The following is a 111,339-nucleotide window of genomic DNA, read 5'->3' as shown; positions in this document are numbered from 1 at the left end:
ACATGGCGTTGGCGTCGATGTTGATCTTGGCGTCCAGGCAGTGCAGATCGCCGTCAGCCTTGATCACCAGCGGGTTCACTTCCAGCAGGGCCAGATCGTGATCCTGGAACAGTTTGGCCAGACCTACGAAGATCTTGGCGAACTGGGCAACTTGCTTGCCTTCCAGACCCAACTGGAAAGCCAGCTCGCGACCCTGGAATGGCTGAGCGCCAACCAGTGGATCGATAGTGGCTTTCAGAATTTTTTCTGGGGTTTCGTGAGCGATCTTCTCGATGTCCACGCCACCTTCGGTGGACGCCATGAACACGATGCGACGGCTCGAACGGTCAACGACAGCGCCCAGGTACAGCTCTTTAGCGATATCAGTGCACGATTCAACCAGGATCTTGGTGACTGGCTGGCCATTGGCATCAGTCTGGTAAGTCACCAGACGCTTGCCCAGCCACTGCTGTGCGAAGGCCTTGGCGTCTTCTTTGCTGCGAACCAGCTTAACGCCGCCCGCTTTACCGCGACCACCGGCGTGGACCTGGGCTTTGACAACCCACTCGCTGCCGCCGATTTTGTCGCAAGCTTCTGCTGCTGCTTCCGGGGTGTCTACTGCGTAGCCCTTGGAAACTGGCAGGCCGTATTCAGCGAACAGCTGCTTACCCTGATACTCGTGAAGATTCATGCTTTTTACCGTCTTCGTTAGGTACTGCGCATTCGGCGCTGCGCTCATTATGAGTGCCGCGCCACCTGTGACTGCTGCTTGCGCAACTTGCGGGGCTCAAGGCCCGTAAAGCTGCGCAAGACTGCGTCCAGCGGATATTCCGCGGTGAGTCTTGCGCGCAAGGCTCACGACGGGCAACTCCGCCGTGGTTTCTTATTATCTCGCTTAGCGCTTCTTCTTGTTGGCGATGTGGATGGCGCCGCCATTCACTGCCAACGCGGCTTCATGCAGCGCTTCGGACAGGGTCGGATGAGAGAAGACCATCATGCCCAGATCCTCGGCACTGGTGCCGAATTCCATACCGATCGCGCCTTGCTGAACCAGTTCTGCAGCGCTTGGGCCAATCACGTGGACGCCCAATACGCGGTCCGTCTTGGCATCAGCGATGACTTTGACAAAACCACCGGTGTCGTTGGCTGCCATGGCACGGCCAGAAGCAGCGAACGGGAAGGTGCCGACGTTAACTTCAACGCCTTCAGCTTTCAACTGCTGTTCGTTCTTGCCGACCCATGCAATTTCCGGGTGGGTGTAGATAACCGATGGGATCAGGTCGTAGTTCATCTGGGTTTTGTGGCCCTTGATGCGCTCGACAACCATGATGCCTTCTTCGGAAGCCTTGTGCGCCAGCATCATGCCGCGAACCACGTCACCGATGGCGTAGACGCCCGGCACGGTGGTAGCGCAGTGATCGTCAACGTGGATGAAACCACGCTCGTCGATGTTTACACCGCTGTCGGAAGCCAGCAGGTCGGTGGTCACTGGACGGCGACCCACGGCCACGATCAGCTTGTCGAACGTGATGGTCTGCTCGCCGTCTTTGTCGGTGTAGGTCACGACAACTTCTTCACCGTTGACCTTGGAACCGGTCACACGGGCGCCCAGCTTGATGTCCAGACCTTGTTTGGTCAGGGTTTTCAGCGCTTCTTTCGACACGGCGGTGTCGGCAGCCAGCAGGAACGTATCCAGGGCTTCCAGCACGGTGACTTCAGAACCCAGGCGGGACCATACCGAACCCAGTTCCAGGCCAATCACGCCAGCGCCGATCACGCCCAGGCGCTTAGGCACGGCTTGGAATTCCAGGGCGCCGGTCGAGTCGACGATCACGTTCTGGTCAACCGGAGCCGGTGGAATGTCGATTGGGCGCGAACCTGGAGCCAGGATCACGTTCTCGGCTTCGACGACTTCTACCGAACCGTCTGGCTTGGTGATTTCAACTTTCTTGCCCGCCAGCAGCTTGCCGTGGCCTTGCAGGGAAGTCACGCCGTTGGCCTTGAACAAGGTGGCAACGCCGGAGGTCAGGCCTTTAACGATGTTGGCTTTACGGCCGACCATTGCGGGTACGTCCATGGTCACGCCAGCATGGTTGATGCCGTGGATCGCGAAACCGTCTTGGGCTTCGTGGAATTTCCAGGAGCTGTCCAGCAGCGCCTTGGAAGGAATGCAACCGACGTTCAGGCAAGTACCGCCCAGTGCCAGTTTGCCTTCCTTGTCGGTGTATTTTTCGATGCAAGCAGTCGAGAGGCCCAGTTGTGCGGCCTTGATGGCGGCGACGTAGCCGCCAGGACCGGCACCAATCACTACAACGTCAAATTTCTGCGACATGAAAATAGTTCCTCTATTCAGCGACAAGCTTCAAGCGACAAGCCGCAAGCCAAGCTGCTTTTTCCTACAGCTTGTAGCTCGCAACTTGCCGCTGCGTCTTTAGATGTCCAGCAGCAGACGAGCCGGGTCTTCCAGCAGGTTCTTGATGGTCACCAGGAAAGTCACGGCTTCTTTACCATCGATCAGGCGGTGATCGTAAGACAGTGCCAGGTACATCATCGGGCGGATCACGACTTGGCCGTTGATGGCCATCGGACGCTGGATGATGTTGTGCATGCCCAAGATCGCAGCTTGTGGCGGGTTGACGATCGGGGTCGACATCATCGAACCGAAGGTACCACCGTTGGTGATGGTGAAGGTACCGCCGGTCATCTCGTCGATGGTCAGCTTACCGTCACGGGCTTTCTTGCCGAAGGTAGCGATGCCGCCTTCGATTTCAGCCAGGCTCATCAGTTCGGCGTTACGCAGTACCGGCACCACCAGGCCACGGTCGCTGGACACGGCAACGCCGATGTCTGCGTAGCCATGGTAAACGATGTCGTTGCCGTCGATGGAAGCGTTGACTGCCGGGAAGCGTTTCAGCGCTTCGGTGGCCGCTTTCACGAAGAAGGACATGAAGCCCAGGCGCACGCCGTTGTGGGACTTCTCGAACAGGTCCTTGTACTTCGAGCGCAGGGCCATGACTTCCGTCATGTCGACTTCGTTGAACGTGGTCAGCATCGCCATGTTCGACTGTGCTTCAACCAGGCGCTTGGCCACGGTGGCACGTACACGGGTCATCGGTACACGCTTCTCGGTGCGGTCGCCAGCGGCGAACACAGGCGCAGCGGCAGCCGGGGCAGCAGCCTTGGCTGGCGCGGCGGCTGGCGCGTTTTTCTTGGCTTCAACAGCGGCAACCACGTCTTCCTTGGTGATGCGACCGTCTTTGCCGGTGCCTTTGACGGACGCCAGGTTGATGCCGTTCTCTTCAGCCAGCTGACGGGCAGCCGGTGCAGCGATCGGGTCTTCAGCGCCAGCAGCCGGAGCGGCGGCAGGAGCCGAGGCAGCAGCAGCCGGTGCAGCAGCGGCGGCAGGAGCGGCAGCAGCAGCGCTGCCCTCTTCGATCGAGCCCAGGACTTCGTTCGACAGAACGGTAGCGCCTTCTTCGGCAACGATTGCACCCAGCACGCCGTCAGCTTCGGCCAACACTTCCAGCACAACTTTGTCGGTCTCGATGTCGACGATCAGGTCGTCACGCTTTACGGCGTCGCCTGGTTTCTTGTGCCAGGTGGCAACGGTGCCATCGGCAACCGATTCCGGGAATGACGGGGCTTTGATTTCGATAGCCATTATCTGTGGGTCCTTAAAATTCGGTTTCAGTCAGCGCGAAGGCGTTAAACAGTGAAAGCATCTTGCAGCAGTTTTTCCTGCTGCTCGGCGTGCATCGACGCATAACCACACGCAGGTGCAGCGGAAGCATCACGGCCGGCATATTCCAGGCCCAGGGCCTTGTTGTGGTTGCCGATGCTGCGACGCAGGTGATGCTGGCTGCTGTACCACGCGCCCTGGTTCATCGGTTCTTCCTGGCACCACACCACGTTAGTGAGGTTGGTGTAAGGCGCGATGGCCTCCATCAGGTCGTCTTCCGGGAACGGGTAAAGCTGCTCGATACGCACGATGGCGATGTCTTCGCGGCCTTCGGCACGGCGTTTTTCCAGCAGGTCGTAGTAGACCTTGCCGCTGCACAGGACCAGGCGAGTCACCTTGGCCGCGTCCAGCGTGTCGATTTCTGGAATAACGGTCTGGAACGAACCATCAGCCAGATCTTCCAGGGTCGAGATGGCCAATTTATGACGCAACAGCGACTTCGGCGTCAGCACTACCAGCGGCTTGCGCAGCGGGCGGATCACCTGGCGACGCAGCAAGTGGTAGATCTGGGCCGGGGTAGTCGGCACGCACACCTGGATGTTGTGCTCGGCGCACAGCTGCAGGTAACGCTCCAGACGGGCCGAGGAGTGCTCAGGACCCTGGCCTTCATAACCGTGTGGCAACAGCATGGTCAGACCGCACAGGCGGCCCCACTTGTGCTCGCCGCTGGTGATGAACTGGTCGATAACCACTTGGGCACCGTTGGCGAAGTCGCCGAACTGGGCTTCCCAGATCACCAGCGCGTTTGGCGTGGTGGTCGAGTAACCGTATTCGAACGCCAGCACGGCTTCTTCGGACAGGAACGAGTCGTACAGGTCGAAACGTGGCTGGCCTTCGTACAGGTTCTGCAACGGGATGTAGGTGCCCGCGTCTTTCTGGTTGTGCAGCACGGCATGACGGTGCGAGAACGTACCGCGGCCGATGTCCTGGCCGGTCATGCGGATCGGGTGGCCTTCGAACGCCAGGGTCGCGTACGCCATGGTTTCGGCGTAACCCCAGTTGATCGGCAGGCCGCCGGCTTGCATCTTCTGACGGTCTTCGTAGATCTTCGCAACCTGGCGCTGCACCACGAAGCCTTCTGGAATTTCCAGCAGCTTGGCGGACAGTTCCTGCAGGGTCTTCAGATCGAACGAAGTGTCGTGACGCGCAGTCCAGGCATGGCCCAGGTACGGACGCCAGTCCACGAACAGCTCTTTGTTCGGCTCTTTGACCAGGCTTTTCACTACGTGCAGACCATTGTCCAGCGCGTTGCGGTATTCATCGACCTTGGCCTGAACACGCGCATCGTCAACCACGCCGGCCTTGGTCAGGCTTTCGGCGTACAGCTCACGGGTGGTGCGCTGCTTGGTGATCTGCTGGTACATCAACGGCTGGGTGCCGCTTGGTTCGTCGGCTTCGTTGTGACCGCGACGGCGGTAGCAGACCAGGTCGATCACCACATCACGCTTGAACTGCATGCGGTAGTCGATGGCGAGTTGGGTCACGAACAGCACGGCTTCCGGATCATCACCATTCACATGGAGGATCGGCGCCTGGATCATCTTGGCAACGTCGGTGGCGTACTCGGTGGAACGCGCGTCCAGCGGGTTGCTGATGGTGAACCCGACCTGGTTGTTGATGACGATGTGAACGGTACCGCCCGTCTTGAAGCCGCGAGTCTGCGACATCTGGAAGGTTTCCAGGACCACGCCTTGACCGGCGAATGCCGCGTCGCCGTGGATGGAAATCGGCAGGACCTTCTCACCCGTGGTGTCATTACGACGATCCTGGCGAGCACGCACCGAACCCTCGACCACTGGAGAAACGATTTCCAGGTGGGATGGGTTGAAGGCCATGGCCAGGTGAACTTCACCGCCGGTGGTCATCACGTTGGACGAGAAGCCCTGGTGGTATTTAACGTCACCGGAACCCAGCTCGACCTTCTTCTTGCCTTCGAACTCGTCGAACAGCTCACGCGGGTTCTTGCCGAAGGTGTTGACCAACACGTTCAAGCGACCACGGTGGGCCATGCCGATCACGATTTCCTTGGTGCCGTAGGAACCGGAACGCTGGATCAGCTCGTCGAGCATCGGGATCAGGCTTTCGCCGCCTTCCAGGCCGAAACGCTTGGTGCCCGGGTATTTGGTGCCCAGGTATTTTTCCAGGCCTTCGGCAGCGGTTACGCGCTCGAGCAGGTGGCTGCGTACGTCGGCAGACAGCACCGGACGACCACGCACACCTTCCAGGCGATGCTGGAACCAGTGGCGTTGCTCGGAATCGGTGATGTGCGTGAACTCAGCGCCAATGGTGCGGCAATATGTCTGCTGCAACGCTTCGTGAATTTCGCGTAGGCTCGCTTCCTCTTTGCCGATGAACAGGTCGCCGGCACGGAAGGTCGTATCAAGATCGGCATTGGTCAAGCCGTAATGATTGATCGACAGGTCAGCAGGTGCAGGACGCTTCCAGAGCCCCAGCGGGTCAAGCTGGGCCGCCTGGTGGCCACGCATCCGGTAGGCCTGGATCAGTCGCAGTACTTCAACTTGCTTCTTCTCGTGCTCACTACTCACGCTCCCGGCGGAAACCGGTTGGGCGCGGCGCTGGTTCTTTGCCAGCAGCACAAACTGATCGCGAATTGTTGCATGCGATACATCGGTGGCAGCGTTGCCGTCTGAAGACAACGTCTGAAATTTGGTGCGCCATTCTTCTGGCACAGCGTTAGGGTCGTGCAGGTAGAGCTCATAAAGCTCTTCCACATAGGCAGCGTTACCACCTGAAAGATAGCCGCTGTTCCACATGCGCTGCATCACGCTTTCTTGCATGCTTGGTCACCCTCGATTTGGGGACACCACCGGCGAAAACACCGAGTTTGCTTGCAAAAGGCCAAGTGCAGCGACCAAAACAAGCCACTTAGGATCACGCTGATAGTTCGGGTACCAACCCGAATGCCCCTGCTTGTCTCATTTCTTCAAAATAAGAGCCGCGGCTTTGTAAGTCGCTGCTCAAGTTAAAACTACGGCGCCGGTTGAAGCCTGCGCCGTAGCATTTACGGGCACAACGGTCCTGCCTTTACTACAACGTCGGTTACACGCCGCTCTGCAGCAGCATGTTACGGATGTGACCAATGGCCTTAGTCGGGTTCAGGCCTTTGGGACATACGTTGACGCAGTTCATGATCCCGCGGCAGCGGAATACGCTGAACGGGTCATCCAGCGAAGCCAGACGCTCGGACGTCTTGGTATCACGGCTGTCTGCCAGGAAGCGGTACGCTTGCAGCAGGGCAGCTGGGCCCAGGAACTTGTCCGGGTTCCACCAGAAGGACGGGCACGAAGTCGAGCAGCAAGCGCACAGGATGCACTCGTACAGACCGTCGAGCTTCTCGCGCTCTTCCGGGGACTGCAGACGCTCGATGGCCGGAGCCGGCGTATCGTTCTGCAGGAACGGCTTAACTTTCTCGTATTGCTTGTAGAAGATGCTCATATCGACGACCAGGTCACGGATAACCGGCAAACCTGGCAGAGGACGAACGATCAGCTTGTTGCCTTTAACGACGGCGGACAGCGGCGTGATGCACGCCAGGCCGTTTTTGCCGTTGATGTTCATGCCGTCGGAACCGCACACACCTTCACGGCAAGAGCGACGATAGGAGAAACCTTCGTCCTGCTCTTTGATCAGTGCCAATACATCCAGCACCATCAGGTCTTTACCACCGGTATCGACCTGGAATTCCTGCATGAACGGCGCAGCGTCCTGATCAGGGTTGTAGCGATAAACACTGACTTTCAACATGGCAGCCACCCTTAGTAAGTCCGAATCTTCGGTTCAAACGTCGGAACCGTCTTCGGCGAGAAGTTCACGGCACGCTTGGTCACGCGCTTGTCACCCGGGAAGTACAGGGTGTGGCACAGCCAGTTTTCGTCGTCGCGATCTTCAAAGTCTTCACGGGCGTGGGCACCACGGGATTCCTTACGAACCTCGGCGGCGATTGCGGTCGCTTCAGCCACTTCCAGCAGGTTTTGCAGTTCAAGGGCTTCGATACGAGCGGTGTTGAACGCCTGGCTCTTATCGTTGATCTTGACGTTGGCGATGCGCTTGCGCAGGTCAGCCAGCTGGGCGATACCCTTCTGCATGTATTCGCCGGTACGGAATACACCGAAGTAGTTCTGCATGCAGCTTTGCAGCTCGCGACGCAGGGTAGCCACGTCTTCGCCATCAGTGCGCTCGTTCAGAGCGTTCAGGCGCGCTAGGGCGGCCTCGATGTTGGCGTCGGTAGCGTCGTCGTATTCGATGCCGTCGGTCAGCGCCTTTTCCAGGTGCAGGCCGGCGGCACGGCCGAAGACCACCAGGTCGAGCAGCGAGTTGCCGCCCAAGCGGTTGGCACCGTGAACCGATACGCACGCCACTTCGCCTACAGCGAACAGACCGTGGATGATCTCGTCCTCGCCTTCGGCGTTCTGGGTGATCGCCTGGCCATGAATGTTGGTCGGCACGCCGCCCATCATGTAGTGGCAAGTCGGAACAACCGGAACCGGAGCAACCACCGGGTCAACGTGGGCAAAGGTCTTGGACAGCTCGCAGATACCTGGCAGGCGGCTGTGCAGGACTTCTTCGCCGAGGTGATCGAGCTTCAGCAGTACGTGGTCGCCATTCGGGCCACAGCCGTTGCCGGCGATGATTTCTTTAACCATCGAACGAGCCACAACGTCACGACCAGCAAGGTCTTTCGCGTTCGGAGCGTAACGCTCCATGAAACGCTCGCCGTGCTTGTTGATCAGGTAACCGCCTTCACCACGGCAACCTTCTGTAACCAGTACACCGGCGCCGGCAATGCCGGTTGGGTGGAACTGCCACATTTCGATGTCTTGCACCGGTACGCCAGCACGCAGTGCCATGCCAACGCCGTCGCCAGTGTTGATCAGGGCGTTGGTGGTCGACGCGTAGATACGGCCTGCACCGCCCGTCGCCAGCACGGTAGCCTTGGCGCGGATGTAGGTGGTTTCGCCGGTTTCGATGCAGATGGCGATTACACCAACGAACTCGCCTTGTGCGTTCTTCACCAGGTCGACCGCGTAGTACTCGTTCAGGAACGTGGTACCGGCTTTCAGGTTGCCCTGATAAAGGGTGTGCAGCAGCGCGTGACCGGTACGGTCGGACGCGGCGCAGGTACGGGCAGCCTGCCCGCCTTTACCGTAATCCTTCGACTGGCCGCCGAATGGACGCTGGTAGATACGGCCTTGCTCGGTACGGGAGAACGGCAGACCCATGTGGTCCAGCTCGAACACCGCGGCCGGGCCTTCCTGACACATGTATTCGATAGCGTCCTGGTCACCGATGTAGTCGGAACCCTTGACGGTATCGTACATGTGCCAGCGCCAGTCATCGTTCGGGTCGGCGGAGGCAATGGCGCAGGTGATGCCACCCTGGGCCGATACGGTGTGGGAACGGGTCGGGAACACCTTGGTGATCACGGCAGTCTTGTGACCGCCCTGGGCCAGCTGCAGCGCAGCGCGCATGCCAGCACCGCCGCCACCAATAATGATGGCGTCGAATGAAATAGTTGGAATGTTAGCCATGAATCAGATACCCCAAAGAATCTGCACACCCCAGACGAAGTAAGCGAACATCGCGACGCCGCATACTGCCTGGAAGAGGAAACGTACTGCAGTCGCGGACTTGCCCAGCGCCATCGGCGTCAGGTAGTCGGTCGCGATGGTCCACATGCCTACCCAGGCGTGTGCGCCCAGGGCAACAAGGGCCAGCAGACTGAAGATTCGCATCGCATTGTGGGAAAACAGGCCGTGCCATTGCTCATAGCCGATGCCCGGGTTTGCGACGAGGTATCCGATCAGGAAAATGAAATAAGCCGCGAGAACGACCGCAGACACACGCTGTGCCATCCAGTCATAGAGGCCCGAACGCGAAAGGTTCGTAACGCTGGTTACCATATCCAAACTCCTGCCAGAACGATCAGCACCACGGAAATGGCGATGATGATTTTCGAGCCCAGGCGGCCGCCTTCCAGCGTCTCACCGATGCCCATGTCCATGATCAAGTGGCGCACACCGGCTACCAGGTGATACAGAAGAGAAGACAGGAGGCCCCATGCTACGAACTTGGCCAGCGGGCTGGTCAAGCATGCCTTCACCTCGGCGTATCCTTCCTCGGAACCCAGGGATTTGCTCAATGCATAAAGCATGATGCCCAAGCCCAGGAACAGGATGATGCCGGAAACACGGTGCAGGAACGACGTAACGCCGGTGATGGGGAGTTTGATGGTCCTTAGGTCTAGGTTTACAGGTCGTTGGCTATTCACGGCTTTTTTTCACACTGAAGAGCCCCTAACAATCAGGGCAAAGTTGTTGGGGAGTGCACTGGTCAGGTAAGCACCACCCAGGGAGTGCGACCCCCAATGAAAGCAAGCCCAAAAGCCCTTGGCGGTCGGTGGCCGAGTATAGACAGTTAGGTTACTAATGACAACGCGCACTCCTCACCCTAATAGCGGATTGCGCTGGAGGAATAAAAGGCGTAAATGGCAGGCAATTTCGAGGAAAAAGTACGGTTAAAGCCTTCTGGCGCAAGACTTTAGGCAAATTGACATCTGGATTTATATCAATATAGTGGTGCGGGCCCTGCGTGGGGGGTCTGTCTGATGATTTGAAGCATAAATAGGAGGCCACATGGCTGACAAAAAAGCGCAGTTGATCATCGAGGGCGCAGCCCCCGTCGAGCTGCCCATTTTAACCGGCACCGTTGGTCCCGATGTTATCGACGTACGGGGCCTGACGGCCACGGGCCGTTTCACATTCGACCCAGGCTTCATGTCGACCGCCTCTTGCGAGTCGAAGATCACCTATATCGATGGTGACAATGGCATTCTGCTTCACCGCGGCTACCCGATCGAGCAACTCGCCGAACAGTCGGACTACCTGGAAACCTGCTACCTGCTGCTAAATGGCGAACTGCCAACAGCCGAGCAGAAAGCCCAGTTCGTCAGCACCGTGAAGAACCACACCATGGTTCACGAGCAGTTGAAGACCTTCTTCAACGGCTTCCGTCGCGACGCCCACCCGATGGCCGTCATGTGCGGCGTGGTCGGCGCCCTGTCGGCCTTCTATCACGACTCCCTCGACATCAATAACCCGCAGCATCGCGAAATCTCCGCGATCCGCCTGGTTGCCAAGATGCCGACCCTGGCCGCAATGGTTTACAAGTACTCCATGGGTCAACCCATGATGTACCCGCGCAACGACCTGACGTACGCGGAAAACTTCCTGCACATGATGTTCAACACGCCGTGCGAGATCAAACCGATCAGCCCGACGCTTGCCAAGGCCATGGACCGGATCTTCATCCTCCACGCCGACCACGAGCAGAACGCATCCACCTCTACCGTCCGCCTGGCAGGCTCTTCGGGTGCCAACCCGTTCGCCTGTATCGCCGCCGGTATCGCCGCACTTTGGGGCCCTGCCCACGGCGGTGCGAACGAAGCCGTATTGACCATGCTCGATGAAATCGGCGATGTCTCGAACATCGACAAGTTCATCGCCAAGGCCAAGGACAAGAACGATCCGTTCAAGTTGATGGGCTTCGGTCACCGGGTCTACAAGAACCGCGACCCACGCGCCACCGTCATGAAGCAGACCTGCGACGAAGTGTTGAAGGAACTGGGCATCAAGAACGATCCGCAACTCGAACTGGCCATGCGCCTGGAAGAGATCGCCCTGACCGACCCGTACTTCATCGAACGCTCGCTGTACCCGAACGTCGACTTCTACTCGGGGATCATCCTCAAGGCGATCGGCATTCCAACCAGCATGTTCACCGTGATCTTCGCCCTGGCGCGGACCGTGGGCTGGATCTCCCACTGGAAAGAAATGCTCTCCAGCCCGTACAAGATTGGCCGCCCACGCCAGCTGTACACCGGCTACGAGTCGCGTGACATCACCAAGCTGGAAGATCGCAAGTAAGCATCGCTTAGTTGCACTGAAAACGGCCTCCCTTAACGGAGGCCGTTTTTATTTGTGCAGGATTTGAGAAACAGTTTTGTCAGATCAATCCCTAATTTATAGACAAAAAAATACCCCGGCCTTTCGACCGGGGTTTTTTCCTATCCAGCTACGACCTTAGTGAGAAACCGCCCCACTCGACCCCAGGCCAGTTTGCGAACGCACAAACTGCGGGAAGTACAGCGCACGCTCTTTCTCTGCTGCCGCCGACTTGTCGGTAATGGAGAAGAACCAGATGCCGACGAACGCAATGATCATCGAGAACAGCGCCGGGTACTCATAAGGGAAGATGGCTTTTTCATGGTGCAGGATCGAGACCCAGATGGTCGGGCCCAGCACCATCAGGCCAACGGCACTGATCAAGCCCAGCCAGCCGCCAATCATCGCGCCACGAGTGGTGAGGTTTTTCCAGTACATGGAAAGCAGCAGCACCGGGAAGTTACAGCTGGCGGCAATGGAGAACGCCAGGCCAACCATGAACGCGATGTTCTGGCTTTCGAACAGGATACCCAGGCCAATCGCCAGGACGCCCAAGGCAACGGTGGTGATTTTCGAAACGCGAATCTCATCCTTGTCGTTGGCCTTGCCTTTCTTGATCACGCTGGCGTACAGGTCATGGGACACCGCCGACGCACCGGCCAGGGTCAAGCCGGCAACCACCGCGAGGATGGTGGCGAAGGCCACGGCCGAGATGAAGCCCAGGAAGATACTGCCACCCACCGCATTGGCCAGGTGCACCGCCGCCATGTTGTTGCCGCCCAGCAAGGCGCCTGCCGCATCCTTGAACGCCGGGTTGGTGCTGACCAGCAGGATCGCGCCAAAGCCAATGATGAAGGTCAGGATGTAGAAGTAACCGATGAAACCAGTGGCATAGAACACGCTCTTACGCGCTTCTTTAGCGTCGCTGACGGTAAAGAAGCGCATCAGGATGTGTGGCAGGCCAGCCGTACCGAACATCAGCGCAAGCCCGAGGGAGAACGCGGAAATCGGGTCTTTCACCAAGCCGCCGGGGCTCATGATCGCCTCACCTTTAGGGTGAACCTTGATCGCCTCGGAGAACAGGGTATTGAAGTCGAAGTTGACGTGCTTCATCACCATCAGTGCCATGAACGAGGCACCGGACAGCAGCAATACAGCCTTGATGATCTGTACCCAGGTGGTCGCCAGCATGCCGCCGAACAGTACATACATCACCATCAAGATACCGACCAGGATCACCGCAACGTGGTAGTCCAGGCCGAACAGCAGCTGAATCAGCTTGCCCGCACCGACCATCTGCGCGATCAGGTAGAACGCCACCACCACCAGCGAGCCACAGGCCGAGAGGCTGCGAATCTGGGTCTGCCCCAAGCGATAGGACGCCACGTCGGCAAAGGTGTACTTGCCCAGGTTACGCAGGCGCTCGGCGATCAGGAACAGAATGATCGGCCAGCCCACCAGGAAGCCGATCGAGTAGATCAGGCCGTCATAACCAGAGGTGTAGACCAGCGCGGAAATCCCCAGGAAGGACGCCGCCGACATGTAGTCACCGGCAATCGCCAGGCCGTTCTGGAAACCGGTGATCTTGCCGCCGGCCGCATAGTAGTCGGCCGCCGACTTGTTGCGCTTGGAGGCCCAGTAGGTGATGCACAGGGTGGCGCCGACGAACGCGACGAACATCACGATGGCGGAAACGTTCAGGGGTTGCTTGTGCACTTCACCGGTCAATGCGTCCGCCGCCCAAACGGCCGGGGCAAAGAGCGAAGCGCCGAATACTGCCAGTAGACGCCGGATCATTGCGCAGCCTCCTTGAGAATCGCATTGTTCAGGTCGTCAAACTCGCCATTGGCCCGGCGCACGTAGATGCCGGTCAGGATGAAGGCGGACACAATCAGCCCGACGCCCAGGGGAATGCCCCAGGTAATCGACGAACCGGGGCTGAGCTTGGCCCCCAGTACTTGTGGCCCATAGGCAATCAACAGGATGAAAGCGGAGTAAAGCCCTAGCATGATCGCCGAGAGAATCCAGGCGAACCTTTCCCTTTTTCTCACCAGCTCCTTGAAACGCGGGCTGTTTTGAATCGAGAGGTAAATGCTGTCGTTCATTGTTTTTATCCTCGCAGCACAGCTTTTTTATTATTGGAACGTATCCACTGTATGCGGCTGCCGTAGAGGTTCCAGACGACCTTAGTAGTAGAAGGAGATAGCAACTTCGCAAGTTTTGCGGCGAACAAATAAACAGCAGCCTGAAATACAGGCGAAAAAATGTGGGAGCGGGCTTGCTTGCGAATGCAGTGGTTCAGTCAACTTATGCATCGACTGACACACTGCTTTCGCGAGCAAGCCCGCCCCCACATTAGGTCTGCGGCGTACTTTCTACCGGTTATTGGTTACTTACCGGTCCACTCGGCGACACGCTCAGGGTGCTTGGCGACCCAATCCTTGGCCGCTGCATCAGGCTTGGCGCCTTCTTGAATCGCCAGCATGACTTCGCCGATTTCATCCTTGGAGGCCCATTGGAATTTCTTCAGGAAGGCCGCGACTTCCGGCGCTTTCTTCTCCAGGCCCTTGCTGCCGATGCTGTTGACGGTTTCAGCAGCACCATAAATCCCTTTTGGATCGTCCAGGAAACGCAGTTTCCACTTGGCGAACATCCAGTGTGGCACCCAACCGGTGACCGCAATGGATTCCTGTTTGTCTTCGGCACGGGTCAGCTCGGCGATCATCGCCGCACCCGAGCTGGCTTGCAGCTTGTAGTCCAGGCCATAGGCCTTGATCGCCTCGTCGGTCTTGAGCATCACGCCTGAACCGGCGTCGATGCCGACGATCTTGTTCTTGAAGGTGGTGTCGGTCTTGAGATCTTCGATGGACTTGGCCTTGACGTACTCCGGTACGATCAGGCCGATCTTCGCGTCTTTGAAGTTGGGGCCGTAGTCGACCACCTTGTCCTTGTTCTTGGCCCAGTACTCACCGTGGGTCACCGGCAGCCAGGCAGATAGCATGGCGTCGAGCTTGCCGGTGGCCACACCCTGCCACATGATCCCGGTGGCGACCGCTTGCAGCTTGACGTCATAACCGAGCTTGGCCTTGATCACTTCTGCCGCCACGTGGGTGGTAGCTACGCTGTCGGACCAGCCGTCCACATAGCCGATGCTCAGGGTCTTGCTGTCGGCGCTGGCCAGTGTGGAGCTCATCGCAACTACCAGAGTGGCAGCTGCGCCCAAGAGTCGTCGCATCTTCATAGTACTTCCCCGAAAGTGCTGCGCCCGGCGGATGCCGAGCGACGTCAACCTGTTGTTATGTGGTGCACCGCGCCCCCTTCACGCGCATCGATCACGGTAGTGCGCCGTCAGCGGAGTACTGACACTTCGATCATCAACCTGCTCGGGTGTTGAACCTGCTCTGTCAGCGACATCCTACAAGCAAGGAGCGACATCACATCGCCAGCAGAATGCTTTGTAGGACTTGACGCCAAAATCCCGCCCGAACTTTGCATGTCAAAATTATGCAGCCCCACTGGGTCGGGCCAAATCCGGGTAAGATGCGCGCCTTTGCTCTTCCAGATAAGCCGACCATGCCCGCGACTGCCCGCTTCCCCGCCCTGCCCTATTGCTTCGCCTTGATCCTCGGCCTGCTGGCCCTGTTCGCTTACTGGTATGGCCTCGGCCGGCCCGTGGTGCTGCCTGATGTCGCCAGTGCCACGCACAAGATGCAGTGCGCGTCCTACACCCCATTCGATAAAGACCAATCGCCGTTCGACCAGCCGTTCACCCTGCGCCCCGAACGCATGGACGCTGACCTTGCGCTGCTGGCGACCCGCTTCGAGTGCATCCGCACCTACTCCATGACCGGCCTGGAAGCCTTGCCGGAGATGGCGCGCAAGCACGGGCTGAAAGTAATGGCCGGGGCCTGGGTCAGCAGTGACCCGGTGGCGACCGCAAAGGAAATCAACGAATTGATCGCTTCGGCCAACGCCCACCCGGATGTCGTGACTTCGGTGATCGTCGGCAACGAAGCCTTGCTGCGCAAGGAAGTGACCGCCAAGCAGCTGGTGGCGCTGATCCATACGGTCAAGAGTCAGATCAAGCAGCCGGTGACCTACGCGGATGTGTGGGAGTTCTGGCTGCAGCACCCGGAAATCGCGCCGGCGGTGGACTTCCTGACCATCCACCTGTTGCCGTACTGGGAAGATGACCCGTCGGGCATCGACCAGGCCCTCAAGCACGTGGGCGATGTGCGCCAGACCTTCGGCAACAAGTTTGCGCCCAAGGACATACTCATCGGTGAAACCGGCTGGCCGAGCGAAGGCCGCCAGCGCGAAACGGCCGTGCCGAGCCGGGTGAATGAAGCCAAGTTCATGCGCGGCTTCGTGGCCATGGCCGAGGCCAATGGCTGGCGTTACAACCTGATCGAAGCCTTTGACCAGCCGTGGAAGCGGGCCAGTGAAGGCGCCGTGGGTGGTTACTGGGGCCTGTTCGATGCCGATCGCCAGGACAAGGGCATCCTCGCCGGGCCGGTAACCAATGTGCCGTACTGGCCGCTATGGCTGGGCGTGGGTGGGATCATCCTGTTGGGCACCTTGGTGTTGGGCGGACGTGTACGCACTACCCGCGCGGCAATTGCCCTGCCACTGCTGGGTGCGGTAGCGGCCTGTTCCATTGGCACTTGGGCCGAGCTGACCCGCGTGACTGCGCGCTTTAATGATGAATGGGTGTGGGCGGGCTTGCTGGTGGTGTTGAACCTGCTGGTACTGGCCCATGCAGCACTGGCCCTGAGTTCGCGAGAAGCTTGGCGCGCACGCGCGTTCAATTGGTTGGAGCAGCGCGCGGGCTGGCTGGTGGCAATTGCCGGGTTTGCCGGTGCCGTGATGATGCTGGCGTTGGTGTTCGACCCACGCTACCGCAGCTTCCCGAGTGCCGCGCTGGTGTTGCCGGCCCTGGTGTACCTGGCGCGTCCGGTGACCGGACCACGTCGGGAGATTGCACTGCTGGCCTTTATCATCGGTGCGGGCATTGCGCCGCAGTTGTACCGTGAGGGGTTATTGAACCAGCAGGCTTGGGGCTGGGCGGTAGTGAGCCTGCTCATGACGGCAGCCTTGTGGCGCTGCTTGCGGGTACGCAAGATTTAACATCGCTACCAGGGGCAAGTCGAACCGTCGCACCGCCCCTCCCACATTTGGAATGCATTCCCCTGTGGGAGGGGCGGTGCGACGGTTCGACTTGCCCCCGATGAGGCCCCATCAAGCAACGCGGGGCTTCCTGACCAAGCGCAATCCCGCAATCACCACCGCAAACACCGCGAACGTGGTGTTGTACAACGCCAGTGCCGGCAACCCGAACACCATCCCCAGCACCGCCAACCCCCAGCCCGCACGTCCCGGCACAAAAAATGCCAGCACCGACGTGATCAGCGCTGCCCAGCCCAGCACCTTGAAGTGGATCATCAACCCAAGGTTCGAACGCAGCTGGCATTCCCAGCGACTCGCCTCGTCCGCGCAGAGGCCCACCCACTGGCCATCCTCCATAAAGCCATAGCGCGCACCGTAACTGGCGGCCAGCCACAGTGGCAGTGCAATAAGCAGCAAAATCAGCGGCAAACGACGGGACATGGGGTACTCCGATAGGCAAAAACGGCGCTCAGCTTAATGCCCCGGCAGCCGTTAGCAAGGCGCATACACACAATTAGTGTTCACCAAAGCGTGGCAAAGTGTATCGTCTGGCTACTATTACCCCGATTCCGACGTTTTTTCCGACATTTCGTGCCGCGTGATGGCACTTCGGCGACTGGACGGCGGTCATAGCCTGCGAACTTCACTAAGTACGTTTCCTCCTAGGGATTAAGTCATGCTCCGTTCCTTGCGCTGTGCTGCCTTGCTGGGCAGCCTTTTTCTGAGTGCGTCAGCACTGGCCGTCGACATCGACCAAGCCAGCTATGGCTACCCTTTGACCAACCCGTTTGAAGCGACTATCGCCACCACCCCGCCAGACCTACGGCCTAAGCTACCGAGTGATGACGAGATCAACCAATCCGACTACACCCTGAACATGCGCCCTGAGCGCGAGTTCAGCCTGCCGGACAACTTCTGGGCGGTGAAGAAGCTCACCTACCGCATCGCCAAGCAGGACCGCGCCGCGCCGCTGATCTTCCTGATCGCAGGCACCGGTGCGCGCTTCGACAGCAGCATCAACGAATACCTGAAAAAGCTGTATTACCAGGCCGGCTACCACGTGGTGCAGCTGTCGTCGCCGACCAGCTTCGACTTCATCAGCGCCGCCTCGCGTTTTGCCACCCCGGGGATCACCCAGGAAGACGCCGAAGACATGTACCGCGTGATGCAAGCCGTGCGCGCGCAAAACGCTTCGCTGCCAGTGACTGACTTCTACCTCACCGGCTACAGCCTCGGTGCCCTGGATGCGGCGTTTGTCAGCAAGCTCGACGAGACCCGTCGCAGCTTCAACTTCAAGAAAGTGCTGCTGCTGAACCCGCCGGTCAACCTCTACACCTCGATCACCAACCTCGACAAGCTGGTGCAGACCGAGGTCAAGGGCATCAATAACACCACCACCTTCTATGAGCTGGTGCTGAACAAGCTGACCCGCTACTTCCAGCAGAAGGGCTACATCGACCTGAACGACGCCCTGCTCTACGACTTCCAGCAATCCAAACAGCACCTGACCAACGAACAGATGGCCATGCTGATCGGCACTTCGTTCCGGTTCTCGGCGGCTGACATCGCCTTTACCTCGGACTTGATCAACCGCCGTGGCTTGATCATCCCGCCGAAATACCCGATCACCGAAGGCACCAGCCTCACGCCGTTCCTCAAGCGTGCACTGCAATGTGACTTCGACTGCTACCTCACCGAACAAGTAATCCCGATGTGGCGCGCCCGTTCCGACGGCGGCAGCCTGTTGCAACTGGTCGACCAGGTCAGCCTGTATGCCCTCAAGGACTACCTGCACACCAACCCGAAGATCGCCGTCATGCACAACGCCGACGACGTGATCCTCGGCCCTGGCGACCTCGGTTTCCTGCGTAAAACCTTCGGCGATCGCTTGACCGTCTACCCGCTGGGCGGCCACTGCGGCAACCTCAATTACCGCGTCAACGCCGACGCCATGCTGGAGTTCTTCCGTGGCTAAATATCTTCTGCTGCTTGCCGCCTTGATGTGCGCGGGCGTTGCCAATGCCGACAACAGCAAGGCCCACGAGCCGGTCAATGTCGGCGCCGACGGTTTCAAGGAGCCGCTGACCAAGCTCAAGTTCAACCCAGGGCTGGACCAGCGTGAGTTCGAGCGCTCGTCGCTCACCGCACTCAACGTGTATGACCCGCTGGAATCGTGGAACCGTCGCGTGTACCACTTCAACTACCGCTTCGACCAATGGGTGTTCCTGCCGGTGGTCAACGGCTACACCTATGTGACCCCCAGCTTCTTGCGGACCGGCGTGAGCAACTTCTTCAACAACCTGGGCGATGTGCCCAACCTGTTGAACAGCCTGCTGCAGCTCAAGGGCCATCGCTCGCTGGAAACCACCGGCCGCCTGCTGGTCAACACCACCATCGGCATCGCCGGCCTGTGGGACCCGGCCACCGCCATGGGCCTGCCGCGCCAGAGCGAAGATTTCGGCCAGACGCTGGGCTTCTACGGCGTGCCCGGCGGCGCTTACCTGGTGCTGCCGATCTTCGGGCCGTCGAACCTGCGCGACACCACCGGCCTGATCGTCGACTACTGCGCGGAAACCCAGATCAACTTCCTCAACGTGTCCGAAGTCAGCTCCAACCACCCGGAAATCTGGGCATTGCGTGCAGTGGACAAGCGTTATCAGACCAGCTTCCGGTATGGCCAGATGAACTCGCCGTTCGAGTACGAGAAGGTGCGCTACATCTATACGGAATCGCGAAAGCTGCAGATTGCCGAGTAACCGCCCACAAAAAAGGCCATTCGATTGAATGGCCTTTTTATTGGGTTACGGTAAGCCCGGTCTGTTAAGCATGTTCGACATCACGGCAAGGCAATCCGTAGTTATTCTCCAACTTGTCGCCTTTTCTAAGCAGTCGAATGGTCACAATTATTAAACCCACGAAGGGTAGCGCATACCACAGGATATAAGCGCCCGTCGTGTTCACATCGTGAAGCCGCCTAAATGTTACAGATAGCCTGGGGATGATCATAAGTACAACTTAAACACCTAGCGGGATATAAAACCACCTACTGTAGGCAACCCCGGCCCAGCCCGCTACTACAATTGAGCCGTACATCAGCAGCCAGTCTAAAACTGCAAACGCCCAATACTCCCTTCTACAAGCGCGCCCGCTGAAGTTGGCATAGTTTTTTATTGCCTGAAAACACCAGTGCATCCTTAACTCCCTACTCGATCCGTTTTCTTAGTGTGTGTGCTCACGGGAAGGCACGCGATGCATCCTATAAATGCCTTGAAAACCGAACTGTAGGATTAAGCTTAAATAACTTTTCAGTCTGTATTCGATGCGAACTAATCAGCGCTTAACGGCTCGCCAGACTCTGCCAACTACTCGCACGACGACCAACACCACCGCCCCTGCAACAACCCCCGCCACCCCATTCAGCAGCGTCGGCACCAACCACGCCACCCCACCTGCGCCCTGGCTCACCGTCTCGATCCAGTGATGCACCACCGGCACGCCATGGGTGAGAATCCCGCCGCCCACCAGGAACATCGCCGCCGTACCGATCACCGACAGGCTCTTCATCATGTAGGGCGCCGCGCGCAGGATGGCGCCGCCGATACTGCGCGCCATCTGGCCGGGCTTCTGGGTGAGCCACAGGCCCAGGTCATCCAGCTTGACGATGCCGGCCACCAGCCCGTAGACGCCCACGGTCATGACGATAGCGATACCGGACAGCACGACCACCTGCTGCATCAGTGGCGCATCAGCCACGGTGCCAAGGGTGATGGCGATGATCTCGGCCGAGAGAATGAAGTCGGTGCGGATGGCGCCTTTGATCTTGTCCTTTTCGAAGGCCACCAGGTCGGTGGCCGGATCGGCCACGGCCTCGACCAACTGCGCATGTTCAGCATGATCGTCGGCTTTGCTGTGGAGGAATTTATGCGCCAGCTTCTCGAAACCTTCGAAGCACAGGTAGGCACCGCCGAGCATCAGCAGCGGTGTCACCGCCCACGGTGCGAATGCACTGATCAGCAAGGCGGCCGGCACCAGGATCAACTTGTTGACGAACGAACCTTTCGCCACTGCCCACACCACGGGGATTTCCCGCTCGGCGCGCACCCCGGAGACCTGCTGGGCATTGAGCGCCAGGTCATCGCCGAGCACGCCGGCGGTTTTCTTCGCCGCCATTTTTGTCATCAGGGCTACGTCATCGAGTACCGCGGCGATATCGTCGATCAACACCAACAAGCTGCTTCCTGCCATGAATCGGGCTTCCATTAGAGAGGGATGCGCCGAGCATAGCGCGGCGCAACGCTTTACGGGCACATTGTTGAGGCCCGCAGATGGCCGGTGCTACCATGCGCAACCGCCTGTCATGGCAAGGAATCACTGGGTTTATGAGCACCATTCGCGAGCGCAATAAAGAAAAGATCCTGCGGGCGGCGAGCGAGGAGTTCGCCGACAAAGGCTTCGCCGCGACCAAAACCAGCGACATCGCCGCCAAGGCCGGGCTGCCCAAGCCCAACGTCTACTACTACTTCAAGTCCAAGGACAACCTCTACCGCGAGGTGCTCGAAAGCATCATCGAGCCGATCCTGGCCGCTTCCACGCCGTTCAACCCGGACGGCGCGCCCAAGGAAGTACTGAGCAACTACATCCGCTCGAAAATCCGTATCTCCCGCGACCTGCCATTTGCCTCCAAGGTCTTTGCCAGCGAAATCATGCACGGCGCCCCGCACCTCAGCGCCGACCAGGTCGAACAGCTCAACGCCCAGGCCAAGCACAACATCGCCTGTATCCAGGACTGGGTGGATCGCGGCCTGATTGCGCCGATTGACCCCAATCACTTGATGTTCAGCATCTGGGCGGCGACGCAGACCTATGCGGATTTCGACTGGCAGATCTCGGCGGTGACCGGGAAGGCCAAGCTGGATGAAGCGGATTATGAAGCGGCGGCGCAGACGATTATTCGGTTGGTGTTGAAGGGGTGTGAGCCGGACTGATACACCGCGGTGCCTGTGCCATTCGCGAGCAAGTCGAGTCGTCGCACCGCCGCTCCCACAGGTGTTTTGTGCCAGACACACAATGTATGAACACCGCAAAACCACTGTGGGAGAGGGCTAGCTCGCGAAAGCGCCCTCCCAGACACATCCTGCCAAACGCCTGCCAATCAGCATCAGCCATCGAGATCTAGCCTCTCAGGACACCATCTGAAGAGAGGCCAAGGAATGCCTGATCTAGCCAACTCACACCGCCTGCGTATAGGGCGGTTCAGCGAACCCAATTGCATCTATCTGATCACCACCAATACTCACGAACGTGCGCCGATATTCAGTGACTTTTACCTAGGCCGATTAGTGGTCTGGCAACTCAGACTCGCTCAGTCTCAGGGGCTGGCAAACTCTTTGGCCTGGGTAGTGATGCCAGACCATTTCCACTGGTTGGTCGAACTACAAAAAGGCTCACTAGGCGATTTGATGTGCCAGGTAAAATCCAAAAGCACCCGAAGCGTGAACGGCGCTTCTGGTCGCAGAGGCAGGCTTTGGCAAACCAGCTTTCATGACCGCGCGCTGCGCAAGGAAGATGATCTGGTGAAGATGGCCCGGTATGTGGTGGCCAATCCTCTGCGGGCGGGGCTGGTGAAGCGGATTGGCGACTATCCGCTGCGGGATGCAGTTTGGTTGTAGGGGCGAGACCGAGTTGCCTCCTTCGCGAGCAAGCCCGCTCCCACTCTTGATCGAGTTCCAACATGAGAATGCGGTCCAATGTGGGAGCGGGCTTGCTCGCGAAGGGGCCAGAAAAATCAGCAAAAAACTAGGCAGACACCCCCGCATCCGCCATCAACCCCACCCCTTCGATCGCCGTGATCGCACACTGCTCATCAATGTCCGACGTATCCCCGCTGATCCCGATCGCCCCCAGCACCGCACCTTCCGGATTTCGAATCAATACCCCACCCGGCGCAGGCACCACGCTGCCCTGCCCCAGGCTGTTCAGCGCAGCGATAAACGCCGGGCGTTGCTGTGCGTCCAGTGCCAGCAGGCGCGAGCCCTTGCCAAGGGCAATTGCGCCCCAGGCCTTGCCGATGGCGATTTGCGGGCGCAACAGGCTGGCGCCGTCTTCGCGTTGGAGGGTGATCAAGTGGCCGCCGCTGTCGAGCACGGCGATGGTCAGCGGCGCCGCCGAAATAGTGCGTCCTGCGGTAAGGGCCTGGCTGGCCAGCTGAGTAGCGAGTTTCAAGGTTAAAGCGCTCATGGTGCCGTCCTTCTTTTGTTATTGGGAAAGCGGTGGAGGTCTGAATGATCAGATGCTCGATCAAACAAATAGAACACAATGACTTTTGATTTTGTATACAATATTTTCGCACAAAGGCTCCACACGTCGAAAAAAGTGCTTCCGACGAACGCAAAGGCCAGATTAGAAAATGCATTGACCTGCGCCGCCCGCCGTGAATACACTTTGGCCAGACACCACTTGTATACAATTACAAAACGCAAGAGGCACCAAAATCATGAGCAAAATGAGAGCAATCGAAGCCGCAGTCCTGGTGATGCGCCGTGAAGGCGTAGACACCGCCTTCGGTATCCCAGGCGCCGCGATCAACCCGCTGTACTCGGCCTTGCAGAAAGTGGGTGGCATCGATCACGTCCTTGCTCGCCACGTTGAAGGCGCCTCCCATATGGCCGAGGGCTACACCCGCACCAAGGCCGGCAATATCGGCGTGTGCATCGGCACCTCGGGCCCGGCCGGCACCGACATGGTCACCGGCCTGTACAGTGCCTCGGCCGACTCGATCCCGATCCTGTGCATTACCGGGCAGGCCCCCCGCGCCCGGATGCACAAGGAAGACTTCCAGGCCGTGGACATCACCAGCATCGTCAAGCCGGTGACCAAGTGGGCGACCACCGTCCTGGAGCCGGGCCAGGTGCCCTACGCCTTCCAGAAAGCCTTCTACGAAATGCGCTCCGGCCGCCCAGGCCCGGTGCTGATCGACCTGCCGTTCGACGTGCAGATGGCCGAGATCGAATTCGACATCGACGCCTACCAGCCGCTGCCCCTGGCCAAGCCTTTGGCAACGCGCATCCAGGTCGAGAAGGCCCTGGCCCTGCTGGACCAGGCCGAACGCCCACTGCTGGTCAGCGGTGGTGGCGTGATCAACGCCGACGCCAGCGAGCTGCTGGTTGAATTCGCGGAACTCACCGGCATCCCGGTTATCCCGACCCTGATGGGCTGGGGCACCATCCCGGACGATCACCCGCAAATGGTGGGCATGGTCGGCCTGCAAACCTCCCACCGTTATGGCAACGCCACGCTGCTCAAGTCAGACGTGGTGCTGGGCATCGGCAACCGCTGGGCCAACCGTCATACCGGTTCGGTCGAGGTCTACACCGAGGGCCGCACGTTCATTCACGTCGATATCGAGCCGACGCAGATTGGCCGCGTATTTACCCCTGACCTGGGCATCGTCTCCGACGCCGGTTCCGCGCTGACGATGTTTATTGAAGTGGCCCGCGAGTGGAAAGCCGCCGGCAAGCTCAAGGACCGCAGCGCCTGGCTCAATGACTGCCAGCAGCGCAAAGCCACCCTGCACCGCAAGACCCATTTCGACAACGTGCCGGTCAAGCCACAGCGCGTTTATGAAGAAATGAACCAGGTGTTTGGCAAAGACACCTGCTACGTCAGCACAATCGGTCTGTCGCAGATTGCCGGCGCGCAATTCCTGCATGTGTACAAGCCACGTCACTGGATCAACTGCGGCCAGGCCGGACCGTTGGGCTGGACCATCCCCGCCGCCCTCGGCGTGGTCAAGGCCGACCCGAGCCGCAAGGTGGTGGCGCTGTCGGGTGACTACGACTTCCAGTTCATGATCGAAGAACTGGCCGTGGGTGCGCAATTCAAGCTGCCGTACATCCACGTGGTGGTGAACAACTCCTACTTGGGCTTGATCCGCCAGGCCCAGCGCGGGTTTGAAATGGACTACTGCGTGCAGCTGTCTTTCGACAACCTCAACGCGCCGGAACTCAACGGCTATGGCGTAGACCACGTCGCCGTCGCCGAAGGCCTGGGTTGCAAGGCCCTGCGTGTGTTCGAGCCAAGCCAGATCGCGCCGGCCCTGCGCCGCGCCGAGGAAATGATCGAAGAATTCAAGGTTCCGGTGATCGTTGAGATTATTCTGGAACGCGTGACCAACATTTCCATGGGCACCGAGATCAACGCCGTCAACGAATTCGAAGATCTGGCCCTGGTCGGCAACGATGCGCCGACTGCCATTTCCCTGCTCGATTAAGGAGAACCTTATGCCGCGTTTCGCCGCCAACCTGTCCATGCTGTTTACCGAACAGGACTTCCTTGCCCGTTTCAAAGCGGCCGCCGATGCCGGCTTCCAAGGGGTCGAGTACCTGTTCCCGTATGAATTCAGCTCTGCCGAAATCAAGGCACAACTCGACGCCCACGGCCTGACCCAGGTGCTGTTCAACCTGCCGGCCGGTGACTGGGCCAAGGGCGAACGCGGCCTGGCGTGCCACCCGGACCGGGTCGAAGAATTCCGTGCCGGGGTCAAGCTGGCGATCGCCTACGCCCAGGTGCTGGGCAATACCCAGATCAACTGCCTGGCGGGCATCCGGCCACAAGGCGTTGACGACGAAACCCTGGAAAAAACCTTCGTCGCCAACCTCAAGTACGCCGCTGAAAAACTGCAAGCGGTGGGCATCAAGCTGGTGATGGAAGCGATCAACACCCGCGACATCCCAGGCTTCTACCTGAACAACACGGCGCAGGCCCTGTCGATTCGCGAGCAGGTCGGCAGCGACAACCTGTTCCTGCAATACGACATCTACCATATGCAAATCATGGAAGGCGACCTGGCCCGAACCATGGCCGCGCACTTGGAAGAGATCAACCACATCCAGCTGGCCGACAACCCGGGCCGCAACGAGCCGGGCACCGGGGAGATCAACTACCGCTTCCTGTTCGAACACCTGGACCGCATCGGTTACCAGGGTTGGGTCGGCTGCGAATACAAGCCGCTGACCACTACCGAAGCGGGTCTGGGCTGGCTCAAAACCCATAACGCCATCTAACCAACGCCCCAAAACCCCTATGTGGGAGCGGGCTTGCTCGCGAAAGCGGTGTATCAGTCGACGCACCTGTTGAATGAAAGACCTTCGCGAGCAAGCCCGCTCCCACATTTAGACCTCCTGTGTTTGGCAGACCGGGTCAGGTCTGCCCATCGAATAAAAAGAGGAATTGATCATGGCTAAAATCGGATTCATCGGCACCGGCATCATGGGCCAACCCATGGCCGCCAACCTGCAGAAAGCAGGTCACCAACTGTTCCTCTCCGAACACCACGGCAAGGCCCCGCAAGCCCTGATCGATGCTGGCGCCGTGGCCCTGGCCAGCCCGCAGCAAGTGGCGCAGGAAGCCGAGTTCATCATTGTGATGGTGCCCGACACCCCACAGGTCGATGATGTGCTGTTCCGCAAAGACGGCGTGGCGGCAGGCCTGTCGCCAAACAAAGTCGTGATCGACATGAGCTCGATCTCCCCCACCGCCACCAAGGCGTTCGCGGCGAAGATCAACGAGGTCGGCGCGCAATACCTGGATGCGCCGGTGTCCGGTGGTGAAGTCGGCGCCAAGGCCGGCACCCTGAGCATCATGATCGGCGGCGAGCCGCAGACTTTTGAACGCGCCTTGCCGCTGTTCCAGGCCATGGGCAAGAACATCACCCTGGTGGGCGGCAATGGTGATGGCCAGACCGCCAAGGTCGCCAACCAGATCATCGTGGCGCTGAACATCCAGGCGGTGGCCGAAGCGTTGCTGTTCGCCGCCAAGAACGGCGCCGACCCGGCCAAGGTGCGTGAAGCGCTGATGGGTGGGTTTGCTTCGTCGAAAATCCTCGAAGTGCATGGCGAGCGCATGATCAAGGGCACCTTCGATCCGGGCTTTCGTATCAACCTGCACCAGAAGGACCTCAACCTGGCCCTGGCCGGTGCGAAGGAGTTGGGGATCAACCTGCCGAACACCGCCGGCACCCAGCAGGTGTTCAGTACGTGCACGGCGATTGGCGGCGGTAACTGGGACCATTCGGCGCTGATCAAAGGCCTGGAGCATATGGCGAATTTCTCGATTCGCGATAAGTAATCCACACCGCTCTTACGTTTGAAATGCGGTCGAATGTGCGAGCGGGCTTGCTCGCGAAAGCGGTAGATCAGTCAGCATGGATGTTGGATGCCAGACCGCATTCGCGAGCAAGCCCGCTCCCACATTTGATCGCATTCCGATCCGAAACGTGATGCACCCCTAATAACAAGAATCCCCGGGAGCCCGCTTATGTCGGTCGATCCGCAACACCTGCTTCGCGAGCTGTTTGCCACAGCCATCGACGCCGCCCACCCCCGGCAAGTCCTCGAACCCTACCTGCCCGCCGACCGCAGTGGCCGTGTGATCGTGATCGGTGCCGGCAAGGCCGCCGCCGCCATGGCCCTGGTTGTCGAAAACTGCTGGCAGGGCGAAGTCACCGGCCTGGTGGTCACCCGCTACGGCCATGGCGCGCCGTGCAAGAAAATCGAAGTGGTCGAAGCTGCCCACCCGGTGCCCGACGCCGCTGGCCTGGCCGTGGCCCAGCGCGTGTTGGCGTTGATCAGCAACCTTGGCGAAGACGACCGTGTGATCTTCCTGCTGTCCGGCGGCGGCTCTGCACTGCTGGCACTGCCCGCCGAAGGCATCACCCTGGCCGACAAGCAGGCCATCAACAAAGCCCTGCTCAAATCCGGCGCCACCATTGGCGAGATGAATTGCGTGCGCAAGCACCTCTCGGCGATCAAGGGCGGCCGCCTGGCGAAAGCAGCCTGGCCGGCCACGGTGTACACCTATGCGATTTCCGATGTGCCGGGCGACCAGCCCACGGTGATCGCCTCCGGCCCCACGGTCGGCGACCCGAGCACCTCGCAACAGGCCCTGGCGATCCTCAAGCGGTATGGCATCGACATCCCCGCCGCGGTACGCAGTTGGTTGCAGAACCCGGCCTCGGAAACCGTCAAGCCTGGCGACCCAGTGCTCTCGCGCAGCCACTTTCAACTGATCGCACGCCCCCAGCAATCCCTCGAAGCGGTGGCGGTAAAAGTCCGCCAGGCCGGGTTCAGCCCGTTGATCCTCGGCGACCTCGAAGGCGAAGCGCGGGACGTGGCCAAGGTGCACGCCGGCATCGCCCGGCAGATCGTCCAGCACGGCCAGCCGCTGGCGGCGCCGTGCGTGATCCTCTCCGGTGGCGAAACCACCGTGACCGTGCGCGGCAATGGCCGTGGCGGGCGCAATGCGGAATTCCTGCTGAGCCTCACCGACAGCCTCAAGGGCCTGCCCGGCGTGTATGCCCTGGCCGGTGACACCGACGGCATCGACGGCTCGGAAGACAACGCCGGCGCGATCATGACCCCGTGCAGTTACCGGCGCGCCGAAGCCCTCGGCCTGTCGGCCAGCGACGAGTTGGATAACAACAATGGCTACGGCTATTTCGCCGCCCTCGACGGTTTGATCGTCACCGAGCCGACACGCACCAACGTCAACGACTTTCGCGCCATCCTGATCCTTGAGACTGCCAAACATGACGCCTGACAAAAAGGTCAAAATCCTCGCCACCCTAGGCCCGGCTACCGACGGTATCGATGACATCCGCGAGCTGGTGGAAGCCGGGGTGAATATCTTCCGGCTCAACTTCAGCCACGGCGACCACGCCGACCATGCACAACGCTACCAGTGGATTCGCCAGGTGGAGCGCCAGTTGAATTACCCGCTGGGCATCCTCATGGACCTGCAAGGGCCGAAGCTGCGGGTCGGGCGTTTTGCCGAGGGCAAGGTGCAGTTGGTGCGCGGCCAGGCCCTGCGCCTGGACCTGGACCCGACCCCGGGCGATCAGCGCCGGGTCAACCTGCCCCACCCGGAAATCATCCAGGCCCTTGAGCCCGGCATGGACTTGCTGCTGGACGACGGCAAATTGCGCCTGCGGGTGATCACCAAACATGCCGACGCCATCGACACCACCGTGCTCAATGGCGGCGAATTGTCGGACCGCAAAGGTGTGAACGTTCCACAAGCCCTGCTGGAACTGAGCCCACTGACCGCCAAGGATCGGCGCGACCTGAGCTTCGGCCTGGAACTGGGTGTGGACTGGGTGGCACTGTCGTTCGTGCAGCGCCCGGAAGATATCCGCGAAGCCCGTGAGCTGATCGGCGACAAGGCCTTCCTGATGGCCAAGATCGAGAAACCCTCGGCCGTGCAGCGCCTGCAGGAAATCGCCGAACTGAGCGATGCAATCATGGTGGCCAGAGGCGACCTGGGCGTGGAAGTGCCGGCCGAGAGCGTGCCGCAGATCCAGAAGGACATCATCAGTACCTGCCGCCAGCTGGGCAAACCGGTGGTGGTGGCGACGCAGATGCTGGAGTCCATGCGCTTCTCTCCGGCGCCGACCCGTGCCGAAGTCACCGATGTCGCCAATGCCGTGGCCGAAGGCGCCGACGCGGTGATGCTGTCAGCGGAAACCGCCTCCGGCGAATACCCACTGGAAGCCGTGCAGATGATGAGCAAGATCATCCGCCAGGTGGAAAATGGCCCGGACTACCAGACCCAACTGGATGTCAGCCGGCCCAAGGCGGATGCCACGGTGTCGGACGCCATCAGCTGCGCGATCCGGCGCATCAGCAGCATCCTGCCGGTGGCGGTACTGGTGAACTACAGCGAGTCCGGCAGCTCCAGCCTGCGCGCGGCGCGGGAGCGGCCGGTAGCGCCGATCCTCAACCTCACGCCCAACCTGTCCACGGCGCGGCGCTTGAGCGTGGCGTGGGGCGTGCATTCGGTGGTCAATGACCGGCTGCGCCAGGTGGATGAGGTGTGTTCCACCGCACTGGAGATTGCCCAGGCACAGGGGATGGCGGAGCGTGGGGATACGTTGGTGATTACGGCGGGGGTGCCGTTCGGGCAGCCGGGGTCGACCAACTCTTTGCGTATAGAGACGTTGATCTAGCGCCTGTTCGGGCCCCATCGCGGGCAAGCCCGGCTCCCACATTTTGATCTGCGAACACAGTCAAATGTGGGAGCTGGCTTGCCTGCGATGGGGGCAACTCAGTCTCACTGACTAACCACCATGCACAACCCCACCTGCCCCGACTGGGCCGAAGCGCTGCTCAACGGCTTCAGCCAGATCTTCCTGCAACGCCAGCCGCTGTGCGGCCTGCTGTGCCTGCTGGCGATCCTGATCGGCGCGCCGACCTTGCTCGGCGGCGCCTTGTTGGGTGGCGTCGCGGGCTTGCTCACGGCCCAGCGCCGGGGCTATCCCAAGGCCGAGCGCCAGGCCGGGCTGTATAGCTACAACGGCGTGCTGCTGGGCTTGTTGATCAGCCAGCACTTCGCCTGGTCGGCCTTGCTGCCGCCGCTGATCCTGGCGGGCGGCGGCTTGAGTGCGATCCTCACGCGGCAATGGTTGAAGCACGCCAGCCAGCCGGATGACTTGCCGGCCTATACCGCGCCGTTTGTCCTGCTCGGCTGGTTGCTGATAGGCACAGTGCCTGACAGCACCTTTAGCCTGAGCGAACCCGACACCCTGGCCACGCTCACCGCGCCCTTCATCGGGCTGGCGCAAATCATGCTGCTGGACCAGCCAGTGGCCGGTGCCTTGATTGCACTGGGCCTGTGGCTGGCCAACCGCCGCGCCGCCGTATGGGCCTTGGTCGGCTCCGCCGCCGGCGTGCTGATAGCGCTGTGGCTGCAAGAACCCGCCAGCGCCCTGCTCGGCCTGCACAGCTACAACCCGGCATTGGCGGCGCTGGCTCTGAGCCAGGTGCGTCGCCACCCCTGGTTGCCGCTGCTCGGCATCCTGCTGGCGATCCTTCTCACCCCAGGCTTCGCCGCCCTGCACCTGCCGGCATTGACCGCACCGTTCATCCTCGCCTGCTGGCTGGTGCGCGCAGGCGGTCGCGTGCTTCAGAAACCCCGCATGGACAGGCCCTTCGAATCCCCCTAGGCTTGCTCGAACTTCGTTTCAGGCGGGATTTATGGACAGCAACAACGACTGGCGCCAGCGGCTCTACGTCATGGTTTTTCAAAGTGACACGGTCGCCGGGCGGCGCTTTGACGGCATCTTGCTGCTGATCATCCTCGCCAGCCTGGTGATCGTGATGCTCGACAGCATCGACCAGATACACCAGAACTACGCCGATGTGCTGGCCTATATCGAATGGGGCTTCACGCTGATCTTCCTGATCGAATACGGGTTGCGCCTGTATTGCTCGCCCAAGCCGTTACGCTATGCCTTCAGCTTTTATGGGCTGGTGGATTTGCTTGCCATCGTCCCCGGCATCCTTGCGCTGTATTACAGCGACGCGCAGTACCTGCTGATTATCCGCATCATTCGGATGCTGCGGATCTTCCGCGTGCTCAAGCTCAGTCCGTACCTCAAGCAGGCCAACTACCTGATGGCGGCGCTGCGCGGCAGCAAGCAGAAGATCGTGGTGTTCCTGGTCAGCGTGTGCACGCTGGTCACGGTGTTCGGCACCTTGATGTACGTGATCGAAGGCCCGGAGCATGGCTTTACCAGCATTCCCAAGGGCATCTACTGGGCCATCGTGACCCTGACCACCGTGGGCTTTGGCGACATCGTGCCAAAGACGCCGCTGGGCCAGGTGATCTCGTCGCTGGTGATGATCACCGGTTATTCGATCATTGCCGTGCCCACCGGTATTTTCACCGCTGAACTGGCGAGTGCCATGCGCGGCGAACAGCTGCAAACCGACTGCCCAGTGTGCAAGAAGAACAGCCATGAGCCGAATGCCGCCTTCTGCTCGCGCTGCGGGAGTAACCTTTTCCGTAAAGTGGAATAAGCAAAGTACGTTTTAATCTTTAAACGTCTATGCGGCGCCCGCTATAGTCGCTGGCAAATTGCCCCTACTCAATCGACCACCTTCTCGAACAACAAGGAATGAGCAGTGAAAAAACTCGTTAGCGCCTCCCTCCTGGCCGCCGGCCTTGCCCTGGCGGGCGCCGTCCAGGCCGCCCCCGTCACACTGCTCAACGTCTCCTATGACGTGATGCGCGACTTCTACAAGGACTACAACGCCGCCTTCCAGAAACACTGGGAAGCCGAGCACCCGAACGACAAACTGACCCTGCAGATGTCCTTCGGCGGCTCCAGCAAACAAGCGCGCTCGGTGATCGACGGTCTGCCGGCTGACGTGATCACCATGAACATGGCCACCGACATCAACGCGTTGGTCGACAACGGCAAACTGGTGCCGGACAACTGGGTCACCCGCCTGCCGAACAACAGCGCACCGTTCACCTCCGCCACCGTATTCATCGTGCGCAAAGGCAACCCGAAAGCACTGAAAGACTGGCCGGATCTGTTGAAAGACGGCGTGCAGGTGATCGTGCCCAACCCGAAAACCTCGGGTAATGGGCGCTACACCTACCTGTCGGCCTGGGGCTATGTGCTGAAGAACGGCGGCGACGAAAACAAGGCCAAGGCCTTTGTCGGCAAGTTGTTCAAACAGGCACCGGTGCTGGACACCGGCGGCCGTGCCGCCACCACGACCTTCATGACCAACCAGATTGGCGACGTGCTGGTGACCTTCGAGAACGAAGCCGAGATGATCGCCCGTGAATTCGGCCGTGATCAGTTCGAAGTGATCTACCCAAGCGTCTCCGCCGAAGCCGAGCCGCCGGTGTCGGTGGTCGACAAAGTGGTCGAGAAGAAAGGCACCCGCGTGGCCGCCGAGGACTACCTGAAATACCTGTGGTCGCCGGAAGGCCAGGAAATCGCCGCCAACAACTACCTGCGTCCACGTGACCCGAAAGTGCTGGCCAAGTACACCGACCGCTTCCCGAAAGTCGACTTCCTGTCGGTAGAGAAGACCTTTGGTGACTGGCGTACCGTGCAGAAGACCCACTTCAATGATGGTGGGGTGTTTGACCAGATCTACTCCGGTCAATAACTGAATAAACGCGGTAAAACAGTGGGAGCGGGCTTGATCGCGAATGCGGTGTGTCAGTCAACAGATTCATTGGCTGATCCACCGCATTCGCGAGCAAGCCCGCTCCCACATTTGGTTCTGCGCCAGACTTTACATTGGCGGTGTCACACCATCTTTACCGGCTGAGATGGCCTGCGCGGTAATGGTCCCATCCGCCCCCTGCGCCGCAAACAACACCACCTTTACCCCCGGCTTGAGCAGGCTGCGGTCACCCGGTTCCAGGTTGACGATCGGCACGTCCTCCGGCACCACGATCTTCTGTTCGCCGCCTTTGTATTTCACGGTCAACGTCCGCCCGTTGCTGACCACCAGGTCGCCGACGGTGCCGTTGGTCATGCTGCTGCCTTCCTTCAAATCAAATGCACGATGCCCGTCGCCGGTGCCGGCCATGGCCGGTGGAAACACGTGCACTTCCAGCGCCGTCAGGCTGCCGTCGGCGTTGGGCATGGCGGCGGAGCCGATGTAGCTGCCCGGCTTGATCTCATCGATCTTGGCCAGGGTGACTGCGCGCACCTGGGTGGCCGGGGTGAGGTGCACGATGACCTCCTCACCGCTATTGACCTTGACGTGCATCGCATCGCCCTCCATCGCCGTAATGGCGCCGCGTACACCTACGCGTGGGGCTTCGGCAGCCTGGGCCAGGCCCACAGCCATGGCGGCGGCGAGCGTGGAAGCCAGGAGCATTTTGTTCAACGTGATTTTCATGACCATCAATTTCCTGTTTCGGCAGTTGTGCCTGAATGTATCATCACCCTTCGCGCAGAAAGTTAACGATTCACTCATCATTACCGGGCATGAGTGTTATCACTGCCAGCGGCCTACCCGGGCTACGGTGTTGTCTTTAGGCTCGCACCACTTTCCTTCGCTTTTATGAGAACACCATGAACGCTACGTCCCACGCTACAACCACCATGACCCGGAGCATGGTGATGCTGTTCGCGTTTTGCTGCGGTGCCATCGTTGCCAACATCTACTACGCACAACCGATCATTGAACTGATAGCCCCGGACATCGGCCTCACACCCGCCATGGCCAGCCTGATCGTGTCGCTGACGCAAATCGGCTACGCCCTGGGCCTGTTTTTCCTGGTGCCGTTGGGTGATCTGCTGGAAAACCGCAAGCTGATGATTGCCACCACCGTGCTCGCCATCGTCAGCCTGTTGGGTGCAGCGGTCACCGAGCAGCCGAACCTGTTCCTGCTGGTGTCGCTGCTGATCGGTTTCAGTTCGGTGTCGGTGCAAATCCTGATTCCGCTGGCCGCGCACCTGGCGCCCGCCGAGTCCCGTGGCCGGGTGGTCGGTAGCATCATGGGCGGCCTGTTGCTCGGTATCCTGCTGGCACGGCCGGTGTCCAGCGTGGTGGCGGACCACTTCGGCTGGCGCGCGATGTTCATGGCGGCGGCGGCGTTGATGGCGTTTATCAGCGTGGTGCTGCTGATCACCATCCCCAAGCGCCAACCCGACCACAGCGCCAGCTATGGTCAACTGTTGCGCTCCCTCGGCACCTTGCTGCGTGAGCAGCCGGTATTGCGCCAACGAGCGTTCTACCAAGGCTGCATGTTCGCCACCTTCAGCCTGTTCTGGACCGCCGCCCCACTGGAACTGGCGCGCAACCACGGCCTGAGCCAAAGCGAGATCGCCCTGTTCGCCCTGGTCGGTGCACTGGGCGCTATCGCCGCCCCCATCGCCGGCCGCCTGGCCGATGCCGGTCACACCCACCGCGCTTCGCTGCTGGCCATGCTGTTCGCCGCGCTGAGTTTCCTGCCGGCTTTCGTGCACCCGTTGTACAGCGTGATCGGCCTGGCGGTGACGGGCGTGGTCCTGGACTTCTGTGTGCAGATGAACATGGTGCTCGGCCAACGCGCCATCTACGCCCTGGACGCCAACAGCCGCAGCCGCCTGAACGCGCTGTACATGACCAGTATTTTCATCGGCGGCGCCTTCGGCTCGGCGATTGCCAGCAGCGTGTATGAACATGGCGGCTGGCTGGGAGTGATGCTAGTGGGCAGTGCATTCCCGCTGGTGGCGTTGCTGCGTTTTCTGAGTGCTTCCCGTGAGACGTCAGTAGCAACTGCCTGAGGTATTGGCGCCTTCTGCCAAAGCCGCCCGCCAGTGATGTAGGGCAGCTTTGGCTGGGTCATCGCCCAAGACGACGCAGTGCCCTCAAGTACGTGAGGATAGCGACCGATAATAGGCTGAGTTCAACTTCATCCCCACAATGTCCCCGGCCCTTATCACCTTAGGACTGTTGACAAGAAAATCGGTGTACTGGTCTCCATCCAAATCAACGGCAACCCAGTACCGATCGTCTTCATATGACTTCCTGATGTAGACCTCACCCGCCCTACCCGAGAACCTTTCTACCTGTGTCAACGTGACTCCCGACTTTGCAGCCATGTTGGAGATATCAAGCTTATCCTTGCCACTTATGAAGTCATCCAAGGTATCGAACTTGCGGCAGTTCGATTCAGAAGCAGAATTGTAGGTGTGCGTCTTGCCGTCCCTAGCGTCTTTTGTATCGCCCTCTCTTTTTGTCCTTGGCGTATCGGACGTTGAAGGAGGGGTTGGATCCGTCGCTGTCGGCGTACCTTTGGTTGAGGTCGGCGTGGGTTCGATTGGGATGGCTGGCTCAGGCGTGACCAACAAATCCATGTAATGAATTTTCCCTTTACTTTTCACCTGAAAGTCGGGCTTTCCATTCCCTGTCATGTCGATAGACAAACTTCCCTCAGCGGTGCTCTCGTTGTAGCTCAACACGGCATCGCCAGCACGGCCGGTAAAGGAATCAACCACATAAAGATGTTTCAAGGCAGCGCGGTTCAACAACTCGTACAGGCCTATTTTGTCAGTGCCGCTGACAAAATCCAGAATCTGATCAGGCGACTCTGGCGTGGAATCTGCGACGCCTTCAAAGACAAAAACATCTGCCCCGCCCCCGCCTTCAAGCCTGTCCACTCCATTCCCACCCTTGAGGCGATTGCCGACCTCGTTACCGATCAGGGTGTCATCACCGGAACCACCGACAGCATTTTCCACCGTGACGCCTTTGGCGATGGAAACATTGTTATTCATGCCTCCGACGTCCGAAAAGCATTCGGCATTCAGGTTGATCTTCTGATTTTGGCGAAAACCGGAGAAGTCCAGGGTATCGATCCCACCACTGTCCCAAACGTTGAAAACAGGTTTGTCCTTGGCGCTTTCAAGACTGTAGAAGTCTCGACCGGTATTGGAATTGAAACCGTAGATCGTGTTGGTTTTTCGAGTATCGGTGTTCGCACCGTATAACCTCTGCACCGCAGCGATATCGTGCAGCATGGGGGCAGCGATTTTCTTCCCGTTGTAAGGATGATCGCCAAAAGACGCATTGCGGTAGCTCATGGCGGTGTAGGCGGTTGAGTCCTCCTGATAACTCGGGCCCGCTCCGTGAGGATGCTCAAGGCCAAGGGCATGACCGAGTTCATGGACCGCTACCAGATCAAACTGCGTCCCATGTTCCAGCTTTCCATCAGCACCGCCAGTACCGATATTTACCGATCCCACCGAGTTCCCCGTGGGCAGGGACGCGACGCCCCCACCGAATCCTGGTATGGCTGAGATATTGAGGGAGCCATCACGCCCTTGGGTATTCTCCTTGAACGTCACGTTGGTCACCTCCGCCCAGGACTTGAGACTCTCCCTGATCCGCGCCTTCTGATCGGAGGTGAATCTCGCGTCCAACGTATAAGAAAGGTCGACTTTCCCATCGTTGTCTTTATCCCTCCATTTAAGCCCCCTTCGAGTAAGATGTTTCGCGGCCTGATCCGTCGTGTAGGAAGTTTGACCCATCGCCGATCTCATAGCGTGATAATTTAAAGCCCCAGCCGTGCTCGCAACCGTGGGAACATTTGTTGTTTTCATGAACCGCCCTCTGGATTTTCAGTAGCAACAAGACAACGCTCTACACAAGAGCAACTTATTAACAAGCACACTATTAACTCAGCTGCAAAATCGCACGTAATAAATACGCCAAACAAGCACATTACTTATACAAAGTGAAACGCTGGCCATTCACTGAAAACAAATAACCGATTAAAATTTATATCAACTTCTGTTCTTAGAAACTGTTAACGACTGGTGACAGTCTTGACATTTCCAAGCGTTTACCGGAACCACCCGAATATCCACTTCGCGGCGCTCGAGATACCTGAAAGTATTTGTTTGCCCACCCGCTCTAGCAGCCCGGGACCGTACCCTGGAGCCGGGTGGGGAACCGGTTCTGGCGTGGAGTCTGGCCCGGGATCAGGTTCCGGTTCTGGAGTGGGCTCAGCCGTGGGTTCGAGCGTGGGTAAGGGCGTCACGGCCGCGCTCTCACCGCTCCAGATCACATCCGCCTGCTTGATTTCACCCTGGCTGGTGATCAACAGGTCAGCCTTACCCTTGCCCTTGGTATCCACAGACAGTGTGGAGCGCCCAGTTGCCGCGTCGTGACTGAGCACGGCGTCGCCCGCACGCCCACTGAGGGCATCAGCGAAGGTCAACGACGTGAGACCCGCCTCTCGAAGTACGCCGGCCACATCGATTCTGTCGCTGCCGCTGGTGAAGTCCTGGATAAAATCAGGTGCCTGCGGTGTTGAATCGCTGACGCGGTCGTACACAAACGTGTCGGCACCTGCACCGCCGCGTAACGTGTCGCTGGCGCCTCCACCCTTCAAGCGGTTATTGGCGTGGTTACCCGTCAACGAATCGCTGCCGGAACCGCCAATGGCATTCTCCACGACCACGCCCTTGGCGATCGACACGTTCCCCCGTAGCCCCCCGACATCCGAAAACGCCTCGGCATTGAGGTTGATATTTTGTTTGTGGCCAAAGCCGGAAAAATCCAGGGTGTCCTCGCCGCCGCCATCCCAGACGCTGAACACGGGTTCGTCGCGGGCGCTCTTGAGGCTGTAGTGCTCACGCTCGGTGTTGGAGTTGAACCCATAAACAGTGTTGGTATTACGAGTGCGCATATTCGCCCCGTACAGGCGCTGGAGGGCCGCAATATCGTCAATCATGGGCGCAGCCGGTTGCTGTCGGTTGAAGTCATGCCCCGGTTGCTTACGCTCCGACCAATAGCTCATGACGCTGCGGGCCTTGGTGTCCTGCGCATAGTCAGCATTGAACTCATAACTTCCACCGCCGTTATAACGGCCCGGATGTTCTAGGCCCAGGGTGTGCCCCAATTCATGGACCAACAAGGACAAGAAGTGACCGCCCACTTTAGGGTTGGCGCCCGCGCCTCCTGTGCCTACATTTGCCGTTACGTTCGATTGGTACTGGTTGGGAAAGTCCGCCCAGCCCGACCAGGAACCCGGCATGCCTCTTATGACAATGGCCCCATCCACATGGGCACTGTTTTCGATAAAGGAAATGTTGGCAACGTCGGCATAAGACTTCAATACCTGCCGGGCACGTTCTTTCTGATGCGCGGTAAAACCGCTAGAGAAACTAAAGCTCACCACAACTTTACCGTCTCGATTTCGATCATGAAACTTGAAGTTACCTCGCGTTATCTGCTTAGCCGCCTGATCGGTATTTAACGAACTCTTATTACTTGGCCATCGGAAAGCGCCGTTATCAAACGCTGACAACAGGGCGTGCGACGGGTGCGCAGGCGGTTGCTGGGAAGGCTGCCTGACCGGAATATGCATGACGATTAATACTCTGGGTGGTGAAGAGCAATCCGTCCATGTAGGTGAAATACAAACGCTGACCCATCCGTTGTCAGGTGAATAAAACTCCCAAATTAATCACCCCTTCGCCACCCCTATTGTTTTGCAATACCGCTTAATAAACACACCCGTAAAAAAAACACACCACTGCCATTAGAAAACCTGTTATCTCGACATACTAAAATCGATAGACACTTGATTTTCCGCACGAAAAACCTTGTGAACAAACAACTAAATTCAGTCAGGATCTTAATTTCAAACATTAGGAAACCAACCAAACATACTTGAATAAAATCAGGCGAAAGTACCGCCCTTATCTGACAGCCTCGCCTCCAGCCGTTCGCGTTGCTGCCCAGTCATGGCCTGACTGCCCTAGGACCGCACCAACTTCTCCAATGCCGCGTCCGCCAAGAATGACGAGCGGCTTTTGACCTTGTGCTCTCGCACATAGCGGTCGATGCGCTGGATGACATAACCGGGCAGGGTCACATTGACCTTCTCGGTTTTGCCCAGATAGGGCGTGACGTCCAGCTCCAACATGCCCCAGCCCATCCCGGCGTAGTCCTCGTGGGCATGGTACTGGGCGACCGACGTGGGCATCGGAATCGTCCCGCCCTCTGCGGCGATCTCTTGCAGCATGATGTGCGCGACTTCCACGGCGGCGTTGTACGCCTCTTCAAAACTGTCCCCGGCGGTGACTGCACCTGGGATATCGGGGATCTGGATACCGGTGGCAGTGAAGTCATCGCCCCATTCGATACAGATTGGGTATTGCATGAATGTTCTCCTTAAAACTGAAACAAGCCGGCGCGTTTCCTGATGCTTCTGACGGTGCCCAGCGGCAAGTCCTTCTTTGGATGGGGCACTGGAAGGGTGTACGGGCTATAGCGATGGGTAAAAATATGATGACTTCCCGTGACCCGATCCAGCACCCAACCTGCCTCTTGCAGTTCCTTGATCAATAACCTGCTTTGCACCCGAGCCTCCTTGGCTTGGCCTGAATAAAAGTAACCCTGGAGTTATCTTTACTCAAGCACAAAATTCACACGCCTGACTGACGGCTGTTTTACTGAATATTGAAAGTACGCTACGGGAAACGCATGACACCGGCAGCCCATCGTCTTAGGCTTGAGCGCCGCCCAGCCAACAGGAACACCCGATGGACCGTCTCACTGCCATGGAAACCTTCGTTCACGTCGTTGAGACCGGCTCTTTCTCGGCCGCTGCCAAGCGCCTGGGCATCGGCCAGCCCGCCGTGTCCAAAAGCATCGCGCAATTGGAAGCACGCCTGGCCGTGCGGTTGGTGCTGCGTTCGACCAGGGGCCTGACGCCCACCGAGGCAGGCCTGGCGTTTTTCGAAAAAGCCAAGAGCGCGATTTTCGAAGCCGACGAAGCTGACGAGGCCGCCCGTGGCGCGGGTGCAGGATTAACGGGCAACCTGCGGGTCAGCGCCGGCGTGACATTCTCCCGCATGCGGATCATTCCCAATCTGGGACCCTTCCTTGACCAGCACCCTGGCCTGAACATCGACGTGTTGCTCGACGACCGCATCCTCAACCTGGTTGAAGATGGCATCGACGTCGCCCTGCGTATCGGCAACCTGAGTGACTCCGGTCTTACTGCTCGCCGGCTAGGCCAAAGCCCAAGCCGGGTGTTCGGCACACCGGCCTACTTCGAACGTTTCGGCGAGCCACAAAGCCCGGCGGATATCCTCAACCACCAGGCCGTGATCTACAGCCTCGGGGAGAGCCCGCTCTGGCCCTTCAAACAAGGCCCGCACGAGCACGCCATAGCTGCTCGCGGGCGCTTGCGCGTCACTTCTTCCGAAGGCTTGCGCGCTGGCGTGCTCGCCCACCACGGCCTGGCGATGACGTCCGAATGGATGTTCGGCCCGGAATTGGCCAGGGGCGAGGTGAAAGCTGTGTTGACCGACTGGGAACTCCCGCCGAAGGATCTCTGGGCGGTACTACCGACGGGTCGAATGCCGAGTGCCAAGGCCAAGGCGTTTATCGAATACGTTGAAGGGTTAATGGCGTAGCGCCGTCCTGTATCCGTCGAGTGAATCGAATACCGATCACCTGTAGGCGCCGGCAAGCCGGCTCCTACGCGGTTGGGGGTGTTCAGATGATCCGGCCATCCCAGCCGACCGTGACATGCCGTGGCAACTCGCGGCGATGTTCCAGCAACCAGGCGTCCAGCGTATGCCCTACATGGGTCAATACGCCCAACTGCGCGCCGGTGTCCTCGATGCTCTGCAACGCCAGCGTCAGGTCATTGTGATTTCGCGGCGCTTGCGGCTGCGGCGGCATGGAGCAATCCAGCACCAGCACGTCCAGCGCTTCGCGTTGCAGCCAGGCCAGGGTTGCCGGTGGCAGACCGACGGTGTCGGTGAGGTAGGCGATGCGTCGCCCCTCGCCTTCCAGCAGGTAGCCCAGGGTTAGCTTGGAATGCTGCAACGGCAACGCTGTGACGCTCAACTCGCCAAATTGGCGTGTTTCAAACTCGGCAAGGGGCTGGCTGAAATCCAGGATGCCAGGATGCTTGTACAAGTCCGACAACCCCTCCGGATCCGCTGGGCCGTGCACCGGAATCACCCACCCGTGCCCCCAGCGCAGGTGCAGCAAACCCTGGGCATGATCGGCGTGGTAGTGGGTCTGGAAAATCCCGTTGAAGCTGCGCGGCGGGAAGCGTTCGGTGAGGTCGGGCAAACCGCTGTCGATCAGCCAGCGCTGGTCGCCGCATTCGATCAGTGCACTGCACGGGCGGCGGCGCAGGCTTTCGTCGCTGTGCGCCAGACCGCACGCGGGGCATTCGCAGCCGTACACCGGGACTTGCCGCGCGTCACCGGTGCCGAGCAGGGTCAGGCGCATGCCGAATGACCGTGGTCGAGGCAGCAGAGCAGGCGCTCGACCGTATGAGCAAGCGGACCGGAGTTATCCAGCACAAACAACCCTGCCCCGTTGCCGGCAATCAGCTCGGCGGTAAACCGCGCATTGCGTGCCAGCCGCGCTTCGATGTCCGTCAGCGCCTCACGCCCGCGTGCGATCAAGCGTTGGCGCAACACCGCCTGATCCACCGTCAGCAGCAGCACCAACGCCGTCGGGTAGCGTTCGCGCGCCTGCGCCAGGTGCGCGCGCGAGCCGTTGACCAGCACGTCGTCACCCGCCGCCAGCCAGTCGTCGATTTCCTTGGGAATGCCGTAGGACAACCCATTGGCCTGCCAACTGAGGGCAAACGCGCCCTCGCCCTGCATCGTCGCAAATGCCTCGGGGCTTACGCCCTGCGCTGCTTCGCCCACCGCTTCCGCCGAGCGGGTGATGACGCGGCGCACAATGCGGCAACCGCGCTCGGCCAAACGGGGGCGTGCGGCGTCCAGCAGGCTGTCCTTGCCCGAGCCGGAAGGCCCGATGAGATAGATCAACCTGCCTGCCATCAAAACACCCTCTTCGCTTGTCGCCATACTTGTTGCACCACAGGAAGCCCTTCGCGGCTGCGGGCCTGGACCAGGTCGGCACGCAGGCCAAGGGCTATTTCGCCGCGATCCTTGAGGCCTGCCGCTTGTGCGGGCGCCAGGCTGATCATCTTGACCGCCCGCGACAAGTCGCCGCCGTCCTGCTGGTCGGCCAGCACGAACGCAGCCTGCAACAGGCTGGCCGGGTAGTAGTCGCTGGAAAGTATATCCAGCAATCCCTCGCCCGCCAGGCCCGCGGCGGCCACATTACCCGAGTGCGACCCACCGCGCACCACGTTCGGCGCGCCCATCAAGACTTTCATGTTCAGCGCCTGGCAGCCCTTCGCGGCCTCCAGGGTGGTGGGGAATTCGGCGATGGTCATGCCGTAGCGCGCCGACTCCTCCACATGGGCCAGGGTCGCGTCGTCATGGCTGGCCACCGACAGGCCACGCGCCAGGCAATGCTCGACGATCGCCGCACGATAGCGGTCGCTGTACGCCAGGGAGTTGGCCTTTTGCAGCACGATGAACGCGTCCATGGTTTCGTCGTTCAGGTGGTACTTGCCCATGTAGTACTCACGGTACTTGGATTCGAGCACGAACTGGCGCTGGCCCGGCGAATGGTCCATCACCGAGACCAGTTGCACCAGCGGGTTTTCCACCAGGTCGCGGAACACGCTGAGCGTGTCCGGGTGGCACAGCTCGCAACGCAGGTGCAGGTGGTGCTCGGCGCGGGTCAGGCCGGCGCCTTCCGCCTGGGCGATGGCGTCGAGCATCGCCGGCAGTTTCTTCATGCGGTTGCCCTTGGGGTTCACGTCGCCGATGGACACCGCGTCGAACACCGTGGTGATGCCCGCTGCGATGATCTGCGCATCGTGGCTCAGCACGGCCGACGTCGACGGCCAGTCCACGCCGGGGCGCGGGGTCATGTGTTTTTCCAGGTTGTCGGTGTGCAACTCCACCAGGCCCGGCAAGAGGAAATCACCGCCCAGGTCTTGGGCCTGGGGCAACTGGCTGCGGCCTTCGGCGAGGTCGACGATCTTGCCGTCGCGCAGCACCACCGAACCCAGGAACATGCGATCAGCCATGACAATCTGGGCATTACTGAGGATCTGTTCAGCGGGCATGGGCGTATTCCTCTGCGGCAACGGGCGTGGGGGTCATGTCGAAATGGCGGTCGGCCACCGCTTCACGGGCGGCGCGATCGTGGAAGATGCCGATCAGCGCGGCGCCCCCGGCCTTGGCTTCGTTCATCAGTTCCAGCACCACCTGGCGGTTGTTGTCGTCCAGGGACGCGGTGGGTTCGTCCAGCAGCATCACCGGCCAGGCCACCATGAATCCGCGCGCGATATTCACGCGCTGTTGCTCGCCACCGGAGAACGTACCGGGCGCCAGTTGCCACAGACGCTGAGGGATATTCAGGCGAGTCAGCAGATGTTCGGCGTGCTGTTGTGCATCGGCTTTCGACCAGCCACGGGCCAGGGCGGGCTCCATCACCACATCCAGGCAGGCCACGCGGGGGATCACCCGCAGGAATTGGCTGACGTAGCCCAGGGTCTGCTGGCGCACCTGGAGAATGTCGCGCGGCTCGGCGCCGACCAACTCCAGCCACTCGCCCGAATGGCGCACGCGAATGCTGCCACCCGCTGGCAAATAGTTACCGTACAAGGTGCGCAGCAAGGTGCTCTTGCCCGCGCCGGACTGGCCGTGCAGCACCAGGCATTCACCGCCCTGCACACTGAACTCCACCCCACGCAGCACATTGAGTACCACGCCGTTCTGCTGGTGCAGGGTGAAGGTTTTCGAGAGGTCACGGACCTCGATCAAGGCATTCATCATGGCTGCAATACCGAAGACACCAACAGTTGAGAGTAAGGGTGCTGTGGATCGTCGAGGATCTGGTCGGTGAGCCCGGTTTCCACCACCCGCGAGCGCCGCATCACCATCAAGCGGTCTGCCAGCAGGCGCGCCACGGCCAGGTCGTGGGTGACGATCACCACGGCCAGATCCAACTCGCGAACCAAGCTGCGCAGCAAGTCGAGCAGACGCGCTTGCACCGACACGTCGAGGCCGCCGGTGGGCTCGTCCATGAACACAAGGCGCGGGCTCGACACCAGGTTGCGGGCGATTTGCAGGCGTTGCTGCATGCCGCCGGAGAAGGTGCGCGGCAGGTCATCGATGCGTTGCGGGTCGATTTCCACCTGGCTCAGCCAATCGAGACCGGCACCGCGCAGTTGCGTGTAATTGCGCACGCCCTGGGCCATCAGGCGCTCGCCGATGTTGGCGCCGGCTGACACGCCCATACGCAAACCGTCGCGAGGGTTTTGTTCGACAAAGCCCCATTCGGTACGCAGCAAGGTGCGGCGCGCGGCTTCGCTGGCGCTGTACAAATCCAGCCATTCGCCGTCCTTGCTGCGGTAGCCGATGCTCCCCGCCTGCGGTGGCAACCGGCCGCTCAACAGCGAGAGCAAGGTGGACTTGCCCGAGCCGGACTCGCCGACGATGCCCAGCACTTCGCCGGGGTACAAATCGAAGCTCACGCCCTGGCAGCCCTTCTCCGGGCCGTACAACAGGGACAGGTCACGCACTTGCAGTAGCGGTGCGCCGGCTTTTTGCTTCAAAAGAACCTGGCTCATTGGTTGTTCTCCAGAACCCGTTGGGCGCAATACCAGGTGTCGGAACAGACAAAACTCTGGGTTCCCGCATCGTCCAGAATCAGCTCATCGAGGAACGAATCATGGCTGCCGCAGAGGGCGCAGTTGTGCTCCCATTTCTGTACTTCGAACGGGTGGTCTTCAAAGTCGAGGCTGGTGACCTGGGTATACGGCGGCACCGCGTACAGGCGCTTTTCGCGACCGGCGCCGAACAGCATCAGCGCTGGGCTCATGTCGAGCTTGGGGTTGTCGAATTTAGGGATCGGCGACGGGTCCATCACGTAGCGCTCGTCGACCATCACCGGGTAGGCGTAGCTGGTGGCGATATGGCCAAAGGTGGCGATGTCTTCGTAGAGCTTTACGTGCATCACCCCGTAATCGTTGAGGGCGTGCATGGTGCGGGTCTCGGTTTCCGACGGTTCGATGAAGCGCAGCGGCTCGGGGATCGGCACTTGGTAGACCATGATCTGGCCAGCCTGCAGCAGCGTCTCCGGGATGCGGTGGCGGGTCTGGATCACCGTGGCGTCCGGTGTGGCTTCGGTGGTGGCGACGCCAGCGGTACGGGCGAAGAAACGGCGGATGGAGACGGCGTTGGTGGTGTCGTCGGCGCCCTGGTCGATGACCTTGAGCACGTCATCATCCCCCAGGATCGCGGCGGTCAATTGCATGCCGCCGGTGCCCCAACCGTACGGCAATGGCATCTCGCGGCCACCGAACGGCACCTGGTAACCCGGGATCGCCACGGCCTTGAGCAAGGCGCGGCGGATCATGCGTTTGGTCTGTTCGTCGAGGTAGGCGAAGTTGTAGGCCGTTTCATTCATGGCGGGAGCCCTCGGCGGGTTGGCGCAGTTTGCGGATCAGTTCCAGCTCGGACTGGAAGTCCACGTAGTGCGGTAATTTGAGGTGCGAGACAAAGCCGGCGGCCTCGACGTTGTCGCAGTGGGCCAGCACGAACTCTTCACGCTGGGCCGGCGAGACGATCTCTTCGTTGTATTCCCCGGCGCGCAGCGAGCGGTCGACCAACGCCATGCCCATGGCCTTGCGCTCGGCGTGCCCGAACGCCAGGCCATACCCGCGCGTGAACTGCGCCAACTCGGTGGCCGAGCCGACGAACTGGTTGACCATCTCGCACTCGGTCACCTCGATGCTGCCCAGGCAGATGGGAAAACCCAATTCTTCCGGGTCGATCCACACCTCCACATCGCCGATGCGGATCTCGCCGGCAAACGGGTGGTTGCGACCGTAGCCACGTTGGGTCGAATAGCCCAGTGCCAACAGGAAACCTTCATCGCCTCGGGCCAGGGCTTGCAGGCGTTCGGCGCGACTGGCGGGGTACTCCAGCGGGTCGCGGGTGATGTCGGCGACGGTGGCGTTGTCGTCGGCTTCATTCTTGATCAGGCCTTCTTTGGCGAGCAGGCCGAGCACCCGTGGGCAGGCTTCGATGCGCGCATCGGGCGTGGTTTGCGGGCCTGGATATTCACCTTCGGCCAGCAGTGCAAAATCCAACAGGCGATGGGTGTAGTCGAAGGTCGGGCCGAGCAATTGACCGCCCGGCACGTCCTTGAACGTGGCCGACAAGCGCCGGCTCAGCGACATGTGCGCGGTATCGATCGGCAGGCTCGGGCTGAAGCGCGGCAGCGTGGTGCGGTAGGCACGCAGCAGGAAGATCGCTTCCACCAGGTCCCCCGCCGCTTGCTTGATCGCCAGCGCGGCAAGCTCCTCATCGAACAGCGAGCCCTCGGTCATCACCCGCGCCACGGCCAATGGCAATTGCTCGCGGATTTGCGTCACGCTCAATTCAGGAATCGCGGTGTCGCCCCGGCGCTTTTTCGCCAGCAGGCGGTGGGCATTGTCGATGGCCTGTTCGCCACCTTTGACGGCTACGTACATCAGGCGTGCTCCTCTGCGATGCGGCTGCTGCGTGGCAGGCCGATCAGGTGATGGCCGGCGGCAAACAACACATCCAGGCCACGGGGGAAGGCTTCGCGGCGCTGACGTTCCTGCCAGAAGGCTTGTGGCACCGGCAGGTGCACCTGACGCTGGGCCTTGATGCCCGGGCCGCGCCAGAGCAGGCCGCGACCGGACTCCAGGTCGGTGAGCTGCACGAGCAAGGTGCAGGACTGGTCGGGGTAGCGGTCATTGCCGTGGTCGAAGCCGCTGAGGTCGAGCAGGTCCTGTTCACCGAGCAGCGCGAAGGCCGCGTCTTCGCGATTCGACGTCAACGGGCAGCCGCAGTGGAAGGCCAGGTTGGCGCGGATCAGCGGCGTGTCGAAGCTCGGTGAAAGCCACAGCGGCGTGTCGCCGTCCAGCAGCGCGAGGCACAGTGCATAGGTGGCCGGCGCCAGCCCATCGAGGCGCGGCGCGGACGGCAGGTGTTGGATCAAACCGGGTTCTGCCAAGGCTTTGAGGGCCGCACGAAAACCGCGCTGGGCATCCAGCACCGGGTCGACAAACGCCGGTTGCAACAGTTGCGCATTCATCAGTTTTCTCCTCGCACGAGGGTGAAGAACTCGACCTTGGTGGCCGCGGTGTCGGCTTCTTTTTGCGCGCGGCGCTGAGCCTGGGCACTGGCCAGCGCGGTGATCAAATCGCTGAGCCAAATGCTGGGTTGAGTGCCTTGCAGGTGAGCGTCGGCCAGGGCGGCCAGCTCGGCATGGACCTTGTCGCGCCCGGCCAGGTAGCTGTAGCCGGTGCGGCCATCGGCCAGGCGCACCACGCAGCGGGTCACGCTCATTTCGCCGACGTTGAATGGCGCGCCATTGCCGCCCATGCGGCCACGCACCAGGGTCATGCCGACTTCCGGGGCACGGATCAGTTGGTATTCCGCGTCTTTCAACGCGGCTTCGTGAGGTTGCAGTTCACTGAGTTGGGCGCGGGCGAGCACACCAATCCAATGCTGACGCGGGGACAGATTCATCAAGGTCTCCATCAGGTCACCACTTGGTACTGGAAGCGATCCGAACGGCTGGTGGACTGCGCCAGCTCCACCGGGCGGCCGTCGCGATCGCAGGAAAGGGTAAAGACGGTAAGGGCCGGCAAGTGCCGAGGCATCAGCAGCAGCGCGGCTTCATCACGGTTGGGCAAGCGCGCACCGATCAGGCTTTGGGTGCGGGTCAGCGGCAGGTCACGTTCGCGCAGGTATTGGCGCAAGGAACCGCCGTTGTAGTCGGCCAGCAACGGCGCACGGCTGGCGCAGTAGCGATGGCGGATCAGGCTGACGGGCTGGTGGTCGAGCTTGCGCAGGGTTTGCAGCTCGATCATCGGCGCCATTTCGGCGATGCCCAGGTGCTGTGCTTCATCGCGGCTGGCGTAGCAGTAGCGGCGCTTGAGCAACAGCGCCTGCACGCCCACGCCCTGGGCCGACAGCGACTGGCTGTAGGAGGTCTCGGCGCCCATCGAGTAAATCAGCGGGCGGTCGAGCACCTGGGTGCCCTTGCCCTGGCGGCGCAACAGGCTGCCCTCGAACACCAACTCATCGATGGCGCGGCGCAAGGTGTGGCGGTTGACGCCAAAACGCTCGGCCATGTGCACTTCGCCGGGCAGGAAGTCACCGGCCTGGTAGCTGCTGAGTTCACGGCGCAGGATGTCCGCGAGTTCGCGGTACACCGGCTCCTCTTGTCTAGACAACTGCATGCTTAAAAAAAGCGCCGCGCGGGCACCCCTCCGAGGTCAGATGAACTGCTTGCGCAGGCGTTGGGACAGCACGTCGATCAAGCTCACCACCACGATGATCACCAGCAGCACCGCGCAGGTTTGTACGAACTGGAAGGCGCGGATGTTTTCCCAGAGGATCACGCCGATCCCGCCCGCGCCGACCATGCCCACCACCGTGGCCGAACGCACGTTGGCTTCGAAGCGGTACAGCGCGTAGCTCACCCACAGCGGCATCACCTGGGGGATCACGCCGTAGATCACTTCCTGCAGGGCACTGGCGCCGGTAGCACGCACGCCTTCCACCGGGCCTGGGTCGATGGCTTCGACGGCTTCGGCAAACAGTTTGGCGAGTACGCCGGTAGTGCTGATCCACAGGGCCAATACGCCGGCGAACGGACCCAGGCCGACCGCAACGACGAACAACATGGCGAACACCATTTCGTTGATGGAGCGGAACGCGTCCATCACCCGGCGCAGCGGTTGGTGTACCCACCAGGGGGTGATGTTGTCGGCGCACAAGATGCCCAGCGGCACCGAGCAGACGATGGCCAGCACCGTGCCCCAGAGGGCGATTTGTACGGTGACGATCATCTCCTTGAGGTAGGAGCGCCATTCGTGGAAGTCGGGCGGGAAGAAGTCGGCGGCGAAGGTCGCCATGTTTCCGGAATCGCGGTACAGCGCCAGCGGGTTCATTTCCGCGCCGTGCCAGGCCCAGGCCAGCAGGACCAGGAACAGGCCCCAGCCGAGGTATTGCGGCCAAGTTCTTTTACCCACTGCTTCAGCGTGCAAGGTAGTCATGGGGCACTCTCAATAACGGTGGGAACTGGATCTCTGTGGGAGCGGGCTTGCTCGCGAATGCGGTGTGTCATTCAATGCATCCGGCGACTGATTCACCGCTTTCGCGAGCAAGCCCGCTCCAACATGAACCTGGTTCCCACAGGGGGTTAGCCGTTGGCTGCGGTCTTTTTGTCGAGCTCGGAGATGCGTTGTTGCAGCTTCGCCAGGTCGGCATCGATGTCGGCGAGCTTCTTGGCCTTGTCAGCCGCTTCCAACTTGTCGTCGGCGCTGATGGTGGTGCGCTGCTTGAACAGCTCCAGCTGGCGGATCGGCAACAGTTGGTCGTCGCTGGAAGGCAGGAACTTGCCCAGCTGCATGTTCTTCAGCACGGCCTTCTCTTCATCGGTGTCGCCGTAGTGGGCGAAGAAGTCGCGGATCTTGGTTTTCTCGCTGTCGCTCAGCGCCTTGCTCCACACCATCGGGTCGGCAGGGATCAGCGGTGATTTCCAGATCACCTTGAGCATCGCGGCCTTGTCCGGCTGGGTCACTTCAAGACGGTCCCAGCTTTCAGTGTTGAAGGTGGCCACGTCCAACTGCCCCTTGGCCACGCTCAACGCGTTGACTTCATGGCTGGAGTTCAACGTGCGCTTGAACGCCGTGGCGGCATCCACGTTGTTCTTGGCGAACACGTAGTAGCCCGGCACCAGGTAGCCCGAGGTGGAGTTCGGGTCGCCGTTGCCGAAGGTCAGGTTCTTGGCATTCTTGAGCATGTCCTCGACGTTGTTGATCGGGCTGTCCTTGCGCACGATCAACACGCTCCAGTAACCGGCGGCACCGTTGGCGGCGGCAGTCTGGGCGAAGATCTCGCCGTTGGAGCGGTCCACCGCTTCCATCGCGGCCTTGTTGCCGAGCCAGGCCACATCGACCTTGTTGAAGCGCATACCCTGAATCAGGCCGGCGTAGTCGGAGGCGAAAGTGGCGTTGATGGTCAGGCCGGTCTTCTTGTGCATGTCATCCAGGAACGGCTGCCAGATGCTCTTGAGGTTCTGCGAAGACTCGGTGGACATGATGCCGAAATTGATGGCTTTGTCGGCCGCATAGGCATTGCCCATGGCGACACTGGCCAACAACGCGGCGGACAGAAACACTTGGCCGATACGGTTCAACATGGACGGGATTCCTGTGGGTCGTGAGTAGGGTTTCAAGCGCGTGCCAGGGCCAGCCGAGGAGTCACGGTGGTGTGGCGGGTGTGGTCGGAAAACATCAGGCTGGTGTCGACGTCGGCACCGTACAAGTCATTGAGAAACTGGCTGCTCATCGCACTGCCCTGCCCGTCGAAATGAATCCGACCGCCCTTGAGCGCCACGGCCCGCGGGCAATAACGCATGGCGTAATCGACTTGATGCAGGGTCACCACCACGGTCTTGCCGTCGCGGCGGTTGATGTCGGCGAGGATCTCCATCACCTTGCGCGCCGACTCCGGGTCGAGGGAGGCGATGGGTTCGTCGGCGAGGATTACCTCGGCGCGCTGGGTCAACGCACGGGCAATCGCCACGCGCTGCTGCTGGCCGCCGGACAAGGTGGACGCACGTTGAGCAGCCAGGTCGGCCAGGCCCACACGTGCCAGGGACTCCAGGGCAAACGCCTTTTCCTCGGCATTGAACAACCCCAGGTTGCCACGCCAGCGCGGCATGCGGCCCAGGCAACCGAGCAGCACGTTGTCGAGCACGCTCAGGCGATTGACCAGGTTGAACTGCTGGAAGATGTAGCCGATGTCTGCGCGCAACCGCCGCACCTTGCCATTCAAGCGCCCACTGGCCTGCACTTCCCGGCCCAACACCTTGACGCTGCCGCCATTGCTCTTGTCGCAACAGGCCAGGCCCGCCAGGTGACGCAACAAGGTGGACTTGCCGGAACCGGAAGCGCCAATCAGCGCGACCATCTCACCTGCGGCAATGGTGAGTTCGAGGTCGACCAATGCGGATTTCTTCGCAAAGGTCTTGTTCAAGTGATCGACATGGATAGCGTGAGTCATGGGCTTCTCTGTCTTGTTTGAACAGCCAGGGGATGGCTGCGGTTGAGTTCAAACGACAGTAGGCGCGGGAGGTGTCAGTGCTATTACTTGCACATGACTGGAGGGGGTCGGCTGGATGAAGGTTTTGTGAAAGGTTGGAAGTGGATCTAAAAGCACACCCCAGCTAAGTAGTGAATGGGCTTTTTTGTGGTGAGCGGGCTTGCTGTGGTGAGCGGGCTTGCCCCGCGCTGGGCTGCGCAGCAGCCCCAGTAAGGCCACCGTGTTCATTCAGGCAGCACCGTCGCTAGGTTCTGGATGGCTCGGGTCGCAAGCAGGTGCTGGCAGTGGTGCAGATGATTGAGATTGCGCAGTTGTTGGTGGATGAAGCGCTGAATCGGGCGTGTCCGGTGGCCTGACAGCCGATGAGGTCTCCTGTGGGAACTGGCTTGTCGGATCGCCGCACCTCTGCGATGGCGGTTTAGCTGCAATTGATTCGGTGCCTGACACGCCGCCATCGCGGGCAAGCCCGGCTCCCACAGGTGATCTTCATTGGATTGGAGATCATGTTTCACAGGCAAGAAAAAGGCGACCCGAAGGTCGCCTTTTGTCATTGTGCGTATTGCTTGCTCAGTCCCGGCGGCACGCCTTGCACGTCGGTCTCTTCCCATGGTCCGTTCGGGCTGATCGAGCGGCTCCAGCCGTTGCTCCAGCGGTAGTAGGTGCGCTGGCGGTAGAAGGTGTCGGGCTGTTCTTCCAGCACATACACCTGCATCTTGCCGTCCCAGTGGCTGGCCGCGCCCGGTGGTGGAGCAAAGGTCGGCGATTTGGTCGGCACGGGTTTCGGTGCTGGAGTCACCGGGCCCGAGGGCTTAGTGCTCGGCTGGGTCGACGGGCCTGACGGTGGGATGGTCGGGCCCGTGGGTGCCGGAGGTGGGCGGTGGACCGCACAAGCGCTCAGCCCCAATACCAGGCTGAGCAAGGTGATGCGTGCAAATGCGGTCATAGGCGTTTCCTCGATTACTTGTCCGGACTGTCGATGGTCAGCTGCTGCACGGCAGTGGTGCTGCTGGCCAAGGGTTGGCTGCGGCCGATCCATTCGCCAGCGGTCGGAACACCGGCCCGGGATATGCGCGCAACCAGTTGGACTTCGGGGAAGTTCGACAGTTTCAACTGCGGCATCATCGCGTCGGCATCGCCCAGTTCGACGGTGATCGGCAGCTCGGCGACAGTGACGCGCTTGGCCGCCAATGGCGCCGGTGGGCCGGAGACCGCGCGGGCGAAGATGAATACGCTGTCAGTGGGCAGGGCTTTGGCCTTCACGTCGGCGCTCAGATCCACCCGAACTTTCATCGCGGCTTTTTGAGGGGCGACGGTGCCGCCGTTTTCTTTCAGCTTCTCAGCTGCGCGATCAATGCCACCTTGCAGGGCTGCACGGGAATTGTCTTCCGGTGGCAGTTGCGCCAACAGCCGGTTCCAGTAGTCGATCGCTTCCTGATAACGCTGGCCTTCAAACGCCGCGATACCGAGCAGGCCGAGGCTGGTGACTTCCTTCGGATCAAGCTTCAACGCCTCGTCCGTCAGCGCCTGCACCTTGGGCGACCACTGTTTGTTGTCGGCGAAATACTGCGCCTGGGCCCACTGGCCGAGCAGTTCCGGCTGGCGACCGGCCAGGGCGACGGTGCGCTCGAACACTTTGGCCGCATCGGCGGAGCGATCCTGGGCCATGTAGGCACGGCCAAGGAAGTACAGGCCTTCCGGCGAATCCGGCTGGGCGGCGGCAGCGCGTTCCAGGCGGTGGGTCATGTCTTCCATGGACACCGGCGGCTGGGAGAATTCGCGGGTCAGTTCAACCTTGTCGCTGGCCCCGTAATGCAGGTACAGCGCAACGCCCAGGACCGGCACCAAAAACGCTGCCAGCAATGGCAGTGGCTTGCCCAGGCGCGATTCGCGGGGTTTCTCCAAGCCTTCCGTGTCAGCCAGCAATTCACGCGCCGCTTCGGCGCGGCCGGTGTCGAGTTGTGCGGCGTTGAGCACGCCTTCGTCCTGCTGCACTTGCAGCTCGGCGACACGTTCCTGGTACAGCGCCACGTTCAACGCGGTGCGGTCCTCTTCACGCTGGGCGCGGCGGCCGCGCAGCACAGGGATCAACAGGAAACTCAGGGCAATCAGAAGCAGCAAGCCGGCTGCGAGCCAGAAATCAATCATCAGTCTTGGTGTCCAGCAATTGGTCGAGGCGTTTACGCTCATCCAGGGACAGCGCGTCGGAACCATCGGTCGGCGCGGCGCGGCGACGGCGCACGATCACCGCCATCACCACCACGCCCGCCAGCAACAGCCCGGCAGGGCCGAACCACAGCAGCGCGGTCTTGCCGGTGAGGGCCGGTTTGTAGCGCACGAAATCACCGTAGCGGTCGACCATGAAGTCGATGATCTGCTGGTTGTCCTTGCCCTCCCCCAGCATGCGGAAAATCTCTTTGCGCAGGTCGGCGGCGATGGGGGCGTTGGAGTCGGCGATGTCCTGGTTCTGGCACTTGGGGCAGCGCAGTTCCTTGGTGAGTTCGCGGAAACGCTCGCGGTCACCGTCCTTGGCGAATTCATAGGTGTCGATGGCGGCGTGGGCCACGCCGGCCAACCCCAGCGCCAGCACCGCAGCGGCTAACAGACGCTTCATGGCTTGGCCTCATCGACCAGCGCCTGGTACTTGGCAGCCAGTTGTTCGCGCCAGACCACCTCGTCGATCACACCGACGTACTTGTCGCGGATCACGCCCTTGGCATCGATAAAGAAGGTTTCCGGAGCGCCGTAGACACCGAGGTTCAGGCCGAGGTTGCCGTCTTCATCGCGGATATCCAGCTGATACGGGTTGTGGAACTCGGCCAGCCATTTCAAGGCTGCGGCGTTGTCGTCCTTGTAGTTGATGCCATAGATCACCACGCCCTTCTCGGCCAGCTTGTTCAACACCGGGTGCTCGACACGGCAGGAGATGCACCAGGTGCCCCACACGTTGACCAGGGCGGGTTTGCCCAGCAGGTCGGCCTGGGTCAGGGTCTTGTCGCCCTGCACCGTTGGCAGGCTGAACGCCGGGAACGGCTTGCCGATCATGGCCGAGGGCAGCTCGGCCGGGTCCAGATAAAGACCGCGATACAGGAACACCGCCACCACCAGAAACATCGCCAGCGGTACCACCATCAACCAACGCTTCATGCCGCTGCTCCCTGCAGGCCGAGGGCTTCACGCACCCGGCTCTTGACCTTGACCCGATAACGCCGGTCCATCGCGGCCAGCAAACCGCCGAAACCGGTGAGCAAGCCGCCGAACCAGATCCAGCGCACAAAGGGTTTCACATGCACCCGCACCGCCCAGGCGCCCTCGCCCAGGGGTTCACCCAGCGCCACATAGAGGTCGCGGGTGAAACCGGCGTCGATACCGGCCTCGGTCATCATCGAACTCTGCATGGTGTACAGGCGTTTTTCCGGGTGCAGCACGGCGATCTCTTTACCGTTGCGGACGACGCGTACCGTGCCTTTGTCTGACGTGAAGTTCGGCCCTTCGAAGTGCTTGGCGCCTTCGAAGATGAAGTGGTAACCGGCCAGGTCCATGGACTCGCCCGGTGCCAGGCGCAAGTCGCGCTCGGCGCTGTTCTGGCTGGAGAGCACCACGCCCAGGGCGCACACGGCGATGCCGATATGGGCGATCTGCATGCCCCAGTAGCTGCGGGTCAGGGTTGGCAGGCCTTTGATCAGGCCTTTGTGGCGGGTCTTGTCGAAGAGGTCGCGCACGCCGGCCAGCAATACCCAGGCGGCGAGCAGGAAGGTGGCGAGCACCGCCCAGTTGAAGTCGCCGTAGGCAAACCCGGCGATCACCGCCAACGCCACGCTGCCGAGCAGCACCGGCATCAGCATGCCGGCCAGCCATTTGACCGGCGTGTCTTTCCAGCGCACCAGCACGCCGACCGCCATCACCACCATCAACAGGCCCATCAATGGGATAAACAACGCGTTGAAGTACGGCGGGCCCACCGACAGCTTGGCGCCGCTCAAGGCGTCCAGCACCAATGGGTACAGGGTGCCGAGCAGGATCATCGACGCGGCCACTACCAGCACCAGGTTATTGCCCAGCAACAGGGTTTCCCGCGACCACAGGTTGAAGCCGACCTGGCTCTTGACCACTGGCGCGCGCAACGCAAACAACGTCAGGGAGCCGCCGACCACAAACAACAGGAAGATCAGGATGAACACGCCGCGCTCAGGGTCGGACGCAAACGCGTGCACCGAGGTCAGCACGCCCGAACGCACAAGGAATGTGCCGAGCAGGCTGAGGGAAAACGCCGCGATGGCCAGCAGCACGGTCCAGCTCTTGAACACGCCGCGTTTTTCGGTGACGGCCAGCGAGTGAATCAGCGCCGTGCCGACCAGCCAGGGCATGAAGGAGGCGTTTTCCACCGGGTCCCAGAACCACCAGCCGCCCCAACCCAGTTCGTAATAGGCCCACCAGGAGCCAAGCGTGATACCAATCCCGAGGAACGCCCAGGCGACGATGGTCCACGGCCGCGACCAGCGCGCCCAGGCCGCATCGAGGCGTCCGCCAAGCAAGGCGGCGATGGCGAAGGCGAAGGCCACCGAGAAACCGACGTAACCCATGTAGAGCATCGGCGGGTGCACGATCAGGCCGATGTCTTGCAGCAGCGGGTTGAGGTCATGCCCGTTCGCCGGGATCTGCGGCAGGATGCGGCTGAACGGGTTGGACGTCATGATCAGGAACAGCAGGAAGCCGATGCTGATCATGCCCATCACCGCCAGCACCCGCGCCAGCATCACTTGCGGCAGTTGGCGCGAGAACACCGACACGGCAAAGGTCCAGCCGCCGAGGATCAACGCCCACAGCAGCAGCGACCCTTCGTGGGCGCCCCACACGGCGCTGAACTTGTAGTACCAGGGCAGCGCGCTGTTGGAGTTATTGGCCACGTAGGCGACGGAAAAGTCGTCGGTCATAAAGGCGTAGGTCAGGCAACCGAACGCGAACAGCAGGAACGCAAACTGGCCCCAGGCAGCCGGCTGCGCCAGGCTCATCCATAAGCGGTCACCGCGCCAGGCGCCGAGCAATGGCACTACGGCCTGGACGATGGCAAAGCACAGGGCGAGGATCATCGCCAACTGGCCCAGCTCAGGAATAAACAGTGCGGACGTCATGGCTTAGCCCTCCTTGGCAGGCGTTGGCGCGGATTGGCCGCTGTCTTTCAGGGCCTTGGTGACTTCCGGCGGCATGTATTTCTCATCGTGCTTGGCCAGCACTTCATCGGCCACCACCACGCCGTCAGCGTTGAGTTTGCCCAAGGCGACGATGCCCTGGCCTTCGCGGAACAAGTCCGGGAGGATGCCGCGATAGGTGATGGTCACGGCCTTGTTGAAGTCAGTGACCACGAAGGTCACGTCGAGGGAATCTCCGGAACGCTTGAGCGAGCCCTTTTCCACCATGCCGCCGGCGCGGATGCGCGTGTCGACCGGCGCTTCGCCATTGGCGATCTGGGTCGGGGTGTAGAACAGGTTGATGTTCTGCTGCAGGGCACTCAAGGCCAGGGCCACGGCAATGCCGACGCCGGCCAGGATGGCAAGGATGATCAACAGACGCTTTCTACGCAGCGGATTCACTTATCGGTCTCCCGGCGCAGACGACGCGCCTCTTGTTGCAGGTAACGCTTGCGGGCCAGGATCGGCGCGGCGACGTTGAGGGCCAGCACCGCCAGGCAGATGCCATAGGCCGTCCAGACATACAGGCCGTGATGGCCCATGGCGAGAAACTCGCTGAAAGAAGCAAAACTCATGCGCGCGCTCCCAGGCTGTTTTGCACTTCGGCCTTGACCCAGCTGGCGCGGGCTTCACGCTTGAGCACTTCGAGGCGCATGCGCAGCAGCAGCACGGCGCCGAAGAAGCAGTAGAACCCCAGCACCATCAGCAGCAGCGGTGCCCACATTTCCACGGGCATTGCCGGTTTTTCGGTGAGGGTGAAGGTGGCGCCCTGGTGCAGGGTGTTCCACCACTCCACCGAGTATTTGATGATCGGGATGTTGATCACGCCAACAATCGCCAGCACCGCACAGGCCTTGGCGGCGCTGTCACGATTGCTGATCGCGTTGCCCAGGGCAATCAGACCGAAGTACAGGAACAGCAGGATCAACATGGACGTTAGTCGTGCATCCCACACCCACCACGAGCCCCAGGTGGGCTTGCCCCAGATCGCGCCGGTGACCAGCGCCACGGCGGTCATCCACGCACCGATGGGCGCGGCGCATTGCAGGGCCACGTCCGCGAGTTTCATCTTCCACACCAGGCCGACGATGCCGCACACCGCCAGCATCACGTAGCAGGACTGGGCCAGCATCGCGGCAGGCACGTGGATATAGATGATGCGAAAGCTGTTGCCTTGCTGGTAGTCCGGCGGCGCGAAGGCCAGGCCCCAGACCAGGCCGATGCCGATCAGCAACACGGCGGCGACGCTCAACCACGGCAGCAGCGTGCCGCTGATGCCATAGAACCATTTGGGCGAGCCGAGCTTATGAAACCAGGTCCAGTTCATTGCTGTTTCCATCACGGTGGCCTCTTGTCTTGGCAAGAAGCTCTCAGGGTCTTTACTGGCTAAGGCATAACGCTTAGCCAGACCTCATTATTCGCCGACGCTGATCTTCAGGCCAGCCGCTATAGCAAAGGGTGTCAGGGTTACCGCCAGGGCGGCCAGGCTGCCAAGCCACAGGAGATAACCAGTCGCCGGCATGCCCATGAGCGCGGCTTGCAAGGCGCCGCTGCCCAGGATCAATACCGGGATGTACAAAGGCAGAATCAGCAGGGCCAACAACAGGCCGCCCCGCTTCAAGCCCACGGTCAGCGCTGCGCCCACCGCCCCCAACAGGCTGAGCACCGGCGTACCGAGCAACAAGGACAGGAGCAACACCGGCAGGCATTCGACGGGCAAGCCCAGCATCATCGCCAGCAGCGGCGAGAGCAAGACTAGCGCCAAGCCGGAAAAAGCCCAGTGTGCCAGTACCTTTGCCAGTACCAGAAGTGGCAAAGGGTGCGACGAAAGGACCCACTGTTCGAGGGAACCGTCTTCGAAATCACTGCGAAACAGCCCGTCCAGCGAGAGCAGGACCGACAAAAGCGCCGCCACCCACACCAGTCCGGGGGACAAGGTTTGCAACAGTTTAGTCTCGGGACCGACCGCCAACGGAAACAACGCGATGACAATCGCAAAGAACACCAGCGGGTTGGCCAGTTCGGCCGGGCGACGGCACAGCAGCCGCGCTTCGCGGGCGACCAGCAGGGCGAAGACGCTCATAGCGACCACCGGCCCAGGTCAAGGTCGCGGTAGCCAGCAGGCATGCGCGCCAAGGTGTGGTGAGTGGTGAGGACGACCAGGCCGCCCTGCTCGCAATGGTGGGCCAGGTGTTCTTCCAGCTGGGCCACGCCTTGTTTGTCGAGGGCGGTGAAGGGTTCGTCGAGAATCCACAGCGGCGGGCCCGGCAGGTACAAACGCGCCAGGGCCACGCGGCGCTGTTGGCCGGCAGACAGGGTGTGACAGGGCACGTCTTCGAAGCCCTTGAGGCCGACAGCGGCCAGGGCCTGCCAGATGGCGTCGCGCGACGCGCGATGATGCAGGGCGCTGAGCCAGCTGAGGTTTTCCTCGGCGGTCAGCACGTCCTTGATGCCGGCAGCGTGGCCAATCCACACAAGATTGCGCGCCAGCTCAGTGCGTTGTTCGTTAAGGGGCTTGCCGTTGAGTCGAACTTCACCGGCGGTCGGCTGCATCAACCCCGCCAGCAGGCGCAGCAAACTGGTCTTGCCGCTGCCGTTGGGGCCGCAGACCTGCACCATGTCGCCGCCCGTCAGCCGCAGTTCGAGGTGCTCGAACAACAGGCGCAGGTCGCGTTCACAGGAGAGCGCTACGGCTTCAAGAAGAGGGCTGGTCAAAAGATCGCGGGCCTTTACGGTTCAAGTCGGCGGTGCAGCGGCCGTTAAAGAGAAATGCACAATAACGGCTTTGGCGACCGATTTTAGAGAGCTGGATCAAATAGTTGTGAGGTTTTTACCGCTCTCTTTGCAGACGGGCGGCATTATACATGTGATGCCCTACTCTAAAGAGGGCAATTTCCCCAGAGACGACGCGCGCGATGACCGGTGAGATCAACCTTCCTACGCTTCCACCCGCCCCGCCAGCCGGGCCTGGCCCTGCGCCCGCAGCCGGTGAGTTGCTGAAACTGCTGGAGCCACAGATCGGCCTGATCGACCCCGGGAAAACCGCGAACGCTGAAGTCATCGCCCTGAAACAAGGCGGTGAAGCCTTCCAGTTACTGCTCAAACTGACCCTTGAAGGCGGTCGTCAGACCCTGGTGCAGGCGAGCAGCCCGCAGCCGCTGCCGCTGGGCAGCAATGTCGCCGTAAGCCAGACGACTGCGGGCAACCTCACCCTGAGCTTGCAACAGGCCTTGAGCGCCAATGTCGCCGCCCTCACCCGCATCGACACCCACCAGATGCCGGTGGGCACGCTGTTGCAAGCCAAAGTGCTGACCACCCAGATGCTGCCCCAGGGCACGGCGCAACCGGCGATCTACCGCTCGCTGGTCACCGTGCTCAACAACGCCCTGGCGGGCGCGACCCTGACCGTGGAAAGCCCGCAACCCCTGCGCGTCGGCAGCTTGCTCAGCGCCGTGGTGCAAAACGCGCAGACCCTGAGCTTTGTGCCGCTGAGCGGGCTCAAGGATCAACTGGCCGTCACCCAGCAACTGTCAACCCAGCAAAGCCGCCAAGGCTCACTGGACGCGGTGTTCACCGCGCTGCAGAACCTGCCCCGTGGCGACAGCACCTCCGCCGACCTGCGCGCCGCCGCCGACCGTCTGCTGGCCGCCTTGCCGGACCTGGCCCAGGTCAGCAATCCCAAGGTGCTGGCGCAAGTCATCCAGAACAGTGGTGCCTTTCTGGAAGCCAAGCTGCTGGCCGGGCAAAACCCGCAGATCCCACCGCTGGACATGAAAGGCGCGCTGCTGCGCCTGGTCGCGGACTTGCTGCCCGCCCTGCCCGCCAGCACCAATATGAATGCCATCCTCGCCGCCAATACCCTGGCCCAGGTGCTTCCCAACTTTGTGCGCAGCCCCCTGAACACCCTCGGCCAAGTCAGCGCCCGGCAGTTGCCTGCCGGATTCCCGCTGCCCGAGCGACTGATGGCGAAGCTCGAAGGCGAAGGCGACCTGGAAAACCTGCTGCGCCTGGCCGCCGGGGCCATCTCGCGGTTGCAGAGCCACCAGCTGTCGAGCCTGGAACAGACCGGCACCACCGCCGACGGCCGCCTGCAGACCACGTGGCAGCTGGAAATCCCGATGCGTACGTTGCAGGACATCGTGCCGCTGCAGGTCAAATTCCAACGCGAAGAACCCGCACCAGACAAAGACCAGCCCGAGCGCAAGGACAAGAAGGACGCCAAGCAAATGCTCTGGCGCGTCGAACTCGCCTTCGACATGGAGCCGTTGGGCCCGTTGCAGGTCCAGGCGCAATTGAGCCAGGGCAAACTGTCCAGCCAGTTGTGGGCTTCCCGGCCTTTTACCGCCAGCTTGATCGAAAGCCACTTGGGCAACCTGCGCGAACGCCTGGTGACCTCCGGCATCAACGTCGGCGACCTCGATTGCCACCTCGGCACACCGCCGCGCGGGCCTAAAACCGGATTGGAGCAACGCTGGGTGGATGAAACCGCATGAAGAATCCGCCGCCACCGCGTCAGGCGATTGCCCTCAAGTACGACGGCCAGCAAGCGCCGACCCTGACGGCCAAAGGCGACGATGCCCTGGCCGAAGCCATCCTTAAACTGGCGCGCGAGAATGAAGTGCCGATCTATGAAAACGCCGAGTTGGTGAAGCTGCTGGCGCGCATGGAGCTGGGCGACAGTATTCCGGAGGAGCTATACCGCACGGTGGCCGAGATCATTGCGTTTGCGTGGACGTTGAAAGGCAAGTTCCCGGTGGGGTATGACCCGGACGCGGGGCCGGTGGAACGCGACGTGACCGAACGCGGCGACGACTACTGACCCACCGACAACACAAAACTAACTGTGGGAGCGGGCTTGCTCGCGAAAGCGGTGGATCAGTCAGCACATTTAGTGGCTGAAACACCGCATTCGCGAGCAAGCCCGCTCCCACATTTTTGATCTGTGTTCAGTTCAGGACTTCACTGAGCGGGATGAAATTGACGGTATCGCCGATCTCCAACGTCGTGCCTTCCAACACCTCCACAAACCCTTGCGCCCACGCCGCACTGCGCAGCACGCCGGAGCTTTGGTTGCGGTAGATGATCGCCTTGCCCTGTTCGATCCGCCCGCGCAGGTACTCACGGCGGTTGCCTGGCTTGGGCCAGTCAAACCCCACCGGCACTTCAACGCGCAGCGGCTCGACGTCTTGCACGCCTTGGCGGCGCAGCAGATAAGGGCGTGCCAGCAGCGCGAAGGTCACCAGCGTCGAAGCCGGGTTGCCCGGCAGGCCGATCACCGGCACGCCACGGAAGTGGCCGAAGGTCAGCGGCTTGCCCGGTTTGATCGCCAGTTTCCACAACGCCAGCTCGCCCTCCTCACGCAGGGCGATGCCGAGGAAGTCCGCCTCGCCCACCGATACACCGCCCGTGGACAGTATCAGGTCGACCGCGCCCAGGCCTGCCAGGCAGTTCCGGGTTTTCTCCAGGTCATCCGGCAGGATGCCCGCGTCGATCACTTCACAGCCCATGCGGGTGAGCCATGAGCACAACACCCGACGGTTGCTGTTGTAGATCTGCCCCGGCCCCAGCGGCAAACCGGGCTCGATCAACTCGTCGCCCGTGGACAGCACAGCCACCCGTGGGCGGCGGATCACGGCGAGGCGGTCATGGCCGAGGGAGGCGGCCAGGCCCAGCTCGATCGGGCCCAGGCGCGTGCCGGCGGTGAGCACTAACTCGCCGACGGTGGTTTCCTGGCCTTGGGGGCGGATGTTCTGGTCGATGTGCAGGGCTTCGGTGAAGCTCACGCGCTCATCGGCGTGCACCACGGCATTTTCCTGCATCTCGACACAGTCGGCACCTTCGGGCACGGGGGCGCCAGTGAAGATGCGCGCGCAGGTGCCGGCGGCCAAGGGTTGTGGCGCCTGGCCGGCGAAGATGCGCTGGCTGACCACCAGAGGTTCACCGGTCCAGTCCGCCAGGCGCACGGCATAACCGTCCATGGCGCTGTTCGGCCACGGCGGCAGGTCGAGGGTGGAGACCAGGTCCTGCGCCAGTATGCGAGCGTCGCAGTCCTCTAGGGCCAAGGTTTCCTGCTCGCGGATCGGCGCGGCCGCGGCCATGGCCAGCAGTTGTTGCAAGGCGTCTTCCACCGGCATCAGGGCGCCGGTCTTGCCGGGCTTACCCACGGGATTCACAAGGCTCGGCCTGTTTCAGGTGCGGCACGAAATTGCACGGGCGGTGACGGTTGTCCAACTGCTCGGCGAGGATCCCGTCCCAGCCGGTACGCACCGCATTGGTAGAGCCCGGCAGGCAGCACACCAGGGTGCCATTGGCCAGGCCGGCCAGGGCGCGGGACTGCACGGTGGAGGTGCCGATGTCGGCCACGGAAATCTGGCGGAACAGTTCGCCAAAGCCGTCGACCTGCTTGTCCAGCAGGCAACTGACCGCCTCGGGGGTGCTGTCGCGGCCGGTGAAGCCGGTGCCGCCGGTGATCAGCACGACTTGCACCACGTCTTCGGCGATCCAGTGGGCGACCTGGGCGCGGATCTTATAGAGGTCGTCCTTGAGCAGCACGCGCTCGGCCAGGTGGTGGCCGGCGGCGGTGAGGCGGTCGACGAAGACCTGGCCGGAGGTATCGGTTTCGAGGGTGCGGGTGTCACTGACGGTCAGTACAGCGATGTTCAGGGGTACGAAGGGCGCATCTGCCTTGGCTTTCATGGCACGGTCCGGTTGTCGAAGGAACAGCCCGATGTTATATCACAGGCCCCTATTTACCTGCCGCAGCGGAACCGCCATGTCGACTGATTATTCACCCCTGCCCTGCTCGATCCTGCTGCTGTCGGGTGGGCGCGGCCAGCGCATGGGCGGGCAGGACAAAGGCTTGCTGGAGTGGCGCGGGCAACCTTTGATCGCGCACTTGCAGCGCCTGGTGCGCCCGCTGACAGACGATCTGATCATCTCGTGCAACCGTAATCATGACCGGTACGCACCGTATGCCGACCAACTGGTGAGCGATGACAGCCCGGACTTTCCCGGCCCGCTCGCGGGTATCCGTGCGGGGCTCGCCGCCGCGCGTCATGGGCACTTGCTGATATTGCCGTGCGACGTGCCGCAGATCGACGCCCGACTGCTCGCCGAACTGCGTGAGACCGCAGGACGCAACCCTCGGTGGCCGGTAATGGTGCGCCATGGTGAGTTCTGGGAACCGCTGATCTGCATCGTGCCGACCGCCCTGCGGGACGCGGTGGATAGCGCCTGGCACGCGGGCGAACGCAGCCCGCGCAAGATCTTCTTGCAACACGGCGGCGTGGGCCTGGAGTGCCCGGCGAATGACCCGCGCCTGGCCAACCTTAATACGCCGGAGCTGTTACAGACGCCGTCGGGCGTGTCAGAATGAACCTCGCACAAGGAACTTTGTCGACGCCGTACGCGTCACAAGGTCAGCTATTTAAAAGAATTCTCTCGGAGACGAACTCATGACTCAACGGACCATCGCCGCTCTCATGCTTGCACTGGGCCTCGCCACCCTCGCCGGTTGCGCCTCGCCAACAGTGATCACCCTGAATGACGGTCGCGAAATCCAGGCCGTCGACACCCCGAAATACAACGAAGATTCGGGTTTCTACGAATTCGAACAACTTGACGGCAAGCGCACCCGCATCAACAAAGATCAGGTTCGCACCGTTAAAGACCTGTAAATCTTAGCGCTTGCCAACAAGGCCCGCCTCGCGCGGGCCTTGTTGTTTCTGGCGGTTACCAGTCGAGGGTGATCTGGCTGCGAAAGCTGCGTTCGACACCTGTGACCGGGTCGATAAACCGCACGCCCTGGGCCAACAGCTTCAGCGGGTTGGCATAGTCGTCCACGGCATCCTTGATCACATCGGGGTAGAACGGATCATTACAGATACTCGCGCCGAGTGCGGTCATGTGCACGCGCAACTGGTGCTTCTTGCCGGTGACGGGGAACAGGCCGTAGCGCCATAGATCGCCGTTCTTTTCCCGCACGTCCACAGCCGTTTCGGTGTTCGCGGCACCGGCGCCTTCCTGCATACGAAAGAACGGCTCGCCATCCACCAGGCGGCTTTTATGCACCAGGGGGAACGTCAGGCCTGGCAGGGCCGGCGCGATGGCTTCATAGAACTTATCGATCTGGCGTGTGGGAAACAGTTGCTGATAAGCCGAGCGGCTGGCCGGGTTGGCCGAGAACAGCACCAGCCCCGCCGTATGCCGGTCGATGCGGTGCAAAGGCACCAGTGACGGGTTGTCCAGACGGCGAATCAAGCGGCGCAGCAGGGTTTGCTCGACGTACTCCCCGGCCGGCGTCACGGGCAAAAAATGCGGTTTGTCGGCGACGACGAGATGCTCGTCGGCATACAGGATGGTTTCCTGCACCGGGATGGCTTTCTCGTTGGGCACTTCGCGGAAGTAATAAATACACAGGCCTTCCTTGTAGGCCAGGTCCAGGCTGATCGGGCTGCCGTTGATGTCCAGCACCCGGCCCCGGGCGATGCGGTCCAACCAGTGTTCACGGCCAATCGCCGGGAAGTGCTCGCACAGGCAATCGAGCACCGTCGCCCAAGGGCCGGGCGGCAGGTACAAGGTGCTGGCTTGGTGCTGGGACGCTGAAAAACCGGATGTGGACATGGATGTGCTCGAAGCCTGGAAAAAACAGGCTGGCATTATCCCGCATGCAGCGGGATTGAGCCTAGGGCGGATCTCAGGCCTTGGCCAACTCCGCCCGCAGGAGCTTCGAGGCACTGGCGGCCTCGGTGAACTCCTTGAGCCAGCGCAGCACGTCCACCGCTTCCCAGCGGCCTGGATCGTACAACGCGTACAACAAGCCCTGATACCCCACCACGTCCAGCTGCTTGTGGTAACCGGCACGCTGGAACAATGCCTCGATCTCGGCAAAGCAGGTATTGAAATGCACTTTGTTGAACGGCGTCTTGCCTTCCGTGACCAGGCCATCGAGGCGCAGCTCATTCACCGCGTCGCGCACAACGTCGGCGGACATGCGATTGACGCTGCTTTTTAGTTGTTCGACATTCACCACGGGCGTTCCCTCAATTCAATCGCTGTACAAACATACAGTAACTTAATATTTGGAAACCTGCCATCGCATAACACTCAACGAAGGAAGGTCACGACCTGTTGTGTGTCAAAAGGCCAATCCAGTTCCGCCCCGGTGTCCACCCGGCGAAGCACCGGAATCCGCAGGCCGTAGGCCACGGTCAGGTCGTCGGGATCGGTGATATCCACCAGCTCCACCAACAACCCGTGTTCGACCAACGGCATGATTTCAGCCTCGGCAATCTCACAAAGATGGCAACCCAGGGTGCCGAATAACTGGCATTCAGGAAGCATGGCGATTGGACCTGGTCAGAAAGTAGGCCAACATTCTAAGCCCGCTGGCGGCATGAAGCCCACCACCACAAAAACCCTGACCCAGGTCACCATGGCCTATAACTGATTCAGCGATTCTCGCGGCTTTTTGCCTGCCCCTTTGCAACGGAGATGCGTGTGTTTGCCAACCTGCTGATCATTCTGGCCTCATCCCTGGTGGTGATTGCGCTGTTTCGCCGGCTGCAGTTGCCGCCCGTGCTGGGCTACCTGTGTGTCGGCCTGGCCGTGGGGCCCACTGCGCTGGACTGGGTGAATGACAGCGAAGAGCTGCCCGACCTTGCCGAACTGGGCGTGGTGTTCCTGCTGTTTTCCCTGGGCCTGGAGTTTTCCCTGACGAAGATGCTCGCCCTGCGCCGCGTGGTGTTTGGCCTGGGCAGCTTGCAGGTGCTGGGTTGCGGTCTAGTCCTGGGGCTGTTGTTGATGATGCTGGGTGTCGCGCCGGGCATCGCCTTGATGTTGGGTGCCGGGCTGGCCTTGTCATCCACGGCCATCGTCAGCAAGGAGTTGACCAGCCTGGGGGAGATCTTCAGCAGCCATGGCCAGAATGCTATTGGCGTATTGCTGTTCCAGGATGTGGTGGCGGTGCTGCTGCTGACCCTGGTGCCGGTGTTTGCCGGCACCGGCGAGCAAGCCTGGTATTGGGCGTTGCCACTGACCCTGGGCAAGACCGTGGTGCTGTTTGTCGGCCTGCTGCTCGCCAGCCGTTGGTTGTTGCCGCGTTTGTTCCATGAGGTTGCCGCGTCCCATTCGGCGGAGCTGTTTGTGCTGCTGGCGCTGGTGATTGTGTTGCTCACCGCCTGGCTCACGCACCTGCTGGGACTGTCCCCTGCCCTCGGTGCGTTCCTGGCCGGCATGCTGCTGGGAGAAAGCCACTACCGCCATCAGATCGAGGCGGACATCCGTCCGTTTCGCGACATCTTGCTGGGGCTGTTTTTCGTCAGCATCGGCATGCTCATCGACCTGCAGCTGTTTGTCAGCCATAGCCTGCTGATCCTCGGCCTCACCCTCACGCTGATGCTGGTCAAAGGCTGCGTGGTGGCCGCGCTGGTCAAACTGCGCGGCAGCGACAGCGAGACCGCCTGGCGCAGTGGCCTGGCCCTGGCCCAGGGCGGCGAGTTTTGCTTTGCGTTGATGGCGCAGATGCAGCAGAGCCGGTTGATCCCCGACGAATTCAACGGTTTGCTACTCGCTGCCACCTTCTGTTCGATGCTGCTCACGCCCCTGCTGTTACGCGCCGCCCCAGGCATCGCCCTGCGCCTGCACCGCAAGCCCAACCAGCAAGTGCAGTTGGAAGAAATCACCGCGCTGAACGCCGAGCTACGCGGGCACGCAGTGATCTGCGGCTATGGCCGCGTCGGCCAATCCATCGGACGTTTTCTGCGCAAGGAGCAACAGGCGTTTATCGCCCTGGATGACGACCCGGAACGGGTGCAGGAAGCGGCCACCGAGGACAGCAGCGTGCATTATGGCGATTGTCGGCGTGGCGCCCTGCTCAGTGCGGTCGGCCTGGAACGTGCGCGGCTGGTGGTGATTGCCGTGGACAACAGTGATGTCGCCCTGGCGGTGCTTAAAGAGGCACGCCGGATCAACACCGAGGTGCCGATCCTGGTGCGCACCCGCGACGACAGCCAGCTCGCCGAGCTGAAAGCCGCAGGCGCCAGCGAAGTGGTGCCCGAGCTGCTGGAGTCGAGCCTGATGCTCGCCTCCCACGCGTTGATCCTGCTGGGCCTGCCGGACCAGCAGGTACAGGCGCGGGTCGATGAGGTGCGACAGAACCGCTATCGCCTGCTGCACGGTTTTTACCGGCAGGCAGACGAGCCGATCAATCCTGACTGACCGCACCGATCTTGTGGATCGACAGGTCCGCGCCGTAATACTCCTCTTCCTGGCTCAAGCGCAGCCCGTATACGCGCTTGATCACGCCATACACCACCAGGCCGCCGACCAGCGCCACCAGCACGCCAAGGGCCGTGCCGATCAACTGGCTGATCAGGCTCACGCCGCCCAGGCCACCCAGGGCGGTCTGGCCGAAAATGCCGCAGGCAATGCCGCCCCACACGCCACACAAGCCGTGCAACGGCCACACACCGAGTACATCGTCGATCTTCCAGCGATCCTGGGCGGCGATGAAGAACCACACAAACAGACCGCCCGCGACGGCCCCGGTGACCAGCGCGCCCACCGGGTGCATCAGGTCGGAACCGGCGCAGATCGCCACCAACCCCGCCAACGGGCCGTTGTGCAGGAAGCCAGGGTCGTTGCGGCCGATGATCAGGGCCGCGACGGTGCCGCCGACCATCGCCATCAGCGAGTTGACGGCCACCAGGCCGCTGACGCCGTTCAAGGTCTGCGCGCTCATTACGTTGAAGCCGAACCAGCCGACGATCAAAATCCACGAGCCCAGCGCCAGGAATGGAATGCTCGACGGCGCAAACGCCACCAGGCGCCCTTCGCGGTAGCGCCCGTTGCGCGGGCCGAGCAACAACACTGCCGCCAGGGCCAGCCAACCACCCATGGCATGGACCACCACGGAACCGGCGAAATCATGGAAGCTGGCCCCGAAGGTCGCGAGCAGCCAGGCCTGCAGGCCGAAGTTGCCGTTCCACACCATGCCTTCGAAAAAAGGGTAGATAAACGCCACGATCAATGCGGTGGCGCAGAGCTGTGGTGCAAACCGCGCGCGCTCCGCAATCCCACCGGAAATAATCGCCGGGATCGCTGCCGCGAAGGTCAGCAGGAAGAAGAACTTCACCAGGCCATAACCGTGGTCGGCACTGATGACCGCCGCCGGTTGCATGAAGCTCACCCCGTAGGAGATCCAATAGCCTATAAAGAAATAGGCCAGGGTCGAGATGGCGAAGTCGCTGAGGATCTTGGACAGGGCGTTGACCTGGTTCTTTTGGCGCACCGTGCCGACTTCCAGGAACGCGAAGCCGGCGTGCATGGCCAGGACCATGACCGCACCGATCAGGATAAACAGGGTGTTGGAGCTGTGGACAAGCGTGTCCACCGCACTTTGCAAATTTTCCATGGAGGTTGGCAGGCCTGCAATAAAGGCAAAAAGCACCAAAGCGGTTCAAGCCGGGGTTGCGCGCACTAAATTGGCTCCACCGGTCCCACCCCTTTTCAGAGGGTGTGAACCGCTTTAGCGCAGCGATCAACACGACAGGCCGTTGCCGACAGGGTTTTTCCGCGAGTTTCAGTTATTTAGGGTAAGGTTTTTCAAGGCATTGCCCAGGGCCGCCCGGATTCAGCGCAGGCCCAGGGGCCTGCGCACCAAGGCAAAGCAAAAGCTGTACCACACAATTGAACTGAACCTTCACCGACGCCGGTGACTCGAAAACAGACGTACACGATCAGCCAATCACGGAGATAACCATGGCCAGAAGAACTGCAAAGACTGCTCAAGAAATACTGATGGCGGATTTTCAAACCCTGGTGACTGATACCGAAAGGTTGCTGGACGACACCAAAGTGCTCGCTGGTGACCAGGCCGATGAGCTGCGCGCCAAGATCCACGACACCCTGCTCCAGGCCCGCGAAACCCTCAAGCAGACGGAAGATTCCCTGCGCGAACGCGGCCAGGCGGCCGTCACCGCGACTGAAGATTACGTGCAGGCCAACCCTTGGCAGTCGGTCGGCATTGCCGCCGGCGTGGGCTTTCTGATCGGCCTGCTGGCTACAAGGCGCTAAATCATGTCTATCGGCGAAACTGGCTCGTCCACAGGGACAACCTCTAGGCGTCTGGGCGCGGCCGTGTTGGGCTTGCTGCACAGTCACGTCGAATTGTTTGGCATCGAATTGCAGGAACAGAAGGCTCGCACCGTCAGCCTGCTGCTGTTTGCCGGCCTGGCGCTGGTGTTTGCGCTGCTGTTGCTGGTGGGGCTGTCGACGCTGGTGATGATCCTGGTATGGGACACCGGCTATCGCCTGACCGGGATCATCTGCCTCTGCGTGTTCTACACCCTGGCCGCAGCGTTTTGCGGGGTGCGCTTGAAAGCGGCGGTGTTCGATGAATCCACGCCGTTCCACGCCACCCTCGAAGAGCTGGCCAACGACCGGGAGCGCCTGTTGCCATGAGCATGACTGAAATGCCTCAAAACACGTCGCGGCGCGAAATGCGCAAGGCGCTGATTCGCCTGCGCATGGAAATGCACCGTCAGGAGATCCGCCACGAGTCCCAGCAATTGATGCTGCCTTTGAACAAGGTGCGCACCATGGGGCAGAGCTGGCAGGACGGCCTGGGCATCAAGCACGCGCCGCTGTGGGGCGTGGCCGCCGTGACGCTGATGGGTTTCTTCACCGGCAAAGGTGCCAAGGGTGGCGGTATCGGTAGCCTGACACGCCTGGTGCGCCTGGGTGCCGGCTTGATCCCGCTGATCAAACTGGCCATGCAGGGCACTTCGCGTAAAAGTTGAGGCTGGCTGGCTGCATTCTTGCTAACAGAATCGGCCCGGCCCTCGTTTTCGAGGGCCGGGCCTTTTTTCGCCACCTCTCTTAAGGAGGCCCCGTGATCGACGGGCAACCGCTCGCCTGCTTCCAGCCGTTTATCGACACCGCCACCGGCCGCATCGCCGGCGTCGAGGCCCTGGGCCGTCTGCGCCAGGCTGACGGCCGCCTGCAGTCCGTGGGCCCATTGTTCGCAGACCCGCGCACGCCAGGCGTGGCCTTGCGCCGTCTCGACCGGCAGTTGCGCGACAATGCGCTGAGCCGCCTGCATGAAGCCCCCGAAGACTGGTTCCTGAGCCTGAACATCTCGCCGCGCTGGATCAACCGCCTGCGCCCGGGCCAAGCCCTGCCGAGCCTGAAGCAGATTCACAGCCATGGCGTCGACCCGCGACGCATTGTGTTCGAGATCACCGAACTGGGTGGCGACATCCAGCGCCTGTCGGACGTGGTGGTGCGTTATCGCGAAGCTGGTGCGCGCATCGCCATTGACGACTTTGGCGCCGGCTATTCCCAACTCGATCGGGTACTGGCGTTGCAGCCGGACATTCTCAAGCTGGACATGCGCTTGTTTCAGGACGCGGCTCGGGGCGGGCCAAGCAGCGAAGTGGTGCGTGCGCTGGCGCAGATGGCGGAGAAGACCGGGTGCTGGATCATTGCCGAGGGCGTGGAGACCGAAGCGCAGTTGAGCTTCGCCCTGGAGTGTGGCTCGCGTTATGTGCAGGGCTATCTGTTCGCCCAGGCGCAGCTCGAATGGTTCGCCACCGACGCCTTCGTGCCGCGCTTCGCCCAATTGCGCACCGCGTACGTCCAGCAAAAACTGGCTGAGCGCGGGCGCATTATGCAACTGCGCCAGCAGTTGGCCGAACTGATGAAGATCCTGCAAACCTGGGCCCAGGCACAGGCGCCTCTGAACCAGCTGCCGCCGTTGCAGGCCTTTCCCTGGCTGCTGCGCTTCTACCAGTGCGACCGACACGGCACGCAACTGACGCCCAACTTCGAATGGCGCCAGGACGCCTGGCAAGCCGACAGCCGTTACCTGGGCCACAACTGGTCGTGGCGTCCGTATTTCTATCACCTGCTGGCCGAAGGGTGGGAGGAGCGACGCTTGACCCTGTCCTCGACCTACCGCGACGCGACCACCAACCAGTACTGCCTCACCGCCGGACAATTCTTCAATAACGGTCAGCGTTTGCTGTTAATCGATATAGACGCCGTCGGGCTGTAGATTTTTGCTTGCCCAGGCGGCACTGAACCGGGAAGCTGGGAGGGTCATTCACCGCACGGAGAGTACCCGCCTTGGATTGGCCCACCCTGCTGACTCGCGAACGTCTTGGCAAGCCGCTGCACAGCCCGGAAGAACTGGGACGTAGCCCGTTTCACAAAGACCATGACCGTATTATCTTCTCCGGTGCATTCCGCCGCCTGGGGCGCAAGACCCAAGTGCACCCGGTCTCCAGCAACGACCACATCCACACGCGCCTGACCCACTCCCTGGAAGTCAGCTGTGTGGGACGCTCCCTCGGCATGCGCGTCGGCGAAACCCTGCGCAGCGCCCTGCCCGACTGGTGCGACCCGAGCGACCTGGGCATGGTGGTGCAATCGGCCTGCCTGGCCCATGACATCGGCAACCCGCCGTTCGGACATTCCGGCGAAGATGCCATCCGTCATTGGTTCCAGCAGGCCGCAGGGCGCGGCTGGCTGGATGACATGAGCAGTGCCGAGCGTAATGATTTCCTCAACTTCGAAGGCAACGCCCAGGGCTTTCGCGTGCTCACCCAGCTGGAATACCACCAGTTCGACGGCGGTACCCGGCTGACCTACGCGACCTTGGGCACTTACCTGAAATACCCTTGGACCGCTCGCCACGCGGACTCCCTGGGCTATAAGAAACACAAGTTCGGCTGTTACCAGAGCGAGTTGCCGATCCTTGAGCAGATCGCCCACAAGCTTGGCCTGCCGCAACTCGAAGAACAGCGCTGGGCGCGGCATCCGCTGGTGTACCTGATGGAAGCGGCGGACGACATCTGCTATGCCCTGATCGACCTGGAAGATGGCCTGGAAATGGAGTTGCTGGAGTACGCCGAAGTCGAGTCGCTGCTGCTTAACCTGGTGGGCGATGACCTGCCCCAGACCTATCGCCAACTCGGTGCCCAGGACTCGCGTCGACGCAAACTGGCGATCCTGCGCGGCAAGGCGATCGAGCATTTGACCAACGCGGCGGCAAGCGCCTTCGTCGAGCAACAGGACGCCCTGCTGGCCGGCACCCTGCCCGGCGATCTGGTGGAGCACATGCATGGCCCGGCCAAACGCTGCGTCCTGGATGCCAAGGACATGGCGCGCAAAAAGATCTTCCAGGACAAGCGCAAGACCCTGCATGAGATCGGCGCCTACACCACCCTGGAAATCCTGTTGAATGCCTTTTGCGGTGCGGCCCTTGAGCAGCACGGCGGGCGTACGCCGTCGTTCAAGAACCGGCGCATTCTCGACCTGCTGGGCAACAACGCACCGAACCCTCAGTGGCCGCTGCACGCCTCGTTCCTGCGCATGATCGACTTTATCGCGGGCATGACCGACAGCTATGCCACCGAAATGGCGCGGGAAATGACCGGGCGTTCCAGCCCTCAATAACGAACACGATCAAGCTGCCTGTTGCCTGAAAGGAATAGACCTACGAAGGGAACAGAGTGGCCTGATCGAATTCGCACAAACACCCGATGAATAATCACGCACGCTCAGGGCGACCCAGGCGAACTGTTCCTACGCGCCCCCCCCATTGACGCTTGACTCATCGTGTGCAGCCAATGCCCAGTTACCCGCTCCGTATCCTGTTGGTAGAGGATCATCCCTTTCAACTCCTCGCCACTCAGTGCCTGCTCAGGAGCTTCGGCTTCGCACGGCTGACCACCGCCGAAAACGCCGAGCAGGCCATCTGCCTGATGTCCAAGGCCGAGGCGCCCTTCGACATCATCCTGTGCGACCAATGCCTGCCCGACCTGCCGGGCCTCGAGCTGATTGACATCGCCAATCGCCGACGCTTCACCACCACCGCCATCCTACTGAGCGGATTGCCTGCGGCAGAACTCGCCAGCCTGATCGCCCAAGCCGCGGAGCGCGGTCTGCCGCTGCTTGGCTATTTATCCAAGCCGTTGAACAAGGACGAACTTGCGCGTTTGATCTGCCCATTACTCAGGCTGAAGATGTAGGACTTTAAACATTACCACCTGGAAAAGATGCCTATGCAGTGCCAGTTAGTTCCAGGCCACCTGCTTTTAACTTATTCAATTTAAATCCACTGCTGTATCGCTTCACAATGCCTTAGCAACTGGTAGGCCTTTGCCTTTTTTAATGTAGGAATTTTCCTGTTTTATATCTACTCCTGCCCAAGCTCATGCTCCTGCCTTCTCTTCTGAGCTAATGTGCCCGCTTTATTTGCACTTGCACGGAATGTGATCATGAACTCAGTTTTTATTATCGATGACCACCCGGTTATACGGCTTGCCATTCGAATGCTGTTGGAGCACGAAGGCTACAAAGTGGTGGGTGAAACGGACAACGGTTGCGACGCCATACAAATGGTCCGCGAGTGCTTGCCGGACCTGATTATCCTCGATATCAGCATCCCCAAGCTGGACGGGCTGGAAGTGCTCTGCCGATTCAACGCAATGAACACACAGATGAAAACCCTGATCCTCACAGCTCAGTCTCCTACGCTATTCGCCACACGCTGCATGCGCTCGGGCGCCGATGGCTACGTGTGCAAGGAAGGTGATCTCAGCGAATTGCTGAGTGCTATCCGCGCAGTTTTATCCGGTTATAACTACTTCCCCAGCCAGGCATTGACCGCCAATGGTGCCGATGGCGCGGAATCCCAGGAACTTGAATTATTCAAGACCGTCAACGACCGGGAACTCATGGTATTGCAACTTTTTGCACAAGGCCGCACCAACAAGGAAATTGCCAAAGGTATGTTCTTGAGCAACAAAACAGTAAGCACTTACAAAAAAAGGCTAATGCAGAAACTTCAAGCCAAATCCTTGGTAGAACTTATCGAGATGGCAAAACGAAACGCGCTAGTGTGAGAAAGCGGATGCCCAGGCGTATAAAGGACTATCTGATTACATTGAGTGCCGGTTTGTGCTTCAGCACCGCCGTGCTCGCGAACCAGCAAACGGGCCCGGAACACCTCACCTTGTTGAGCCGCGCAGGCTCGGTTCAACTGGAAACCCACCTGAACAAGGCGCAACGCCAATGGCTGCAGAACAAACGCGAACTGGTGCTGGGTGCCGCGTCCCCTGACTACCCCCCGTTCGACCTGACTTCCAGTGGTCGCGACTATGAGGGGCTCACAGCCGACTACGCCGGCCTGTTGGCCAAGGCAGTGGGCTTGCCGGTAAAGGTCTTGCGCTACCCAACCCGAGAGGCCGCCATCCGCGCCCTCGAAACGGGCGATATTGATTTATTGGGCACCTCGAACGGCTTCGAGGCGGCAAACCCCAACCTCACGTTGTCCGAACCCTATGCCGTCGACCAGCCGGTACTGGTCACCCGCGAAGGAGAAACCCGCAGCCTGACGGATGGCATGGCCGGGATGCGGCTGGCCCTGGTCTACCACTACCTGCCGCTGGCCGAGGTGGAAAAGCTGTACCCCGAAGCGATCATTCGTGCCTATCCCTCTTATCAGAATGCCTTGAACGCGGTGGCATTCGACCAGGCCGATGTGTTCCTCGGCGATACCATTTCCACCCATTACATGATCAACAAGGGCTACCTGAAAAACATCCACATGGCCAACTTCGGTAAACACGAGGCCTATGGGTTCAGCTTTGCCATGCCCCAGCATCAAGGGATGCTCTTGAGTATCGTCGATGCGGTACTGTCGGCCGTGCCCACCAATGAGCGGGAAACGATCACCAAACGCTGGAGCGCCGGCAGCGATATTTTGCTGACCGACCAGAAGCTGCAACTGACGCAACGCGAGGAGCGCTGGCTGAACGAGCACCCGGTAGTCAAGGTGATCGTGAATGAAACCTTCGCCCCCCTGACGTTCTTCGACGCTGACGGCAACTTCCGTGGCATCACCGCCGACCTGCTGGAACTGGTCCGCCTGCGTACCGGGTTGCGTTTCGAGATCCAGCGCGGGCGTGACGTGAATGCAATGATCCAACAGGTAGACGACGGCAAGGCTGACATCATCGGCGCAATCGTGCCGAGCGCTGAACGCGAAACACAACTGAACTTCAGTCGACCCTACCTGGAAAACTCCTATGTGATGCTGACACGCAAGGAGCCCGACGCGCCCTCGAGCCTGGAGCAGTTGGCCGGCAAGCGCCTGGCAATCACCCAGGGCAATCCTTTGGAATCGATCTTGCGCCGCGATTTTCCCGAGATCCAACTGGTAAAGGCCAGCGACACCTTCAAGGCCTCGGAGCTACTGGCCCAAGGGCATGTGGAAGGCGCGGTCAACTCGCTGGTGGTCGCCAACTACTTCCTGTCGTCCCAGGTATTTCAGGACAAACTTCAGATCAGCACCAGTATCGGCACCTTACCCGCGACGTTTGCACTGGCTACATCACGCAGTGCCAACGAACTCAGCTCGATTCTCGATAAGGCATTACTGAGCATCGCCCCGGATGAGCTGGGCGTGATCAACAGTCGCTGGCGTGGCTACACGGCCGCCTCCGACAGCTACTGGCGCAATTATCACCAATTGATCGCTCGCATCATCATCGGCACCGGGCTTTTACTGTTGGTCTCCCTGAGCTGGAACGCCTACATGCGTCGCCAGATCAAACATCGCCAGATGGCCGAGCGGGCCCTTAATGACCAGTTCGAGTTCATGCGGGCATTGGTCAATGAAACCCCGCACCCCATCTACGTACGTGATCGTAAAGGCATGCTGCAGACCTGCAATGACAGCTACTTGCAGGTATTCGACGTCAAGCGCGAAGACGTGATCGGCAAAAACGCCATCCAGATGAGCACCGCCCTCGAAACCGACGCGACGCAGTACCACGCCGATTACCAGCGGGTGATGGCCGAAGGCAATCCGCTGATCCTGGACCGTACCCTGCATATTCATGGCAAGAAGCTGACGATCTACCACTGGATCCTGCCGTACCGCGACTCTACCGGGGAAGTACAGGGGATCATCGGTGGCTGGATCGACATCAGCGAGCGACGCCAACTGTTCGATGAAATCCGTGCGGCCAAAGAGCGCGCCGATGAAGCCAATCGGGCCAAGAGCACGTTCCTCGCGACCATGAGCCATGAAATACGCACGCCGATGAATGCGGTGATCGGCATGCTGGAGCTGACCCTCAAACGCGCTGACCAGGGTCACCTCGATCGTCCTGCCATCGAAGTCGCGTACAACTCGGCCAAGGACCTGCTGGAGCTGATCGGCGATATCCTCGACATTGCCCGCATCGAATCCGGCCGCCTGAGCCTGGCGCCGGAGCGGGTCAACCTGCGTGAGGTGATCGAGTCGGTGGTACGTGTCTTCGACGGCCTGGCGCGCCAGAAAACCCTGAGCCTGTCCCTTGAGTTCAAGCCAGACCACGACGACACCGAAGTGCTGATCGACCCGCTGCGCTTCAAGCAGGTGCTGTCCAACCTGGTCAGCAATGCCATCAAGTTCACTGAGATGGGCCAGGTAAAAATCAAGGTTGAGGTGGTGCCCACCGAACTGGCGCAGCAGGTCGAGATGAAACTGGTGGTCGAGGACACCGGGATTGGCATCAGCCGGGATGATCAGTTGCGCCTGTTCGAACCGTTTGCCCAAGCGGACAATTCCGGCCAGCTTGCCAGGAGCGGCGCCGGCCTGGGGCTGGTGATCTGCCGTAGCCTGTGCGCGATGATGGGTGGGCAACTGAGCCTGAGCAGCGTGCCCATGGTGGGTACCCAGGTGCATGTCAGCCTGAAAATGACGCGTCTGCAGCCGGAACAGGCAACGCATGAACTCAAACCCGAGGCGCCTACCACCGCTCCGGTACTCAATGTGCTGGTGGTGGATGACCATCCGGCCAACCGCCTGCTGATGTGCCAGCAGTTGGGTTACCTGGGTCATCAGTTCACCGCCGCGCAGAACGGCGTCACTGGTTTCCAGGCCTGGCGCCAAGAGCGTTTCGACCTGGTCATCGCTGACTGCAACATGCCGATCATGAATGGCTACGAGTTGAGCCGCTCGATCCGCGAGTACGAACAGCGCGAGCAACTGGTGCCGTGCGTAGTGTTGGGGTTCACCGCCAACGCCCAACCCGAGGAGAAGCAACGCTGCGCCCAGGCAGGCATGAACGATTGCCTGTTCAAACCCATCAGCCTCACGGCACTGGAGCGGCAACTGGCGCAGATCGCCCCTCCACCTACCCACCTGCACCTGGACCTTGGCAACTTCGAGGCCCTGACCGGCGGAGATCCACAGTTGAGCTGGCGTTTGCTGGAGGAGCTGTTGAGCAGCAGTCGGCAAGATCGCCAGGAGCTGAAGGCGCTGGCCGCTGCGCACGCCCCACTCCAGGACATCATCGAGCAGGCGCACAAGATCAAGGGCGCGGCGCGTATCGTTCAGGCCACCTCACTGGCTGCGCACTGCGAGACCCTGGAGCAGGCATGTGCCCGCGGCGCTGAATGGGCACAGATAGAAACAGATGTGAAAGCCCTGGAAAAGCTCATGCTGGAACTCGAGCGGTTGCTTAAAGTGCAGCTTCACAGCCTGGATAGCGTGTAAGGGGCGGTTGCCGCCCCTCACCTGATCAGCAGTCGGTCAAGCGCAGGAAAATCGCCGCCAACTGTTCGATACCTGCCTGGTCCTGGACGGTAAAACGCGCGAGTGATGGGCTGTCGAGGTCAAGGACGCCAATCAGTTTGCCGTCCTTGACCAGGGGTACCACCAGCTCGCTGTTCGATGCACTGTCACAGGCAATGTGCCCAGCAAACGCGTGAACATCCTCCACTCGCTGGGTTTGCCGCGACGCCGCCGCCGCACCACATACTCCACGGCCAAACGGAATACGCACACAGGCAATCTGGCCCTGGAATGGTCCGAGCACCAGTTCTTCGTTGCGGTTGAGGTAGAAGCCGGCCCAGTTCAAGTCATCCAATTGGTTGAACAGGAACGCCGAGAACTGCGCACTGTTGGCAATGAAGTCACGTTCATCGGCCAGCAGCGACTCCAGTTGCGCGCAGAGCATGGCGTAGCCATCAAGGCCAGTACCGGCGCTGGTTAGATCGATCATGGTTGACGCTCCAACAATTTGAGGCCCACCCAGTAGCGGGCGAATTGATAGGCACAACGGCCGTTACGGTTGCCGCGACCGGTGGCCCAGCGCACGGCAAGGATGTCGAGGGCTTCATCGCGCTGCCACTGCAAACCGGCCTTGTTCGCCAGCTCGCCGATCCAGTGCTCAACCACATCCAGGAAATGCTCCTGGGTGAACGGGTAGAACGACAGCCACAAGCCGAAACGGTCGGACAAGGCGATCTTGTCCTCCACGGCTTCGCTTGGGTGCAGTTCGCCATCCACGCGTTTCCAGTTGTCGTTGTCGCTCTGGTTTTCCGGCACCAGGTGGCGGCGGTTGGAGGTGGCGTACAACAGCACGTTTTCCGGGGCTTGTTCGAGGGAGCCGTCGAGCACACTTTTGAGCACGCGGTAATCACCCTCGCCGGCCTCGAACGACAGGTCGTCGCAGAACAGGATAAACCGCTGCGGCAGCTTGACCAGTTGCTCGACCACTCGTGGCAGGTCCGCCAGGTGGTCGCGCTCGATTTCGATCAGGCGCAAGCCGGCCTTGGCGTGCTGCGCCAGCAAGGCACGCACCATGGACGATTTACCAGTGCCACGCGACCCCCACAGCAGTGCATGGTTGGCGGGCAGGCCGTCGATGAATTGCTGGGTGTTGCGCGCCAGTGTTTCACGTTGCTTGTCCACGCCGATCAGGTCAGACAGGCGCATCTCCAGGCTCACGTCCAAGGGCAACAGGAAACCACTGCGGCCTTCACGCTGCCAGCGGGCAGCCAGGCACTGGTTCCAATCGATGGTTTGGCGCGGCGCGGGCAACAAGGGTTCCAGGCGGGCGAGCACTGCGTCGGCCCGCTCAAGAAAGGCGTTCAATCGAGAATCCACGATTATTCCTCTGGCAAGTTCTTGCAAAAGATGGCGTATTGGCAACCCTGCGGCAGACCGCACGAGGCTGCGTAAAAAAACGATTCATGCCGGGTAAGCCAGAGCCTGTGGATGTTCAGCTATGCTTGCCGGGCGAAGGGAAACGTGAAGTGGTTCAACACTCAATGGATATCAAGTTCGCCCACCGCTTGTCTTATAAACAAGCCAGATTGACTGTGCTGGTCGGTTTCGTCTTGGGAACCTTGCTCAGCCTGATCCAAATCGGCATTGATTATGCCAGCGAAGACGCATCCATCAACCGTGAAATTCGCTCACTGATAGAAATCAGCCATAACCCCGCGTCACGCATCGCCTACAACATCGACGCCGAACTGGCCCAGGAACTGACCCTGGGCCTGCTGCACTCCCCCGCCATCATTCACGCCCAGTTGATCGACAACAACGGCGTGGTGCTGGCCGATGTCGACCGGCCACGCAAGGAGGGCACCTACCGCCCCCTGAGCGACTTCATGTTCGGCGCCAACCGCCATTTTGAAGACCGCTTATTCCTCAGCCATATGCCCAACGAATCCCTCGGCGTGCTGCGCCTGGACGTCGATACCTATGCCTTTGGCAGCCGCTTTCTGCACCGTGCCGAAATCACCCTGCTCAATGGATTTGTCCGCAGCCTGTTGCTCACCGGCATCCTGCTGGGCTTGTTCTACGTGATGTTGACCCAGCCGCTGGTGCGCATTATCCGTGAGCTGAGCAACCGCAGACAGGCCCGCCTGGACTGCCCGCCCGGCCACGAACATGACGAAATCGGCGTACTGGTGAACGTCGCCAACCAACAGTTCGAAAACATGGAGACGGAGATCCAGCAACGCCGTCACGCCGAAGATCGGCTGACTGAATACCTGGGGCAACTGGAAGACATCGTCTCCGCCCGCACCCTGGAGCTCAAGGCCAGCAACCAGCGCCTGAGCCAGTCCAACGATGAACTGGAAGCGGCGAAGATGCATGCATTGGGCATGGCCCAGGCGCGGGCCGCGTTCCTGGCCAACATGAGCCACGAAATCCGCACCCCGCTCAACGGCCTGCTGGGCATGATCGCGCTGTCGCTGGACAGCCCGCTCAACGCTGAGCAGCGCCAGCAACTGTCCATCGCCCATGATTCGGGCAAAGTGCTGGTGGAGCTGCTCAACGATATTCTCGACCTGTCCAAGTTCGACGCCGGTCAGCTGGAGCTGGAGCGCATACCGTTCGACCTGGGCTCACTGGTGGAAGACACCGCCAACCTGTTGTCGCAGAACGCGGCGCCGAGCGTTGAACTGACCTGCCTGATCGACCCGCAATTTCCCGCCCAAGTCCTGGGCGACCCGACCCGGGTGCGGCAAATCGTCAGTAACCTGCTGTCCAATGCCTTGAAATTCACGCGCTTCGGCCGGGTGGACGTGCGCCTCAGTGCGTTGGAGGGCCGGGTACGCATTGAGGTGTGCGACACCGGTATCGGCATTGCCCAGGAAGCCCAGGTGAAGATCTTCCAGCCGTTCACCCAGGCTGGCGCCGGTATCACCCGCCAGTTTGGTGGCACAGGCCTGGGGCTGGCCCTGACGCATAACCTGTGTGAAGCCATGAAGGGCCGTTTGAGCATCAGCTCGGAGGTGGGCTTTGGTAGCCAATTCTGCGCCGACCTGCCGCTGCCGATCCATTTGCCTGCGGTGCAACCGACACCGCTCACGGGTGAAGTGATCGCCATCACCAGCGCCGGCAGCGGCCTGACCGAACTGCTCACCACCCTGCTGCCCCATTGGGGGCTGACACCGCATTGCTACCCGCGTGATGAAGACTTGAGCGGGCACAGCCCGGACCTGTTGATCACCGACTGCCCGGAATGCCTGTTCCGCCTGCGTCCTTCCATCAGCGCGCCGATCCTGCTGGTGACCGCCTATGGCAATTTCATGCCCAGTGAAGAAGTCGCGGCACTCGCGCCCTTGCAGCAACAAGCACGCCCGCTGAGCCGCAATGCGCTGTATCAGATCCTGCAACGAAACCTGCGCAGCGATGCGCAACTGATCCTCGACCCGATCCAGATGGAAGCCGCGCCCCTGGCCCATCGCGCGCGCATCCTGCTGGTGGAGGACAACCCGGTCAACCAACTGGTGGCCAAGGGCATGCTCAGCAAGCTGGGGTGCGAGGTGGTCGTCGCGGCTCACGGCGGCGAGGCGCTGAAGTTTCTGGAGGAGCAGCCCTTCGACATGGTGTTGATGGACTGCAATATGCCGGTGATGGATGGCTATGAGGCCAGCCGGCAGATTCGCCGCAGCGGGCGCTGGCCGGACCTGCCCATTGTCGCGTTAACGGCCAATGCCTTGTCAGAAGAACGCGAGCGGTGCAGGGCCGCAGGCATGAATGACTACCTGGCCAAACCGTTTCGTCGCGAAGAACTCAGCGGTTTGCTGGAGCTGTGGGTGCCGAAGACGACACGTCTCTGATCTGCCCGAGCAGCTTGTCCAGGCCATCGCGCAACGTGTCGGCCTGGTTCAGGTCGATGCCGCTGTTGCACAGCAGTCGGGTCTTGAGGCCCTGGGTCTGATCGCGCAAGTGCACACCGGCTTCGCTCAGGCTCAAGTGCACTTCCCGCTCATCCTTGCTACTGCGCTGGCGCCGGACCCATTTGAGCTGCTCAAGACGCTTGAGCAACGGCGTCAGCGTGCCCGAGTCGAGCATCAAGCGCTCACCCAAGGCCTTGACCGTGGGCTGCGCCGGCGCTGCTTCGTGCCATTCCCACAGCACCAGCATCACCAGGTATTGCGGGTAGGTCAGGCCCAACTCATCGAGCATTGGCTTGTAGGCGCGGGTCACCGCCCGGGAGGCGGCGTAGAGCTTGAAACACAGTTGATGGTCGAGGGCCAGGGAGACGGTCATTTGAGCAGGGCTTCGATCTCTTGGGTCAGGTCCTGCGGCTTGGTGGTCGGGGCAAAGCGCTTGACCACCTGGCCGTCATGGCCAATAAGGAACTTGGTGAAGTTCCACTTGATGCCTTTGGAACCCAGCAGGCCTGGCGCCTGCTTTTTCAGCTGCACGAATAAGGGATGGGCCTCGCTGCCATTCACGTCGATCTTCTTGAACAGCGGGAAGCTGACGCCGAAATTCAGCTCGCAGAATTCGGAAATCGCACCTTCGTTACCGGGCTCTTGCTTGCCGAACTGGTTGCAAGGGAAACCCAGTACCACCAACCCCTGGTCCTTGTACTGTTGCCAGAGCTGCTCCAGGCCCTTGTACTGCGGAGTGAAGCCACACTTGCTGGCGGTATTGACCACGAGGATGGCCTTGCCGGCGAAATCGGCCAAGGTCTTTTGCTCACCCTTGATGGTGGTGCAAGGGATGCTCAGCAGGTTGTCACTCATGGCAGTGCCTCGTTGGGGAAAAGAGGGGTAAACATAGTAGGCAATTAAATTGCATGCAATTTAATTGACCAAATTGATACCTCACTATCACCCCTCCCCCGTAGGCGCCCGGCTTGCCGGCGATGGCGTCCGTGAGATCGCCATCGCCGGCAAGCCGGGCGCCTACAGGATGCCGCGTCGGTCAATTCAACGCGGGACGAGGTCCAGGCACACCGAATTGATGCAATAACGCAGGCCGGTCGGCGGCGGGCCGTCCGGAAACACGTGCCCCAGGTGTGCATCGCATTTGGCGCAGGTGACTTCCGTGCGGATCATGCCGTGGCTGACGTCACGGATCTCGACCATCGCGCTGTCGGCGATCGGTGCGTAGAAGCTCGGCCAGCCGCAGCCGGAATCAAACTTGGTAGCCGAATCGAACAGTGGCTCATTGCAGCAGATGCAGTGATACACGCCGTCGGTCTTGGTGTCATTGTACTTGCCGCTGAAAGGACGCTCGGTGCCCTTGAGACGGCATACGTTGTACTGCTCTGGATCGAGCATCGCCTTCCACTCATCAACGGTTTTCTGCAACTTTTCCATCGGTACACCTCGGCAACTGAAAAAGCCTGATCTGTGTCTTTTCCATGGATCAGGCGGCACGTATGATTGCGCCTCTTCAAAACGCCAGTCTGGCACCCGCGCTACCGGCATTCAAACGTATTTATGGGTGCGGGCCCCGCAGGATTCGCAGTACGGTAGTGTCCACACCGTCTGGATCGTTCATTTTCAGGATCACATCGCCATGCAGGTCAGCAAATCGAACAAGCTCGCCAACGTCTGCTACGACATTCGCGGCCCAGTGCTCAAGCACGCCAAACGCCTGGAAGAGGAAGGCCATCGCATCCTCAAGCTGAACATTGGCAACCCGGCGCCGTTTGGTTTCGAAGCGCCGGACGAGATCCTCCAGGACGTGATCCGCAACCTGCCCACCGCCCAGGGCTACAGTGACTCCAAAGGCCTGTTCAGCGCGCGCAAGGCGGTGATGCAGTACTACCAGCAGAAGCAGGTCGAAGGTGTCGGTATCGAAGACATCTACCTGGGCAATGGCGTGTCCGAGCTGATCGTGATGTCCATGCAGGCCCTGCTCAACAACGGCGACGAAGTGCTGGTGCCGGCGCCGGATTACCCGTTGTGGACCGCCGCCGTGACCCTGGCAGGTGGCCACCCGGTGCACTACCTGTGTGACGAAGGCGCGGACTGGTTCCCCGACCTGGCCGACATCAAGGCCAAGATCACCCCGAACACCAAAGCCCTGGTGATCATCAACCCAAACAACCCGACGGGCGCGGTGTACTCCAAGGAAGTGTTGCTGGGCATGCTCGAACTGGCGCGCCAGCACAACCTGGTAGTGTTCTCCGACGAGATCTACGACAAGATCCTCTACGACGACGCCGTGCACGTGTGCACCGCTTCCCTGGCGCCGGACCTGCTGTGCCTGACCTTCAACGGCCTGTCCAAGTCCTACCGCGTGGCGGGGTTCCGTTCCGGCTGGATCGCCATTTCCGGTCCCAAGCACAACGCCCAGAGCTACATCGAAGGCATCGACATGCTGGCCAATATGCGCCTGTGCGCCAACGTGCCGAGCCAGCACGCGATCCAGACCGCCCTGGGCGGCTACCAGAGCATCAACGACCTGGTGTTGCCCCAAGGCCGCCTGCTGGAGCAACGCAACCGCACCTGGGAGCTGCTCAACGCGATCCCGGGCGTGAGCTGCGTAAAACCCATGGGTGCATTGTACGCCTTCCCGCGAATCGACCCGAAAGTGTGCCCGATTCTCAACGACGAGAAGTTTGTGCTCGACCTGTTGCTGTCGGAAAAGCTGCTGGTGGTGCAAGGCACCGCATTCAACTGGCCGTGGCCGGATCACTTCCGCGTGGTGACGCTGCCGCGCGTGGATGACCTGGACATGGCCATTGGTCGCATCGGCAACTTCCTCAAGTCCTATCGCCAGTAATGCAAACTGCGCTGTACGACCGACAATCGGTCGTACAGCGAGTATCTGGCAACACTTCTCTGCCCCTTCTCCATTCCAGCACTTCGCTGGCGGCGAAACTGCCACCTACCCCCTATGATTACAGGGCGCAAAGGTAACGGCGAACCGGTCAAGACGCCTTTTGAACCTCGGAAAATCCCTTCACGGCCCTACATTCATGCTGTAGGACACAGTTTGAAATAGTCGCTCGGTTGAATCACCCCATGCCGCACCTTATATACCCCGCAGTACGCGACATATTAAGCATGAGGAGAATTCTACAACCATGATGCGCATCCTGCTGTTCTTGGCCACTAACCTTGCGGTCGTGCTGATTGCCAGCATCACCTTGAGCCTTTTCGGCTTCAACGGGTTCATGGCGGCCAACGGGGTTGACCTGAACCTCAATCAGCTGCTGATTTTCTGTGCGGTCTTTGGTTTTGCCGGCTCGCTGTTCTCGCTCTTCATCTCCAAGTGGATGGCAAAGATGAGCACCAGCACCCAGGTGATCACCCAGCCACGTACCCGGCATGAGCAATGGTTGCTGCAGACCGTTGAGCAGTTGTCCCGCGAGGCGGGTATCAAGATGCCTGAGGTCGGGATCTTCCCGGCCTATGAAGCCAACGCGTTTGCCACCGGCTGGAACAAGAACGACGCACTCGTTGCCGTCAGCCAGGGCATGCTGGAACGCTTCTCGTACGATGAAGTGAAGGCGGTGCTGGCCCACGAGATCGGCCACGTGGCCAACGGTGACATGGTCACACTGGCGCTGGTCCAGGGCGTGGTGAACACCTTCGTGATGTTCTTCGCGCGGATCATCGGCAACTTTGTCGACAAGGTGATCTTCAAGAACGAAGGCGGTCGCGGCATTGCCTACTTCGTGGCGACCATCTTCGCTGAACTGGTGCTGGGCTTCCTGGCCAGCGCGATCACCATGTGGTTCTCGCGCAAACGCGAATTCCGTGCAGACGAAGCCGGTGCTCGCCTGGCCGGTACCGGGGCGATGATTGCAGCGCTGCAACACCTGCGCTCCGAACAGGGCCTGCCGGTGCATATGCCAGACAGCCTGACAGCCTTCGGCATCAACGGCGGCATCAAACAGGGCATGGCTCGCCTGTTCATGAGCCACCCGCCACTGGAAGAGCGCATCGACGCACTGCGCCGTCGGGGCTAAGTACAAGGTGACGCAACGAGGGGCGATCTGATCGCCCCTTTTTTGTGGGCGCGAATATCGTCATCGCGGGCACGCCCGGCTCCCACAGCCGTACGTGGGCACATGCAGCAGCCGGGCGTGCTCGCGATGGCCATCCCTAACCACGATGCGAAGCGAGCCGCTCTTGAACTTGATGTTGCTTTTGATCTTAGGCGCCCCGTCAAACACGCTGGCCAGAATTCGACAGGGATTTTGGGGTAAACCGGCAGGGATGCCGGCTTAGCCCCCGTAAGGGCGGAACCCATGCAGCCGTTATCTGAATAACGGATATGTACCCAGCCAGATCCAACATCCAGGTCGGCTGTCAGGCCGCCTTCGCAGGCAAGCCAGCTCCCACAATTGGATCGCGGGTGACAGTTAGAGCGTGGTCGGCAGTTAGGCCGACATAGCTGGCAAGCCAGCTCCTACAGTTGGATCGCGGGGTGATCGTTAGATTGTGGTCGGCAGTTAGGCCGCGTTCGCAGGCAAGCCATACACATTTGGATCCCAGGGTAATCGTTAGGTAGCGCCCTCACCCCAGGTCCGACGCCCTACCCGGAGTCGTATAAATACCCATGCCGCAATCGCACTGCCCTGATCAACGCATAGTCAGCTGATAAACCCGCTCATCAAGCCGCGTAACACCGTCCTGCACAAACTTCCAACTCTCACCCAGGATGTCTTGCTCCTCAAGCACCCCCAACGTCCATTCCGCCCCAAACAACACCTTCACTTCATCATCCGTCACCGCAAACGGCGGCCCAGCTTTTTGGGTCTGGTCGTAATCAAGAGTGACCAGCAGCCCCTGGCAGCCGGGACGCAGCAGATGGTTCAGGTGCTCCGCATACCGCGCACGCATCAACGGCGGCAAGGCTATCAGTGCGGCTCGGTCATACAGCCCGGTGCAATCAGCCAGTGCCTCGGCGTCCAGGGCAAAGAAATCGCCGCACCATACCTCGATCAGATCAGCCTGATACACCGTGAACGCCCCCCGCCGTGTAATGCGTGGCACAAGGCTCTGCTCACTGAAAAACGCCTCCACGGCCTGTTCCGACAGCTCCACGCCCATGACTCGCAGCCCATGGCTGGCCAGCCACATCAAATCCAGGCTCTTGCCACACAGGGGCACCAGCACCTGGGCGTCTCGGGCGAGCGCCAACGGTGGCCAGTGCCGTTGCAGGTAGGGATTGACCTCGGGCAAATGAAAACCGATCTGGTTGCGCGCCCAGCGCTCCTGCCAAAACTTAGGCTCCATGGATCCTCCCGAAAACTCGATCAAAAGGCACTAAAACTTATATTAGATTTAGATCAATGATCTGATTAAAGATGGGCCCATGTTAACGCTCAGGACCCCCCTTATGTTCCCCAGCCTGTTTATCTCCCACGGTTCGCCCATGCTCGCCCTGCAACCCGGCGCCAGCGGCCCCGCGTTGCAGCGCCTGGCAGCCGAGCTGCCACGGCCCAAGGCGATCGTGGTGGTGTCGGCACACTGGGAGAGCCAAGAACTCTTGGTCAGCGGTAGCGCAGCGCCCGAAACCTGGCACGACTTCGGCGGTTTCCCGCGCGAATTGTTCGCCGTGCAATACCCGGCGCCGGGTGACCCGCAGTTGGCCAGCGAGATCGTCCAATTGCTGCACGCCGATGGCCTCAATGCCCGCATTGATGACCGGCGCCCCTTCGACCACGGTACCTGGGTACCACTGTCGCTGATGTACCCGGCGGCGGATATTCCGGTGGTGCAGGTGTCCCTGCCCAGCCGCATGGGCCCTGCCCTGCAGACCCGCGTCGGGCATGCCCTGGCCAGCCTGCGCGAGCAAGGTGTGTTGCTGATCGGCTCGGGCAGCATCACCCATAACCTCGGTGAACTTGATTGGCGCGCCGGGCCGGAGACCATCACGCCATGGGCGCTGGCGTTCCGCGACTGGGTCGTCGACAAGCTGGCGGCCAACGATGAAACCGCCTTGCACGACTACCGTCGCCAGGCGCCGAATGCCGTGCGCAACCATCCCAGTGATGAACACCTGCTGCCGCTGTATTTTGCGCGGGGTGCCGGTGGCGATTTCAGCGTGGCGCACCAGGGCTTCACCCTGGGTGCGCTGGGCATGGACATCTACCGCTTCGGCTGACGCCCCCCTTGCAGGAGCCGGCTTGCCGGCGAGTGCGGCGCTCCAGCCCACACACTTGGCACTGACAGCCGGGCCCTACAGTTGCTGCATAGCCGTGTAAAAATATCAGCAAAAAAAATCCCCGACCGAGTCGGGGATTTTTTAGGTGCGATCAATCAGCCCAAGGGCGGATCAATCTTCGCGGTAGCGACGCAGCTTCAGCTGCTTACCGGCAACGCGAGTGTCTTTGAGCTTGGCCAGCAGTTTTTCCAGACCGTCTTCCGGCAGCTCCACCAGGGAGAAGCTGTCACGGACCTGGATACGACCGATGGCTTCACGTGCCAGGCCACCCTCGTTGAGGATAGCGCCCAGCAGGTTCTTGGCAGCGATACCATCACGCGCGCCCAGCGCGGTACGGCAACGAGCACGGCCTTCAGCCAATGGCACCGGAGCGCGACGCTCACGATCACCACGGTCTGGACGGTCGCCGGAACGCTCTGGACGATCACCGCGTGGCGCGCTGTTCGGAACCAGTGGACGTTCTTTCTCGATGGCTGCCAGGGTCAGGGCTTGACCGTTGGTAGCTTTGCGCAGCAAGGCTGCGGCCAGGGCACGCGGGGTGCAACCGATATCGGCGGTCAGGCGGTCCAGCAGTTCGCCGTGGGTCGATTCAGCGTCAGCCACCAATGGCGCCAGGCTGTTGGTCAGTTTCTTGATGCGGGCATCGAGGACTGCCTGGGCATCCGGCAGGCGCACTTCAGCGACTTTCTGGCCGGTAACACGCTCGATCACTTGCAGCATGCGGCGCTCACGTGGAGTGACCAGCAGCAGAGCGCGACCTTCGCGACCGGCACGGCCAGTACGGCCGATACGGTGAACGTAGGACTCTGGGTCGTACGGCATGTCAACGTTGAACACGTGGGTGATACGTGGAACGTCAAGACCACGGGCAGCAACGTCGGTCGCCACAACGATGTCCAGGCGGCCATCCTTGAGGGAGTCGATGACGCGCTCACGCTGGTTCTGGGCGATGTCGCCGTTCAGCGCGGCGGCCTTGTAGCCTTTGGCTTCCAGGGCGCTTGCCAGGTCCAGGGTCGCTTGCTTGGTGCGCACGAACATGATCAGGGCGTCGAAGTCTTCGACTTCCAGCAGGCTCAATACAGCCGAGGTCTTCTGGTCAGCGTGAACCAACAGGTGAGCCTGTTCGATCGCGGTAACGGTCTGGGTCTTGGTCTGGATCTTCACGTGTTGCGGATCGCGCAGGTGGCGTTCGGCAATGGCACGGATCGACTGTGGCAAGGTGGCCGAGAACAATACGGTCTGACGGGTGGGCGGCAGTGCCTTGAAGATGACTTCCAGGTCATCCATGAAGCCCAGCTTCAACATTTCGTCAGCTTCGTCCAGAACCAGGTGGTTCACGGTCGACAGGACTTTCTCGTCACGACGCAGGTGGTCGCACAGACGGCCCGGGGTGGCGACAACGATCTGTGCGCCGTTACGGATTGCTTTGAGTTGCGGGCCCATAGGCGCGCCGCCGTAAACGGCCACAACAGTTACGCCTGGCATTTGCTTGGCGTAGGTTTCAAAAGCGGTTGCTACTTGCAGCGCCAACTCACGGGTTGGCGCCAGGATCAGGGCTTGCGGTTCGCGCTTGGCAGGATCGATGCAGTGCAGGATAGGCAGGGCGAATGCGGCGGTTTTGCCGGTACCGGTTTGCGCCTGGCCAATCATGTCCTGGCCGGCCATGATGATCGGGATCGATTGCTGCTGAATCGCCGAAGGCTCTTCGTAGCCGGTCGCTGCGACGGCTGCAAGAATATTCGGGTTAAGATTAAAAGCGGCGAAGCCGCCGGTTTCCTGGGTCATGGGTCTGCCTCTAAGTGCATCCGCAAAGACCCATGCTCCAAAGCTGCGCATGCCGTGTTGAGACTCAAGAGTCGCCCTGGCTGCTTTGTCGGCGGGGATTTGCGAAAACGAATGAATGAAAAAGATTCGTCAAGGGAGAGTCCGCTGTGCGGACGTGCAGCCGAAGCTGACTTCGGGGAATTGCGCTACCTAAACGCGGCCCGGTTAAAGGCCGGCGCGCACTATACCGGAAATAGCTGAAAAAGGGAGCTTTTTTTATCGCCAGGCGCCGATAAACCGCGCTGCGTCACAGCCTTTGCAGATAACTGCGCCAGGGTCTATTTTTCAAAGGCCCGGCCCTGTTGGTCGCAAAGCTTAAACGGTTCACCTGACCTTTCCGACCCTTTGGTCCGAAACCCTTCCCCGCGCCCGAGGGCACACCCCATGAATCAAGCCAGCAGCAGCCGCGTCAGCCGTGAACTCCAGGGCCATGTCCTGATGCTGGGCCTGGACCGGGTGGCCAAGCGCAACGCTTTCGACCTGGACCTGCTCAATGAACTGAGCCTGGCCTATGGCGAATTTGATCGAAATGACGACGCACGGGTGGCCGTGGTGTTTGCCCATGGCGATCACTTCACGGCCGGGCTGGACCTGGCCAATGTCAGTAGTGTGATGGCAGGCGGCTGGCAACCGCCGCTGGGGGGCTGCGACCCTTGGGGCGTGTTCGCCGGCCCGCGGGTAAGCAAACCGGTGATCGTCGCGGCCCAGGGCTACTGCCTCACCATCGGCATCGAGCTGATGTTGGCCGCAGATATCAATCTTTGCGCCAGCAACACGCGCTTTGCGCAGATGGAAGTCCAGCGCGGGATCTTTCCGTTCGGCGGCGCGACGTTGCGCTTTCACCAGATCGCCGGCTGGGGCAACGCGATGCGCTGGCTGCTCACTGGCGATGAGTTCGATGCCCATGACGCCTTGCGCCTGGGCCTGGTGCAAGAAGTGATGGCCAGCGAAGACCTGCTGCCCCGCGCCGTCGAACTGGCCAACCGCATTGCCCGCCAGGCACCGCTGGGTGTGCAGGCGACGTTGATGTCGGCGCGCCTGGCGCGCATGGAGGGTGAAACCGTGGCGGCGGCCGCGTTGCCGCCGATGGTGGATAAGCTGCTTAACAGTGAAGATGCCAAGGAAGGTGTGCGGGCGATGATCGAGAAGCGGCCTGGGGTGTTCAAGGGCATTTGAATTGGCAGTAGCGGCCGCTTCGCGGGCAAGCCGGCTCCCACAGTTTGAAGTGCATGCCCCTGTGGGAGCGGGCTCGCCCGCGAAGGCGTCCGAACAAGCAACTAGGTTGCGGGCCGAATCGCCTTGATCAACGGCTGCAACGAGTACCCCAACCTCGGCGCTAACGCTTCGGCACGGGCCGAGAGCGCATCCATTTCCAGTTCCTGGTCCAGTTCGGACGGCACCAGCAGAATCACATTGCCCTCCTTCACCGGCAACTCCCAGTAATGCCGGTGGTACAACCCACGCAACAACGCCGCCCCCAGGGGCTTGCCATCGTCGGTGGCCCACTGGTTGATCACCAGCCAGCCGCCGGGGTTGAGCTTTTTCTGGCAGTTTTCCAGGAAGGTCCACGCCAGATGGCCGACGCCTGGGCCGACGTCGGTGTAGAGGTCGACGAAAATCAGGTCGGCCGGCTCGGCGCTGTCGAGCAATTGCAGGGCGTCACCGATGCGGATGTACAGCCGCGGATCGTCGTCGAGCCCCAGGTATTCGATGGCCAGGCGCGGCACATCGGGGCGCAGTTCGATGGCTTCCACATCTTCCAGCGGCAGGAACTTCAGGCACGCCTGGGTCAGCGTGCCGGCGCCCAGGCCGAGGAACAGCGCGCTCTCCGGTTGCGCATGGCACAACGCACCAATCAGCATCGCACGGGTGTAGTCGTACTCCAGCCAACTAGGGTCAGCGGTGAACACGCAGCTTTGCTCGATGGCGTCGCCAAACTCGAGAAAACGGTAATCGGCCACTTCGAGCACACGGATCATGCCGAAATCATCATGGACTTCGGCGAGCAGGCGCTCGACACGCTCCTCGGTCATCACTACTCCTAAGGGGTTTACCGCACGGCAAAGGCGCGATTGTCGGCCAACCGGCGGCAACAGGTCACGCACTAATTGCTGATAACATTGGCGCCCGACCGTCAATCAGCCAATCGAGTTCATGATGAGCCAACCCTGGAGCCCCGACAGCTGGCGCGCCCTGCCGATCCAGCAACAACCCCAGTACCCGGACGCTGCGCACTTGTTGCAAGTGGAGCAGAACCTGGCCAGCTACCCGCCACTGGTGTTTGCCGGTGAAGCCCGCGAGTTGCGCCGCCAGTTTGCCGAGGTGACCCAGGGGCGCGCGTTCCTGCTGCAAGGCGGCGATTGCGCCGAGAGCTTCGCCGAGTTCTCCGCCGCGAAGATCCGCGACACCTTCAAGGTGCTGCTGCAGATGGCGATCGTGATGACTTTCGCTGCCGGCTGCCCGGTGGTCAAAGTCGGGCGCATGGCCGGCCAATTTGCCAAGCCGCGGTCGGCCAACGATGAAACCATCGACGGCGTCACCCTGCCCGCCTACCGTGGCGATATCGTCAATGGCATCGGTTTCGACGAAAAAAGCCGCGTGCCGGACCCCGACCGCCTGCTGCAGTCCTACCACCAGTCCACCGCCACCCTGAACCTGTTGCGTGCCTTCGCACAGGGCGGGTTTGCCGACCTGCACCAGGTGCACAAGTGGAACCTGGACTTCATCGCCAACTCCGCCCTGGCCGAAAAGTACAGCCAACTGGCCGACCGCATCGACGAAACCCTGGCTTTCATGCGCGCCTGCGGCATGGACAGCTCGCCGCAACTGCGCGAAACCAGCGTCTTCACCGCCCACGAAGCGCTGCTGCTCAACTACGAACAAGCCTTCGTGCGCCGTGACAGCCTGACCAACGACTACTACGACTGCTCGGCGCACATGCTGTGGATCGGCGACCGTACCCGTCAGTTGGACGGTGCCCACGTCGAGTTCCTGCGCGGGGTGAACAACCCGATCGGGGTCAAGGTCGGCCCGAGCATGAACCCGGATGACCTGATCCGCCTGATCGACATCCTCAACCCGGACAACGACCCGGGCCGCCTAAATCTGATCGCGCGCATGGGCGCCGGCAAGGTCGGCGACCACCTGCCCAACCTGATTCGCGCGGTGCAGCGCGAGGGCAAGCAGGTGCTGTGGAGCTCCGACCCGATGCACGGCAACACCATCAAGGCCAGCAGCGGCTACAAGACCCGCGACTTTGCGCAAATCCTGGGCGAGGTAAAGGAGTTCTTCCAGGTGCACCAGGCCGAGGGCAGCTATGCCGGCGGGATTCACATCGAGATGACCGGGCAGAACGTCACCGAATGCATCGGCGGCGCGCGGCCGATCACCGAGGATGGCTTGTCGGACCGCTACCACACCCACTGCGACCCACGGATGAATGCCGATCAGTCGCTGGAATTGGCGTTCCTGATTGCCGAGACGTTGAAACAAGTCAAACGCTAAGACGTTAAGTCGCCTGTTCTGACGCCATTGCGGGCAAGCCCGGCTCCCACCGCTGCCCGCGTCCCCCTGTGGGAGCCGAGCTTGCCCGCGATGGCGTCCTAGAGAGCACTGCCCCGAGTGATCATCGCCACCCGCAACCGGTCGCCACTCGGCCGCTGGCAATTGAGCTGTACCTGTTCCAGCCCCAGCCAGTCGGCCATTTGTAACAGGTTCTGCGCCAGCGCCTGCATCCCATCCTCATCCAGCCCCGGCTCTTCTTCGTGCACCGCATGCACCGCCAGGCGTCCATTGGCGCGTTCGGCACGCAGGTCGATGCGCGCCGCGATACGTTCGTTGTGCAGAAACGGCAGCACGTAGTAGCCGTAAACCCGTTTGTCTTGTGGCGTATAGATCTCCAGGCGGTAACGGAAATCGAACAGGCGCTCGGTACGCGCACGCTCCCAGACCAGCGAATCAAACGGCGACAGCAATGCGCTGGCCGGCACGTTGCGTGGCACTTTCGGCTCGGGCAGGCAATACGCCGGTTGTTTCCAGCCTTGCACCTGGCAGACCTGCAACTGCCCGTCCTCCACCAGTTCAGCGAGGCGGTGGCGGCTGTCGGCCGGATCGAGGCGGAAGTAGTCGCGCAGGTCTTTCTCGGTCGCCACGCCTAAGGCCGTCGCGCTGTGCAGCAGCAGACCGCGCTGGGCCTCGGCCTCTGTGACAGTGGCATGCAGGATATCGCCGGGAATGACCCGCTCCGGCAAATCATAGAGCCGCTCAAACCCACGCCGCCCCGCAACCGTGACGAGGCCGGCGGCAAACAGCCATTCCAGCGCGTGTTTCTCGTCGCTCCAGTCCCACCACGGGCCGGCGCGTTCCTCGCGGGTCGACAAGCTGCCGGCACCCAGCGCACCTTGTTGCTCAACCGTCTGCAGTACGCGCTGAATCGTCGCCTGTTGCTCACGCCCAAAGCGCGCCATTTGCGAATAAATGCCCTGGCCCTGCTTGGCCCGCTCCATGCGCCAGCGCATCAGCGGGTACAGCGCCATTGGCAACAGCGACGCCTCATGCCCCCAATATTCGAACAGCGAACGCCGCCGCCCCTGGCTCCAGGCGGCTTGTTCAAGTATCAGCGGGGAGTAATGGCCCAGGCGGGAAAACAGCGGCAGGTAATGGGAGCGCACCACGGCATTGACCGAATCGATCTGCAACACGCCCAGGCGTTCGATCATGCGATTAAGGTGCGCAGCCTTGATCAGGGCAGGCGCCTGGCGCCCGGAAAAACCCTGGGCCGCCAGTGCCATGCGTCGAGCTTGTTTGAGTGAAAACGACAGGTCGGCGGGCATGGGGTTCTCCGTGGATGCTCGCCGACTACCCTACTGCATCCTGGGTCATTTTCGCAGCGGGTCTTGCCAGAAATGCAGGTGGCGCTCCTGCTCCACATCGCCACGGTTGAGACCGATGTCCTTGAGCGCATCATCACTCAAGGTCGCCAGCATCTGGCGCTCCTCATGCAGCGCCTGCCAACGGGCAATCTTGTGAAACAGCCCGGCAAACGGACGTTTCGCCATCAACACAAAACCTCTTTGACCTTTCATCTTCTCGCCCTCCAGTGGGGATGGCGCAAGTGTGTGCCTGGGCTTAAGATCAATCCAACGAATGTTTCTTATGCAATACATCTCGGAGATTGATCAATTGTCCGGCTACCCGAGTATCGACACTGACGTGCTGCGCACCTTCGTCGCCATCGCCGACCAGGGCGGTTTCACCCGAGCTGGCGAGCTGGTCAACCGCACCCAGTCGGCGGTGAGCATGCAGATGAAACGCCTGGAAGAAGACGTGTTGCAGCGCAAGCTGTTCGAGCGTGATGGTCGCCAGGTACGGCTGACGCCCGAAGGCCAGGTGCTGCTGGGGTACGCGCGGCGCATCCTGAAACTGCACAGCGAAGTGTTCAACACCCTGCGTGAACCGCACATGGTCGGGTTGGTGCGCATCGGCACGCCGGACGACTACGTGATGCGTTTCCTGCCGGGGATTCTCAAACGGTTTTCCAAGGCGTATCCGCTGATCCAGATCGAGATGCACTGCGAGGCGTCGAACGTATTGATGCAGCGCCGCGACCTGGCGCTGACCGTGATCAGCCGTGAGCCCGGCAACGAGATCGGCGAATTGCTGCGCACCGAGCGCATGGTCTGGGTGGCGGCGCCGTGCTTCTGTGTGGACGAGCACGATGCATTACCGTTGGCGATTTCCGGCGTCGACAGCTTTTGCACCCAGTGGACCCGCGCAGCTCTGGACGCTGCCGGGCGCGACTACCGGCTGGCCTACCACAGCTCCAATGTGGCGGCGATCCAGGCCGTGGTGAGTTCCGGCCTGGCGGTGATGGTCAGCATGGAAAGCCTGGTTACCGAAGACCTGCGCGTCCTCGGCAGCGAAGAAGGCTTCCCCCCGCTGCCGTCGATGAATCTGCGCTTGCTGCGCAACCCGGCGATGACCTCGCCCATCACCGAATGCCTGGCAGAATACATCCTCGAAGGCTTCAGACTTTAAAGGTCAGCATCACCGCGCACACCACCAGGAAGCCGCAGAACAGGCCACGCAGCACGCGCTCCGGCAGCGCGTGGGCGACCTTCACGCCCCAGCTGATACTGAGCAAACCGCCGACGGCCAGCGGCACGCCGATCATCCAGTCCACCTCCTGGTGCCAGGCGTAGGTCACCAATGTCACGCCCGTGCTGGGCAATGCCAAGGCCAGGGACAAGCCTTGGGCAACCACTTGGGTGGTGCCGAACAGACTGGTCAGCACTGGCGTTGCGACCACCGCGCCGCCGACGCCAAACAGCCCCCCCATGGAGCCGGAGGCGGCACCGAGTACCCCGAGCCACGGCCAGGAATAACGCATCTGGGCGGTCGGCGGCGCGTTGCGGGTGAACATGCGCAGCAGGTTGTAGGCTGAAAGCGTCAGCAAAAAAGCGATAAAGCCGATGCGCATCGCCCCCGCGTCCAGGCCCACCGCCCAGATCGACCCGAGCCAGGCAAAGGTGAACCCCATGACGCCCAACGGCAGCGCATGCCGCAGTTCAATGCGGTTGCGTTGGTGATAGCGCCACAGCGCCAGCATCACATTCGGCACCACCATCACCAGCGCCGTGCCTTGGGCCAGTTGCTGGTCCAAGCCGAACAACACACCCAGCACCGGGATTGCAATCAGCCCGCCGCCAATGCCAAACAGGCCGCCCACCGTGCCAAGGGCCGCGCCCAACACCAGGTACATCGCTAAATCCAACACCGCTTGTTTCTCCGCAATCCCAGGCCTCGCATGCTACGCAGTCGGCTCTGGCGCGGAAACGCACAGCAACGCACAATGGCTGTGCCAATCTTGCATAAGCAGCGTTTGATGAACCCCAATACCCTGACTGATCAACTGGGCCTGTTTCTCGATGTCTTGGAAACCGGCAGCTTTTCTGCCGCCGCCCGCCGCCATCCGCTGACGCCCTCTGCAGTGGCTCGGCGCATCGACAGCCTGGAAAATTCAGTGGGCAGCCGCCTGTTCCAGCGCAGCACCCACGCGATGGTGCCGACCCCGGCAGGTTTGGCGTTTGCCGAACGGGCGCGACGGATTGTCAGCGAGTTGCAATTGGCGCGGGCCGAGGCGGTATCCCTCAGCCACGCACCGGAGGGCCTGATTCGAGTGGACGCGCCCGCGGCCTTTGGTCGACGGCACCTGGCGCCGGTGATAGCGGACTTCCTCAACGTGTACCCCGGCCTGGATGTGCACCTGCATTTGATCGACAGCTTTGTGGACATGCAGGGCGCGCACCTGGGCAAGGTGGACCTGGTGCTGCGCGCCGGGCATATCGTCGACACGCGGTTGATCGCCACGCACTTGGCGAGCATCGTGCGCATCGCCTGCGCCAGCCCGGCGTATCTGAAAAGCCGAGGCACGCCCACCCATCCTCTGGAGTTGAGCGAGCACGACGGGCTGGACTGGGACGGCCTGGCGCCGATGTTCGCCTGGCGCTTCGAGCTGGATGGGCGCCGTGCTACCTATCGGCCGCGACGCATCCGCATGAGCGCCAACAATGCCGAAGCCTTGCTGTCGGGTGCCCTGGCGGGGTTGGGCATCGCGCACTTGCCCACGTGGCTTGCCAGTGAGTACCTGGTGCGCGGTGAACTGCTGCCGCTGTTTTGCGAAAACGGCCTGCCCAGCCCGGAGACCACCGGGATCTATGCGCTGCGCCTGGAACAGCAGCCCAATGCGCGCAGCCGCTTGTTGCTGGAATACCTGAAAACCCGGTTCAGCCCCGTGCCGCCGTGGGACCTGGCCCTGCAAAGTGGCTTGGCCTGACCGCTCGGACAGAATTATCTGGCGCATTAAAGATTTGCCCGCTAGATTCCAGCCCAGACACGCTTTTTCGAGGTACCGCCATGAGCAAGAACCCTGATCCCTGCGAATCGCTGATGCTGGACAACCAGCTGTGCTTCGCCCTGCACTCCACCTCGCTGCTGATGACCAAGGTCTACAAGCCGCTGTTGCAAGCACTCGGCCTGACCTATCCGCAGTACCTGGCCATGATGGTGCTGTGGGAAGAGGATGGTTTGACCGTCGGCGAAATCAGCAGCCGCTTGCTGACCGATCCGGGCTCGCTCACCCCCCTGCTAAAGCGCCTGGAAGCCGAAGGCCTGCTCAGCCGTACCCGTAGCCGCGAGGATGAACGGGTGGTGGTCGTTGAATTGACGGCCGCCGGCCGTGCCCTGCAAGACAAGGCCATGGGTATTCCGCAGTGCATCCTCGGCGCCAGCGGCCTGGAGCTGGAGCAATTGCGCAAGTTGCAAGGCGACCTGATTGCCTTGCGCGCCAACCTGCAAGCCAGCGTTTGACACGTTAAACCAGACACCGCCTGTCTAAACTGTGGGAGCTGGCTTGCCTGCGATCGCGATAGATCAGTCATCCATGCGCTGATTGATACACCGCAATCGCAGGCAAGCCAGCTCCCACTTTCGTTAAGCGGTGTTTTCGGAATTCATTGTCTTCAGAAAAATTTTAAAATTTATCTTGCGCGCTAAACATTAGCGCTATACATTCATCTCACCAACTACTTAGCGCGCAAACATTTAGCGCTAAAAACCCAAGAGGAAAACACCATGCAAACGCTCTATACCGCAGTAGCTACCGCCACCGGCGGCCGTGATGGTCGTGCTGTTTCCAGCGACAACATCCTCGACGTCAAACTGTCCACCCCTAAAGAATTGGGCGGTGCCGGGGGCCAGGCCACCAACCCTGAACAACTGTTCGCTGCCGGCTACTCGGCCTGCTTTATCGGCGCCCTGAAATTCGTCGCCAGCCAGACCAAACGCAAAATCCCGGATGACGCCTCGATCACTGCCCACGTCGGCATCGGCCAGATCCCCGGTGGTTTCGGCCTGGATATCGACCTGCACATCAGCCTGCCGGGCCTGGCCCAGGACGACGCGCAAAGCCTGGTCGACGCCGCTCACCAAGTCTGCCCGTACTCCAACGCCACCCGTGGCAACGTCGATGTACGCCTGCACGTGACCGTCTAAATGACCTTGGCCGCCCCTGGAGAACGAAATGAACACAATTGGTAAAGCGCTCACCGGCACCCTGCTCGCCCTGTCCATCAGCAACGCCTTCGCGGCGACCGGTGAAGTCGAGCACAACACCCAGGCGTTCCTGGATGTGTTGAACGCAGGCACCGGCAAACCGATGGAACAGCTGACGCCCAAGGATGCCCGTGCCGTACTGACCGGCGCCCAGGCCGGTGTGAAGCTGACGCTGCCCAAGGCGGACGTGAGCCAGAAGACCATCCAGGTCGATGGCAAGCCGCTCGACCTGACCATCGTGCGTCCGGCCGGAGTCAAGGGCACCTTGCCTGTGTTCATGTTCTTCCACGGCGGCGGCTGGGTGCTCGGGGACTACCCGACCCATGAACGCCTGGTGCGGGATCTGGTCGTGGGGTCGGGGGCGGTGGCGGTGTTCGTCAACTACACACCTTCGCCGGAAGCGCACTACCCGGTGGCCATCAACCAGGCCTACGGCGCAACCAAATGGGTGGCCGAGCACGGTAAAGAGATCAACGTCGATGGCAAGCGCCTGGCGGTAGCCGGCAACAGTGTCGGCGGCAACATGGCGGCGGTGGTCAGCCTGATGGCCAAGGACAAGGGCACGCCGGCGATCAAGTTCCAGCTGCTGTTGTGGCCGGTGACCGATGCCAACTTCGACACCGGGTCCTACAACCAGTACGCCGAAGGGCACTTCCTCACCAAGAACATGATGAAGTGGTTCTGGGACAACTACACCACCGACGCCAACCAGCGCGCCGAGATCTACGCCTCGCCGCTGCGGGCAACGACGGACCAGCTCAAGGGCTTGCCGCCCGCGCTGATCCAGACTGCTGGTGCCGACGTGCTGCGTGATGAAGGCGAGGCCTATGCCCGCCAGCTGGATGCCGCCGGTGTGCCGGTGACCGCCGTGCGCTACAACGGCATGATCCACGACTACGGTTTGCTCAACGTGATCAGCCAGGTGCCAGCCGTGCGCTCAGCATTGCTCCAGGCCTCGGATGAGCTGAAGCAACACCTGAAGTAAAACGTAACGCCCACAAAAAAGCCCGACTCAAGGTCGGGCTTTTTTTCGTATCGGCAGGGCCAGAATTACTTCTTGGCGCGACCTTTGTACGAACCACCTTCGCGGGTATCGATCTCGATCAGGTCGTCGATTTCGATGAAATCGGCCACTTGCAGTTCGGTACCGTTGCTCAGCTTGGCAGGCTTCATCACCTTGCCCGACGTGTCGCCACGAGCGGAACCTTCGGTGTAGGCCACTTTACGCACGATGGTGGTCGGCAGCTCTACGGAAACCAGGCGCTCTTCGAAGAAAATAGCTTCGCAGACGTCTTCCATGCCTTCTTCGATGAACGGCAGAACGGCTTCGATATCTTCAGCGTTCAGCTCGTACATGGTGTAGTCGGTGGTGTCCATGAACGTGTAGGTGTCGCCGCTGATGAAGGACAGGGTCGCTTCTTTGCGGTCGAGGATCACGTCGTCCAGTTTGTCATCGGCGCTGTAGACGATCTCGGTCTTGTAACCGGTCAGCAGGTTCTTCAGCTTGGTCTTCATGATTGCGCTGTTACGACCAGACTTGGTGAACTCAGCTTTCTGAACCAGCCAAGGGTCGTTTTCGAGACGGATCACTGTACCGGGTTTCAGTTCTTTACCAGTTTTCATTGCATATATCCGAAATTTGGATGGGATTTACAAAATTCAAGGTGGCGTATCATATCCAACTTTCATAAAACTTCACCAGCGCCGTCGCAAGATCGGCCTGCAAGCCCTGTTCCAGACACCATGTTTCGGCGCGCTGGCTCACCTCCGGCCAGTGCTCCAGCAGCATTTTCCACGCTTGAACCATATCGGCCTCGGTGTTCCACGCTTGCCAGAGCCCGATCAAGGCCGCCCTTGCCGCCGGCGACAAGTCGGCGGTGTACAGCTCAAGGAAGGCATCAAGCTTGTCGAGATGGATGTCTTCGTCCTGCCGATAGATGTGCCACAGCAGCGGCCGGCCGGCCCACTGGGCGCGCACGAAGGAGTCTTCGCCGCGCACGGCATTGAAGTCGCAGCACCACAACAGGCGGTCATATTGCTCTTGGCGCACGAATGCGATGACCTGCACGGTCAGCGATCCGCGCTCGTGGATATCCCCCGCTGCCAACCGATCCACGCCGAGCCAGCGCTGCACATCGCCAAGGATGCGCCCCTCGGGCACCAGCAGATGAGTGGCACGTCCGTCCGTCGATAACACCTCGAGCCAACTGGCCAGCCCGGCATTTTCATAGGCAAACAGTGAGATCAGCCGCGCACCCATTGTAGGAGACACGCCCAAGGCATGCAGGAAGCTTTGCTGCGCACTGGCATCCTGCTGAAACGCCCGACGCTGCTCCAGCAACCCCGCTTCGCGCAGCAGGCCACCGGTGCCGGTTCGGAACCCTGGGAAGAAGAAGTACTTCTGCACGCCCTTGAACTTCACCGACGGCAACCTGTGACAACCCACCACCCACTCTTCGGCACTGAGGTAATCCAGGTTCATCCACAATGGCGTGCGTTCACGTGCAGCCATGGCTTCCATGTAGTCCGGCGGCAACTGGCAGGCGAACGCGGCAATCACCACATCCGCCGCAGACGCCTGTACCCACTCTGACGGCCAATGCCGCACTTCGACGCCTTCCTGCCATTGCAGGTCTTGCTGCACATCAATGTCCGGGCACATGCGTTCGAAGGCGCGCAGGTCGTCGACCCACAAGCGCACATCACAGGCATGCTCCGCCACCAACTGCCGGGCCAGGCGCCAGGTCACGCCGATGTCGCCGTAGTTGTCGACGACGCTGCAAAAAATATCCCAGCGGGCTTTCATTCCGGGCTCCAACGCTCAAAGGCTCGATTGTCCGCATAAATGCACGGATGCAGAAGGCTTGATCGCGATTATTCTGCGCAGCGGCTGTGCGACAATCGCCGCCACGCCGTCAATGCCTGCCAGGAGGCCATCATGTCTGATCGTCCGTTGTCGCTGTTCAAGCTCAGTGCCGCTATCGCGTTTGGCGTGTGGCTGGGGTTTATCGCTATTGTGCTTACCACCTGGCTGGCGTCGCGCTATCTGTTCCCGCAGAGCCTGGCGCCGGTGGCCCAGGCGGTGCAGCAATTGGGCAAGCCTGAGGTTGTGGCGCCTGAACCGCCTAATCGCCTGTTCGAGCAATACCAGCAGAACCTGCAAAAGCAGGAGCAGCAACAACGCCTGGACCAGGCTCGCAACAATGCGCGCAACCTGTCCAACCCCAAATGCCAGTTCTGGCTGCAACAGGACCAGAACGCCCCCAACGAAAAGACCCGGGCCAATGTCCTGCAATTCTGCGATTGATGACCAATGAATAAACACGCCGTCCACCTGTTGATCCTGGAAAAGCTCAGCGTCGATCTCGACATCGCCCAACGTGCCGCGCAGACCGCCTACGAAACCGCGACCCACGAAGAAAACATCGCCGAGAACAAGTACGACACCCTAGGGCTAGAAGCGTCCTACCTGGCGGCCGGGCAAGCCAAGCGTGTCGAGGAGATCAAGCAGTCGCTCGCGCTGTGCCAGAACCTGACACTGCGGCCCTACGACGATCAGCGGGGCATAGAGATCGGCGCGCTACTGGGCCTGGAGGATGAGAACGGTCGCCAGCAATGGCTGTTCCTGGCGCCGGATGCGGCGGGCTTGAAAGTGGACGTGGTCGGGCAACCGGTGACTGTCATCACCCCGCGCTCGCCGCTGGGCAAGAGCCTGCTGGGCAAGTTCGAAGGCGATGAGGTGGAGATTCTGGTGGCAGGCGCCCGGCAACACTTCACGGTTACCGACGCCAAATAACCTGTAGGAACGAGCTTGCTGGCGAAGAACGCAAGCACGCCGGGTGAATCCTGGCCCCCTGCGTTATCGTTGACGATTTTCGCGAGCAAGCTCGCTCCTACAGTGGATCGCATTCATTCACTTAATGGACGGGCAGCTCAACGCCATCAAACAACTCTTCCAGCTCTTGCTTGTTGTGGCACTGGATCGCTTTGGCCATGACTTCGCGGGTCAGGTGCGGCGCAAACTTCTCGATGAAATCGCACATAAAGCCACGCAGGAACGTGCCACGACGGAAGCCGATCTTGGTCACGCTGGACTCGAAGAGTTCGCTGGCATCGAGCACCACCAAGTCTTTGTCGAGGGCAGTGTCGACCGCCATCTTGGCGACGATACCCACGCCCAGGCCCAGGCGCACGTAAGTCTTGATCACGTCGGCATCGGCTGCGGTGAACACCACTTTTGGCGTCAGGCCGCGATGGCTGAAGGCTTCGTCAAGTTTGGAACGGCCGGTGAAACCGAACACGTAGGTCACGATCGGGTATTCAGCCAGGGCTTCCAGGGTCAGCTTCGGCAGCTTGGCCAATGGGTGACCTTGCGGCACAACCACGCAACGGTTCCAGCGGTAGCACGGCATCATGACCAGGTCACCGAACAGCTCCAGGGCCTCGGTGGCGATGGCGAAATCGACGGTGCCGTCAGCGGCCATCTCGGCGATCTGCATCGGCGAACCCTGGTGCATGTGAAGGGCAACGTCGGGGTATTGCTTGATGAAGTCGCGGATCACCGGCGGCAACGCATAACGCGCCTGGGTGTGGGTGGTAGCGATGGACAGGGTGCCCTTCTTCTCGTTGGAGAATTCCTGGGCGATCTGCTTGATGCTTTCGACTTTGCGCAGGATCTCGCCAGCGGTGGTGATGATGCGCTCACCGGCCGGAGTGACGCGGGTGAGGTGCTTGCCACTGCGCGCGAACACTTCTACGCCCAGCTCGTCTTCGAGCAGGCGGATCTGCTTGCTGATACCGGGTTGCGAGGTGTAGAGGCTTTGAGCGGTAGCGGAAACGTTGAGGTCGTGGTGCGCCACTTCCCAGATGTAGCGCAGTTGTTGAAGCTTCATATGTGTCCCTCAAAGCAGATAGACGCCACGGGTATCAGCGACGGTATATAACTATATTAAAGGTTCGATGGATAAATCTAGAACTTTTTATCGTTTTTACCCATCACACGTCATCACTGCGTCGACGTTGCAACGAAGGCACCAGGTAAACCGGCACCGTAGACAACTGCAGCACCCGTGCAGCCGTGCGCCCCAACGGGGTGGCCGCCGCAGTTGCATGGCTATGACTTCCTACGATCAACAGGTCGACGGAAAGTTTGCGCAGTTGGTCGAGTATCACCTCACACGGGTCCCCCTGGATCACCCGTACCGAGCGAATCAACTTCAGGTCTTGCTCCCCGTCCCCCAACTCCTCGCGAAAACTGTCCAGCACCCGCTGTTCGATCGTCGCCATTACCGTGGTTACCCCCTGGCTTTGCCATTCACTCAGGGCCTTCTCATCAAGGTAGCTCTGTAACACCGATTCGGCGAACAGCCCGATGGGCTCGACCACGTGAATCACATACAGGTCCGCCTTGAACGTCCGCGCCAGCGCCAGCGCATGCTGCATCACATAAGGCGCATACAGGCCGAGGTCCGTGGCGTACAGCATCGAACGAATCATAAGACCTCCTGGACGGCCAGGATGGCGGAGATGAAATCAGCTTAGCAGCGCCCGGGCGTCTTGGATTGACTTAGATCTTCACCTCGTTACTGATGCCATGGGGCACGTGCCCGGTGGCGACAAACTCCATGGCTTTCTCGCAATGCCCGGCTTGGTCATCGAAAAACACATCGGCGGCAAACGCCTCCAGGAACGCGGATTTCTCCAGGCCGCCCAGGAACAACGACTCGTCCAGGCGGATATCCCATTCACGCAACGTGCGAATTACCCGCTCGTGTGACGGCGCCGAACGGGCAGTGACCAGGGCGGTGCGGATCGGGCAGGCCTCATCGGGAAACTCGCGCTGCAATAAGTTGAGTGCCGCCAGAAACCCCTTGAAAGGACCGCCGTGCAACGGCTGGCGCGCCGCCTCCCGCTCATTGGCCTGGAACGCTGCCAGGCCACCGGCCTGGTACACACGCTCCGACTCATCGGAAAACAACACCGCGTCGCCGTCGAAGGCAATGCGCAGTTCTTCACTGGAGGCGCGGTTCGGGCCGCCCGACAGAATCGTCGCCGCCGCAAACCCCGCATCGAGGGCACTGCGCACATCCTCGGCGTGGGTCGACAGAAACAGATGGCAGCCAAAGGCCGCCAAATAAGGATAAGGACTACGCCCGCCTACGAAAGCGGCGCGGGAAATATCCAGGCCGTAATGCTGGATTGAATTGAACACGCGCAGGCCGGTGTCGGCACTGTTGCGCGACACCAGCACCACTTCGACCCGGGCGCGGCCGAGGCTGGCATTGAGGCTGAGCAGCTTCTTGACCAGCGGGAAGGCGTCACCGGGCTCGAGGATTTCCTCCTCGTGTTCGATCTGGTACTGGCGGTAGGTCTCGACCCCTTCGGCCAGGTAGACCTTGTGGCTTTCACTCAAGTCGAAGAGTGCCCGCGACGAGATCGCCAGCACCAGTTTGTCGCCCAAGCCTTTTGCCATGGTGCCTCCCCTACTCAGCGGTTACGCCGATCAATAAAACTCAAGGCCTGGTACACCGCCTGCATTCGCGGCAGTTCGCAACCGGCAGCCTTGGCAGCTGCCAGTGGCCGGGCATAGATCGCCGCCAGTTCCAGCGGGCGTTTGTGCACATGGTCGTGGTACATGCTCGGCAGGTAGTCGTCCATGGTTTCGGTCATGGTAAACATCTGCTCGGCGTAGCTTTGGGGGATGTCATGACCACAAGCGCGGGCGCCCTGCACCACTTCGGCCATCAGCGCCTGGATCAGTTCGCGGCTGGACTCGTCCGCCATCATGGCCGTGGTGCCGGTGCCCAGTAATACCGAGAGGCCATTGTAGGGCACGTTCCACACCAGTTTGTGCCAACGGGCCTGATGCACGTTGGCCATGGCCTGGGACTCGATGCCGGCCTGGTGAAACAGCGCGGCACCGGCTTCGACAATGGCCTTTTGAAGGGCTTCGTCATTGGCCGCCGTGCCACTGTGGTAACCCAGGTTGACCCGGCCCAACGCCTGATGCTCGATAACGCCGGGGGCCGAACGGTGCACGCCGATGTAGCACAGGCCACCGAGCAGGTGCAGCGACGCTGGCAGGTGTTCACGCAGGCTGTCTTCGACATCGAGGCCATTTTGCAGCAACACCACCTTGGCACCCGGCGCCGCCACCTGGGCGAGGGTCGGGGCCAGTTCGACGTTGCCGGTCGACTTGGTGCCCACCAGCAGCCAGTCGCACGGCGGCATATCGGCAGCACGGGCGTAAGCCTGCACCGGGTGCAGGTGCAACGGGCCATGCACCGTGCTGTTCAAGTGCAGGCCGTGCTCACTGACGGCCGCGTATTCACTGCGCAACAGGAAGTGCACATCGAAACCGGCGCGTGCCAGCATCAAGCCGTAGAAACCACCGATGGCACCGGTGCCGACAATGCCGATCCGTGGCGACTGGGGTGTAACTGCTGTCATGGCAAATCCTCAGGTGGACGGGTGAGTGCCTGTTTTACTGCATCAGAAATGTCGTCACGCGTAAGACGTGTCTGTATTTGCCCAAGGAATTGACCCTCGCACACCACGAACAGCGCCGGCAAATGAAAGATCTGGTAGCGTTCAACCGCCCCGCCGTTATGCCCGGCGTCCACCCAACACAGCCGGTCCACTGGCAACGGCCACCCCGGCAACTGCTGGCGCGCCCACCGGCAACTGGAACACCCATGGCTCGTAAACACAACGAGCGAAATACCTGGCAATCCCAGCAATTGCTGGTCAATATCCAGGTCGGTCAATTCCAGTTCCTTCACTATACTGCTGCCACCGCCGTCAATTGGACGGTGCTCGGAGTCCGTGTACATGGGTCGTTTTTTACCTCACCCTGATGATGTCGCTGTCGAGTTAATCCAACGCCCCTCTCCTGCTATCCCCCGCCAACGCCTGCACATCAGCGGCCTGGGCGGCATCGCCTGCCATTGGCCACTTGCCTGGCGCGAAGGCACTGCGGTTGATCTGCACATTCCTTCCCTGGGTGCCAGCGCGCGTTATCCTGGCTACGTGGCGTGGTGCCGCAAGGTGGAAACCGGCTACCGCGTCGGTATCTCGTTTACCGACGAACATGCCTTGTTCGGTGCACGCATGGGTGAGCAAGCATGCCGGATAGAGCGCTACTGCCGCCAGCACGAAGATGCCGAACCGACACCCCAGCAACTCGAAGCCCTGGCACGTGAGTGGGTATCGCGCCATGCCAACGAGTTCTCCCATGAGGCCTTTGTGGCGCCAGCGCTGGATTAAAGCGGGCTTTGCCCATTGTGGCGGGCCCGTGTTACGCGCTAAGGTTCCTCCCCCCTGCATTCAAATCATGCTGTGCTCCGCCGCACGGGGATGGCTGGCGGCCGGCACCCGTGACCCTGACGAGTAACACGATGGCTGATTTACCGATCAATGACCTAAACGTCGAATCCAACGAGACCCTGATCACGCCCGATCAGCTCAAGCGCGAAATCCCTCTGAGCGACGCTGCCCTGCAGACCGTCACCAAGGGCCGCGAAGTCATCCGTGACATTCTCGACGGCACCGACCACCGCCTGTTCGTCGTCATCGGGCCTTGCTCGATCCACGACCTCAAGGCTGCCCACGAGTACGCCGAGCGCCTGAAAGTGCTGGCGGCGGAAGTGTCCGACACCCTCTACCTGGTGATGCGCGTCTATTTCGAAAAACCGCGCACCACCGTCGGCTGGAAAGGCTTGATCAACGACCCGTACCTGGACGACTCGTTCAAGATCCAGGACGGCCTGCACATTGGTCGTCAGTTGTTGCTGGACCTGGCGGAGATGGGCCTGCCCACCGCCACCGAAGCCCTGGACCCGATCTCCCCGCAGTACCTGCAGGACCTGATCAGCTGGTCGGCCATCGGCGCACGCACCACCGAATCCCAGACCCACCGCGAAATGGCGTCCGGCCTGTCTTCGGCCGTGGGCTTCAAGAACGGCACCGATGGCGGCCTGACCGTGGCGATCAACGCGCTGCAGTCGGTGTCCAGCCCGCACCGTTTCCTGGGTATCAACCAAGAAGGTGGCGTGTCCATCGTCACCACCAAGGGCAACGCCTACGGTCACGTGGTGTTGCGCGGCGGCAATGGCAAGCCCAACTATGATTCGGTCAGCGTTGCCCTGTGCGAACAGGCGCTGAACAAGGCCAAGATCAAGCCGAACATCATGGTCGACTGCAGCCACGCCAACTCCAACAAGGACCCGGCCCTGCAGCCGCTGGTGATGGAAAACGTGGCCAACCAGATCCTGGAAGGCAACCAGTCGATCATCGGCCTGATGGTCGAGAGCCACCTGAATTGGGGTTGCCAGGCGATTCCAAAAGACCTGGCCGACTTGCAGTACGGCGTATCGATCACCGATGCCTGCATCGACTGGGCCGCCACCGAAAACACCCTGCGCAGCATGCATGCCAAGCTCAAGGACGTTCTGCCTAAACGCAAACGCACCTGACTTTAAACTGCGCACACAAAAACGCCGGGCTAAGCCCGGCGTTTTTCATGCTGCTATTTACGGTTTACAGCTTCGCGGCATGGCGCTGGTGGCGCTCCATGTAGCGTTCGACGTAGGAGCAGGACGGGATCACCGTGTAGCCTGCCTCTTCGGCGAACTTCAAGGCTTCCTCGGTCAATGCCGCCGCGATACCACGGCCCCGCAATGCGTTGGGCACGAAGGTCCGATAGATATCCAGGGTCTGTTTGCCGAGGTCCATATAGGTCAGATAGGCACGATGACCGTCCACATTGGTCTCGAACTGATGACCAGCCTGGTCATGGTGGATGGACAACGCCTCGCTCATCACTACTCCTCGCGGGTCTTGGTTTCTGACCCCTACCTTACCGATGTTTTTCCGGCGAAGGAACATCTACGCCACCCCGTGCCGGTTTCGACAACGAGAAAACCCTGAGCGCTCACAACCAGCACGTAGGGAATAGTAGGCACCAATCCTGCAATTGCTCAAGGCGCACTCGTCATCCCCTGCCGCTGGTGGATATAGAAAGGGCTCCGATCAACCGATGATCGAAAGCCTGAACATTGCCGGCAGTTGAACCTTAAGACGAACAGGCGCTCTTAAAGTCACCTCTACATGCGTAAAAGATGCAGGACAACGCAAAGCCACGCTGAACGTAAGTGTCAGCACGGATATATAAATTTTCATCTGTTTACAGGGCTTAACACATGCGGGCCGGCTCTTTCAGCCTGGATCCAATTTTCGCCTGTATGAAAAAAATTGGACGGTTTTTATACAAACCTCCAAAAGATTAGCCAAAATAGATTCGACGCGAGAATTTTTTTTGCTTCTTGCGCTACGTCAGTTTACTTACTACAAGTAATGGGTAGTATGTACGCCGGCTATTGGCTCACTCTGGGCGAACTAGCCATCTAATAGAAAGTCCTTGAAGGGGAACACGATGAACAACGTTCTGAAATTCTCTGCACTGGCTCTGGCCGCAGTTCTGGCTACCGGTTGCAGCAGCGTCTCCAAAGAAACCGAAGCACGTCTGACTGCAACTGAAGACGCAGCAGCTCGCTCCCAGGCTCGTGCAGACGAAGCCTACCGTAAAGCTGATGAAGCTCTGGCTGCTGCTCAAAAAGCACAACAGACTGCTGACGAAGCTAACGAGCGCGCTCTGCGTATGCTTGAAAAAGCTAGCCGCAAGTAATAATCCTTCGGGGTTGTTATCAAGCCGATCCATTTATGGGTCGGCTTTTTTATTGCCTGGGGTTTGTGCCCGAATCGCGGGCAATAAAAAGCCCGCCGTAGCGGGCTGTTGATCAAACAGCGTTACTGCTGCAGATCGATCGGCGCACTAGCGGCCACCGAGGCTGCGCCAGGCACGCCGATTTCCGTCGGCAAGCCGTCTTCCGCCGCAACCACGTCACGCACCTGGTCCCAGTTCACGCGCAATTGGTTGGCCAAGTCTTCACGCTTGAGCAAAGCGTTGATGACGGCGGTGTGTTTGTCGACCACCGACGGGGTCCCGTCATCATTCAACGGCGTATGCGCTTCAAGGTAGACCTTGCCGCCACTGCGACCGAACTTGTAGGCATCGTTGATGATGCGCACCGACGTCCCCACCGGCACCATGCCGGCCATCTCCAGCACGTTGTTGTTGAACATGCGGAAACAGCCGTGGCTTGTACGCGTGCCGATACCAAATTTCATGTTGGAACCGTGGATCAGGTAACCCGGCGTGCCCAGGGTGAACTTGAACGGGCCCAATGGGTTGTCCGGGCCGGCTGGCACCACATTGGGCAGTGGGTCACCATTGGCGGCGTGCTCGGCCTTGATCGAGGCTGGCGGTGTCCAGGTCGGGTTGGGCGTCTTGGCAATGATGCTGGTGTGGGCGATGGGCGACCCCCAGCCCTCACGACCGATCCCCAGCGGGAAGGTGTAGACCACGTTCTGGCCCTTGGGGAAGTAATAGAGCCGGTATTCCGCCAGGTTGATCACAATGCCTTCCCGAGGACCGGGTGGCAGGATGAAACGCGTCGGCAGCACGATCTCGGTACCCGCGCCCGGCAACCAGGCATCCACGCCGGGGTTGGCCGCGACCATCTCCGAGTACCCCAGGTCATAGGTGGTGCCCAGGTCGGCGAAGGTGTCTTCGTACTTGGCCTTGATCACCTGGACCTGACCGACGATGTCTTCACCCGGTGGTGGCAAGGGCAACTGCAGGGCTGACGCAGAACCGGCCGCACAGAGTGCAGCAAGGGACAGGCAGCAGGTGACGACGGAAAGGCGCGACAACATCCGGAAAATCCTTCGCAGAACGACGGGTAGGTAAAAGACGATTGTATACGTGAAGCGCGCTTCTAGCTGCCCCCTACAGCTCGAAACGCAGCTCCGGCCAGATCGGCGGCGTGCCACGTTTCTGCGACTCCAGGATGGCCCGGCACAGCGGGCACAGGCGCTGGTCCTGGAAGATCGAACGATCCACCCGCGACCAACGCGGTTGCGCCGGCAATAGGGTGCCGCACAACGTGCGATCGATGGAGCCGCCCAGTTCCAGTTGACGCGCCACCAGATGCACCCGCACTTCCTGGCAGGCGAACAGATCCAGCTGCTCGTCCGGCTCGATCAGTTGGTAGTTAAACAGGGACCAGGCAGGACGCGACATCAGGGGCTCCAAATCGGGGGGGCGCCACCTTAGCCGAAAGCCTGCCGGTAGAAAAGCGTCATAGCAGCGGTTTTAGCGTCGGCCAGACATTTTCCAGCAACTTGCCCTGGGCGCCGACCGCCGGGTGAAGTTGATCGGCCTGCATCAGCTCCGGATGGCCACCCACGCCATCGAGAAAAAACGGCACCAGCGGGACGTTTTTTTC

The 111,339-nt window shown here is 60.9% G+C and carries 117 protein-coding genes (2 of these 117 cut by a window edge); 46 read left to right on the top strand and 71 right to left on the bottom strand.

Features of this window, described 5'->3' with window-relative positions; genetic code table 11:
• The 8 genes from sucC to sdhC form a co-directional block, all read right to left on the bottom strand.
• Positions 1-670 carry the 5' portion of an ADP-forming succinate--CoA ligase subunit beta gene (gene sucC, locus KUA23_RS09455; protein WP_003190011.1) on the bottom strand. The gene continues 497 nt to the left of window position 1, outside the view, so the window shows 670 of its 1,167 coding nt (coding positions 1-670); its start codon is at positions 668-670; its stop codon lies beyond the left edge, outside the window.
• Positions 671-874: 204 nt separating this feature from the next.
• Positions 875-2,311, bottom strand: a complete 1,437-nt coding sequence (gene lpdA / locus KUA23_RS09450; protein WP_252993816.1) for a dihydrolipoyl dehydrogenase — start codon at positions 2,309-2,311, stop codon at positions 875-877.
• Positions 2,312-2,410: 99 nt separating this feature from the next.
• Entirely contained in the window at positions 2,411-3,640 is a 1,230-nt protein-coding gene (odhB, locus tag KUA23_RS09445) for a 2-oxoglutarate dehydrogenase complex dihydrolipoyllysine-residue succinyltransferase (protein WP_078047631.1), read from the bottom strand.
• Between the two features lie 44 nt (positions 3,641-3,684).
• Entirely contained in the window at positions 3,685-6,516 is a 2,832-nt protein-coding gene (locus tag KUA23_RS09440) for a 2-oxoglutarate dehydrogenase E1 component (RefSeq protein WP_099493386.1), read from the bottom strand.
• A gap of 262 nt (positions 6,517-6,778) precedes the next feature.
• The gene (locus KUA23_RS09435) at positions 6,779-7,483 is read right to left on the bottom strand and encodes a succinate dehydrogenase iron-sulfur subunit (RefSeq protein WP_003172807.1); all 705 of its coding nucleotides are present in this window, start codon (positions 7,481-7,483) and stop codon (positions 6,779-6,781) included.
• An 11-nt stretch (positions 7,484-7,494) separates the two neighbouring features.
• The gene (gene sdhA, locus KUA23_RS09430) at positions 7,495-9,267 is read right to left on the bottom strand and encodes a succinate dehydrogenase flavoprotein subunit (protein WP_010211741.1); all 1,773 of its coding nucleotides are present in this window, start codon (positions 9,265-9,267) and stop codon (positions 7,495-7,497) included.
• A gap of 3 nt (positions 9,268-9,270) precedes the next feature.
• On the bottom strand, positions 9,271-9,639 hold the full coding sequence (gene sdhD, locus KUA23_RS09425; protein WP_003172805.1) for a succinate dehydrogenase, hydrophobic membrane anchor protein: 369 nt from the start codon (positions 9,637-9,639) through the stop codon (positions 9,271-9,273).
• Positions 9,633-10,007, bottom strand: coding sequence for a succinate dehydrogenase, cytochrome b556 subunit (gene sdhC, locus KUA23_RS09420; protein WP_003190005.1), 375 nt, complete (start codon positions 10,005-10,007; stop codon positions 9,633-9,635). The genes sdhD and sdhC overlap by 7 nt, the downstream gene beginning before the upstream one ends.
• 364 nt (positions 10,008-10,371) lie before the next feature.
• Between sdhC and gltA the strand changes: the two genes are divergently transcribed.
• The gene (gene gltA / locus KUA23_RS09415) at positions 10,372-11,661 is read left to right on the top strand and encodes a citrate synthase (protein WP_078047629.1); all 1,290 of its coding nucleotides are present in this window, start codon (positions 10,372-10,374) and stop codon (positions 11,659-11,661) included.
• Between the two features lie 156 nt (positions 11,662-11,817).
• Here the strand turns inward: gltA and KUA23_RS09410 are convergent, their stop codons facing one another.
• The 3 genes from KUA23_RS09410 to KUA23_RS09400 form a co-directional block, all read right to left on the bottom strand.
• Positions 11,818-13,476, bottom strand: a complete 1,659-nt coding sequence (locus tag KUA23_RS09410) for a cation acetate symporter (RefSeq protein ID WP_078047628.1) — start codon at positions 13,474-13,476, stop codon at positions 11,818-11,820.
• Entirely contained in the window at positions 13,473-13,784 is a 312-nt protein-coding gene (locus tag KUA23_RS09405; RefSeq protein ID WP_016972153.1) for a DUF485 domain-containing protein, read from the bottom strand. The genes KUA23_RS09410 and KUA23_RS09405 overlap by 4 nt, the downstream gene beginning before the upstream one ends.
• Positions 13,785-14,068: 284 nt before the next feature.
• Complete coding sequence (locus KUA23_RS09400) at positions 14,069-14,920, bottom strand: glycine betaine ABC transporter substrate-binding protein (RefSeq protein WP_099492436.1); 852 nt, start codon at positions 14,918-14,920, stop codon at positions 14,069-14,071.
• Positions 14,921-15,252: 332 nt separating this feature from the next.
• On the opposite strand from KUA23_RS09400, the gene KUA23_RS09395 reads away from it, so the two are divergent.
• Positions 15,253-16,806 carry a glycoside hydrolase family 17 protein gene (locus KUA23_RS09395; RefSeq protein ID WP_078047626.1) on the top strand — a complete coding sequence of 518 codons (1,554 nt, stop codon included), beginning with the start codon at positions 15,253-15,255 and terminating at the stop codon, positions 16,804-16,806.
• A 111-nt stretch (positions 16,807-16,917) separates the two neighbouring features.
• Here the strand turns inward: KUA23_RS09395 and KUA23_RS09390 are convergent, their stop codons facing one another.
• On the bottom strand, positions 16,918-17,286 hold the full coding sequence (locus KUA23_RS09390) for a hypothetical protein (RefSeq protein ID WP_078047625.1): 369 nt from the start codon (positions 17,284-17,286) through the stop codon (positions 16,918-16,920).
• Between the two features lie 235 nt (positions 17,287-17,521).
• Between KUA23_RS09390 and KUA23_RS09385 the strand changes: the two genes are divergently transcribed.
• Positions 17,522-18,820, top strand: a complete 1,299-nt coding sequence (locus tag KUA23_RS09385) for a serine/threonine protein kinase (protein WP_078047624.1) — start codon at positions 17,522-17,524, stop codon at positions 18,818-18,820.
• The gene (locus KUA23_RS09380) at positions 18,813-19,601 is read left to right on the top strand and encodes an MlaA family lipoprotein (protein WP_252993815.1); all 789 of its coding nucleotides are present in this window, start codon (positions 18,813-18,815) and stop codon (positions 19,599-19,601) included. The genes KUA23_RS09385 and KUA23_RS09380 overlap by 8 nt, the downstream gene beginning before the upstream one ends.
• A gap of 64 nt (positions 19,602-19,665) precedes the next feature.
• Here the strand turns inward: KUA23_RS09380 and KUA23_RS09375 are convergent, their stop codons facing one another.
• Together KUA23_RS09375 and KUA23_RS09370 are read right to left on the bottom strand one after the other, a co-directional pair.
• Positions 19,666-19,851: a DUF805 domain-containing protein gene (locus tag KUA23_RS09375; protein WP_252993814.1), complete on the bottom strand. Its 186-nt coding sequence runs from the start codon at positions 19,849-19,851 to the stop codon at positions 19,666-19,668.
• Positions 19,852-20,175: 324 nt separating this feature from the next.
• Positions 20,176-21,090, bottom strand: a complete 915-nt coding sequence (locus KUA23_RS09370; RefSeq protein WP_078047621.1) for a DUF808 domain-containing protein — start codon at positions 21,088-21,090, stop codon at positions 20,176-20,178.
• Between the two features lie 134 nt (positions 21,091-21,224).
• Here KUA23_RS09370 and KUA23_RS09365 point away from each other — a divergent pair, with 134 nt between their 5' ends.
• Positions 21,225-21,830 carry a TetR/AcrR family transcriptional regulator gene (locus tag KUA23_RS09365; RefSeq protein ID WP_068935710.1) on the top strand — a complete coding sequence of 202 codons (606 nt, stop codon included), beginning with the start codon at positions 21,225-21,227 and terminating at the stop codon, positions 21,828-21,830.
• 225 nt (positions 21,831-22,055) lie between these two features.
• Positions 22,056-22,514 (top strand): REP-associated tyrosine transposase, encoded by a 459-nt coding sequence (locus tag KUA23_RS09360; protein ID WP_252993813.1) that lies wholly within the window; start codon positions 22,056-22,058, stop codon positions 22,512-22,514.
• Between the two features lie 127 nt (positions 22,515-22,641).
• On the opposite strand, the gene KUA23_RS09355 is transcribed toward KUA23_RS09360, so the two are convergent.
• On the bottom strand, positions 22,642-23,082 hold the full coding sequence (locus tag KUA23_RS09355; RefSeq protein ID WP_078047618.1) for a GlcG/HbpS family heme-binding protein: 441 nt from the start codon (positions 23,080-23,082) through the stop codon (positions 22,642-22,644).
• A gap of 256 nt (positions 23,083-23,338) precedes the next feature.
• Between KUA23_RS09355 and gcl the strand changes: the two genes are divergently transcribed.
• The 8 genes from gcl (at position 23,339) to KUA23_RS09315 (ending at position 32,807) form a co-directional block, all read left to right on the top strand.
• Complete coding sequence (gene gcl, locus KUA23_RS09350; RefSeq protein ID WP_078047617.1) at positions 23,339-25,114, top strand: glyoxylate carboligase; 1,776 nt, start codon at positions 23,339-23,341, stop codon at positions 25,112-25,114.
• A gap of 10 nt (positions 25,115-25,124) precedes the next feature.
• Complete coding sequence (hyi, locus tag KUA23_RS09345; protein WP_078047616.1) at positions 25,125-25,907, top strand: hydroxypyruvate isomerase; 783 nt, start codon at positions 25,125-25,127, stop codon at positions 25,905-25,907.
• Between the two features lie 172 nt (positions 25,908-26,079).
• Positions 26,080-26,970: a 2-hydroxy-3-oxopropionate reductase gene (locus KUA23_RS09340; RefSeq protein ID WP_078047615.1), complete on the top strand. Its 891-nt coding sequence runs from the start codon at positions 26,080-26,082 to the stop codon at positions 26,968-26,970.
• Positions 26,971-27,159: 189 nt separating this feature from the next.
• Positions 27,160-28,440 (top strand): glycerate kinase type-2 family protein, encoded by a 1,281-nt coding sequence (locus KUA23_RS09335; RefSeq protein ID WP_252993812.1) that lies wholly within the window; start codon positions 27,160-27,162, stop codon positions 28,438-28,440.
• The gene (gene pyk / locus KUA23_RS09330; protein WP_078047613.1) at positions 28,430-29,845 is read left to right on the top strand and encodes a pyruvate kinase; all 1,416 of its coding nucleotides are present in this window, start codon (positions 28,430-28,432) and stop codon (positions 29,843-29,845) included. Before KUA23_RS09335 ends, pyk begins: the two co-directional genes overlap by 11 nt.
• A 120-nt stretch (positions 29,846-29,965) precedes the next feature.
• Positions 29,966-30,841: an urea transporter gene (locus tag KUA23_RS09325; RefSeq protein WP_099492432.1), complete on the top strand. Its 876-nt coding sequence runs from the start codon at positions 29,966-29,968 to the stop codon at positions 30,839-30,841.
• A 31-nt stretch (positions 30,842-30,872) separates the two neighbouring features.
• The gene (locus KUA23_RS09320) at positions 30,873-31,697 is read left to right on the top strand and encodes an ion transporter (RefSeq protein WP_028615697.1); all 825 of its coding nucleotides are present in this window, start codon (positions 30,873-30,875) and stop codon (positions 31,695-31,697) included.
• A gap of 105 nt (positions 31,698-31,802) precedes the next feature.
• Positions 31,803-32,807 (top strand): sulfate ABC transporter substrate-binding protein, encoded by a 1,005-nt coding sequence (locus KUA23_RS09315; RefSeq protein WP_033897617.1) that lies wholly within the window; start codon positions 31,803-31,805, stop codon positions 32,805-32,807.
• A 129-nt stretch (positions 32,808-32,936) separates the two neighbouring features.
• On the opposite strand, the gene KUA23_RS09310 is transcribed toward KUA23_RS09315, so the two are convergent.
• A complete protein-coding gene (locus KUA23_RS09310; RefSeq protein WP_078047611.1) occupies positions 32,937-33,551 on the bottom strand; it encodes a DUF5666 domain-containing protein in 615 nt (204 codons plus the stop codon).
• A gap of 176 nt (positions 33,552-33,727) precedes the next feature.
• Between KUA23_RS09310 and KUA23_RS09305 the strand changes: the two genes are divergently transcribed.
• Positions 33,728-34,924 carry an MFS transporter gene (locus KUA23_RS09305; RefSeq protein WP_078047610.1) on the top strand — a complete coding sequence of 399 codons (1,197 nt, stop codon included), beginning with the start codon at positions 33,728-33,730 and terminating at the stop codon, positions 34,922-34,924.
• Between the two features lie 84 nt (positions 34,925-35,008).
• Here the strand turns inward: KUA23_RS09305 and KUA23_RS09300 are convergent, their stop codons facing one another.
• The 4 genes from KUA23_RS09300 to KUA23_RS09285 form a co-directional block, all read right to left on the bottom strand.
• Positions 35,009-36,742 carry a M10 family metallopeptidase C-terminal domain-containing protein gene (locus KUA23_RS09300; protein ID WP_252993811.1) on the bottom strand — a complete coding sequence of 578 codons (1,734 nt, stop codon included), beginning with the start codon at positions 36,740-36,742 and terminating at the stop codon, positions 35,009-35,011.
• Positions 36,743-36,984: 242 nt separating this feature from the next.
• The gene (locus tag KUA23_RS09295; RefSeq protein ID WP_252993810.1) at positions 36,985-38,514 is read right to left on the bottom strand and encodes a M10 family metallopeptidase C-terminal domain-containing protein; all 1,530 of its coding nucleotides are present in this window, start codon (positions 38,512-38,514) and stop codon (positions 36,985-36,987) included.
• Positions 38,515-38,907: 393 nt separating this feature from the next.
• The gene (locus tag KUA23_RS09290; RefSeq protein ID WP_078047607.1) at positions 38,908-39,312 is read right to left on the bottom strand and encodes a type II toxin-antitoxin system HicB family antitoxin; all 405 of its coding nucleotides are present in this window, start codon (positions 39,310-39,312) and stop codon (positions 38,908-38,910) included.
• A gap of 11 nt (positions 39,313-39,323) precedes the next feature.
• Complete coding sequence (locus KUA23_RS09285) at positions 39,324-39,512, bottom strand: type II toxin-antitoxin system HicA family toxin (protein WP_073859991.1); 189 nt, start codon at positions 39,510-39,512, stop codon at positions 39,324-39,326.
• Between the two features lie 182 nt (positions 39,513-39,694).
• Between KUA23_RS09285 and KUA23_RS09280 the strand changes: the two genes are divergently transcribed.
• A complete protein-coding gene (locus tag KUA23_RS09280) occupies positions 39,695-40,573 on the top strand; it encodes a LysR family transcriptional regulator (protein ID WP_078047606.1) in 879 nt (292 codons plus the stop codon).
• An 82-nt stretch (positions 40,574-40,655) separates the two neighbouring features.
• Here the strand turns inward: KUA23_RS09280 and phnP are convergent, their stop codons facing one another.
• The 13 genes from phnP to phnC all read right to left on the bottom strand — a co-directional run bounded on the left by phnP (position 40,656) and on the right by phnC (position 51,106).
• Entirely contained in the window at positions 40,656-41,405 is a 750-nt protein-coding gene (phnP, locus tag KUA23_RS09275; RefSeq protein ID WP_252993809.1) for a phosphonate metabolism protein PhnP, read from the bottom strand.
• Positions 41,396-41,968 (bottom strand): phosphonate metabolism protein/1,5-bisphosphokinase (PRPP-forming) PhnN, encoded by a 573-nt coding sequence (gene phnN / locus KUA23_RS09270; RefSeq protein WP_078047604.1) that lies wholly within the window; start codon positions 41,966-41,968, stop codon positions 41,396-41,398. The genes phnP and phnN overlap by 10 nt, the downstream gene beginning before the upstream one ends.
• On the bottom strand, positions 41,968-43,113 hold the full coding sequence (locus KUA23_RS09265; RefSeq protein ID WP_214498150.1) for an alpha-D-ribose 1-methylphosphonate 5-triphosphate diphosphatase: 1,146 nt from the start codon (positions 43,111-43,113) through the stop codon (positions 41,968-41,970). The genes phnN and KUA23_RS09265 overlap by 1 nt, the downstream gene beginning before the upstream one ends.
• Entirely contained in the window at positions 43,103-43,822 is a 720-nt protein-coding gene (phnL, locus tag KUA23_RS09260) for a phosphonate C-P lyase system protein PhnL (protein ID WP_252994266.1), read from the bottom strand. The genes KUA23_RS09265 and phnL overlap by 11 nt, the downstream gene beginning before the upstream one ends.
• The gene (phnK, locus tag KUA23_RS09255) at positions 43,822-44,622 is read right to left on the bottom strand and encodes a phosphonate C-P lyase system protein PhnK (RefSeq protein ID WP_252993808.1); all 801 of its coding nucleotides are present in this window, start codon (positions 44,620-44,622) and stop codon (positions 43,822-43,824) included. The genes phnL and phnK overlap by 1 nt, the downstream gene beginning before the upstream one ends.
• Entirely contained in the window at positions 44,619-45,461 is an 843-nt protein-coding gene (locus KUA23_RS09250) for an alpha-D-ribose 1-methylphosphonate 5-phosphate C-P-lyase PhnJ (protein ID WP_252993807.1), read from the bottom strand. Before KUA23_RS09250 ends, phnK begins: the two co-directional genes overlap by 4 nt.
• Positions 45,454-46,530 carry a carbon-phosphorus lyase complex subunit gene (locus KUA23_RS09245; protein WP_100491201.1) on the bottom strand — a complete coding sequence of 359 codons (1,077 nt, stop codon included), beginning with the start codon at positions 46,528-46,530 and terminating at the stop codon, positions 45,454-45,456. The genes KUA23_RS09250 and KUA23_RS09245 overlap by 8 nt, the downstream gene beginning before the upstream one ends.
• Complete coding sequence (gene phnH / locus KUA23_RS09240) at positions 46,530-47,120, bottom strand: phosphonate C-P lyase system protein PhnH (protein ID WP_078047598.1); 591 nt, start codon at positions 47,118-47,120, stop codon at positions 46,530-46,532. Before phnH ends, KUA23_RS09245 begins: the two co-directional genes overlap by 1 nt.
• A complete protein-coding gene (gene phnG / locus KUA23_RS09235; RefSeq protein WP_252993806.1) occupies positions 47,120-47,557 on the bottom strand; it encodes a phosphonate C-P lyase system protein PhnG in 438 nt (145 codons plus the stop codon). Before phnG ends, phnH begins: the two co-directional genes overlap by 1 nt.
• Positions 47,558-47,568: 11 nt before the next feature.
• Positions 47,569-48,273: a phosphonate metabolism transcriptional regulator PhnF gene (gene phnF, locus KUA23_RS09230; RefSeq protein WP_252993805.1), complete on the bottom strand. Its 705-nt coding sequence runs from the start codon at positions 48,271-48,273 to the stop codon at positions 47,569-47,571.
• 36 nt (positions 48,274-48,309) lie between these two features.
• On the bottom strand, positions 48,310-49,092 hold the full coding sequence (gene phnE / locus KUA23_RS09225; RefSeq protein WP_058427920.1) for a phosphonate ABC transporter, permease protein PhnE: 783 nt from the start codon (positions 49,090-49,092) through the stop codon (positions 48,310-48,312).
• Between the two features lie 146 nt (positions 49,093-49,238).
• Positions 49,239-50,240, bottom strand: coding sequence for a phosphonate ABC transporter substrate-binding protein (phnD, locus tag KUA23_RS09220; RefSeq protein WP_100491203.1), 1,002 nt, complete (start codon positions 50,238-50,240; stop codon positions 49,239-49,241).
• Positions 50,241-50,272: 32 nt separating this feature from the next.
• Complete coding sequence (gene phnC / locus KUA23_RS09215) at positions 50,273-51,106, bottom strand: phosphonate ABC transporter ATP-binding protein (RefSeq protein ID WP_100491204.1); 834 nt, start codon at positions 51,104-51,106, stop codon at positions 50,273-50,275.
• 290 nt (positions 51,107-51,396) lie between these two features.
• On the opposite strand from phnC, the gene KUA23_RS30245 reads away from it, so the two are divergent.
• Positions 51,397-51,501, top strand: coding sequence for a DUF6124 family protein (locus tag KUA23_RS30245; protein ID WP_410896875.1), 105 nt, complete (start codon positions 51,397-51,399; stop codon positions 51,499-51,501).
• A gap of 191 nt (positions 51,502-51,692) precedes the next feature.
• Here the strand turns inward: KUA23_RS30245 and KUA23_RS09210 are convergent, their stop codons facing one another.
• From KUA23_RS09210 to ccmA, 10 genes are all read right to left on the bottom strand, one after another.
• Positions 51,693-52,088 (bottom strand): hypothetical protein, encoded by a 396-nt coding sequence (locus KUA23_RS09210; protein WP_028615689.1) that lies wholly within the window; start codon positions 52,086-52,088, stop codon positions 51,693-51,695.
• A 14-nt stretch (positions 52,089-52,102) separates the two neighbouring features.
• Complete coding sequence (ccmI, locus tag KUA23_RS09205; protein WP_078047593.1) at positions 52,103-53,290, bottom strand: c-type cytochrome biogenesis protein CcmI; 1,188 nt, start codon at positions 53,288-53,290, stop codon at positions 52,103-52,105.
• Entirely contained in the window at positions 53,283-53,756 is a 474-nt protein-coding gene (locus tag KUA23_RS09200; RefSeq protein ID WP_078047592.1) for a cytochrome c-type biogenesis protein, read from the bottom strand. The genes ccmI and KUA23_RS09200 overlap by 8 nt, the downstream gene beginning before the upstream one ends.
• The gene (locus KUA23_RS09195) at positions 53,753-54,289 is read right to left on the bottom strand and encodes a DsbE family thiol:disulfide interchange protein (RefSeq protein WP_016978490.1); all 537 of its coding nucleotides are present in this window, start codon (positions 54,287-54,289) and stop codon (positions 53,753-53,755) included. Before KUA23_RS09195 ends, KUA23_RS09200 begins: the two co-directional genes overlap by 4 nt.
• Positions 54,286-56,274: a heme lyase CcmF/NrfE family subunit gene (locus KUA23_RS09190; protein ID WP_252993804.1), complete on the bottom strand. Its 1,989-nt coding sequence runs from the start codon at positions 56,272-56,274 to the stop codon at positions 54,286-54,288. The genes KUA23_RS09195 and KUA23_RS09190 overlap by 4 nt, the downstream gene beginning before the upstream one ends.
• Positions 56,275-56,277: 3 nt before the next feature.
• Positions 56,278-56,733, bottom strand: coding sequence for a cytochrome c maturation protein CcmE (gene ccmE, locus KUA23_RS09185; protein WP_078047589.1), 456 nt, complete (start codon positions 56,731-56,733; stop codon positions 56,278-56,280).
• Entirely contained in the window at positions 56,730-56,906 is a 177-nt protein-coding gene (gene ccmD / locus KUA23_RS09180; RefSeq protein WP_010211791.1) for a heme exporter protein CcmD, read from the bottom strand. Before ccmD ends, ccmE begins: the two co-directional genes overlap by 4 nt.
• The gene (locus tag KUA23_RS09175; RefSeq protein WP_252993803.1) at positions 56,903-57,658 is read right to left on the bottom strand and encodes a heme ABC transporter permease; all 756 of its coding nucleotides are present in this window, start codon (positions 57,656-57,658) and stop codon (positions 56,903-56,905) included. The genes ccmD and KUA23_RS09175 overlap by 4 nt, the downstream gene beginning before the upstream one ends.
• Positions 57,659-57,745: 87 nt before the next feature.
• Positions 57,746-58,414, bottom strand: a complete 669-nt coding sequence (ccmB, locus tag KUA23_RS09170; RefSeq protein ID WP_025857894.1) for a heme exporter protein CcmB — start codon at positions 58,412-58,414, stop codon at positions 57,746-57,748.
• Positions 58,411-59,046, bottom strand: a complete 636-nt coding sequence (gene ccmA, locus KUA23_RS09165; RefSeq protein WP_252993802.1) for a cytochrome c biogenesis heme-transporting ATPase CcmA — start codon at positions 59,044-59,046, stop codon at positions 58,411-58,413. Before ccmA ends, ccmB begins: the two co-directional genes overlap by 4 nt.
• Positions 59,047-59,246: 200 nt before the next feature.
• On the opposite strand from ccmA, the gene fliK reads away from it, so the two are divergent.
• A complete protein-coding gene (fliK, locus tag KUA23_RS09160; protein WP_078047585.1) occupies positions 59,247-60,824 on the top strand; it encodes a flagellar hook-length control protein FliK in 1,578 nt (525 codons plus the stop codon).
• Entirely contained in the window at positions 60,821-61,150 is a 330-nt protein-coding gene (locus KUA23_RS09155) for an EscU/YscU/HrcU family type III secretion system export apparatus switch protein (RefSeq protein WP_078047584.1), read from the top strand. The genes fliK and KUA23_RS09155 overlap by 4 nt, the downstream gene beginning before the upstream one ends.
• Positions 61,151-61,277: 127 nt before the next feature.
• Here the strand turns inward: KUA23_RS09155 and KUA23_RS09150 are convergent, their stop codons facing one another.
• The gene (locus KUA23_RS09150) at positions 61,278-62,504 is read right to left on the bottom strand and encodes a molybdopterin molybdotransferase MoeA (protein WP_252993801.1); all 1,227 of its coding nucleotides are present in this window, start codon (positions 62,502-62,504) and stop codon (positions 61,278-61,280) included.
• Positions 62,488-63,027, bottom strand: coding sequence for a molybdenum cofactor biosynthesis protein B (moaB, locus tag KUA23_RS09145; protein ID WP_032892684.1), 540 nt, complete (start codon positions 63,025-63,027; stop codon positions 62,488-62,490). The genes KUA23_RS09150 and moaB overlap by 17 nt, the downstream gene beginning before the upstream one ends.
• A gap of 76 nt (positions 63,028-63,103) precedes the next feature.
• On the opposite strand from moaB, the gene mobA reads away from it, so the two are divergent.
• Complete coding sequence (gene mobA / locus KUA23_RS09140; protein ID WP_252993800.1) at positions 63,104-63,706, top strand: molybdenum cofactor guanylyltransferase MobA; 603 nt, start codon at positions 63,104-63,106, stop codon at positions 63,704-63,706.
• A 79-nt stretch (positions 63,707-63,785) separates the two neighbouring features.
• Positions 63,786-64,007, top strand: a complete 222-nt coding sequence (locus KUA23_RS09135) for a YgdI/YgdR family lipoprotein (RefSeq protein ID WP_010211805.1) — start codon at positions 63,786-63,788, stop codon at positions 64,005-64,007.
• 55 nt (positions 64,008-64,062) lie between these two features.
• On the opposite strand, the gene KUA23_RS09130 is transcribed toward KUA23_RS09135, so the two are convergent.
• The 3 genes from KUA23_RS09130 to KUA23_RS09120 form a co-directional block, all read right to left on the bottom strand.
• Positions 64,063-64,953, bottom strand: coding sequence for a pseudouridine synthase (locus tag KUA23_RS09130; protein ID WP_100491207.1), 891 nt, complete (start codon positions 64,951-64,953; stop codon positions 64,063-64,065).
• Between the two features lie 73 nt (positions 64,954-65,026).
• Positions 65,027-65,362, bottom strand: coding sequence for a transcriptional regulator (locus tag KUA23_RS09125; RefSeq protein WP_078047580.1), 336 nt, complete (start codon positions 65,360-65,362; stop codon positions 65,027-65,029).
• 74 nt (positions 65,363-65,436) lie between these two features.
• Positions 65,437-65,673, bottom strand: coding sequence for a glutaredoxin family protein (locus tag KUA23_RS09120; protein WP_078047579.1), 237 nt, complete (start codon positions 65,671-65,673; stop codon positions 65,437-65,439).
• A 150-nt stretch (positions 65,674-65,823) separates the two neighbouring features.
• Here KUA23_RS09120 and KUA23_RS09115 point away from each other — a divergent pair, with 150 nt between their 5' ends.
• Positions 65,824-67,548 (top strand): cation:proton antiporter, encoded by a 1,725-nt coding sequence (locus tag KUA23_RS09115; protein ID WP_100491208.1) that lies wholly within the window; start codon positions 65,824-65,826, stop codon positions 67,546-67,548.
• Here the strand turns inward: KUA23_RS09115 and KUA23_RS09110 are convergent.
• Positions 67,535-68,743, bottom strand: coding sequence for an ammonium transporter (locus tag KUA23_RS09110; protein ID WP_078050887.1), 1,209 nt, complete (start codon positions 68,741-68,743; stop codon positions 67,535-67,537). The two genes, KUA23_RS09115 and KUA23_RS09110, sit on opposite strands and share 14 nt — an antisense overlap.
• Before the next feature lie 347 nt (positions 68,744-69,090).
• Between KUA23_RS09110 and KUA23_RS09105 the strand changes: the two genes are divergently transcribed.
• The 8 genes from KUA23_RS09105 (at position 69,091) to KUA23_RS09070 (ending at position 77,884) form a co-directional block, all read left to right on the top strand.
• On the top strand, positions 69,091-69,405 hold the full coding sequence (locus KUA23_RS09105; RefSeq protein WP_012723021.1) for an ElaB/YgaM/YqjD family protein: 315 nt from the start codon (positions 69,091-69,093) through the stop codon (positions 69,403-69,405).
• Positions 69,406-69,408: 3 nt separating this feature from the next.
• Positions 69,409-69,792: a phage holin family protein gene (locus KUA23_RS09100; protein ID WP_033901397.1), complete on the top strand. Its 384-nt coding sequence runs from the start codon at positions 69,409-69,411 to the stop codon at positions 69,790-69,792.
• On the top strand, positions 69,789-70,130 hold the full coding sequence (locus tag KUA23_RS09095) for a hypothetical protein (RefSeq protein WP_078047577.1): 342 nt from the start codon (positions 69,789-69,791) through the stop codon (positions 70,128-70,130). Before KUA23_RS09100 ends, KUA23_RS09095 begins: the two co-directional genes overlap by 4 nt.
• A gap of 92 nt (positions 70,131-70,222) precedes the next feature.
• Positions 70,223-71,386: an EAL domain-containing protein gene (locus tag KUA23_RS09090; RefSeq protein WP_078047576.1), complete on the top strand. Its 1,164-nt coding sequence runs from the start codon at positions 70,223-70,225 to the stop codon at positions 71,384-71,386.
• A gap of 71 nt (positions 71,387-71,457) precedes the next feature.
• Positions 71,458-72,789, top strand: coding sequence for a deoxyguanosinetriphosphate triphosphohydrolase (locus KUA23_RS09085; protein WP_099492409.1), 1,332 nt, complete (start codon positions 71,458-71,460; stop codon positions 72,787-72,789).
• Between the two features lie 173 nt (positions 72,790-72,962).
• Complete coding sequence (locus KUA23_RS09080; protein ID WP_078047574.1) at positions 72,963-73,364, top strand: response regulator; 402 nt, start codon at positions 72,963-72,965, stop codon at positions 73,362-73,364.
• Positions 73,365-73,613: 249 nt separating this feature from the next.
• The gene (locus KUA23_RS09075; RefSeq protein WP_099492407.1) at positions 73,614-74,240 is read left to right on the top strand and encodes a response regulator transcription factor; all 627 of its coding nucleotides are present in this window, start codon (positions 73,614-73,616) and stop codon (positions 74,238-74,240) included.
• Positions 74,241-74,248: 8 nt separating this feature from the next.
• Positions 74,249-77,884 (top strand): transporter substrate-binding domain-containing protein, encoded by a 3,636-nt coding sequence (locus KUA23_RS09070; protein WP_252993799.1) that lies wholly within the window; start codon positions 74,249-74,251, stop codon positions 77,882-77,884.
• A gap of 25 nt (positions 77,885-77,909) precedes the next feature.
• Here KUA23_RS09070 and KUA23_RS09065 read toward each other — a convergent pair whose 3' ends face one another.
• On the bottom strand, positions 77,910-78,392 hold the full coding sequence (locus KUA23_RS09065) for a GAF domain-containing protein (protein ID WP_078047572.1): 483 nt from the start codon (positions 78,390-78,392) through the stop codon (positions 77,910-77,912).
• Positions 78,389-79,279 (bottom strand): ATP-binding protein, encoded by an 891-nt coding sequence (locus KUA23_RS09060; protein ID WP_078047571.1) that lies wholly within the window; start codon positions 79,277-79,279, stop codon positions 78,389-78,391. The genes KUA23_RS09065 and KUA23_RS09060 overlap by 4 nt, the downstream gene beginning before the upstream one ends.
• A 164-nt stretch (positions 79,280-79,443) precedes the next feature.
• Between KUA23_RS09060 and KUA23_RS09055 the strand changes: the two genes are divergently transcribed.
• Positions 79,444-81,753, top strand: a complete 2,310-nt coding sequence (locus KUA23_RS09055) for a hybrid sensor histidine kinase/response regulator (protein WP_078047570.1) — start codon at positions 79,444-79,446, stop codon at positions 81,751-81,753.
• Here the strand turns inward: KUA23_RS09055 and KUA23_RS09050 are convergent.
• The 3 genes from KUA23_RS09050 to msrB all read right to left on the bottom strand — a co-directional run bounded on the left by KUA23_RS09050 (position 81,707) and on the right by msrB (position 83,247).
• On the bottom strand, positions 81,707-82,186 hold the full coding sequence (locus KUA23_RS09050) for a MarR family winged helix-turn-helix transcriptional regulator (RefSeq protein ID WP_252993798.1): 480 nt from the start codon (positions 82,184-82,186) through the stop codon (positions 81,707-81,709). The genes KUA23_RS09055 and KUA23_RS09050 overlap by 47 nt on opposite strands.
• Positions 82,183-82,668 carry a glutathione peroxidase gene (locus KUA23_RS09045; protein WP_078047568.1) on the bottom strand — a complete coding sequence of 162 codons (486 nt, stop codon included), beginning with the start codon at positions 82,666-82,668 and terminating at the stop codon, positions 82,183-82,185. The genes KUA23_RS09050 and KUA23_RS09045 overlap by 4 nt, the downstream gene beginning before the upstream one ends.
• A gap of 186 nt (positions 82,669-82,854) precedes the next feature.
• On the bottom strand, positions 82,855-83,247 hold the full coding sequence (msrB, locus tag KUA23_RS09040; protein ID WP_078047567.1) for a peptide-methionine (R)-S-oxide reductase MsrB: 393 nt from the start codon (positions 83,245-83,247) through the stop codon (positions 82,855-82,857).
• A gap of 202 nt (positions 83,248-83,449) precedes the next feature.
• Between msrB and KUA23_RS09035 the strand changes: the two genes are divergently transcribed.
• Together KUA23_RS09035 and htpX are read left to right on the top strand one after the other, a co-directional pair.
• The gene (locus KUA23_RS09035) at positions 83,450-84,661 is read left to right on the top strand and encodes a pyridoxal phosphate-dependent aminotransferase (RefSeq protein ID WP_016978462.1); all 1,212 of its coding nucleotides are present in this window, start codon (positions 83,450-83,452) and stop codon (positions 84,659-84,661) included.
• A gap of 304 nt (positions 84,662-84,965) precedes the next feature.
• Positions 84,966-85,853, top strand: coding sequence for a protease HtpX (htpX, locus tag KUA23_RS09030; RefSeq protein WP_099492402.1), 888 nt, complete (start codon positions 84,966-84,968; stop codon positions 85,851-85,853).
• Between the two features lie 616 nt (positions 85,854-86,469).
• Here the strand turns inward: htpX and KUA23_RS09025 are convergent.
• Positions 86,470-87,126: a thiopurine S-methyltransferase gene (locus KUA23_RS09025; protein WP_100491211.1), complete on the bottom strand. Its 657-nt coding sequence runs from the start codon at positions 87,124-87,126 to the stop codon at positions 86,470-86,472.
• Between the two features lie 103 nt (positions 87,127-87,229).
• Between KUA23_RS09025 and KUA23_RS09020 the strand changes: the two genes are divergently transcribed.
• Positions 87,230-87,997, top strand: a complete 768-nt coding sequence (locus KUA23_RS09020) for a DODA-type extradiol aromatic ring-opening family dioxygenase (protein ID WP_078047564.1) — start codon at positions 87,230-87,232, stop codon at positions 87,995-87,997.
• A gap of 171 nt (positions 87,998-88,168) precedes the next feature.
• Here KUA23_RS09020 and KUA23_RS09015 read toward each other — a convergent pair whose 3' ends face one another.
• Positions 88,169-89,842 carry a DEAD/DEAH box helicase gene (locus tag KUA23_RS09015; protein WP_078047563.1) on the bottom strand — a complete coding sequence of 558 codons (1,674 nt, stop codon included), beginning with the start codon at positions 89,840-89,842 and terminating at the stop codon, positions 88,169-88,171.
• Positions 89,843-90,265: 423 nt separating this feature from the next.
• Here KUA23_RS09015 and KUA23_RS09010 point away from each other — a divergent pair, with 423 nt between their 5' ends.
• The gene (locus tag KUA23_RS09010; RefSeq protein WP_099492399.1) at positions 90,266-91,057 is read left to right on the top strand and encodes a crotonase/enoyl-CoA hydratase family protein; all 792 of its coding nucleotides are present in this window, start codon (positions 90,266-90,268) and stop codon (positions 91,055-91,057) included.
• A 101-nt stretch (positions 91,058-91,158) separates the two neighbouring features.
• On the opposite strand, the gene KUA23_RS09005 is transcribed toward KUA23_RS09010, so the two are convergent.
• Positions 91,159-91,914, bottom strand: a complete 756-nt coding sequence (locus KUA23_RS09005) for a spermidine synthase (protein WP_078047561.1) — start codon at positions 91,912-91,914, stop codon at positions 91,159-91,161.
• A gap of 124 nt (positions 91,915-92,038) precedes the next feature.
• On the opposite strand from KUA23_RS09005, the gene KUA23_RS09000 reads away from it, so the two are divergent.
• The gene (locus tag KUA23_RS09000; RefSeq protein ID WP_252993797.1) at positions 92,039-93,385 is read left to right on the top strand and encodes a class II 3-deoxy-7-phosphoheptulonate synthase; all 1,347 of its coding nucleotides are present in this window, start codon (positions 92,039-92,041) and stop codon (positions 93,383-93,385) included.
• 98 nt (positions 93,386-93,483) lie between these two features.
• Here KUA23_RS09000 and KUA23_RS08995 read toward each other — a convergent pair whose 3' ends face one another.
• Together KUA23_RS08995 and KUA23_RS08990 are read right to left on the bottom strand one after the other, a co-directional pair.
• Positions 93,484-94,713 (bottom strand): winged helix-turn-helix domain-containing protein, encoded by a 1,230-nt coding sequence (locus KUA23_RS08995; RefSeq protein WP_252993796.1) that lies wholly within the window; start codon positions 94,711-94,713, stop codon positions 93,484-93,486.
• Between the two features lie 45 nt (positions 94,714-94,758).
• Positions 94,759-94,965, bottom strand: coding sequence for a DUF1127 domain-containing protein (locus KUA23_RS08990; RefSeq protein WP_177409465.1), 207 nt, complete (start codon positions 94,963-94,965; stop codon positions 94,759-94,761).
• A 70-nt stretch (positions 94,966-95,035) separates the two neighbouring features.
• Here KUA23_RS08990 and KUA23_RS08985 point away from each other — a divergent pair, with 70 nt between their 5' ends.
• Entirely contained in the window at positions 95,036-95,917 is an 882-nt protein-coding gene (locus KUA23_RS08985; RefSeq protein WP_252993795.1) for a LysR family transcriptional regulator, read from the top strand.
• On the opposite strand, the gene KUA23_RS08980 is transcribed toward KUA23_RS08985, so the two are convergent.
• Positions 95,907-96,656, bottom strand: a complete 750-nt coding sequence (locus KUA23_RS08980) for a sulfite exporter TauE/SafE family protein (RefSeq protein WP_078047557.1) — start codon at positions 96,654-96,656, stop codon at positions 95,907-95,909. The two genes, KUA23_RS08985 and KUA23_RS08980, sit on opposite strands and share 11 nt — an antisense overlap.
• A 108-nt stretch (positions 96,657-96,764) precedes the next feature.
• On the opposite strand from KUA23_RS08980, the gene KUA23_RS08975 reads away from it, so the two are divergent.
• The 4 genes from KUA23_RS08975 to KUA23_RS08960 all read left to right on the top strand — a co-directional run bounded on the left by KUA23_RS08975 (position 96,765) and on the right by KUA23_RS08960 (position 99,977).
• Positions 96,765-97,715, top strand: a complete 951-nt coding sequence (locus KUA23_RS08975) for a LysR family transcriptional regulator (protein WP_252993794.1) — start codon at positions 96,765-96,767, stop codon at positions 97,713-97,715.
• An 80-nt stretch (positions 97,716-97,795) separates the two neighbouring features.
• On the top strand, positions 97,796-98,248 hold the full coding sequence (locus KUA23_RS08970; RefSeq protein ID WP_078047556.1) for a MarR family winged helix-turn-helix transcriptional regulator: 453 nt from the start codon (positions 97,796-97,798) through the stop codon (positions 98,246-98,248).
• A 264-nt stretch (positions 98,249-98,512) separates the two neighbouring features.
• Positions 98,513-98,932 carry an organic hydroperoxide resistance protein gene (locus tag KUA23_RS08965; RefSeq protein ID WP_010176159.1) on the top strand — a complete coding sequence of 140 codons (420 nt, stop codon included), beginning with the start codon at positions 98,513-98,515 and terminating at the stop codon, positions 98,930-98,932.
• A gap of 28 nt (positions 98,933-98,960) precedes the next feature.
• Positions 98,961-99,977, top strand: a complete 1,017-nt coding sequence (locus KUA23_RS08960) for an alpha/beta hydrolase (RefSeq protein WP_078047555.1) — start codon at positions 98,961-98,963, stop codon at positions 99,975-99,977.
• Between the two features lie 65 nt (positions 99,978-100,042).
• Here KUA23_RS08960 and KUA23_RS08955 read toward each other — a convergent pair whose 3' ends face one another.
• A complete protein-coding gene (locus tag KUA23_RS08955) occupies positions 100,043-100,615 on the bottom strand; it encodes an elongation factor P (protein WP_003172723.1) in 573 nt (190 codons plus the stop codon).
• Between the two features lie 49 nt (positions 100,616-100,664).
• Positions 100,665-101,798: an elongation factor P maturation arginine rhamnosyltransferase EarP gene (gene earP, locus KUA23_RS08950; protein WP_252993793.1), complete on the bottom strand. Its 1,134-nt coding sequence runs from the start codon at positions 101,796-101,798 to the stop codon at positions 100,665-100,667.
• A gap of 132 nt (positions 101,799-101,930) precedes the next feature.
• On the opposite strand from earP, the gene KUA23_RS08945 reads away from it, so the two are divergent.
• Together KUA23_RS08945 and KUA23_RS08940 are read left to right on the top strand one after the other, a co-directional pair.
• Positions 101,931-102,299, top strand: a complete 369-nt coding sequence (locus KUA23_RS08945) for a hypothetical protein (RefSeq protein ID WP_078047553.1) — start codon at positions 101,931-101,933, stop codon at positions 102,297-102,299.
• Positions 102,300-102,305: 6 nt separating this feature from the next.
• The gene (locus tag KUA23_RS08940) at positions 102,306-102,788 is read left to right on the top strand and encodes a GreA/GreB family elongation factor (RefSeq protein WP_078047552.1); all 483 of its coding nucleotides are present in this window, start codon (positions 102,306-102,308) and stop codon (positions 102,786-102,788) included.
• A 121-nt stretch (positions 102,789-102,909) separates the two neighbouring features.
• On the opposite strand, the gene cysB is transcribed toward KUA23_RS08940, so the two are convergent.
• From cysB to KUA23_RS08915, 5 genes are all read right to left on the bottom strand, one after another.
• Positions 102,910-103,884, bottom strand: a complete 975-nt coding sequence (cysB, locus tag KUA23_RS08935) for an HTH-type transcriptional regulator CysB (RefSeq protein WP_012722988.1) — start codon at positions 103,882-103,884, stop codon at positions 102,910-102,912.
• Positions 103,885-103,987: 103 nt separating this feature from the next.
• Positions 103,988-104,488: a universal stress protein gene (locus KUA23_RS08930; RefSeq protein WP_078047551.1), complete on the bottom strand. Its 501-nt coding sequence runs from the start codon at positions 104,486-104,488 to the stop codon at positions 103,988-103,990.
• Between the two features lie 70 nt (positions 104,489-104,558).
• Entirely contained in the window at positions 104,559-105,464 is a 906-nt protein-coding gene (locus KUA23_RS08925) for a 5'-nucleotidase (protein ID WP_099492394.1), read from the bottom strand.
• Positions 105,465-105,478: 14 nt separating this feature from the next.
• On the bottom strand, positions 105,479-106,441 hold the full coding sequence (locus tag KUA23_RS08920; protein ID WP_346356392.1) for a putative 2-dehydropantoate 2-reductase: 963 nt from the start codon (positions 106,439-106,441) through the stop codon (positions 105,479-105,481).
• A complete protein-coding gene (locus KUA23_RS08915; RefSeq protein WP_078047548.1) occupies positions 106,438-106,824 on the bottom strand; it encodes a YbbN family protein in 387 nt (128 codons plus the stop codon). Before KUA23_RS08915 ends, KUA23_RS08920 begins: the two co-directional genes overlap by 4 nt.
• Here KUA23_RS08915 and KUA23_RS08910 point away from each other — a divergent pair.
• On the top strand, positions 106,823-107,257 hold the full coding sequence (locus tag KUA23_RS08910) for a PilZ domain-containing protein (RefSeq protein ID WP_252993792.1): 435 nt from the start codon (positions 106,823-106,825) through the stop codon (positions 107,255-107,257). The two genes, KUA23_RS08915 and KUA23_RS08910, sit on opposite strands and share 2 nt — an antisense overlap.
• A gap of 131 nt (positions 107,258-107,388) precedes the next feature.
• Positions 107,389-108,465, top strand: a complete 1,077-nt coding sequence (locus tag KUA23_RS08905; protein ID WP_016975370.1) for a 3-deoxy-7-phosphoheptulonate synthase — start codon at positions 107,389-107,391, stop codon at positions 108,463-108,465.
• Positions 108,466-108,529: 64 nt separating this feature from the next.
• Here KUA23_RS08905 and KUA23_RS08900 read toward each other — a convergent pair whose 3' ends face one another.
• Positions 108,530-108,811, bottom strand: a complete 282-nt coding sequence (locus tag KUA23_RS08900; protein WP_003189869.1) for a GNAT family N-acetyltransferase — start codon at positions 108,809-108,811, stop codon at positions 108,530-108,532.
• A gap of 613 nt (positions 108,812-109,424) precedes the next feature.
• Between KUA23_RS08900 and oprI the strand changes: the two genes are divergently transcribed.
• On the top strand, positions 109,425-109,676 hold the full coding sequence (gene oprI, locus KUA23_RS08895; RefSeq protein WP_003172710.1) for an outer membrane lipoprotei OprI: 252 nt from the start codon (positions 109,425-109,427) through the stop codon (positions 109,674-109,676).
• A 122-nt stretch (positions 109,677-109,798) separates the two neighbouring features.
• Here the strand turns inward: oprI and KUA23_RS08890 are convergent, their stop codons facing one another.
• From KUA23_RS08890 to KUA23_RS08880, 3 genes are all read right to left on the bottom strand, one after another.
• Entirely contained in the window at positions 109,799-110,767 is a 969-nt protein-coding gene (locus tag KUA23_RS08890; RefSeq protein ID WP_078047546.1) for a L,D-transpeptidase family protein, read from the bottom strand.
• A gap of 73 nt (positions 110,768-110,840) precedes the next feature.
• Complete coding sequence (locus KUA23_RS08885; protein WP_010211879.1) at positions 110,841-111,134, bottom strand: hypothetical protein; 294 nt, start codon at positions 111,132-111,134, stop codon at positions 110,841-110,843.
• Positions 111,135-111,192: 58 nt separating this feature from the next.
• Positions 111,193-111,339 carry the 3' portion of an arylesterase gene (locus tag KUA23_RS08880; protein ID WP_016975368.1) on the bottom strand. Its footprint extends 459 nt past the window's final position, so the window shows 147 of its 606 coding nt (coding positions 460-606); its start codon lies beyond the right edge, outside the window; it ends in the stop codon at positions 111,193-111,195.

Origin of the sequence: Pseudomonas pergaminensis (assembly GCF_024112395.2) — a bacterium.
In the GTDB taxonomy this organism is placed as follows: domain Bacteria; phylum Pseudomonadota; class Gammaproteobacteria; order Pseudomonadales; family Pseudomonadaceae; genus Aquipseudomonas; species Aquipseudomonas pergaminensis.
Note: the sequence above shows the minus strand (reverse complement) of the source record. Positions and strands in the feature narration are given on the sequence as shown.

Bases quoted from the DNA above. Each gene is read 5' to 3' on its own strand.
- KUA23_RS09000 (WP_252993797.1), top strand. From the start codon at position 92,039: ATGAGCCAACCCTGGAGCCCCGACAGCTGGCGCGCCCTGCCGATCCAG.
- cysB (WP_012722988.1), bottom strand. From the start codon at position 103,884: ATGAAGCTTCAACAACTGCGCTACATCTGGGAAGTGGCGCACCACGAC.
- KUA23_RS08990 (WP_177409465.1), bottom strand. From the start codon at position 94,965: ATGAAAGGTCAAAGAGGTTTTGTGTTGATGGCGAAACGTCCGTTTGCC.
- fliK (WP_078047585.1), top strand. From the start codon at position 59,247: ATGACCGGTGAGATCAACCTTCCTACGCTTCCACCCGCCCCGCCAGCC.
- KUA23_RS09045 (WP_078047568.1), bottom strand. From the start codon at position 82,668: ATGAGTGACAACCTGCTGAGCATCCCTTGCACCACCATCAAGGGTGAG.
- KUA23_RS09385 (WP_078047624.1), top strand. From the start codon at position 17,522: ATGCTCCGTTCCTTGCGCTGTGCTGCCTTGCTGGGCAGCCTTTTTCTG.
- KUA23_RS08900 (WP_003189869.1), bottom strand. From the start codon at position 108,811: ATGAGCGAGGCGTTGTCCATCCACCATGACCAGGCTGGTCATCAGTTC.
- KUA23_RS08955 (WP_003172723.1), bottom strand. From the start codon at position 100,615: ATGAAAACTGGTAAAGAACTGAAACCCGGTACAGTGATCCGTCTCGAA.
- gcl (WP_078047617.1), top strand. From the start codon at position 23,339: ATGAGCAAAATGAGAGCAATCGAAGCCGCAGTCCTGGTGATGCGCCGT.
- KUA23_RS09360 (WP_252993813.1), top strand. From the start codon at position 22,056: ATGCCTGATCTAGCCAACTCACACCGCCTGCGTATAGGGCGGTTCAGC.
- phnE (WP_058427920.1), bottom strand. From the start codon at position 49,092: ATGACTACCTTGCACGCTGAAGCAGTGGGTAAAAGAACTTGGCCGCAA.
- KUA23_RS09405 (WP_016972153.1), bottom strand. From the start codon at position 13,784: ATGAACGACAGCATTTACCTCTCGATTCAAAACAGCCCGCGTTTCAAG.
- KUA23_RS09135 (WP_010211805.1), top strand. From the start codon at position 63,786: ATGACTCAACGGACCATCGCCGCTCTCATGCTTGCACTGGGCCTCGCC.
- KUA23_RS09020 (WP_078047564.1), top strand. From the start codon at position 87,230: ATGTTCCCCAGCCTGTTTATCTCCCACGGTTCGCCCATGCTCGCCCTG.
- odhB (WP_078047631.1), bottom strand. From the start codon at position 3,640: ATGGCTATCGAAATCAAAGCCCCGTCATTCCCGGAATCGGTTGCCGAT.
- KUA23_RS09290 (WP_078047607.1), bottom strand. From the start codon at position 39,312: ATGCAATACCCAATCTGTATCGAATGGGGCGATGACTTCACTGCCACC.
- KUA23_RS08975 (WP_252993794.1), top strand. From the start codon at position 96,765: ATGAACCCCAATACCCTGACTGATCAACTGGGCCTGTTTCTCGATGTC.
- KUA23_RS09355 (WP_078047618.1), bottom strand. From the start codon at position 23,082: ATGAGCGCTTTAACCTTGAAACTCGCTACTCAGCTGGCCAGCCAGGCC.
- KUA23_RS08945 (WP_078047553.1), top strand. From the start codon at position 101,931: ATGTCTGATCGTCCGTTGTCGCTGTTCAAGCTCAGTGCCGCTATCGCG.
- earP (WP_252993793.1), bottom strand. From the start codon at position 101,798: ATGAAAGCCCGCTGGGATATTTTTTGCAGCGTCGTCGACAACTACGGC.
- KUA23_RS08995 (WP_252993796.1), bottom strand. From the start codon at position 94,713: ATGCCCGCCGACCTGTCGTTTTCACTCAAACAAGCTCGACGCATGGCA.
- KUA23_RS09435 (WP_003172807.1), bottom strand. From the start codon at position 7,483: ATGTTGAAAGTCAGTGTTTATCGCTACAACCCTGATCAGGACGCTGCG.
- KUA23_RS09200 (WP_078047592.1), bottom strand. From the start codon at position 53,756: ATGAAGCGTCTGTTAGCCGCTGCGGTGCTGGCGCTGGGGTTGGCCGGC.
- KUA23_RS09245 (WP_100491201.1), bottom strand. From the start codon at position 46,530: ATGTACGTAGCCGTCAAAGGTGGCGAACAGGCCATCGACAATGCCCAC.
- ccmI (WP_078047593.1), bottom strand. From the start codon at position 53,290: ATGATTGATTTCTGGCTCGCAGCCGGCTTGCTGCTTCTGATTGCCCTG.
- KUA23_RS09370 (WP_078047621.1), bottom strand. From the start codon at position 21,090: ATGGCAGGAAGCAGCTTGTTGGTGTTGATCGACGATATCGCCGCGGTA.
- KUA23_RS08915 (WP_078047548.1), bottom strand. From the start codon at position 106,824: ATGTACACGGACTCCGAGCACCGTCCAATTGACGGCGGTGGCAGCAGT.
- KUA23_RS09010 (WP_099492399.1), top strand. From the start codon at position 90,266: ATGAATCAAGCCAGCAGCAGCCGCGTCAGCCGTGAACTCCAGGGCCAT.
- gltA (WP_078047629.1), top strand. From the start codon at position 10,372: ATGGCTGACAAAAAAGCGCAGTTGATCATCGAGGGCGCAGCCCCCGTC.
- KUA23_RS09390 (WP_078047625.1), bottom strand. From the start codon at position 17,286: ATGTCCCGTCGTTTGCCGCTGATTTTGCTGCTTATTGCACTGCCACTG.
- KUA23_RS09365 (WP_068935710.1), top strand. From the start codon at position 21,225: ATGAGCACCATTCGCGAGCGCAATAAAGAAAAGATCCTGCGGGCGGCG.
- KUA23_RS09120 (WP_078047579.1), bottom strand. From the start codon at position 65,673: ATGCTTCCTGAATGCCAGTTATTCGGCACCCTGGGTTGCCATCTTTGT.
- KUA23_RS09410 (WP_078047628.1), bottom strand. From the start codon at position 13,476: ATGATCCGGCGTCTACTGGCAGTATTCGGCGCTTCGCTCTTTGCCCCG.
- pyk (WP_078047613.1), top strand. From the start codon at position 28,430: ATGACGCCTGACAAAAAGGTCAAAATCCTCGCCACCCTAGGCCCGGCT.
- mobA (WP_252993800.1), top strand. From the start codon at position 63,104: ATGTCGACTGATTATTCACCCCTGCCCTGCTCGATCCTGCTGCTGTCG.
- KUA23_RS09400 (WP_099492436.1), bottom strand. From the start codon at position 14,920: ATGAAGATGCGACGACTCTTGGGCGCAGCTGCCACTCTGGTAGTTGCG.
- KUA23_RS09295 (WP_252993810.1), bottom strand. From the start codon at position 38,514: ATGCATATTCCGGTCAGGCAGCCTTCCCAGCAACCGCCTGCGCACCCG.
- KUA23_RS09005 (WP_078047561.1), bottom strand. From the start codon at position 91,914: ATGACCGAGGAGCGTGTCGAGCGCCTGCTCGCCGAAGTCCATGATGAT.
- KUA23_RS09320 (WP_028615697.1), top strand. From the start codon at position 30,873: ATGGACAGCAACAACGACTGGCGCCAGCGGCTCTACGTCATGGTTTTT.
- ccmB (WP_025857894.1), bottom strand. From the start codon at position 58,414: ATGAGCGTCTTCGCCCTGCTGGTCGCCCGCGAAGCGCGGCTGCTGTGC.
- phnD (WP_100491203.1), bottom strand. From the start codon at position 50,240: ATGTTGAACCGTATCGGCCAAGTGTTTCTGTCCGCCGCGTTGTTGGCC.
- phnK (WP_252993808.1), bottom strand. From the start codon at position 44,622: ATGAGCCAGGTTCTTTTGAAGCAAAAAGCCGGCGCACCGCTACTGCAA.
- phnL (WP_252994266.1), bottom strand. From the start codon at position 43,822: ATGAATGCCTTGATCGAGGTCCGTGACCTCTCGAAAACCTTCACCCTG.
- KUA23_RS09115 (WP_100491208.1), top strand. From the start codon at position 65,824: ATGCGTGTGTTTGCCAACCTGCTGATCATTCTGGCCTCATCCCTGGTG.
- ccmD (WP_010211791.1), bottom strand. From the start codon at position 56,906: ATGAGTTTTGCTTCTTTCAGCGAGTTTCTCGCCATGGGCCATCACGGC.
- phnP (WP_252993809.1), bottom strand. From the start codon at position 41,405: ATGCGCCTGACCCTGCTCGGCACCGGTGACGCGCGGCAAGTCCCGGTG.
- moaB (WP_032892684.1), bottom strand. From the start codon at position 63,027: ATGAAAGCCAAGGCAGATGCGCCCTTCGTACCCCTGAACATCGCTGTA.
- KUA23_RS08885 (WP_010211879.1), bottom strand. From the start codon at position 111,134: ATGTCGCGTCCTGCCTGGTCCCTGTTTAACTACCAACTGATCGAGCCG.
- lpdA (WP_252993816.1), bottom strand. From the start codon at position 2,311: ATGTCGCAGAAATTTGACGTTGTAGTGATTGGTGCCGGTCCTGGCGGC.
- KUA23_RS09110 (WP_078050887.1), bottom strand. From the start codon at position 68,743: ATGGAAAATTTGCAAAGTGCGGTGGACACGCTTGTCCACAGCTCCAAC.
- KUA23_RS08910 (WP_252993792.1), top strand. From the start codon at position 106,823: ATGGGTCGTTTTTTACCTCACCCTGATGATGTCGCTGTCGAGTTAATC.
- phnN (WP_078047604.1), bottom strand. From the start codon at position 41,968: ATGGCAGGCAGGTTGATCTATCTCATCGGGCCTTCCGGCTCGGGCAAG.
- sdhA (WP_010211741.1), bottom strand. From the start codon at position 9,267: ATGGCTAACATTCCAACTATTTCATTCGACGCCATCATTATTGGTGGC.
- KUA23_RS09035 (WP_016978462.1), top strand. From the start codon at position 83,450: ATGCAGGTCAGCAAATCGAACAAGCTCGCCAACGTCTGCTACGACATT.
- KUA23_RS09155 (WP_078047584.1), top strand. From the start codon at position 60,821: ATGAAGAATCCGCCGCCACCGCGTCAGGCGATTGCCCTCAAGTACGAC.
- KUA23_RS08985 (WP_252993795.1), top strand. From the start codon at position 95,036: ATGCAATACATCTCGGAGATTGATCAATTGTCCGGCTACCCGAGTATC.
- KUA23_RS09075 (WP_099492407.1), top strand. From the start codon at position 73,614: ATGAACTCAGTTTTTATTATCGATGACCACCCGGTTATACGGCTTGCC.
- KUA23_RS09280 (WP_078047606.1), top strand. From the start codon at position 39,695: ATGGACCGTCTCACTGCCATGGAAACCTTCGTTCACGTCGTTGAGACC.
- phnG (WP_252993806.1), bottom strand. From the start codon at position 47,557: ATGAATCTGTCCCCGCGTCAGCATTGGATTGGTGTGCTCGCCCGCGCC.
- phnF (WP_252993805.1), bottom strand. From the start codon at position 48,273: ATGCAGTTGTCTAGACAAGAGGAGCCGGTGTACCGCGAACTCGCGGAC.
- KUA23_RS09265 (WP_214498150.1), bottom strand. From the start codon at position 43,113: ATGCCCGCTGAACAGATCCTCAGTAATGCCCAGATTGTCATGGCTGAT.
- msrB (WP_078047567.1), bottom strand. From the start codon at position 83,247: ATGGAAAAGTTGCAGAAAACCGTTGATGAGTGGAAGGCGATGCTCGAT.
- phnH (WP_078047598.1), bottom strand. From the start codon at position 47,120: ATGAATGCGCAACTGTTGCAACCGGCGTTTGTCGACCCGGTGCTGGAT.
- KUA23_RS09340 (WP_078047615.1), top strand. From the start codon at position 26,080: ATGGCTAAAATCGGATTCATCGGCACCGGCATCATGGGCCAACCCATG.
- KUA23_RS08925 (WP_099492394.1), bottom strand. From the start codon at position 105,464: ATGGCAAAAGGCTTGGGCGACAAACTGGTGCTGGCGATCTCGTCGCGG.
- KUA23_RS09065 (WP_078047572.1), bottom strand. From the start codon at position 78,392: ATGATCGATCTAACCAGCGCCGGTACTGGCCTTGATGGCTACGCCATG.
- KUA23_RS09055 (WP_078047570.1), top strand. From the start codon at position 79,444: ATGGATATCAAGTTCGCCCACCGCTTGTCTTATAAACAAGCCAGATTG.
- KUA23_RS08905 (WP_016975370.1), top strand. From the start codon at position 107,389: ATGGCTGATTTACCGATCAATGACCTAAACGTCGAATCCAACGAGACC.
- KUA23_RS09025 (WP_100491211.1), bottom strand. From the start codon at position 87,126: ATGGAGCCTAAGTTTTGGCAGGAGCGCTGGGCGCGCAACCAGATCGGT.
- oprI (WP_003172710.1), top strand. From the start codon at position 109,425: ATGAACAACGTTCTGAAATTCTCTGCACTGGCTCTGGCCGCAGTTCTG.
- KUA23_RS08965 (WP_010176159.1), top strand. From the start codon at position 98,513: ATGCAAACGCTCTATACCGCAGTAGCTACCGCCACCGGCGGCCGTGAT.
- KUA23_RS09080 (WP_078047574.1), top strand. From the start codon at position 72,963: ATGCCCAGTTACCCGCTCCGTATCCTGTTGGTAGAGGATCATCCCTTT.
- KUA23_RS09395 (WP_078047626.1), top strand. From the start codon at position 15,253: ATGCCCGCGACTGCCCGCTTCCCCGCCCTGCCCTATTGCTTCGCCTTG.
- KUA23_RS09095 (WP_078047577.1), top strand. From the start codon at position 69,789: ATGAGCATGACTGAAATGCCTCAAAACACGTCGCGGCGCGAAATGCGC.
- KUA23_RS09175 (WP_252993803.1), bottom strand. From the start codon at position 57,658: ATGAACTGGACCTGGTTTCATAAGCTCGGCTCGCCCAAATGGTTCTAT.
- KUA23_RS08920 (WP_346356392.1), bottom strand. From the start codon at position 106,441: ATGACAGCAGTTACACCCCAGTCGCCACGGATCGGCATTGTCGGCACC.
- KUA23_RS09015 (WP_078047563.1), bottom strand. From the start codon at position 89,842: ATGACCCAGGAAACCGGCGGCTTCGCCGCTTTTAATCTTAACCCGAAT.
- KUA23_RS09195 (WP_016978490.1), bottom strand. From the start codon at position 54,289: ATGAAGCGTTGGTTGATGGTGGTACCGCTGGCGATGTTTCTGGTGGTG.
- KUA23_RS08970 (WP_078047556.1), top strand. From the start codon at position 97,796: ATGAGCAAGAACCCTGATCCCTGCGAATCGCTGATGCTGGACAACCAG.
- KUA23_RS09440 (WP_099493386.1), bottom strand. From the start codon at position 6,516: ATGCAAGAAAGCGTGATGCAGCGCATGTGGAACAGCGGCTATCTTTCA.
- KUA23_RS09100 (WP_033901397.1), top strand. From the start codon at position 69,409: ATGTCTATCGGCGAAACTGGCTCGTCCACAGGGACAACCTCTAGGCGT.
- KUA23_RS08960 (WP_078047555.1), top strand. From the start codon at position 98,961: ATGAACACAATTGGTAAAGCGCTCACCGGCACCCTGCTCGCCCTGTCC.
- KUA23_RS09305 (WP_078047610.1), top strand. From the start codon at position 33,728: ATGAACGCTACGTCCCACGCTACAACCACCATGACCCGGAGCATGGTG.
- KUA23_RS09335 (WP_252993812.1), top strand. From the start codon at position 27,160: ATGTCGGTCGATCCGCAACACCTGCTTCGCGAGCTGTTTGCCACAGCC.
- KUA23_RS09210 (WP_028615689.1), bottom strand. From the start codon at position 52,088: ATGACCGCATTTGCACGCATCACCTTGCTCAGCCTGGTATTGGGGCTG.
- sdhD (WP_003172805.1), bottom strand. From the start codon at position 9,639: ATGGTAACCAGCGTTACGAACCTTTCGCGTTCGGGCCTCTATGACTGG.
- KUA23_RS08940 (WP_078047552.1), top strand. From the start codon at position 102,306: ATGAATAAACACGCCGTCCACCTGTTGATCCTGGAAAAGCTCAGCGTC.
- KUA23_RS09300 (WP_252993811.1), bottom strand. From the start codon at position 36,742: ATGAAAACAACAAATGTTCCCACGGTTGCGAGCACGGCTGGGGCTTTA.
- KUA23_RS09050 (WP_252993798.1), bottom strand. From the start codon at position 82,186: ATGACCGTCTCCCTGGCCCTCGACCATCAACTGTGTTTCAAGCTCTAC.
- KUA23_RS09130 (WP_100491207.1), bottom strand. From the start codon at position 64,953: ATGTCCACATCCGGTTTTTCAGCGTCCCAGCACCAAGCCAGCACCTTG.
- KUA23_RS08890 (WP_078047546.1), bottom strand. From the start codon at position 110,767: ATGTTGTCGCGCCTTTCCGTCGTCACCTGCTGCCTGTCCCTTGCTGCA.
- KUA23_RS09375 (WP_252993814.1), bottom strand. From the start codon at position 19,851: ATGATCATCCCCAGGCTATCTGTAACATTTAGGCGGCTTCACGATGTG.
- phnC (WP_100491204.1), bottom strand. From the start codon at position 51,106: ATGACTCACGCTATCCATGTCGATCACTTGAACAAGACCTTTGCGAAG.
- KUA23_RS09190 (WP_252993804.1), bottom strand. From the start codon at position 56,274: ATGACGTCCGCACTGTTTATTCCTGAGCTGGGCCAGTTGGCGATGATC.
- KUA23_RS09070 (WP_252993799.1), top strand. From the start codon at position 74,249: ATGCCCAGGCGTATAAAGGACTATCTGATTACATTGAGTGCCGGTTTG.
- htpX (WP_099492402.1), top strand. From the start codon at position 84,966: ATGATGCGCATCCTGCTGTTCTTGGCCACTAACCTTGCGGTCGTGCTG.
- KUA23_RS08930 (WP_078047551.1), bottom strand. From the start codon at position 104,488: ATGATTCGTTCGATGCTGTACGCCACGGACCTCGGCCTGTATGCGCCT.
- hyi (WP_078047616.1), top strand. From the start codon at position 25,125: ATGCCGCGTTTCGCCGCCAACCTGTCCATGCTGTTTACCGAACAGGAC.
- KUA23_RS09250 (WP_252993807.1), bottom strand. From the start codon at position 45,461: ATGAATGAAACGGCCTACAACTTCGCCTACCTCGACGAACAGACCAAA.
- KUA23_RS09310 (WP_078047611.1), bottom strand. From the start codon at position 33,551: ATGAAAATCACGTTGAACAAAATGCTCCTGGCTTCCACGCTCGCCGCC.
- KUA23_RS09105 (WP_012723021.1), top strand. From the start codon at position 69,091: ATGGCCAGAAGAACTGCAAAGACTGCTCAAGAAATACTGATGGCGGAT.
- KUA23_RS09325 (WP_099492432.1), top strand. From the start codon at position 29,966: ATGCACAACCCCACCTGCCCCGACTGGGCCGAAGCGCTGCTCAACGGC.